At 44.2% G+C, this 115,343-nt stretch carries 113 protein-coding genes and 1 other annotated feature (1 of these 114 running past the window's edge); of the genes, 107 read left to right on the top strand and 6 right to left on the bottom strand.

Annotated elements, in window-relative coordinates; all coding sequences use genetic code 11:
- The 3 genes from D3H55_RS24725 to coaD all read left to right on the top strand — a co-directional run.
- Nucleotides 1-248 (top strand): hypothetical protein (locus D3H55_RS24725; protein ID WP_205685390.1); only part of this gene is annotated, 248 nt, incomplete at its 5' end.
- Between the two features lie 106 nt (nucleotides 249-354).
- Entirely contained in the window at nucleotides 355-915 is a 561-nt protein-coding gene (rsmD, locus tag D3H55_RS05150; protein ID WP_119545853.1) for a 16S rRNA (guanine(966)-N(2))-methyltransferase RsmD, read from the top strand.
- Nucleotides 916-963: 48 nt separating this feature from the next.
- Nucleotides 964-1,446 (top strand): pantetheine-phosphate adenylyltransferase, encoded by a 483-nt coding sequence (gene coaD / locus D3H55_RS05155; protein WP_119545854.1) that lies wholly within the window; start codon nucleotides 964-966, stop codon nucleotides 1,444-1,446.
- Nucleotides 1,447-1,485: 39 nt separating this feature from the next.
- Here coaD and ylbJ read toward each other — a convergent pair whose 3' ends face one another.
- On the bottom strand, nucleotides 1,486-2,709 hold the full coding sequence (gene ylbJ, locus D3H55_RS05160; RefSeq protein ID WP_119545855.1) for a sporulation integral membrane protein YlbJ: 1,224 nt from the start codon (nucleotides 2,707-2,709) through the stop codon (nucleotides 1,486-1,488).
- A gap of 189 nt (nucleotides 2,710-2,898) precedes the next feature.
- Between ylbJ and D3H55_RS05165 the strand changes: the two genes are divergently transcribed.
- Both D3H55_RS05165 and D3H55_RS05170 read left to right on the top strand, forming a co-directional pair.
- Nucleotides 2,899-3,681 (top strand): patatin-like phospholipase family protein, encoded by a 783-nt coding sequence (locus tag D3H55_RS05165; protein WP_119545856.1) that lies wholly within the window; start codon nucleotides 2,899-2,901, stop codon nucleotides 3,679-3,681.
- 6 nt (nucleotides 3,682-3,687) lie between these two features.
- The gene (locus D3H55_RS05170) at nucleotides 3,688-4,728 is read left to right on the top strand and encodes a SepM family pheromone-processing serine protease (RefSeq protein WP_240628492.1); all 1,041 of its coding nucleotides are present in this window, start codon (nucleotides 3,688-3,690) and stop codon (nucleotides 4,726-4,728) included.
- Between the two features lie 182 nt (nucleotides 4,729-4,910).
- Here D3H55_RS05170 and D3H55_RS05175 read toward each other — a convergent pair whose 3' ends face one another.
- Nucleotides 4,911-6,131 carry a nucleotidyltransferase gene (locus tag D3H55_RS05175; protein ID WP_119545857.1) on the bottom strand — a complete coding sequence of 407 codons (1,221 nt, stop codon included), beginning with the start codon at nucleotides 6,129-6,131 and terminating at the stop codon, nucleotides 4,911-4,913.
- A 150-nt stretch (nucleotides 6,132-6,281) separates the two neighbouring features.
- On the opposite strand from D3H55_RS05175, the gene D3H55_RS05180 reads away from it, so the two are divergent.
- The 4 genes from D3H55_RS05180 to D3H55_RS05195 all read left to right on the top strand — a co-directional run bounded on the left by D3H55_RS05180 (nucleotide 6,282) and on the right by D3H55_RS05195 (nucleotide 8,748).
- Nucleotides 6,282-6,821, top strand: a complete 540-nt coding sequence (locus D3H55_RS05180) for a YceD family protein (RefSeq protein ID WP_119545858.1) — start codon at nucleotides 6,282-6,284, stop codon at nucleotides 6,819-6,821.
- Between the two features lie 64 nt (nucleotides 6,822-6,885).
- On the top strand, nucleotides 6,886-7,059 hold the full coding sequence (gene rpmF, locus D3H55_RS05185) for a 50S ribosomal protein L32 (RefSeq protein ID WP_006836756.1): 174 nt from the start codon (nucleotides 6,886-6,888) through the stop codon (nucleotides 7,057-7,059).
- Between the two features lie 167 nt (nucleotides 7,060-7,226).
- Nucleotides 7,227-7,994: an enoyl-CoA hydratase/isomerase family protein gene (locus D3H55_RS05190; RefSeq protein ID WP_119545859.1), complete on the top strand. Its 768-nt coding sequence runs from the start codon at nucleotides 7,227-7,229 to the stop codon at nucleotides 7,992-7,994.
- A gap of 121 nt (nucleotides 7,995-8,115) precedes the next feature.
- Nucleotides 8,116-8,748: an RsfA family transcriptional regulator gene (locus tag D3H55_RS05195; RefSeq protein WP_119545860.1), complete on the top strand. Its 633-nt coding sequence runs from the start codon at nucleotides 8,116-8,118 to the stop codon at nucleotides 8,746-8,748.
- 47 nt (nucleotides 8,749-8,795) lie between these two features.
- Here D3H55_RS05195 and D3H55_RS05200 read toward each other — a convergent pair whose 3' ends face one another.
- Nucleotides 8,796-9,269, bottom strand: a complete 474-nt coding sequence (locus tag D3H55_RS05200; protein WP_119545861.1) for an N-acetyltransferase — start codon at nucleotides 9,267-9,269, stop codon at nucleotides 8,796-8,798.
- A 257-nt stretch (nucleotides 9,270-9,526) separates the two neighbouring features.
- On the opposite strand from D3H55_RS05200, the gene D3H55_RS05205 reads away from it, so the two are divergent.
- The 47 genes from D3H55_RS05205 to pyrE all read left to right on the top strand — a co-directional run bounded on the left by D3H55_RS05205 (nucleotide 9,527) and on the right by pyrE (nucleotide 60,256).
- On the top strand, nucleotides 9,527-10,873 hold the full coding sequence (locus tag D3H55_RS05205) for an acetyl-CoA carboxylase biotin carboxylase subunit (protein WP_119545862.1): 1,347 nt from the start codon (nucleotides 9,527-9,529) through the stop codon (nucleotides 10,871-10,873).
- Nucleotides 10,874-10,905: 32 nt separating this feature from the next.
- Complete coding sequence (locus tag D3H55_RS05210; protein ID WP_119545863.1) at nucleotides 10,906-11,118, top strand: biotin/lipoyl-binding carrier protein; 213 nt, start codon at nucleotides 10,906-10,908, stop codon at nucleotides 11,116-11,118.
- Between the two features lie 76 nt (nucleotides 11,119-11,194).
- Nucleotides 11,195-12,733, top strand: coding sequence for an acyl-CoA carboxylase subunit beta (locus D3H55_RS05215; RefSeq protein ID WP_119545864.1), 1,539 nt, complete (start codon nucleotides 11,195-11,197; stop codon nucleotides 12,731-12,733).
- 108 nt (nucleotides 12,734-12,841) lie between these two features.
- Nucleotides 12,842-13,759: a 2-dehydropantoate 2-reductase gene (locus D3H55_RS05220; protein ID WP_119545865.1), complete on the top strand. Its 918-nt coding sequence runs from the start codon at nucleotides 12,842-12,844 to the stop codon at nucleotides 13,757-13,759.
- The gene (locus tag D3H55_RS05225; RefSeq protein WP_119545866.1) at nucleotides 13,760-14,146 is read left to right on the top strand and encodes a DUF3397 domain-containing protein; all 387 of its coding nucleotides are present in this window, start codon (nucleotides 13,760-13,762) and stop codon (nucleotides 14,144-14,146) included.
- Nucleotides 14,147-14,235: 89 nt separating this feature from the next.
- Nucleotides 14,236-15,855, top strand: a complete 1,620-nt coding sequence (bshC, locus tag D3H55_RS05230) for a bacillithiol biosynthesis cysteine-adding enzyme BshC (protein WP_119545867.1) — start codon at nucleotides 14,236-14,238, stop codon at nucleotides 15,853-15,855.
- 815 nt (nucleotides 15,856-16,670) lie between these two features.
- Complete coding sequence (gene mraZ / locus D3H55_RS05235) at nucleotides 16,671-17,102, top strand: division/cell wall cluster transcriptional repressor MraZ (protein WP_119545868.1); 432 nt, start codon at nucleotides 16,671-16,673, stop codon at nucleotides 17,100-17,102.
- Between the two features lie 82 nt (nucleotides 17,103-17,184).
- Nucleotides 17,185-18,117: a 16S rRNA (cytosine(1402)-N(4))-methyltransferase RsmH gene (rsmH, locus tag D3H55_RS05240; protein ID WP_119545869.1), complete on the top strand. Its 933-nt coding sequence runs from the start codon at nucleotides 17,185-17,187 to the stop codon at nucleotides 18,115-18,117.
- Nucleotides 18,118-18,142: 25 nt separating this feature from the next.
- Nucleotides 18,143-18,508, top strand: a complete 366-nt coding sequence (gene ftsL, locus D3H55_RS05245) for a cell division protein FtsL (RefSeq protein ID WP_119545870.1) — start codon at nucleotides 18,143-18,145, stop codon at nucleotides 18,506-18,508.
- A complete protein-coding gene (locus D3H55_RS05250; protein ID WP_119545871.1) occupies nucleotides 18,505-20,718 on the top strand; it encodes a penicillin-binding protein in 2,214 nt (737 codons plus the stop codon). The genes ftsL and D3H55_RS05250 overlap by 4 nt, the downstream gene beginning before the upstream one ends.
- A gap of 140 nt (nucleotides 20,719-20,858) precedes the next feature.
- On the top strand, nucleotides 20,859-22,775 hold the full coding sequence (locus D3H55_RS05255; protein WP_276310203.1) for a stage V sporulation protein D: 1,917 nt from the start codon (nucleotides 20,859-20,861) through the stop codon (nucleotides 22,773-22,775).
- Nucleotides 22,776-22,815: 40 nt separating this feature from the next.
- The gene (locus D3H55_RS24040; RefSeq protein WP_168412973.1) at nucleotides 22,816-22,992 is read left to right on the top strand and encodes a hypothetical protein; all 177 of its coding nucleotides are present in this window, start codon (nucleotides 22,816-22,818) and stop codon (nucleotides 22,990-22,992) included.
- Between the two features lie 79 nt (nucleotides 22,993-23,071).
- Nucleotides 23,072-24,535 carry a UDP-N-acetylmuramoyl-L-alanyl-D-glutamate--2,6-diaminopimelate ligase gene (locus tag D3H55_RS05260; RefSeq protein WP_119545872.1) on the top strand — a complete coding sequence of 488 codons (1,464 nt, stop codon included), beginning with the start codon at nucleotides 23,072-23,074 and terminating at the stop codon, nucleotides 24,533-24,535.
- On the top strand, nucleotides 24,535-24,972 hold the full coding sequence (locus D3H55_RS05265; protein WP_119545873.1) for a hypothetical protein: 438 nt from the start codon (nucleotides 24,535-24,537) through the stop codon (nucleotides 24,970-24,972). Before D3H55_RS05260 ends, D3H55_RS05265 begins: the two co-directional genes overlap by 1 nt.
- 1 nt (nucleotide 24,973) lies before the next feature.
- Nucleotides 24,974-25,948 carry a phospho-N-acetylmuramoyl-pentapeptide-transferase gene (gene mraY, locus D3H55_RS05270; protein WP_119545874.1) on the top strand — a complete coding sequence of 325 codons (975 nt, stop codon included), beginning with the start codon at nucleotides 24,974-24,976 and terminating at the stop codon, nucleotides 25,946-25,948.
- Nucleotides 25,949-27,301 (top strand): UDP-N-acetylmuramoyl-L-alanine--D-glutamate ligase, encoded by a 1,353-nt coding sequence (murD, locus tag D3H55_RS05275; RefSeq protein WP_119545875.1) that lies wholly within the window; start codon nucleotides 25,949-25,951, stop codon nucleotides 27,299-27,301.
- 110 nt (nucleotides 27,302-27,411) lie between these two features.
- Nucleotides 27,412-28,512, top strand: coding sequence for a stage V sporulation protein E (spoVE, locus tag D3H55_RS05280; protein WP_119545876.1), 1,101 nt, complete (start codon nucleotides 27,412-27,414; stop codon nucleotides 28,510-28,512).
- Nucleotides 28,513-29,145: 633 nt separating this feature from the next.
- A complete protein-coding gene (locus tag D3H55_RS05290; protein WP_119545878.1) occupies nucleotides 29,146-29,934 on the top strand; it encodes a cell division protein FtsQ/DivIB in 789 nt (262 codons plus the stop codon).
- Entirely contained in the window at nucleotides 29,912-30,619 is a 708-nt protein-coding gene (locus D3H55_RS05295) for a DUF881 domain-containing protein (RefSeq protein WP_119545879.1), read from the top strand. The genes D3H55_RS05290 and D3H55_RS05295 overlap by 23 nt, the downstream gene beginning before the upstream one ends.
- A 48-nt stretch (nucleotides 30,620-30,667) precedes the next feature.
- The gene (locus D3H55_RS05300) at nucleotides 30,668-31,384 is read left to right on the top strand and encodes a DUF881 domain-containing protein (RefSeq protein ID WP_240628493.1); all 717 of its coding nucleotides are present in this window, start codon (nucleotides 30,668-30,670) and stop codon (nucleotides 31,382-31,384) included.
- Nucleotides 31,385-31,388: 4 nt separating this feature from the next.
- Nucleotides 31,389-31,751: a small basic family protein gene (locus D3H55_RS05305; protein ID WP_119545880.1), complete on the top strand. Its 363-nt coding sequence runs from the start codon at nucleotides 31,389-31,391 to the stop codon at nucleotides 31,749-31,751.
- Between the two features lie 117 nt (nucleotides 31,752-31,868).
- Complete coding sequence (gene ftsA / locus D3H55_RS05310; protein ID WP_119545881.1) at nucleotides 31,869-33,164, top strand: cell division protein FtsA; 1,296 nt, start codon at nucleotides 31,869-31,871, stop codon at nucleotides 33,162-33,164.
- A 41-nt stretch (nucleotides 33,165-33,205) separates the two neighbouring features.
- Nucleotides 33,206-34,360 (top strand): cell division protein FtsZ, encoded by a 1,155-nt coding sequence (gene ftsZ / locus D3H55_RS05315; RefSeq protein WP_119545882.1) that lies wholly within the window; start codon nucleotides 33,206-33,208, stop codon nucleotides 34,358-34,360.
- A 706-nt stretch (nucleotides 34,361-35,066) separates the two neighbouring features.
- A complete protein-coding gene (spoIIGA, locus tag D3H55_RS05325; RefSeq protein ID WP_119545884.1) occupies nucleotides 35,067-35,993 on the top strand; it encodes a sigma-E processing peptidase SpoIIGA in 927 nt (308 codons plus the stop codon).
- Between the two features lie 54 nt (nucleotides 35,994-36,047).
- Nucleotides 36,048-36,767 (top strand): RNA polymerase sporulation sigma factor SigE, encoded by a 720-nt coding sequence (gene sigE, locus D3H55_RS05330; protein WP_119545885.1) that lies wholly within the window; start codon nucleotides 36,048-36,050, stop codon nucleotides 36,765-36,767.
- A 386-nt stretch (nucleotides 36,768-37,153) separates the two neighbouring features.
- Nucleotides 37,154-37,930 (top strand): RNA polymerase sporulation sigma factor SigG, encoded by a 777-nt coding sequence (gene sigG / locus D3H55_RS05335; RefSeq protein ID WP_119545886.1) that lies wholly within the window; start codon nucleotides 37,154-37,156, stop codon nucleotides 37,928-37,930.
- An 89-nt stretch (nucleotides 37,931-38,019) separates the two neighbouring features.
- Nucleotides 38,020-38,298, top strand: a complete 279-nt coding sequence (locus D3H55_RS05340; protein WP_119545887.1) for a YlmC/YmxH family sporulation protein — start codon at nucleotides 38,020-38,022, stop codon at nucleotides 38,296-38,298.
- Between the two features lie 90 nt (nucleotides 38,299-38,388).
- Nucleotides 38,389-39,210, top strand: coding sequence for a peptidoglycan editing factor PgeF (gene pgeF / locus D3H55_RS05345; RefSeq protein WP_119545888.1), 822 nt, complete (start codon nucleotides 38,389-38,391; stop codon nucleotides 39,208-39,210).
- A gap of 6 nt (nucleotides 39,211-39,216) precedes the next feature.
- The gene (locus D3H55_RS05350; RefSeq protein ID WP_119545889.1) at nucleotides 39,217-39,891 is read left to right on the top strand and encodes a YggS family pyridoxal phosphate-dependent enzyme; all 675 of its coding nucleotides are present in this window, start codon (nucleotides 39,217-39,219) and stop codon (nucleotides 39,889-39,891) included.
- Between the two features lie 14 nt (nucleotides 39,892-39,905).
- Nucleotides 39,906-40,352 (top strand): cell division protein SepF, encoded by a 447-nt coding sequence (locus D3H55_RS05355; RefSeq protein ID WP_119545890.1) that lies wholly within the window; start codon nucleotides 39,906-39,908, stop codon nucleotides 40,350-40,352.
- Nucleotides 40,353-40,360: 8 nt separating this feature from the next.
- Nucleotides 40,361-40,624 carry a YggT family protein gene (locus tag D3H55_RS05360; RefSeq protein WP_119545891.1) on the top strand — a complete coding sequence of 88 codons (264 nt, stop codon included), beginning with the start codon at nucleotides 40,361-40,363 and terminating at the stop codon, nucleotides 40,622-40,624.
- Between the two features lie 122 nt (nucleotides 40,625-40,746).
- Nucleotides 40,747-41,523, top strand: coding sequence for a YlmH family RNA-binding protein (locus D3H55_RS05365; RefSeq protein ID WP_119545892.1), 777 nt, complete (start codon nucleotides 40,747-40,749; stop codon nucleotides 41,521-41,523).
- Nucleotides 41,524-41,730: 207 nt separating this feature from the next.
- Nucleotides 41,731-42,249 (top strand): DivIVA domain-containing protein, encoded by a 519-nt coding sequence (locus D3H55_RS05370; RefSeq protein WP_119545893.1) that lies wholly within the window; start codon nucleotides 41,731-41,733, stop codon nucleotides 42,247-42,249.
- 35 nt (nucleotides 42,250-42,284) lie between these two features.
- Nucleotides 42,285-42,523: a binding site (T-box leader), on the top strand.
- A 141-nt stretch (nucleotides 42,524-42,664) separates the two neighbouring features.
- Nucleotides 42,665-45,427 (top strand): isoleucine--tRNA ligase, encoded by a 2,763-nt coding sequence (gene ileS, locus D3H55_RS05375; protein ID WP_119545894.1) that lies wholly within the window; start codon nucleotides 42,665-42,667, stop codon nucleotides 45,425-45,427.
- 1,149 nt (nucleotides 45,428-46,576) lie between these two features.
- The gene (locus D3H55_RS05380) at nucleotides 46,577-46,837 is read left to right on the top strand and encodes a hypothetical protein (protein ID WP_119545895.1); all 261 of its coding nucleotides are present in this window, start codon (nucleotides 46,577-46,579) and stop codon (nucleotides 46,835-46,837) included.
- 115 nt (nucleotides 46,838-46,952) lie between these two features.
- Complete coding sequence (gene lspA / locus D3H55_RS05385) at nucleotides 46,953-47,447, top strand: signal peptidase II (RefSeq protein ID WP_119545896.1); 495 nt, start codon at nucleotides 46,953-46,955, stop codon at nucleotides 47,445-47,447.
- A complete protein-coding gene (locus D3H55_RS05390) occupies nucleotides 47,419-48,330 on the top strand; it encodes an RluA family pseudouridine synthase (RefSeq protein WP_119545897.1) in 912 nt (303 codons plus the stop codon). The genes lspA and D3H55_RS05390 overlap by 29 nt, the downstream gene beginning before the upstream one ends.
- Nucleotides 48,331-48,544: 214 nt before the next feature.
- Nucleotides 48,545-49,087 carry a bifunctional pyr operon transcriptional regulator/uracil phosphoribosyltransferase PyrR gene (pyrR, locus tag D3H55_RS05395; protein ID WP_168412978.1) on the top strand — a complete coding sequence of 181 codons (543 nt, stop codon included), beginning with the start codon at nucleotides 48,545-48,547 and terminating at the stop codon, nucleotides 49,085-49,087.
- A gap of 97 nt (nucleotides 49,088-49,184) precedes the next feature.
- The gene (locus D3H55_RS05400) at nucleotides 49,185-50,561 is read left to right on the top strand and encodes a solute carrier family 23 protein (RefSeq protein WP_420808734.1); all 1,377 of its coding nucleotides are present in this window, start codon (nucleotides 49,185-49,187) and stop codon (nucleotides 50,559-50,561) included.
- 198 nt (nucleotides 50,562-50,759) lie between these two features.
- A complete protein-coding gene (locus D3H55_RS05405) occupies nucleotides 50,760-51,656 on the top strand; it encodes an aspartate carbamoyltransferase catalytic subunit (protein ID WP_119545899.1) in 897 nt (298 codons plus the stop codon).
- 1 nt (nucleotide 51,657) lies between these two features.
- Nucleotides 51,658-52,938, top strand: coding sequence for a dihydroorotase (pyrC, locus tag D3H55_RS05410; RefSeq protein ID WP_119545900.1), 1,281 nt, complete (start codon nucleotides 51,658-51,660; stop codon nucleotides 52,936-52,938).
- Nucleotides 52,938-54,029, top strand: a complete 1,092-nt coding sequence (locus D3H55_RS05415) for a carbamoyl phosphate synthase small subunit (protein WP_119545901.1) — start codon at nucleotides 52,938-52,940, stop codon at nucleotides 54,027-54,029. The genes pyrC and D3H55_RS05415 overlap by 1 nt, the downstream gene beginning before the upstream one ends.
- Complete coding sequence (gene carB / locus D3H55_RS05420; protein ID WP_119545902.1) at nucleotides 54,022-57,237, top strand: carbamoyl-phosphate synthase large subunit; 3,216 nt, start codon at nucleotides 54,022-54,024, stop codon at nucleotides 57,235-57,237. The genes D3H55_RS05415 and carB overlap by 8 nt, the downstream gene beginning before the upstream one ends.
- A complete protein-coding gene (locus D3H55_RS05425) occupies nucleotides 57,234-58,013 on the top strand; it encodes a dihydroorotate dehydrogenase electron transfer subunit (protein ID WP_119545903.1) in 780 nt (259 codons plus the stop codon). Before carB ends, D3H55_RS05425 begins: the two co-directional genes overlap by 4 nt.
- Complete coding sequence (locus tag D3H55_RS05430; protein WP_119545904.1) at nucleotides 58,010-58,951, top strand: dihydroorotate dehydrogenase; 942 nt, start codon at nucleotides 58,010-58,012, stop codon at nucleotides 58,949-58,951. The genes D3H55_RS05425 and D3H55_RS05430 overlap by 4 nt, the downstream gene beginning before the upstream one ends.
- Nucleotides 58,923-59,633, top strand: coding sequence for an orotidine-5'-phosphate decarboxylase (gene pyrF / locus D3H55_RS05435; protein ID WP_119545905.1), 711 nt, complete (start codon nucleotides 58,923-58,925; stop codon nucleotides 59,631-59,633). The genes D3H55_RS05430 and pyrF overlap by 29 nt, the downstream gene beginning before the upstream one ends.
- Nucleotides 59,630-60,256: an orotate phosphoribosyltransferase gene (pyrE, locus tag D3H55_RS05440; RefSeq protein WP_119545906.1), complete on the top strand. Its 627-nt coding sequence runs from the start codon at nucleotides 59,630-59,632 to the stop codon at nucleotides 60,254-60,256. Before pyrF ends, pyrE begins: the two co-directional genes overlap by 4 nt.
- Nucleotides 60,257-60,366: 110 nt before the next feature.
- Here the strand turns inward: pyrE and D3H55_RS05445 are convergent, their stop codons facing one another.
- Nucleotides 60,367-62,073, bottom strand: a complete 1,707-nt coding sequence (locus D3H55_RS05445; RefSeq protein WP_119545907.1) for an Rqc2 family fibronectin-binding protein — start codon at nucleotides 62,071-62,073, stop codon at nucleotides 60,367-60,369.
- Between the two features lie 785 nt (nucleotides 62,074-62,858).
- Here D3H55_RS05445 and D3H55_RS05450 point away from each other — a divergent pair.
- From D3H55_RS05450 to spoVM, 16 genes are all read left to right on the top strand, one after another.
- Entirely contained in the window at nucleotides 62,859-65,537 is a 2,679-nt protein-coding gene (locus D3H55_RS05450) for a calcium-translocating P-type ATPase, SERCA-type (protein WP_119545908.1), read from the top strand.
- Between the two features lie 410 nt (nucleotides 65,538-65,947).
- Nucleotides 65,948-66,823, top strand: coding sequence for a YicC/YloC family endoribonuclease (locus D3H55_RS05455; protein WP_119545909.1), 876 nt, complete (start codon nucleotides 65,948-65,950; stop codon nucleotides 66,821-66,823).
- Nucleotides 66,824-66,878: 55 nt separating this feature from the next.
- On the top strand, nucleotides 66,879-67,151 hold the full coding sequence (gene remA, locus D3H55_RS05460; protein WP_119545910.1) for an extracellular matrix/biofilm regulator RemA: 273 nt from the start codon (nucleotides 66,879-66,881) through the stop codon (nucleotides 67,149-67,151).
- Nucleotides 67,151-67,765, top strand: coding sequence for a guanylate kinase (gene gmk / locus D3H55_RS05465; RefSeq protein WP_119545911.1), 615 nt, complete (start codon nucleotides 67,151-67,153; stop codon nucleotides 67,763-67,765). Before remA ends, gmk begins: the two co-directional genes overlap by 1 nt.
- Nucleotides 67,766-67,987 carry a DNA-directed RNA polymerase subunit omega gene (gene rpoZ, locus D3H55_RS05470; protein ID WP_119545912.1) on the top strand — a complete coding sequence of 74 codons (222 nt, stop codon included), beginning with the start codon at nucleotides 67,766-67,768 and terminating at the stop codon, nucleotides 67,985-67,987.
- A gap of 394 nt (nucleotides 67,988-68,381) precedes the next feature.
- Nucleotides 68,382-69,584 carry a bifunctional phosphopantothenoylcysteine decarboxylase/phosphopantothenate--cysteine ligase CoaBC gene (coaBC, locus tag D3H55_RS05475; RefSeq protein WP_119545913.1) on the top strand — a complete coding sequence of 401 codons (1,203 nt, stop codon included), beginning with the start codon at nucleotides 68,382-68,384 and terminating at the stop codon, nucleotides 69,582-69,584.
- A 5-nt stretch (nucleotides 69,585-69,589) separates the two neighbouring features.
- Nucleotides 69,590-72,007, top strand: a complete 2,418-nt coding sequence (gene priA / locus D3H55_RS05480) for a primosomal protein N' (protein WP_119545914.1) — start codon at nucleotides 69,590-69,592, stop codon at nucleotides 72,005-72,007.
- 16 nt (nucleotides 72,008-72,023) lie between these two features.
- Nucleotides 72,024-72,509, top strand: coding sequence for a peptide deformylase (gene def, locus D3H55_RS05485; protein WP_119545915.1), 486 nt, complete (start codon nucleotides 72,024-72,026; stop codon nucleotides 72,507-72,509).
- The gene (gene fmt, locus D3H55_RS05490; protein ID WP_119545916.1) at nucleotides 72,506-73,456 is read left to right on the top strand and encodes a methionyl-tRNA formyltransferase; all 951 of its coding nucleotides are present in this window, start codon (nucleotides 72,506-72,508) and stop codon (nucleotides 73,454-73,456) included. The genes def and fmt overlap by 4 nt, the downstream gene beginning before the upstream one ends.
- Nucleotides 73,449-74,786, top strand: a complete 1,338-nt coding sequence (rsmB, locus tag D3H55_RS05495; protein ID WP_119546009.1) for a 16S rRNA (cytosine(967)-C(5))-methyltransferase RsmB — start codon at nucleotides 73,449-73,451, stop codon at nucleotides 74,784-74,786. Before fmt ends, rsmB begins: the two co-directional genes overlap by 8 nt.
- A gap of 136 nt (nucleotides 74,787-74,922) precedes the next feature.
- The gene (locus tag D3H55_RS05500; RefSeq protein WP_119545917.1) at nucleotides 74,923-75,672 is read left to right on the top strand and encodes a Stp1/IreP family PP2C-type Ser/Thr phosphatase; all 750 of its coding nucleotides are present in this window, start codon (nucleotides 74,923-74,925) and stop codon (nucleotides 75,670-75,672) included.
- Between the two features lie 5 nt (nucleotides 75,673-75,677).
- Nucleotides 75,678-77,657 carry a Stk1 family PASTA domain-containing Ser/Thr kinase gene (gene pknB, locus D3H55_RS05505; RefSeq protein ID WP_119545918.1) on the top strand — a complete coding sequence of 660 codons (1,980 nt, stop codon included), beginning with the start codon at nucleotides 75,678-75,680 and terminating at the stop codon, nucleotides 77,655-77,657.
- Between the two features lie 21 nt (nucleotides 77,658-77,678).
- On the top strand, nucleotides 77,679-78,563 hold the full coding sequence (gene rsgA, locus D3H55_RS05510; protein ID WP_119545919.1) for a ribosome small subunit-dependent GTPase A: 885 nt from the start codon (nucleotides 77,679-77,681) through the stop codon (nucleotides 78,561-78,563).
- A 1-nt stretch (nucleotide 78,564) separates the two neighbouring features.
- Nucleotides 78,565-79,218, top strand: coding sequence for a ribulose-phosphate 3-epimerase (gene rpe, locus D3H55_RS05515; protein WP_119545920.1), 654 nt, complete (start codon nucleotides 78,565-78,567; stop codon nucleotides 79,216-79,218).
- A gap of 123 nt (nucleotides 79,219-79,341) precedes the next feature.
- Nucleotides 79,342-79,989 (top strand): thiamine diphosphokinase, encoded by a 648-nt coding sequence (locus tag D3H55_RS05520; protein WP_119545921.1) that lies wholly within the window; start codon nucleotides 79,342-79,344, stop codon nucleotides 79,987-79,989.
- A gap of 115 nt (nucleotides 79,990-80,104) precedes the next feature.
- Nucleotides 80,105-80,185 (top strand): stage V sporulation protein SpoVM, encoded by an 81-nt coding sequence (gene spoVM / locus D3H55_RS05525; RefSeq protein WP_006837352.1) that lies wholly within the window; start codon nucleotides 80,105-80,107, stop codon nucleotides 80,183-80,185.
- 339 nt (nucleotides 80,186-80,524) lie between these two features.
- Here spoVM and rpmB read toward each other — a convergent pair whose 3' ends face one another.
- Nucleotides 80,525-80,713, bottom strand: coding sequence for a 50S ribosomal protein L28 (rpmB, locus tag D3H55_RS05530; protein WP_113929855.1), 189 nt, complete (start codon nucleotides 80,711-80,713; stop codon nucleotides 80,525-80,527).
- Here rpmB and D3H55_RS24045 point away from each other — a divergent pair.
- The 15 genes from D3H55_RS24045 (at nucleotide 80,707) to ftsY (ending at nucleotide 96,951) form a co-directional block, all read left to right on the top strand.
- Nucleotides 80,707-80,961: a hypothetical protein gene (locus tag D3H55_RS24045; protein ID WP_168412974.1), complete on the top strand. Its 255-nt coding sequence runs from the start codon at nucleotides 80,707-80,709 to the stop codon at nucleotides 80,959-80,961. The two genes, rpmB and D3H55_RS24045, sit on opposite strands and share 7 nt — an antisense overlap.
- A gap of 211 nt (nucleotides 80,962-81,172) precedes the next feature.
- Nucleotides 81,173-81,535 carry an Asp23/Gls24 family envelope stress response protein gene (locus D3H55_RS05535; RefSeq protein WP_119545922.1) on the top strand — a complete coding sequence of 121 codons (363 nt, stop codon included), beginning with the start codon at nucleotides 81,173-81,175 and terminating at the stop codon, nucleotides 81,533-81,535.
- A 15-nt stretch (nucleotides 81,536-81,550) separates the two neighbouring features.
- A complete protein-coding gene (locus tag D3H55_RS05540) occupies nucleotides 81,551-83,227 on the top strand; it encodes a DAK2 domain-containing protein (protein WP_119545923.1) in 1,677 nt (558 codons plus the stop codon).
- Nucleotides 83,228-83,407: 180 nt separating this feature from the next.
- On the top strand, nucleotides 83,408-84,073 hold the full coding sequence (gene sdaAB, locus D3H55_RS05545) for an L-serine ammonia-lyase, iron-sulfur-dependent subunit beta (RefSeq protein ID WP_119545924.1): 666 nt from the start codon (nucleotides 83,408-83,410) through the stop codon (nucleotides 84,071-84,073).
- A gap of 50 nt (nucleotides 84,074-84,123) precedes the next feature.
- Complete coding sequence (sdaAA, locus tag D3H55_RS05550; RefSeq protein ID WP_119545925.1) at nucleotides 84,124-85,011, top strand: L-serine ammonia-lyase, iron-sulfur-dependent, subunit alpha; 888 nt, start codon at nucleotides 84,124-84,126, stop codon at nucleotides 85,009-85,011.
- Nucleotides 85,004-87,052 carry an ATP-dependent DNA helicase RecG gene (gene recG, locus D3H55_RS05555; RefSeq protein ID WP_119545926.1) on the top strand — a complete coding sequence of 683 codons (2,049 nt, stop codon included), beginning with the start codon at nucleotides 85,004-85,006 and terminating at the stop codon, nucleotides 87,050-87,052. Before sdaAA ends, recG begins: the two co-directional genes overlap by 8 nt.
- 86 nt (nucleotides 87,053-87,138) lie before the next feature.
- On the top strand, nucleotides 87,139-87,717 hold the full coding sequence (gene fapR, locus D3H55_RS05560; protein WP_119545927.1) for a transcription factor FapR: 579 nt from the start codon (nucleotides 87,139-87,141) through the stop codon (nucleotides 87,715-87,717).
- Entirely contained in the window at nucleotides 87,714-88,703 is a 990-nt protein-coding gene (gene plsX / locus D3H55_RS05565; RefSeq protein ID WP_119545928.1) for a phosphate acyltransferase PlsX, read from the top strand. Before fapR ends, plsX begins: the two co-directional genes overlap by 4 nt.
- Nucleotides 88,704-88,727: 24 nt before the next feature.
- Complete coding sequence (fabD, locus tag D3H55_RS05570; protein WP_119545929.1) at nucleotides 88,728-89,675, top strand: ACP S-malonyltransferase; 948 nt, start codon at nucleotides 88,728-88,730, stop codon at nucleotides 89,673-89,675.
- The gene (fabG, locus tag D3H55_RS05575; RefSeq protein ID WP_119545930.1) at nucleotides 89,672-90,415 is read left to right on the top strand and encodes a 3-oxoacyl-[acyl-carrier-protein] reductase; all 744 of its coding nucleotides are present in this window, start codon (nucleotides 89,672-89,674) and stop codon (nucleotides 90,413-90,415) included. The genes fabD and fabG overlap by 4 nt, the downstream gene beginning before the upstream one ends.
- A 298-nt stretch (nucleotides 90,416-90,713) precedes the next feature.
- On the top strand, nucleotides 90,714-90,947 hold the full coding sequence (gene acpP / locus D3H55_RS05580) for an acyl carrier protein (protein WP_006838176.1): 234 nt from the start codon (nucleotides 90,714-90,716) through the stop codon (nucleotides 90,945-90,947).
- A gap of 443 nt (nucleotides 90,948-91,390) precedes the next feature.
- A complete protein-coding gene (locus tag D3H55_RS25170; RefSeq protein ID WP_276310204.1) occupies nucleotides 91,391-91,519 on the top strand; it encodes a hypothetical protein in 129 nt (42 codons plus the stop codon).
- Nucleotides 91,520-91,618: 99 nt separating this feature from the next.
- Nucleotides 91,619-92,368 carry a ribonuclease III gene (gene rnc / locus D3H55_RS05585; RefSeq protein WP_119545931.1) on the top strand — a complete coding sequence of 250 codons (750 nt, stop codon included), beginning with the start codon at nucleotides 91,619-91,621 and terminating at the stop codon, nucleotides 92,366-92,368.
- Nucleotides 92,369-92,379: 11 nt separating this feature from the next.
- Nucleotides 92,380-95,949 carry a chromosome segregation protein SMC gene (gene smc, locus D3H55_RS05590; RefSeq protein ID WP_119545932.1) on the top strand — a complete coding sequence of 1,190 codons (3,570 nt, stop codon included), beginning with the start codon at nucleotides 92,380-92,382 and terminating at the stop codon, nucleotides 95,947-95,949.
- A 15-nt stretch (nucleotides 95,950-95,964) separates the two neighbouring features.
- Entirely contained in the window at nucleotides 95,965-96,951 is a 987-nt protein-coding gene (gene ftsY / locus D3H55_RS05595; protein ID WP_119545933.1) for a signal recognition particle-docking protein FtsY, read from the top strand.
- Nucleotides 96,952-97,208: 257 nt separating this feature from the next.
- On the opposite strand, the gene D3H55_RS25175 is transcribed toward ftsY, so the two are convergent.
- Nucleotides 97,209-97,343, bottom strand: a complete 135-nt coding sequence (locus D3H55_RS25175) for a hypothetical protein (RefSeq protein ID WP_276310205.1) — start codon at nucleotides 97,341-97,343, stop codon at nucleotides 97,209-97,211.
- A 60-nt stretch (nucleotides 97,344-97,403) separates the two neighbouring features.
- On the opposite strand from D3H55_RS25175, the gene D3H55_RS05600 reads away from it, so the two are divergent.
- From D3H55_RS05600 to hslU, 20 genes are all read left to right on the top strand, one after another.
- Nucleotides 97,404-97,736 carry a putative DNA-binding protein gene (locus D3H55_RS05600; RefSeq protein WP_119545934.1) on the top strand — a complete coding sequence of 111 codons (333 nt, stop codon included), beginning with the start codon at nucleotides 97,404-97,406 and terminating at the stop codon, nucleotides 97,734-97,736.
- 12 nt (nucleotides 97,737-97,748) lie between these two features.
- Nucleotides 97,749-99,092, top strand: coding sequence for a signal recognition particle protein (gene ffh, locus D3H55_RS05605; protein ID WP_119545935.1), 1,344 nt, complete (start codon nucleotides 97,749-97,751; stop codon nucleotides 99,090-99,092).
- A 117-nt stretch (nucleotides 99,093-99,209) separates the two neighbouring features.
- Nucleotides 99,210-99,482, top strand: a complete 273-nt coding sequence (gene rpsP, locus D3H55_RS05610; protein WP_119545936.1) for a 30S ribosomal protein S16 — start codon at nucleotides 99,210-99,212, stop codon at nucleotides 99,480-99,482.
- A gap of 11 nt (nucleotides 99,483-99,493) precedes the next feature.
- On the top strand, nucleotides 99,494-99,727 hold the full coding sequence (locus tag D3H55_RS05615) for a KH domain-containing protein (RefSeq protein ID WP_119546010.1): 234 nt from the start codon (nucleotides 99,494-99,496) through the stop codon (nucleotides 99,725-99,727).
- A gap of 432 nt (nucleotides 99,728-100,159) precedes the next feature.
- Complete coding sequence (locus D3H55_RS05620) at nucleotides 100,160-100,546, top strand: YlqD family protein (protein ID WP_119545937.1); 387 nt, start codon at nucleotides 100,160-100,162, stop codon at nucleotides 100,544-100,546.
- An 11-nt stretch (nucleotides 100,547-100,557) separates the two neighbouring features.
- Nucleotides 100,558-101,076: a ribosome maturation factor RimM gene (rimM, locus tag D3H55_RS05625; protein ID WP_119545938.1), complete on the top strand. Its 519-nt coding sequence runs from the start codon at nucleotides 100,558-100,560 to the stop codon at nucleotides 101,074-101,076.
- Nucleotides 101,076-101,819: a tRNA (guanosine(37)-N1)-methyltransferase TrmD gene (gene trmD / locus D3H55_RS05630; protein ID WP_136035645.1), complete on the top strand. Its 744-nt coding sequence runs from the start codon at nucleotides 101,076-101,078 to the stop codon at nucleotides 101,817-101,819. Before rimM ends, trmD begins: the two co-directional genes overlap by 1 nt.
- 135 nt (nucleotides 101,820-101,954) lie before the next feature.
- A complete protein-coding gene (gene rplS, locus D3H55_RS05635) occupies nucleotides 101,955-102,299 on the top strand; it encodes a 50S ribosomal protein L19 (RefSeq protein WP_113929873.1) in 345 nt (114 codons plus the stop codon).
- Nucleotides 102,300-102,499: 200 nt separating this feature from the next.
- The gene (gene lepB, locus D3H55_RS05640; RefSeq protein ID WP_119545940.1) at nucleotides 102,500-103,051 is read left to right on the top strand and encodes a signal peptidase I; all 552 of its coding nucleotides are present in this window, start codon (nucleotides 102,500-102,502) and stop codon (nucleotides 103,049-103,051) included.
- Nucleotides 103,052-103,087: 36 nt separating this feature from the next.
- Nucleotides 103,088-103,951 (top strand): ribosome biogenesis GTPase YlqF, encoded by an 864-nt coding sequence (gene ylqF / locus D3H55_RS05645; protein WP_119545941.1) that lies wholly within the window; start codon nucleotides 103,088-103,090, stop codon nucleotides 103,949-103,951.
- A 115-nt stretch (nucleotides 103,952-104,066) separates the two neighbouring features.
- Nucleotides 104,067-104,843 (top strand): ribonuclease HII, encoded by a 777-nt coding sequence (gene rnhB, locus D3H55_RS05650; RefSeq protein ID WP_119545942.1) that lies wholly within the window; start codon nucleotides 104,067-104,069, stop codon nucleotides 104,841-104,843.
- Nucleotides 104,844-104,856: 13 nt separating this feature from the next.
- Complete coding sequence (locus tag D3H55_RS05655) at nucleotides 104,857-106,716, top strand: TP0910 N-terminal domain-containing protein (protein WP_119545943.1); 1,860 nt, start codon at nucleotides 104,857-104,859, stop codon at nucleotides 106,714-106,716.
- On the top strand, nucleotides 106,713-106,997 hold the full coding sequence (locus D3H55_RS05660; protein ID WP_119545944.1) for an EscU/YscU/HrcU family type III secretion system export apparatus switch protein: 285 nt from the start codon (nucleotides 106,713-106,715) through the stop codon (nucleotides 106,995-106,997). The genes D3H55_RS05655 and D3H55_RS05660 overlap by 4 nt, the downstream gene beginning before the upstream one ends.
- Before the next feature lie 230 nt (nucleotides 106,998-107,227).
- The gene (gene sucC / locus D3H55_RS05665; protein WP_119545945.1) at nucleotides 107,228-108,388 is read left to right on the top strand and encodes an ADP-forming succinate--CoA ligase subunit beta; all 1,161 of its coding nucleotides are present in this window, start codon (nucleotides 107,228-107,230) and stop codon (nucleotides 108,386-108,388) included.
- Nucleotides 108,389-108,404: 16 nt separating this feature from the next.
- Entirely contained in the window at nucleotides 108,405-109,307 is a 903-nt protein-coding gene (gene sucD, locus D3H55_RS05670) for a succinate--CoA ligase subunit alpha (protein ID WP_119545946.1), read from the top strand.
- A gap of 115 nt (nucleotides 109,308-109,422) precedes the next feature.
- Nucleotides 109,423-110,316 (top strand): DNA-processing protein DprA, encoded by an 894-nt coding sequence (gene dprA, locus D3H55_RS05675; protein WP_119545947.1) that lies wholly within the window; start codon nucleotides 109,423-109,425, stop codon nucleotides 110,314-110,316.
- 301 nt (nucleotides 110,317-110,617) lie between these two features.
- Complete coding sequence (topA, locus tag D3H55_RS05680; RefSeq protein WP_119545948.1) at nucleotides 110,618-112,693, top strand: type I DNA topoisomerase; 2,076 nt, start codon at nucleotides 110,618-110,620, stop codon at nucleotides 112,691-112,693.
- 210 nt (nucleotides 112,694-112,903) lie between these two features.
- Nucleotides 112,904-113,800, top strand: coding sequence for a tyrosine recombinase XerC (gene xerC / locus D3H55_RS05685; protein WP_119545949.1), 897 nt, complete (start codon nucleotides 112,904-112,906; stop codon nucleotides 113,798-113,800).
- A gap of 20 nt (nucleotides 113,801-113,820) precedes the next feature.
- On the top strand, nucleotides 113,821-114,363 hold the full coding sequence (gene hslV / locus D3H55_RS05690) for an ATP-dependent protease subunit HslV (RefSeq protein ID WP_119545950.1): 543 nt from the start codon (nucleotides 113,821-113,823) through the stop codon (nucleotides 114,361-114,363).
- A gap of 56 nt (nucleotides 114,364-114,419) precedes the next feature.
- Nucleotides 114,420-115,343: the 5' portion of an ATP-dependent protease ATPase subunit HslU gene (gene hslU, locus D3H55_RS05695; RefSeq protein ID WP_119545951.1), read on the top strand. It continues 489 nt past the right edge of the window; the window shows 924 of its 1,413 coding nt (coding positions 1-924); the start codon lies at nucleotides 114,420-114,422; the stop codon falls past the right edge of the window.

The following is a 115,343-nucleotide window of genomic DNA, read 5'->3' on the forward strand; positions in this document are numbered from 1 at the left end:
TCTTTTTTTCTCTTTGGAACATTTGCCTGTCGGGGCTGATCAGGGCGCTTGCGCTTTATAATAAAAAAAACCCCGCAGGAATTCTGCAGGGCCCTTCTCATTCCACTAGGGATAGAAGGCAAAGGGAGAGGAGAAACCGGAGGAAGAACTTATGGGGAAACGTAAGTCTTCTCCGCGGTTGGCAACAACACCAGATAAAGATGTTGTTACTAGCATTATCACCAGTGAACTCACTTTTATACATTTAAAGATAAATTTTCAACGTGATTCAACACGTTTCGACGATTGATAGCAAAAGCGGAATATATATGGTAGGATATAAAAGAAATAAATACATATTCAGTGGTGAATGCTATGAGAGTGATTTCTGGAGAATGCAAAGGCAGGCCTTTGAAGGCGGTTCCGGGCAGCGGCACCAGACCGACAACAGATAAGGTAAAAGAAGCCATTTTCAATATCATCGGCCCTTATTTTGAGTCAGGGACCGGATTGGACCTGTTCGCAGGAAGCGGCGGCCTTGGAATAGAGGCAATGAGCAGAGGGCTGGAAAAGGTGATCTTTGTAGATAAGGATTATAAAGCAATCCAAACCATCAAGAGCAACCTGGAGTACTGCGGATACGGCGATAATAGCGAGGTTTACAGGAATGATGCTGGAAGGGCAATTAAAGCTGTGATTAAAAGAGGTTTAACTTTCCACTATGTTTTCCTGGATCCCCCTTATAAAAAGCAGAAGCTGCAGGAACTTTTGGAGGAGATTGAAGAAAATGACTTATTGATTGAAAGCGGTTACGCGGTATGCGAGCACAGTTCCGATATTGTTTTGCCGAAGGAAATAGGATGCCTGCATTCGGTTAGAACAGAGTCCTACGGGATCATTGGCATAACAATATATCAGAAAATAAAGCAGCTGTAGTACAAACCAGGATTAGTAAGTGTGAATGAAGGAAAGGGGGCTTCGAGCATGTCGAGTATCGCTGTCTGCCCGGGAAGTTTTGATCCGATTACATATGGACACCTTGATATCATATCCCGAGGGGCAAAAGTTTTCGATAAACTATATATTACGGTATTAAACAATTCCACCAAGAAACCTATGTTTTCTGTAGAAGAAAGAATAGAGCTTATTCGCGAGGTAACCAAGGATATCCCTAATGTGGAAGTCGATTCATTCCAAGGGCTTCTTATGGATTATGCTAAAAGTGTGAAAGCGAATGCGATTCTGCGCGGCCTGAGGGCTGTTTCGGATTTTGAGTATGAGATGCAGATAACATCAATGAACAGAGTGCTTGATGAGAGTATTGAAACATTCTTTATCATGACAAACAATCAATATTCTTTTTTAAGTTCTTCCATCGTTAAAGAGGTGGCTAAATACAACGCGGATATTTCTGAACTGGTTCCAAAGCCGGTAGAATTGGCGCTGCAGAAGAAGAATGATTTATAAAGCATCAGGCTGCATTCATATGAATGCAGCCTGAATTCATTAGAACCTGGCTTCGTCCCTGATCTTCATAATATAGAGGATGATGTACACCACTAAGGAAGTTAAGGTGATGAGAGGGCCCCAATGCTTCATCCACATCATTGCCTGCTGCCAGAACTGCCAATCAAACTGGTTGAAAACAGGAACAGCATTCGATGGTTTGTCATGGTAAAAACGGATATAAATCGGTTTCCAGATCATAATGGTAATGATGGCAGCTGCAGACCCGTGAATCAGTCTTGCCATAAAAAATGGCCGGAAACGTATATCAGTTTGGGCAAGGATGCTTGCTGCCTGGGCCTGAACACTGAAACCGCTGAACCCAAGGATGAAGCTTACCATTATCGCCTGCTGCAGAAGGGTCGCTTGTTCGACACCACTGGTCATCTGGCTTCCAAGTGTGATCTCAAATAACCCTGAAATAAAAGGGAGACTCAAGTTTTCGGGCAGCATCAGCATCCTGAAAAAAATGTTTAGAGCGTCAGCAGCAAAAGGTGTTATCTGCAATTGAAACAGCAGCTTGTTGATGACTGAAAACAGAATGATGAATCCGCCGATTCCCAATAAAGTCTGTATGGAAGAGTTCACTGAATCTCCCAATTGCTTTCCTATGGGTCTTTTTTCATTGATCCTGGTATGGTGCAGTGCGGATAATGCTTCTTTGATAGAAAATTTATCAGACGAAGGCTGGCGGTACCCGCCTTCCTCTTTACGCCCGTGAAAACTCATGATGAGCCCGACACAGAAATTACCCAGATAATGAGCGCATGCAAGGATAATACCCAAATGGGGATTGTGGAAGAATCCAATGGATACCGCACTGAATATAAACAGCGGATTAGATGAGTTAGTAAAGGATACAAGGCGCTCTGCCTCGATCTGTGTAAGTTGTTTTTCCTGCCGAAGGCGTGCTGTAAGCTTTGCGCCAGCTGGAAAGCCTGAAGCCATTCCCATTGCCCAGACAAATCCCCCGACACCTGGAACCCTGAAAAGCGGGCGCATAAGAGGTTCAAAGATGACCCCGATGAACTTTACGATCCCAAACCCAATCAGTAACTCGGAAATAATGAAAAAAGGCAGCAAGGAAGGAAAGACAATTTCCCACCACATGTTGAGCCCCCTGATCGATGCATCGAAAGATTCTTGAGGAAATATAATAAGTGAAACGGCAAGAGTTGTAACAGAAACCGCTAAAGTGGCTGTTTTAAAATGAGAAGCATTCAATCTGTTCCCCCCTGGTTTGTTGACGGAAAGTTCAATTTCCTCGTCTTGTAGATAATGTAAATAGTGTTAAAATGTAATTATATTTCGTGATCAGCAATCACAACTCGTCCTCATATTATTGAAATATACTCATAGGCGTTGAAATTAGACCATAAGATGATAACAATCGAAGAAAAAGGGGGAGCCCAAGTGGACCAGCCCAAAATTGGCTTAGCTCTCGGTTCCGGGGGTGCAAGAGGTTTTGCCCATCTGGGAGTACTGATGGCCTTGAAAGAGGAAGGCGTCCCTGTGGATATGATCGCCGGCAGCAGCATGGGGGCACTCGTCGCCTGTTTTTACGGTGTTGGGCATAATATGGAAGATTTATATAAATTGTCGACCGCTTTCCGCAGAAAATACTATCTTGATTTTACCGTACCCAAAATGGGGTTTATAGCAGGCAAGAGGATTAAGCAGTTTGTAAGGCTTTTCACCCATAATAAAAATATTGAGGACCTCAGTATCCCGATATCGGTTGTAGCTACAGACCTGACTAATGGTGAAAGAGTGGTATTTAAAGACGGGCCGATAGCTGATGCTGTCAGGGCAAGTATAAGCATACCAGGTATATTTGTCCCTGAAAAAATCGATGGAAAGCTGCTTGTTGATGGAGGGGTCATAGACAGGGTTCCAGTCTCTGTGGTCAAAGAAATGGGAGCTGATATCGTCATAGGTGTGGATGTCGCCCAAGTCAAGCAAAATGCCGAGATAGCAACAGTTTATGATGTTATAATGCAAAGCATTGATATACTGCAAAAGGAAATTGTCCGGCACCGGGATCTCCGTGCGGACTTCATGCTCAGACCCAGTGTAGAGAAATATAGTTCCAGAGCATTCACTAATACGGAAGAAATCATTGCGGTGGGTGAAGAGGAAGCAAAGAAGATTATTCCCTCAATCAAGAAAGCGATTGAAGAATGGAAGGAGAAGTAACAGTCAGTGTCTCAAAAAACGTGGATCCGTATCTTAGTCATCATGACAATACTTATTGCAGCAAGTTCATTTTATTACTTGCCTTATTATGTTACCAAGCCTGGGAGCGCAAAGGATCTTGATCCGATAATAGAGGTCGAAGATGGATATGAAGATGAAGGGAAACTGATGCTGACGACTGTCAGGATGGGCAAGGCAAATATCTATGCCTACTTACTTGCTTCCTTCAGAAAATATGAACATATCTACCCGGTGGAAGAAATCAGGAGTTCGGAAGAAACTGACGAAGAATATAATGTCAGGCAGCTCCACTTGATGGAATCTTCAAAGTTGAATGCTATAGAAGTTGCCTTTGAACATGCTGATAAATCTTATTCATTCCATTATAACGGCGTGTATGTTTTGAATGTATATGACGGGATGCCTGCTGCCGAAGTTTTGGAACCGGGTGATATGATCACTGCCATCGATGGCCAGGAATTCAGTTCTTCCCAGGAATTCATCGATTATATAAATGGAAAGAAAGTCGGGGACTCAGTAGATGTCACTTTTACCAGGGAGGGCAGGACACAGGAAGAAGAGATTCCTCTTGCCGAATTCACCGCCAGTCAAGGGAAGATAGGATTGGGTATCGGTCTGGTGGATGACAAAGAAATTATTACAGATCCCAAGGTGACCATGAATACTGAGAAAATAGGCGGACCTTCAGCAGGACTCATGTTCAGCCTGCAGATTTATAATGAGCTGGTCGAGAGGGATATCACTCATGGAATGGAGATTGCAGGGACGGGTACCATTTCTTCCAATGGAACGGTGGGAAGAATTGGCGGAATCGAGCAAAAAGTAATTGCAGCCGATAAAGCCGGTGCGGAAATTTTCTTTGCACCGATGGATATTATCCCTGACAGCCTAAGGAAATCCAACCCTGACCTGGAGCCCAATTACAAAGAAGCCTTGAAAACAGCTGAAGAAATTGGTACCGATATGAAGATTGTCCCTGTTAAGAAATTCGATGATGCGCTGACCTATCTGGATTCTATAAAATGAACGAAAAGAACTGAACACAAGCTGTTCAGTTCTTTTTGTTGGGGCCCTTCTTTAACCACTTAATCCATTTACCAAAGTATTGGCCAGATTCCTTTGAAATACTTTAACAAGGAAGAAAAGAGATGTTCGTCCTTTCCCCGGGTACCAATGGAATACAGAACTCTTCCGAAAACACTTTGGCTTCATTCATTTTTCAAATATACAGGGGGCTGTTTGAATTCCTGTTCGATGAGCTTTCTTTGAATATCAGGATTCTTCGACCCCAGGGCATAAATGTCTACTGCTTTAACGTCCAGGTAAATGTCGTCCGGGTCAGCGGAAGACAGCTTGCTGATTAAAGGAAGTGACAGCTCTTTTTTATGAAGGTTAAGGTAGTCCCTTCCGGTATCAGTCATGCCAAGCAGCCGGATATATTGCGGGGAAGGATGTTTATTCATCTCCTTCTTGGTTGTGTTTGTAAGGATGTGGAGGGCCATCCGCTGCAGCCTTGTCCACGTGTATCTCTTTGTCTTGACGGTTACCATAAACTCCTGAAAACTTGAGGAAGAGTATGCAGCAGATTTAAACCTGTTCTCGATTCCTTCTTCGATTTCATAAATTCCTGAGAGCTGCTCAGGAGAGGAAGAGAGGATCTTGTACTTCAACAAAGGGAAATAATGTTCCCAGTCATGGAACACACCATATGTATCCTGATATGCTTCCAATTCTTCAAACGTTGATGGAGGTATGAAAGATCGAACAGATTTGATATTTCCTTTCTTTTTCCCCAGTTCCTTGCGAATGCTCGTGGCACTCGCAATCGTCTCATCTGTAAAGCCTTCATCATGATAGTTTGCATTCTTTCTGCCAAGTGTATAAGCCTTCATTCCGGAAGCTATCGAGTTCCTTGCCTGGATATAATGATAACCGAGAATGTTATTTGGCAAGGATAAATTCACAAGGTCCTGTTTATCATCAAGACTCTGAAATGCTTTTGAGAGTGCGGAAGGATAGCTCATTCCCAGCTTGATATACTCCTGGACAAAAGCATTATACTTTTCTTCATGCCTGTGGAGATATCTGACCGTTTCTTCAAAAGCTGCAATGTCTCCTGATTCACTTCCAAAACAAAATGCGGAACACTTCAGGGCATCCAATAGCGTTACTGCTCCTGAAGCAAATATTTCAGCATGCTGGGTAGCAAATGCATAAGGAAGCTCAACCACTATATCAGCACCTGCATTCAATGCCATTTTAGTCCGCGACCATTTTGAAACGATAGCCGGTTCCCCTCGCTGCAGAAAATTACCGCTCATGACAGCAATGATCAGATCAGCATTTGTCATTTTTCTTGTCTCGGTTAAATGGTGCAAATGCCCATTATGAAAAGGGTTATATTCCACAATAACGCCCGCTGCTTTCATTTCTTTTTCACATCCTTTAAAATGGGTAGTAAATACTCATAATTACAAGTTATAATTACAACACTATGCTTGTAAAGAGTGTAAAGAAAAAATATTGACAAAAGGTATTATGAAAGCTATAATTACCTTTGTTGCCTTGAGGTGATTAAATTGAAATGGTCAATTATTCAATTGCAAAAGTTTCGAGATAAGGGATTAATCCTTGATGAAACGGTTGATGCAAGTGAAGTGAAAACACTTGATCCTCAGATACGGGATGTTTCGCCAATCCATCTCACTGGAAGAGCGGACATCAGTTCTGATAAGGTAACCTTCCATCTTAATATCGAAGGTGAACTTGTTCTGCCTTGCTCAAGAACGCTGGAAGATGTTCATTTTCCGGTTGATATTGATACTGTTGAAACATTCTTGCTTAAAGCGAATGACTACGATCAATATGAAGAGGAAGAAGTGCACAGGATTCAGGGTGAAGTTATCGACTTGATGCCTGTCATCAAGGAATTGCTTGTCCTTGAAATACCGATGCAGGTTTTCAGCGAAAAAGCGAAAGAAGATGAAAAACTTCCTTCAGGAAAGAACTGGGAGGTCATCACCGAAGAGCAGGCCAAACAGGCAGAAGAAGAGGAAAAGAAAGTCGACCCTCGGCTTGCAGGTCTTGCAAAGCTTCTTGATCAGGACAAGAACTCTTAAAAAGCATGTGAACCAGCTCGCTCTGGATTCATCATAACATATCTCTGTAAGGAGGTGGGAAGAAATGGCAGTACCTTTTAGAAGAACATCTAAAACAGCAAAGAGAAAACGCCGTACACATTTCAAGTTAAATGTACCTGGTATGGTTGCATGCCCGAATTGCGGGGAAATGAAACTAGCTCACCGTGTATGTAAAGAGTGCGGTACTTATAAAGGAAAAGAAGTTGTAAATAAATAATTTTTATTTGCAGCAAAAAAGCGTGAAGAGACCATGGCTCTTCACGCTTTTTTTATTGGGCATAGAAAGATGCTGTATTTCATGTTTCAATGAACTTTTGTATTATAGAAATGGATACTTCCAATTTGATACATAATTCGGTTTCATTATAAGGAATGGAGGCAGTCATGGGAGAATATTTATTAGATGAAACAAAAGAAGGAGCTCTTATCTTCACTATCAACAGGGAGGACAAGCGTAATGCCATTAACTATGAAGTTATGGAAGGGCTTAAAGCTGCATTGGAAGAGGCAGCTGGAAATAATCAGATCAAAATGCTCATCATTACCGCAGCAGGAGATAAAGCATTCTGCTCAGGAGGGGACCTGGATGCGTTCCATGGGTTGAAGTCTGAAGAACAGGCCTATTCCATGTTGAGAAAAATGGGGGACATACTCTATCAATTGGCTGTGCTCCCAAAATTGACTGTGGCATTGATAAACGGAATTGCCGCAGGAGGAGGATGTGAAATTGCCGCGGCATGTGACTTCCGGATTGCGCGAAAGGGAGTTAAGATGGGCTTTATCCAGGGGAAGCTCTCCATCACTACCGGCTGGGGCGGAGGGAGCCTGCTGATGGAACGGATTCGCTGTACCGATGCTCTCTATCTTTTGGGAACTGCAGGATTGTACGAGTCTGAGAGAATGCATCAATTGGGCTTTGTTAATCACCTGCTTGATAAAACGGACAAAGAGTCGGCACTTCAAGTGATGGAAGGATTTTTGGCGCGGGATGTGCATGTTTTGTCTGCTTATAAGCAGATGATGAAGGAAAAATGGGAAGCAGGGCAGCTCCCTGGAAGAATAGAAAAGGAAATAAGGAAATGCGCTGAATTATGGGCAAAAGATGAACATCATACAGCTGTGGAGAACTTTTTGTCTAATAGGAAAAAATAGTAAATTCCCTGTAAATGAGCTTAAGGACTTTAAAATAATAAAAATTAAGTAATATATTCTATCTTTTCTACCATAAACATAAGTATGGATTAATAAATACATTCATACAGGAGGGATAGGAGTGACTTCTAATAGACAAGATGCCTGGAGTCAGGATGAAGATCTATTGCTTGCCGAGGTGGTCCTTCGCCATATCAGAGAAGGCGGCACTCAGCTTCAGGCTTTCGAAGAGGTAGGAAGAAAATTGTCAAGGACAGCTGCTGCATGTGGTTTCCGCTGGAATTCATTTGTGCGCAAACAGTACAAATCGGGAATTGAACTTGCCAAAAGACAGCGGAAAGAAAATAAAAAACAGCCTGCACTTTCGCAGACCGCAGAAGTTGAACAGCCTCAAGCGAAACTGGAAACCGTTCCATTCAAAAAGGCTGCAGCAGAGTCTGAGCCAAGTAAATTGACATTAAATGAGGTCATAGAATTCCTGGAAAGTCTGAAGGGAAGCTTGAGCCAGGACAGGGAGCTGGAATCTGCATATAAAAAGCTCGAGGAATACACTGAAATACTTGAGCAGCAAATTGATAAACTAAAGGAAGCCAATGCAGCCTATCAGGAAAAGCTGGAATTGCTTGAGGAAGATCACCAATCCCTCCTTTCCATTTTTGAGAAGGCAAGGAAAATGGCGCTGCTTCAGGAAAATGAAGATAAGGTTAAATTTCAGATGGATAAAAACGGCAACCTTCAACGGCTGCAAAAATAATACAAAAGGCTGACTTGGCGTCAGCCTTTTGTATTATTTCAGACGGGTTAATTCTTTTGCTCACTTACTCCTTCCGGAAGCCAGATCAGCGGGTTTTGACCGAGATCCCTGTCCATATCATAGGTAGCTTTCTCGAACCCCATCTGTTCCCAAAAACCATGGGATTGGATTCTTGGATTGGTTTTTATAGCCATATTGAAGCTTTTTGCGAAATCCACCAGTACTCTTCCATATCCTTTTTTCTGGTATGCAGGCAACACTTCCAGTTTCCAGAGCTCAAGATAATTCTGTGGAGGATCGAAATACTGATCATACCGTGAGTCCCTTTCATAAAGACTCATACGTGCAATGAGAGTATCCCCGAAGTATATCCCGTAAAAAGGGGATTCACTGTTATTTTCAATTATATTGGACTCCAGATCCTCCATCATTGAAAGTTCCTGAACTCCATATTCCCTGAACTTCTTGAATTCTTCCAGTGTTTTGTAATTCACTTTAAGCTTTTCGACCTTTACTGTCATAACGGGTACCTCCTGCGCATATGAAATGGACAGCTTCTTCTCTGCAAGGATTACAATTGAAATAAGAAAAGAAGATTCTATTCAATCACTTCATCCATTACTATATTTTTAGATTGTGATATTATCATTATATAACAAAAATACAAAAAATTCTGCACTCACGAAAGAAAGCGTTTGCAAATATAGGAGGATTTTTTGTTTTTTTGTAGAAAGTATCTACTAGATTAAGTTTCATGTTCTAAGAAAGGGGTTATGTTGTGCAGAAGATTTTAGTGGCAAACAGGGGAGAAATTGCTTCAAGAATAATCCGTACATGTAAGGAAATGGGAATCGAAACGATCGCAATCTATTCAGATGCCGATAAAGATATGCCATATGTGAAGGAAGCTGGAAGTGCATTCAGAATCGGAGAACCGCCAGTGAATAAATCCTACTTGCAGGCAGATGCCATCCTGGATATCGCAAGCCGGGAAAAGGCAGATGGAATTCATCCTGGTTATGGCCTGTTATCTGAGAATAGCGAATTTGCTGCGAAGACAAGAGACAGGGGTATTACGTTCATCGGTCCTTCAGCAGAAGTTATGAAAATGATGGGGGATAAGGTTGCAGCAAGGAAGACAATGATGGAGGCGAAGGTACCGGTTGTGCCCGGTAGTGACGGGGGAGTTGCTTCAATTGAAGAAGCCAAGTCGGTTGCCGGGTCAATCGGGTATCCTGTGATGCTGAAAGCCAGCAGTGGTGGCGGCGGCATCGGAATGATTCGCTGTAATGATGAGCAAGCGCTCGTTCAAAGCTTCGATTCTACCAAAAACAGGGCAAAAGCCTATTTCGGACATGATGAAGTATTTCTGGAGAAGTGTATTGATAATGCCAGACACATTGAAATCCAGATTTTTGGTGATGAGAAAGGGAATCTCATTCATCTGTTTGAAAGAAACTGTTCAGTCCAGAGGCGTAATCAAAAAGTGATTGAAGAGGCACCTTCACCTGATCTATCCCAAAAGGCGAAAGAAAAGATGTATGAGGCGGCAGTGCGTGCGGGTAAAGCAGTCGGATATTTCAATGCCGGTACGGTTGAATTTATTGTCGACAATGAAGAAAATTTTTATTTCCTGGAAATGAATACCAGGCTGCAGGTTGAGCATCCGGTTACCGAAAGCATAACGAACCTGGACCTGGTCAAGTGGCAGATACTTGTAAGCCGGGGAGAGGAACTTCCTATACCGAGTCAGGAAGGAATCCTAAATAGAGGTCATGCAATTGAGTTCCGGGTCTATGCCGAGGATCCTAAGACATTTTTCCCCTCACCGGGAACTATTTCTTCCATTTCTTGGGGAATCTCAGAAAATGCGCGTATAGACAGTGGTTACGAAGAAGGGAATAATGTGACTCCTTTCTATGATCCGATGATTGCAAAGGTAGTCATACAAGGCAGCAGCCGTGAAGGATGTATCGCTGAAGCAGTGAAGTTTTTTGAAGGAACCGAAATAGAGGGAGTGAAGACGAACATTCCCCTTTTCAAGGAAATCCTCGATGAAGAGAGCTTTAAGGACGGCTCATATAATACTGCCTGGCTCAGTTCCAGGACAGCGGTAAGGAAGTAGAGAAAAATGAGATTAATTAGGAGGAACGAAATATGAAAGAAATCACAGCATCAATGGCAGGCACAGTATTAAATGTTTTAGTGGAAAGCGGGGCAGAGGTCAATGGCGGAGACACCATCCTTATGCTTGAATCAATGAAAATGGAGATCCCGGTAGAGGCAGAAGCATCGGGGAAAGTTTCCGAAATAAAGGTGAGCGCAGGGGATTTTGTTAACGAAGGCGATGTCCTCATTACATTTGAATAATTCATAAGTACTTTTGGAAACTGCCGGTCAGGAAGGGAGTCCTGATTGGCAGCTGATCACGAAGGGGGAAATTTTAGTGAGTCAAAAAACATACGAACATGTACTGGAAGGGAAAAGGGAGGAAATATCCGGCGGAGGCCATCCAAAATATCATGAAAAATTGAAGGAGCAAAACAAGCTATTTGTCAGGGACAGATTGAATTTATTATTCGATAACGGCGAATATCAGGAAGATGGTATGTTTGCCAATTGCCAGGAGGAAGGACTTCCGGCTGACGGGGTAGTGACTGCGACAGGGAAAATCGGCGGCCGGACAGTTTGTGTAATGGCAAATGATTCGACCGTCAAAGCCGGCTCTTGGGGAGCCAGGACTGTTGAAAAGATTATCCGTATCCAGGAAACGGCCTTGAACTTGAAAGTGCCGATTCTCTATCTTGTTGATTCGGCTGGAGCCAGGATTACCGATCAGCTCGAAATGTTCCCAAACCGAAGAGGCGCAGGAAAGATTTTTCATAATCAGGTGAAAATGTCAGGCATGGTTCCGCAAATCTGTCTGTTGTTTGGTCCTTCTGCGGCAGGCGGTGCATACATACCTGCCTTCTGTGACATCGTCATAATGGTGGACGGAAATGCTTCCATGTATTTAGGTTCGCCGCGGATGGCTGAGAAAGTTATCGGTGAGAAAGTGACACTTGAAGAAATGGGCGGAGCGAGAATGCATTGTTCTGTGAGCGGCGTCGGGGACATGCTGGCTTATTCTGAGGAAGAAGCGATCAAAGCAGCGAAGGATTATCTTGCCTACTTTCCGGCAAACTACCTTCAGAAACCTGCTGGTATCGAAAGCGTGAAACCTAAAGAAGGAAGGACATTGGAACAAATCATACCTGAGCATCAAAACGCACCTTTTGATATGTATGAGTGCATCGATTCCTTGATTGACGAAGGAAGTTTCTTTGAAATGAAGAAGTTGTTTGCTCAGGAAATCGTTACAGGATTTGCCCGCATAGATGGCAAGCCTGTAGGAATAATTGCGAATCAGCCAAAAGTGAAGGGCGGAGTGCTTTTTGTCGACTCTGCCGATAAAGCAGCAAAATTCATTACTTTGTGTGATGCCTTCTCCATTCCTTTGCTCTTCCTTGCCGATGTTCCAGGCTTCATGATTGGAACCAAAGTGGAAAGGGCGGGAATCATCAGGCATGGAGCTAAACTTATCGCAGCAATGAGCTCAGCTACAGTGCCAAAGATTTCTGTCATTGTCAGAAAAGCATATGGAGCAGGTTTATACGCGATGGCCGGTCCTGCTTTTGAACCAGATGTATGTATCGCCCTTCCAACTGCCCAAATTGCAGTAATGGGTCCTGAGGCTGCAGTGAATGCGGTCTATTCGAACAAAATTCAGGCCATTGAAGACCCGAAAGAGAGAATTGCCTATGTCCAGGAGAAGCAGAAAGAATACAAGGAACACATCGATATCTATAAACTTGCTTCTGAAATGATTGTAGACGAAATCACAGGGCCGAACGAGCTTCGAGGTGTGCTTATAGAGCGCTTTAAGATCTATGAAACGAAAGAAGTCGAATTCAGTACTCGAAAACATCCGGTATATCCGGTCTGACCATTGGGGAGCCAACCTGCAGATAGAGAATCTGAGGTTGGCTTTTTTAGGTGCCAAACCATTTCATCTGCAAAGAGTCAATGGTAGAATATTCTTATAACTATTATTATGGACGGGATTGAGGGGATGCACATGAAAGTAGGGATAATCGGCGGCGGGGCAATCGGCCTGCTTTTTGCTGCTAATCTCGGTAAAATGTATGATGTTACACTATACGTGAAAAGAACCGCTCAAAAAGACTCCATAAACAGCAAGGGAATCACCCTCTGCTATCAGGAGCAAAAGGAAGTGACCTGGATCAAGGCTGAAAGTGAATTCACCGCCTTATCACAAAATGACCTGCTCATCATCGCTGTTAAGCAATATCACTTAGCTGATATCACCGAGACCATCAGGAAACTCCCGATTGACCTTCCACTCTTGTTCTTGCAGAATGGAATCGGGCATATTGAACTGCTGAACAATCTGCCACATTCCAATCTGTATGTAGGAACCGTCGAACATGGTGCACTAAAGGTTTCGGAATCGAAAGTTGCCCATAAAGGAAGGGGTAAGACCAACATCGCGATTTTTAAAGGCAGTGATGGATTGCCCGGCAAGTTATCGAATGAATGCGTTGATTTCCCTTTCGTCATTATGCCGGATTATGAAATGATGCTTTTGGAGAAGCTGGCAATCAATGCCGTCATCAACCCTTTGACTGCTGTCCTGGGGGTGCGGAACGGGAAATTGATTGAGAATGATGAGTTTGAATACCTTGCTCGAGCGGTTTTTGAAGAAATCTGCCTTTTGTATCCAAAGCTGAATGAGGTAATTAGTTTCAATGACATTAAAGCGGTAGCATTCAATACACGCGGGAACACTTCTTCCATGCTGGCTGATCTTCAGGCGGACAGACAAACGGAAATAGACGCAATATTGGGGGCAGTAATCGCCAGGGCGGACCAAGACCAAGTGCCGATTTCATTCATCCGCTATTTATACAAGATGGTTAAAGGTCTGGATGTTGAAAGGAGGAAAGGATAATTGTCATCTTTTATCTCGGGAGTTGCTGCCATTTTCACTCTCGCCCCTTTCTTAGGATATTTGGCTGCTTTCATAATAATGAAACAACTCAGCGGGAACCACAGGAAAGCAGTGAATGCTGCCGTTAATATTACAACTTTTCTCCTGATCATCTCGGTGCACTTCATTATACTGGCTATTTGGGATAAAGCGCTGGTATGGGTGCTTTTGCTTATACTTCTTATCGGTACCGGTATCCTGTCGATTATCCACTGGAAGGTTAAAGAGGAAATAGTGTTCCGTAAAGTGATAAAAGGTGGATGGAGGCTCAGTTTTCTATTATTCTCCACTGCTTACATCGTTCTTCTTTTTTACGGAATCGCTTCAAGGATAGCCCAAACATTCTAAAACAAATCATCAGGCAAGTTTTTTCCTTTTATTGTTGTGGAATGCTATACTACGAACAGTAAAAGATGGAAGAAAAGGAGTCATTTAATATGGAACTGGAAAGCCTATACATTCCAGCAACAAATCGTTTTGCTTCATTGTACTTACAGCAGCAGCCGCCGGTAACTTCTTTTTTTCATTACAACCTTGGTGATCCGAATCTGTTTGAAAATAGAGTCGCAGACTTGAAGAAGAGGGATTTCCCCAGGCAAGCATTGGCAGAGGTGATCGAAGGGTACATGGAATCATTCCCTTCCAGCAAAGAAGTTGAGGATTCACTGGGTAAGCTGAGAGAAGATGCTTCAGTAATTATCGGAGGCCAGCAGGCGGGACTGTTAACTGGACCGCTCTATACGATACATAAAGTCATTTCCATTATAAAGCTTGCTAAAGAGCAGGAAAAGAAAATAAATTCCCCGGTTATTCCCGTTTTCTGGGTTGCCGGTGAGGATCATGATTATCAGGAAATCAATCACATCTTCACTAAACACCAGGGGCGACTTGAGAAAGTGGGTTACCCGGAACGTTTGGTTGACAAAAGGATGACCAGTGAGTTCATCTATGAAAAAGAAACCATGCGCAAATGGGTGAATCAAGTGATCCATCATTTAGGTGAAACGGAATTTACACAGGACATTTTAATCGATCTGGAAGATGCTATTGAAAGCTGTAATTCTATTGTAGATTTCTTCAGCCATATCATCATGTCGCTGTTCAAGGATTACGGCCTGCTCATCATTGATTCTGCTTATCCTCCACTGCGGGAATTGGAGAAGCCTTTTTTCCTTCAATTAATAGAAGGCAGCGGCTCAATAACTGAAAAGGTAAAGACCCAGCAGGAAGTAATCTCAGGTGAGGGATTTTCTCTTACAATTGATATGAAAGATCATGCTGCCAACCTGTTCGTCACTGAAAATGGAGAACGGATCCTCCTTGAGAAAGAAGGGGAATATTTCCGGGGGAAGAATGGAGAATTCCATTATTCCCAAAGACAGCTCGAAGAAATTCTTCATTCAGATCCTCACAGATTCAGCAATAATGTCGTGACAAGGCCATTAATGCAGGAATGGCTCTTCCCGACCCTCGCATTCATAGCTGGTCCCGGTGAGATAGCCTACTGGGGTGAACTCAAGCAGGCGTTCGAATGGGCGGGCTTCAAGATGCCGCCGATAGTCCCGAGACTGAACTTGACGTTCCTTGAGCGGGATACCGCTAAGATCATCGACGACCTGGAACTTTCACTTCATACAATCCTTTTACAAGGAGTGGAGACAGAAAAGCAAAGCTATTGGGATTCTGTAAAAGATGTTACTCTTGAAACAAGCATTGATGATGCGGAAAGGGCACTCAGAGAATCCTATGAAGAAATCATTCCTAAAGCCGCAATCATTGATAAAGGATTGGAGAGCATCATAGAAAAGAACCTAGCGTTTCATAAACAGCAATTTGATTATCTGAGATTGAAAACAGAGAAGTCTTTGAAAAGTAAGCATCAATTGAAACTCGGAAAGTACGATAGCGTCCAGGCGTCATTGAGGCCGGATGGATCCCCGCAGGAGAGGATCTGGAATTTGTATTATTTCATGAACCGCTATGGAACGGACTTCGTCAGCGAGTTAATGCAGCTGCCATTGGAATTCGACGGTAAGCATAAAGTCATAAAAATTTAAAGCTGCAAAAAAGAAGGTGACCTCACAAAGGCCACTGAAAAAGTCCACAATCCAAAAGGCAGAATCGGTCAGTTCAAAAACGATTCTGCCTTTTGGATTTCGTGTTGTATGAGAAGTGGTGATTTCCGTTTCAGGCGTTCGACTCCGCGGGGCTGGCGGTGAGCCTCCTCAGCTTCGCTTGCGGGGTTACGCTCCAGTGGGTGGGTAACCCTGGACTGACCTGTCACGCTAATCCCGCAAGAGGTCACTCACCTGCCACTCCAATCAGCGTGGCTAAATAATAATAATGACGATATTGTATGCAATTATAATTACTAAACAACATAAATTGTTGTTGAATGGATGAAAACAACAGTAGGTGTCTACCCGGTTTTTGCTTACTCCATTCTACCTGGCCGCACTTTCCGTATAACTATATGTTCTGCCTTGCAGACATACATAGAAAAAAGCCGACTGTCCTTCCTTTTTGGAAGAAGAGTCGGCTTTTTCTTTAAATCAGGCTCTGAAAAATCTAATGATTTCAGTGCCCTCATCTCAGATCCCTTCTTTTTTGCTTTTTTTCCGGCAGTACCTGTCGGGATGACCAAAAACAGGGTGTGATTCCTTCACGAGTTGTAATGAGTGGAAAAGCTCTAAAAACCTCATCTTGCCGGTTGGCCATTTCATTTCCCCCACGTATCCCCACCTTGGTAAAAACCTTTTAAAAAAGAGTGATGAAACATGCAGGAATTCTTGTAAAGAAAAAGAAATTATTTATATGTGGTGAAAAGTGGGGGAATGTGGTACATTTGTGTTAGAAAGTGGGGGCAGTGGATATGTTCATGGGCGAATATCAACATAACATTGATAATAAAGGCCGTTTAATCGTCCCTTCAAAATTCAGGGAGCATCTTGGTGATGCCTTTGTTTTGACCCGTGGACTCGATCAATGTTTATTTGGGTATCCGCTTGAGGAATGGAGAGCATTAGAGGAAAAGCTTAAATCTCTCCCGCTGACCAAGAAAGACGCACGTGCTTTCACCCGGTTTTTCTTTTCCGGTGCAACTGAATGTGACCTGGATAAGACCGGAAGGATCAATATCCCCTCCACACTAACGGGGTATGCAAAGCTTGACAAAGAATGTGTAGTATTGGGAGTTTCCAATCGGATTGAGATTTGGAGTAAGGCTTTATGGGAAGACTATTTCTCACAGTCAGAAGATTCCTTTGCAGAAATCGCTGAAAATATGATTGATTTTGATATTTGATCAGTTCTGCAAAAAACAACAAGCTTTTTGGAAATAGACTTTGCTTACTAAACTTGCAGTTCGATTGGAAAGGTGAATCAGAATGTTTGAACATACAACAGTATTACTGAAAGAAACAGTGGATGGACTTGACATCAAAGAGGATGGCATTTATGTTGACTGCACTCTTGGAGGCGCAGGCCACAGTGAATATTTAGCTTCCCGTTTAGGGGAAGCAGGAAGGCTTTTCTGCTTTGATCAGGACCAGACAGCGATCGATCATGCAAAGGAAAGACTGGCTCCGTACTTGGACAGGGTAACCTTTGTCAGATCGAACTTCCGTTACATTAAGGAGGAACTGAATGAATTGGGGATCCGTCAAGTTGATGGGGTGATGTTCGATCTTGGAGTTTCATCCCCGCAGCTCGATACACCTGAAAGAGGGTTCAGCTACCATCACGATGCTCCGCTTGATATGAGAATGGACATGGAAGGTGACCTGACTGCTCATGAAGTGGTCAATGAATGGCCCTATGGAGATCTGGTGAGAATTTTCTTCCGTTATGGTGAGGAGAAGTTCTCCAAGCAAATTGCGAGGAAGATAGAAGCTGCCAGAGAGGTCAAACCTATTGAAACAACCGGTGAACTGGTAGAACTCATTAAAGACGGCATTCCTGCTCCGGCAAGACGAAAAGGGGGCCACCCTGCTAAGCGGGTGTTCCAGGCAATCAGAATCGCAGTGAATGATGAATTGGATGCTGTTGAAGAGGCGCTTGAAAAATCTATTGAAATTTTGAAGCCTGGCGGAAGAATCAGCGTCATAACCTTTCATTCGCTTGAAGACAGGATTTGCAAGACCATTTTCAGAGAGAAAGCTTCAGGCCCTGACCTCCCGCCGGGATTGCCTGTGATTCCGGATGAGTACAAACCTGAATTGAAATTGGTTAACCGGAAGCCTATACTGCCAAGCGAAGAAGAATTAGAGAGAAATAACAGGGCTCGTTCCGCAAAGTTAAGAGTAGCGGAAAAAGCTTAATCATTAACAGGAGGGAGTAGAGAGAGTGAGCAATTTAGCAAGAAACTATAGAGAGCAGACGATTCAACAGCCTCAGCGTCAGCAGGATGCACTTCCGGTGAGAGAAGGGAGACGCCCGCTGATCACCCCGGGGGAAAAAATCCTGGCAGCGATCATTGGTGTGGTGTTTTGTTTCATGGCAGTTAACATCATTTCAACACAATCGTCCATTTATAAAGCCAATAAAGATATTCAGGTGGTTCAGTCACAAATAGAAAAGCAGGAAAAAGCAAATACCGACCTCACATTGCAAATCAGTGAACTGAGTACATATGAGAGAATCTTGGAAAAAGCGAAAGAACTTGGTCTTGATTTGAAAGAAAAGAATGTTAAGGTTGTGCAGAGTCAATGAACAAGAGACCAGGAATGAGAATTGGAGCGGCCATCCTCTTTGGATTTTTCGGCCTGCTCTTTTTTGTTTTGATGGTACGCTTCGTCACAATACAGGTGACAGGAGAAGCTGATGGGAAGGTATTGGCCGCACAGGCTGCCAAGAAGTACTTGAAAAGCGGTGTTTTAGAAGCAGCAAGAGGGACGATTTTTGATCAAAAAGGAGAAGTGATTGCTGAAGATACATCGGCATATACACTTGTTGCCATACTCGATGAGTCCGTCTCGAAAGACAGTAAGGAGCCAAAGCATGTTACTGATCCTCAAAAGACGGCAGAGGTGCTGTCATCTCTATTGGAGGTTGACCGATCATCCCTCCAAGACCGCCTTTCAAAAGGGATTGAGAACAACCTTTTCCAAGTGGAATTTGGAAGTGCAGGCAGGGGGATATCCCATCAGATGAAACTCCAGATAGAAAAAGAGAAACTGCCGGGGATTACGTTCGTGAAGGAATCCAAACGATTTTATCCCAACGGTATCTTCTCCTCCCACTTAATCGGGTTTGCCCAGAAAGAAGAAAAGGAGGGGAAGACTACCGATATCGTCGGTAAGATGGGTATTGAGAAAAGCCTGGATAAATACCTTACCGGAACGGACGGCAAGGTGAAATATGACAGTGACAAGTGGGGATATATTCTTCCGCAGAGCAAAGAACATGTGACTCCCCCGCATAACGGAAGCGATGTTTATCTGACGATAGATAAAAAAATTCAAACTTTTCTTGAAGAAACAATGAGCAAAGTGGATGAACAGTACAAACCTGAAAAAATGCTCGCAGTGGTGGCTGACCCGAAAACCGGTAAGATACTGGCCATGTCCCAAAGACCGACATTTCACCCTGACACAAGGGATGATTTAATGTCATGGCAAAATGAAATTGTTGAGTCTTCGTATGAGCCTGGCTCTACTTTTAAAAGTTTTTCCCTTGCAGCAGCAGTCGAGGAAGGGGTCTTTGCTCCGGGTGCATATTATGAATCCGGTAAGTACTTTGTCGATGGAAATCCCGTACCTATCCGGGATCATAACGGCGGTGAAGGATGGGGAAGCATAACTTACCTTGAAGGGGTGCAGAGATCTTCCAATGTTGCTTTTGCAAAGCTGATGGATGAGATAGGGCAGGAACGGTATCGTGAGTACCTGGATAAGTTTGGGTTTGGTCAGTTAACAGGCATCGATCTGCCTAACGAGACAGCCGGCAAAATCCTTTACCATTATCCTATTGAGAAGTATACGACGATATTTGGCCAAGGAACCACTGTCACTCCTCTTCAAGTTATCCAGGCGGAAACGGCCATAGCGAATAATGGGAAAATGATGAAACCATATGTGATAGAAAAAATTGTTGACCATGATACAAAGAAGATCGTTAAACAAACTGAGCCGGAAGTTGCAGGAAACCCCATTTCTGCAGAAACAGCCAAAAAGGTAAGGGAATATCTTGCGACCACAGTAACTTCTGAGAAGGGAACCGGGCAGAAGTTTGCAATTGATGGCTATGATGTTGCGGGCAAGTCAGGTACGGCTCAGATACCTGATGAAAAAAACGGTGGATACCAAGTGGGGAAAGAAAATTACCTTTTCTCATTCTTGGGTATGGCTCCTGCGGACGATCCGCAACTGATCGTCTATGTGGCGATTAAAAAGCCTGAGCTAAAGCCGACGGAAATTGGGTCAGATCCGGTTTCGCAAGTGTTTAATCCGGTCATGCTGAACAGTTTGAAATACTTGAATATCAAGCCGCAGGAGACTGAAAGCTTGAAAAGATCTAAGCTTGCTGACGTAACAGGCGAGTCGGTTCAGAAGGCAAAAAAACAACTTGAAGAGTCAGGGCTTTCTGCCGTCATTATTGGAGATGGACAGACGGTCACTGAACAGTCAGCATCACCTGGAGAGGTGTTGCTGCAAGGCGAGAGGATCGTTCTTCGTACAGATGGCAACTTGACTATACCGGATATGAAAGGCTGGTCTGTAAGGGATGTGCTGAAAGTTACAAAGATGGCAAACCTTGACCTTAACATGGTAGGAACGGGATATGTGACCAAGCAGAATATTAAGCCGGACTCCACATTCTCTGAGTCTGAACCATTGGTTGTAACCTTCCAGAGCCCTGAGCAGCAATTGAACGAAAAGAAGAACGAAAATGAAACGGATGAAGAAGCTCCATTAAACTGATCGTAAAGGCCGGAGGGAATCCTCCGGCCTTTTCGCAATCCTTCCTGGTCTGTCTGCCAGCTGGACGATTAGAGAAACCAACATACTTTCCTTTGTACAGGCATATAATTGAACGAGCCAAATAAGGGGAGGTACTGGGTGTGAAAAGGGTTTCGAATGTAACGGTGAGGAAACGGCTGGCGCTTGCGCTTGTAATGGGAATTTTAATTTTTGCAGTTATAGATGCAAGGCTCGGCTATGTCCAGTTTTTTATGGGGGACAAGCTGACGAGCTGGGCAAAAGATTCCTGGAGCAGGAATATTCCCTTCGAGCCGGAGAGGGGAAAGATATTAGATAAGAATGGTGTTGAATTGGCTGCAAATCAGAGTGCGCCTACAGTATTCGTGGTACCAAGGCAAATTACCGATCCGGCAAAAACGTCAGAAAAGCTTGCGGCAGCACTGAACCTCCCTCTGGAGGATGTGTACAAATATGTCACGAAGTCCGCTTCAATGGTGAGAATCAATGAAGCCAGGAAGATTTCCTATGAAAAAGCAAAAGAAATACGTGATCTGAACCTTAAAGGAGTATATATAGCAGAGGATTCGAAACGATATTACCCATTTGGCAGCTATCTTTCACATGTACTTGGCTTTGCAGGCATCGACAACCAGGGACTTATGGGACTTGAACTCTATTATGATAAGGAATTAAGCGGAGATGGGGGTTCTGTTAAGTTCTTCTCAGATGCAAAAGGCAAAAGGATGCCTGACATGGCTGATGATTATGAAGCACCGGTCAATGGACTTGATCTTAAATTAACGATTGATACAAAAGTTCAGACAATAATAGAAAGGGAACTTGATATAGCAGAAGCAGCATATAATCCAGATGGGATAATAGCCATTGCAATGGATCCGAATACAGGGGAAGTCCTGGCGATGTCAAGCCGGCCAACCTTTGATCCCGCAAACTTCAGGAATGTCCCTCAGGAAATCTATAACCGCAACCTCCCAATCTGGAGTACTTATGAGCCGGGATCCACCTTTAAGATCATCACACTGGCCGCCGCACTTGAAGAAAAGAAGGTCGATCTCACAAAAGAAAAATTCCATGATCCGGGACATGTGGAGGTTGCAGGGTCCACTCTTCATTGCTGGAAAAGAGGTGGCCATGGAACCCAGACCTTCCTGGAAGTTGTCCAGAACTCCTGTAACCCAGGATTCGTAGAATTGGGGGAACGGCTTGGAAAAGAGACGCTCTTCAAATATATTAAGGACTTTGGATTCGGCCAGAAGACAGGAATCGATCTTCAGGGAGAAGGAAAAGGCCTTCTTTTCAATCTTGACAGGGTCGGACCCGTTGAACAGGCAACGACTGCTTTTGGCCAGGGTGTGGCCGTGACACCGATTCAGCAGGTTGCTGCAGTATCGGCAGCAATTAATGGAGGAACGCTTTATCAGCCTTATGTAGCAAAGGAGCTTGTAGATCCAAAAACGGGGGAAGTGGTCATGAGGAATACCCCGCAAGCAAAGAAGCAGGTGATTTCCAAGGAAACATCCGAACAAATCAGATATGCCCTTGAAAGTGTAGTTGCTCAAGGTACCGGAAAAGGAGCATTTGTTGAAGGATACAGAGTCGGAGGTAAGACAGGAACAGCTCAGAAAGTCAAAGACGGCAGGTATATGGAAAATAACCATATTGTTTCCTTCCTTGGATTCGCACCTGCTGATAAACCGGAAATTGTCGTTTATCTTGCAGTTGATAATCCCAAAGGGACAGTGCAATTCGGAGGAGTCGTGGCTGCCCCGATTGTAGGAAATATCATCGGCGATAGTTTACGGGCAATGGGTGTCCCGCCAAGAAAAGATCAGATTGAAAAAGAAACAACATGGCTGGATACCCCGCTTCTGGAAACCCCGGATTTGATAGGTATGTCCCGAAAGGAACTTCAACAGCAGCTGATCAACCTTAAGCTTGACATCAGCGGGGAAGGGAACAAGGTTGCAGCACAGTCACCAGATCCGGGTGTCAAAATTAAAGAGGGTGCAACCATCCGCATTCAGATGGCCGAATGATCGGCTTGGTTAATTGTATGATCAGCATCAATAAAACTCAGTGACTGCAGGAACCATATGCCTGAAGCCGATTCTGGAATTTTGGCTTCAGGCAATCATCTTCCAGGATTCATTCTTTGCAGGTCAGCGACATAATGTATTAACAAGGCGGTTAATGCTGATGGTCCGGACTGTTTTGGCTTTCAATCACCAATCGAGCAATATTGCCAAGAACTAATCTTAAAGGTTGATAGATTTTGCACTTGTTTTTCTGTAAAATAAATATGGTTGCTTTACATACATGAGGAGTTGAAATAATGAAATTGCAAACTTTGCTGGGAGTATTGCCGTTTTATAAGACCAAGGGCAAGGGAAATCCTGAAATTGCAAACTTAAAGAACCATCATAAAAATGTGAATAATGGTGATTTATTTTTTTGTATAAAAGGATCCGAAGTGGACAGCCATACTCTAGCAAATGAAGCAGTCCTCTCTGGTGCAGCAGCGGTTGTTTCCGAGCGTGAATTGGAATTGGCTGTCCCTGTGATCATTGTAAAGGATTCGAAAAGGGCAATGGCTGTCCTTGCCAATCATTTCTACGGCCAGCCTTCTTCTAAAATGAATCTGATCGGTGTCACCGGCACGAACGGGAAAACGACCACAACACATCTGATTGACAGGATTTTCAGCTTCAGGGGGGACCAAACAGGTTTAATCGGTACTTTATATGTGAAAACAGGAGATGAAGTGATAGCCAGCAAGAATACGACGCCTGACAGCCTGACTCTTCAGCAGCTCTTTGGTGATTTCGTTCAAACGGGTGTTGAAACAGCCATAATGGAAGTGTCTTCACATGCATTGTATCAAGGAAGGGTGCATGGGTGTGATTTCGATATAGCGGTGTTCACCAATCTTACCCAGGATCACTTGGATTACCATAGGACCATGGAGGAATACAAAAGTGCTAAAAGCCTTCTTTTCTCACAATTAGGCAACACTTACAATGCGACTAAGCGAAAGTTCGCTGTCATCAACAGGGATGACCCCTCTGCTGAATTTTTCATCCATTCCACAGCCGCCCATGTTCTTACCTACGGACTGAGCTCTGATGCCGACTTTTACGCAGAAGATATCCAGCTCAGGCCAAATGGGTCTTCATTTACCTTGGTAACCCCGGCAGAAAAGACACACATGGATATTCAGCTTGCAGGCAGGTTCAATGTTTATAATGTACTTGCAGCATCAGCGGCATCAGCGGCCGCCGATATTCCGTTAATTAAGATCAAAGCTGCACTCGAATCAATCAAAGGGGTCAGCGGCAGGTTTGAGCAGGTAGAAGCTGGCCAGGATTTCTCAGTGATTGTCGATTATGCACATACACCTGACAGCCTTGAAAATGTATTAAAGACAATTGAAACCATCACGGAAGAAAAAGTGATAGTGGTCGTTGGCTGCGGTGGGGACAGGGACAGGACCAAAAGGCCAGTCATGGCAGAAATTGCCTGTAAATATGGCGATCAAGTCATCTTTACCTCTGACAATCCCAGGAATGAAAACCCTGAAGACATCATTGAGGACATGACTTCAGGTCTGACAAATGTAAATTACTCCGTCATCATTGACCGGCAGCAGGCTATCGATCAAGCTGTCTCCATTGCCGGTAAGGGTGATATTGTCCTTATAGCAGGCAAGGGGCATGAGACTTATCAAATCATCGGTAACAAGGTGCATTCATTTGACGATAGAGAGGCTGCCAAGTCTGCTATTAAGAGGTTGAAGTGATGCTGGGTTATTCAGAAGTGAAGAATGCAGCTTCCGGTTCCAGGGGCATAAAGGACACTGCATTATATTTTGAGATGGTGACCGCGGAGGTTGGGGTGGATATGCCCAAAGGCCTTTACATTCCCTCATCCGGCAAGGACCTGTTTGAAGCGATCCACCATGGTGCAGTGGCTTCTTTTTGGCGGAAAGATGAAAAAATCCCTGCCTGGCTGCCGAATCATTTTCCTTTATTCATGACAGACAATATAATAGAGGCTGTACTAGGAATCCTTGATCATTATTACTATAATACGAAACAAGAAGAGTGGGGAAAAATGACAATATTTATATTCAGAGACGAAGAAATGGGTAAACTACAAACAATTACCAACCAGAATCAATATTTGAAATACAGGAAATCTGCGGAAATATCATTAAAATTGAAGGGAGGGGAATAAGATGGCAGAGAATGTAATCATTTATGCGATACTAATGGGCTTCATTGTAACAGTTGTGCTTTCGCCAATCTTCATTCCCTTCCTGAGAAGGCTTAAATTTGGCCAGAGCATCAGGGAAGAAGGGCCGAAATCCCATCAAAAAAAATCCGGGACACCGACAATGGGAGGTTTGGTGTTCCTGCTGTCTATCCTTATAACCACACTATTCATAACAAACCGATACTCAGAGTTCGGCGCTGAAACATTCCTCCTGCTCCTGGTTACGATCGGCTTCGGTATATTAGGTTTTCTCGATGACTTCATCAAGGTTGTCATGAAAAGGAACCTTGGGCTGACTTCCAAGCAGAAGCTTGCGGGGCAGATCATCATATCCGCTGTCTTTTTCTATGTTTATCAGCAGAATGATTTTGCTTCAACTGTTTCCATTCCGTTGACAGATATCAGTGTCGACCTGGGATGGTTTTATGTATTATTCATCATATTTTGGCTTGTTGGTTTCTCCAACGCCGTCAATTTGACTGATGGACTTGATGGCTTGGTCTCAGGAACTTCAGCCATAGCATTCGGGGCACTGGCCGTACTTGCTTGGAATCAATCTCAATACGATGTTTCCATCTTTGCAGTAGCGGTGGTGGGAGCAGTATTGGGGTTCCTTGTATTTAATGCCCATCCCGCAAAGGTGTTCATGGGGGACACAGGTTCACTTGCTCTTGGAGGGGCCATTGCAGCGATTGCAATCCTGACAAAGCTTGAGATTCTGCTTGTTTTGATAGGCGGGGTCTTCGTCATTGAAACACTGTCTGTCATCATCCAGGTGATTTCCTTTAAGACTACTGGAAAAAGGGTGTTCAGAATGAGCCCTCTTCATCATCATTATGAACTTGTAGGCTGGTCCGAGTGGAGAGTAGTCGTGACTTTCTGGACTGTCGGTCTGTTGTGTGCAGTACTAGGAATCTATATAGAGGTGTGGATATAATTGAAAACGACTCTTAAATTCAAGCATAAAAAAGTATTGGTACTGGGTTTGGCAAAAAGCGGGGTCAGCGCAGCCTCGCTGCTGCACAAGCTTGAGGCATTCGTCACAGTCAATGACCGAAAGCCATTCTCGGAGAATCCGGAAGCTCAAGGACTGCTGCAGCAAGGAATCAAGGTCATATGCGGCAGTCATCCCATTGAGTTGCTGGATGAAGGTTTTGATTACATAGTTAAGAATCCTGGAATTCCTTATGACAACCCTTTGGTAAGCGGAGCAGTGAAAAAAGGGATACCTGTATTGACTGAAGTGGAGCTGGCTTATCTGGTTTCAGAGGCTCCCTTCATAGGCATCACGGGGACAAATGGGAAAACGACAACGACAACTTTAGTATATGAGATGCTTGATAAAGGCGGTAAGCACCCTTTGATAGCGGGGAATATCGGAACTGTCGCTTCTGAAGTTGCCCAGACTGCCTCAGAAGAAAACAACGTGGTCATTGAGCTTTCGTCCTTTCAATTGATGGGGATCGACACGTTCCGTCCCAAGATAAGTATCTTCATCAATCTTTATGAGGCGCACCTTGATTATCACGGTTCAATTGATGAGTATGCCAAAGCGAAAGCAAATATCACTGCCAACCAGACGGAAGATGATTATCTTATCATCAATGCGGATCAGCCTGAGCTGGATCAGCTTTTACATTTTTCCAAAGCCAGGAAAATATACTTCTCCACTAAGAACCATTTGGAACAAGGGGCAAGCATCAAGGATGGTCACATCTTTTTTAACAATGAAAAAATCATTGATATATCACAGATAGCTCTGCCTGGAAAACATAACCTTGAAAATATCCTGTGTGCAGTCATTGCTTCGAAGGTCAGTGGTATCGGGAACGGAGCCATTCAGGAAGTCCTTAAAACGTTTACTGGTGTTAAGCATAGGACCCAGTTTGTCAGGACTCTTAATGGGAGGTCATTCTATAATGACTCAAAGGCAACCAACGTCCTGGCTGCCAAAAGTGCTTTGGAAGCCTTTGAACAGCCGACGATACTGCTTGCTGGAGGACTGGATAGAGGAGGCAGCTTCGATGAGCTGATTCCCTATATGACCAATATAAAAGCCCTCATCACTTTTGGGGAGACAGCTCCTAAATTTATCGAGACAGCAGCCAAAGCAGGGATACAAACGGTAAAACATGTCGATAATGTAGAGGCTGCAGTACCTGCCGCTTACGAGGCTTCTGAACAAGGAGACGTAATCCTGCTTTCGCCTGCATGTGCGAGCTGGGATCAGTACCGTACTTTTGAAGTCCGCGGTGACATTTTTATCGAAGAGGTGCATAAGCTTAAATAAGGGCTTGTCTTTCTTGGAGCAATAAAGGATGAATTACATCTTGTGAAGACATCGGAATCGAAGGTTTGATTGCTCGAAACGGCTCAAATAAGTCTATCGAGGTGTTTGGATTGCCTTTGAAAAAATCTACTCCAGACTTCATTCTGATTGTTGTAACTCTTTCTTTGCTGGCTCTCGGGCTGATCATGGTTTACAGCGCGAGCGCGGTTTGGGCAGATTACAAATTCGATGATACCTTTTTCTTCGCAAAAAGACAGATGCTTTTTGCAGGGGTTGGGGTTCTGGCTATGTTTTTTATCATGAATGTCGATTATTGGACATGGAGAACCTGGGGGAAAGTAATTATAATCGTTTGCTTTGTGCTTTTGGTGCTTGTTCTCATACCGGGTGTCGGGGTTCTCAGAAACGGTTCGCGCAGCTGGATTGGAGTCGGTGCTTTTTCGATTCAGCCGTCTGAATTCATGAAAATTGCAATGATTGCTTTCCTTGCAAAGTTTTTATCGGAAAATCAGAAGTACATAACTTCTTTCCGTAAGGGTCTGGTCCCTTCGCTGTTTCTTGTCTTCACAGCCTTTGGGATGATCATGCTTCAGCCTGATTTGGGGACAGGCACTGTCATGGTTGGAACGGCTGTAGTAATGGTATTCATCGCTGGAGCCAAAATCAGCCATTTCGCTATGATGGGGCTTGCTGGTCTTGCCGGTTTTGCTGGCTTGGTGCTGTCTGCACCATACCGGATGGAACGGATTACATCATTTCTGGATCCATGGGAAGATCCATTGGGGAGCGGGTTTCAAATGATTCAGTCCCTTTATGCGATTGGTCCGGGGGGGCTTCTTGGTTTGGGACTTGGCGAGAGCAGGCAGAAGTTCTTTTATCTGCCCGAACCGCAAAATGATTTCATATTTGCAATCCTGGCCGAAGAATTAGGTTTCATCGGCGGGAGCCTGGTTCTGCTCTTATTTTCACTCCTCCTATGGAGAGGTATTCGCATAGCGCTTGGGGCTCCCGATCTATATGGAAGCTTCCTGGCAGTCGGGATTGTCTCAATGATAGCGATTCAGGTGATGATCAACGTGGGGGTTGTGACCGGCTTGATGCCAGTAACCGGCATCACCCTTCCGTTTTTGAGTTATGGAGGTTCATCCTTGACTCTGATGCTGCTTGCAGTTGGAGTATTATTGAACATCAGCAGATATTCAAGATATTAAAAGCGAAGACCGGAATGCAGATGATACTGCGTTTCGGTTTTTTGTATGATAAAAAAAGGAAGAGCGGAAGGCGGGAATTTCCAGGTCAGGATGAAGGGAAGGACTTGAAAAGGTATGAATCTATTCAGTGTCCTGGAATCATCTCTCGGGCATATGAAATCAGCATGCGGAAGCACCTCCTGTCTGTATGGAGCTGAATGGCCGCTGCTGCTTTATATGTAACAAAATCATAATCTATTTACATTTCAATGACATTCTGATAATCGCTGCCCGTGTGAGTTTAATATATAGTAGTATAGGGAATACGCTGAGAGGCCTTGCTTTTAGGGGATAATCTCGACCCCTTATAATTTTGTGGAATATTCTGGGGTTTTTCTGTATGAAAAGCAGAAAACCGCCCTTTGGTGCGTTCTGCATATACAAAAAATAGAAAAATATTGTGAAAATAATCGTCTACCCTCTTTAATCATCTTTTCCCTTCATATAAAATAAAGGTATTGCTAAGAAAATCGAAAGCTCTGATTTCATACAGGTCAAACAGATGTAACCACAAAATGAGAAAATGATTTTTACATAAAGGAATAGGACAAGCCTTTCCTTGTGCGGTATGGAAATTGGAGGGAAAAGAAAATTATGGACAAGGGAAAAATTGTGTCCTTGGAGGAACGTATACCGAAACTGAAACAACACCGAAAGAAAAAAGCAAATCGCAGACTTATATTTTTACTGTCTCTTTTTCTTTTGCTGATTCTGACAGTGGTTTATTTCCAGTCTTCATTAAGCCAGGTAAAGAATATCAAGGTAACCGGGAATCACCTGGTTTCCAAAGAACTGGTCCTTGGTAAGATATCGATTGCAGAAGGAATGAACGTTTGGAGTGTCGACAGGTCAAAGACGGAAAAGGAACTTGAAAAAATCCCTGAAATCTCGGGGGCTGAAGTGAAGCTGCAGCTTCCAAACACTGTAGCAGTAAAGATAAAGGAATTTGAAAAAGCAGCCTACTTGATCAATGAGTCCCGCTTTTATCCCATCCTTGAAAATGGTGACCGCCTTGACTCAAGGGAACTATCTTCACTTCCCACTGATGCTCCCATACTGATAGGATTTAAAGAGGACGCTGTTCTAAAAGAGATGGTGACAGAACTGAAGGGACTGCCTGCGGAAATCAAGAACTCCATCTCTGAAATTGTTCTTTCTCCAAAAAAAACTGACCCGTACCATGTGTCCTTATATATGAATGATGGGTATGAAGTCAGTGCTTCCATCAGGACTTTTTCTGAAAAGATGGTTCATTATCCTTCCATCGTCAGCCAGCTTGACGAATCATCCAAAGGAGTCATAGACTTGGAAGTCGGCTCTTATTTCAGGGAATATGATACGGAAGGAGAAGCAGGAAGTAATGAAGATGAAAGTGAAAGTTAGGCATGTTACCTTATCCCTGGTCTGTTTGGTCCTGGGTTTTATTCTGGCTTTTTCTTACAGCCTTGCCAATTCTGAAAAAAAGGAGAGGGCACAGCTGACCGATGGACAGTGGCAAAGGGAAGATAAGCTCCGAAGCCAGCTCATAGGTTTCCAGGAAAATAATTCCGACTTGCAGAATGAAGTATATGAAAAACAGCAAAAAGTCGTAGACATTGAAAAGGAACTGTCCCAGGAGAAACAAATTTACTTTAATCTGGCTGAAGATGCAGAAAAGTACAGGATGTTCCTGGGGAAAGTGAAAGTGGAGGGTCCCGGAGTTAGTGTGACATTATCGGATTCCCAATATAACCCGGATGACCCCAATGTAAATAATTATATTGTCCATGAGCACCATGTATACAAAGTCATTAATGAAATGTATATTGCCGGAGCTTCTGCGGTGGCGATTAACGGCCAAAGACTCAAGCACGATTCATATATCCTGTGCACGGGGCCGGTAATCACAGTTGACGGGGTTACTTACAGTGCGCCATTTGAAATAACGTCAATCGGCGATCCTGAAGTGTTATCCTCTGCGTTGAATTTGACCGGCGGTGTCAAGGATCAATTAGTGAATGAAAATATTGATTTCAGTCTCAAAAAGGAAAATAAGTTGGTTTTTGAACCAATTATCAGTGAATCATAAGGCGGTATGCCCCTGTGTAGTGGAAAATAGAAAGCAAGGTGAGCAAGGGTGGGCAATAAAGTCAGCTTTACTCTTATTACCCTGATTATCGGATTCATGGTGGCTGTTCAGTTTCAGACAGTCCAGGAGCCTGTTATCAGGGATACCAGGGATATTTGGGAATTAAGAGAAGCCATTGAAAAAGAAAAGGATATTCATTCGGGTCTCCTTAAGGAAATGCAGTCCATTGATGAGAAACTGGAGAAATATGAAACGGAAAGGCAGACGAGCCAGGAACAAGCTTTGAGGGATACTCTTGAGGAGCTTAAACTGGAAGCGGGCCTGCTTGAAAAAAGCGGTCCCGGCCTGGTACTGACAGTCGAACCTTCTCTTGAAGAGGTGCTGTTGGGCACAAAGGTTAAATCCGTTTCCCCCGACCTTCTTGAAAGGCTTGTGAATGAGTTGAACCAGTATGGGGCCAAGGAAATATCCATTGACGGCCGCCGGCTGATAAACACTTCAGTAATAAGGGATATTAATGGGGAAACCAAAATTGACGGGTATTCGATAAACACTGTCCCATTTGAAATCAGGGTTTTGACCAAAGACTTGAAGGAGGCTCAGGACCTTCAGAACAGGATGCAGGTTTCCCGGGCAATAGAAGATTTCTTCATAGATAATTTGACTGTCAATATAGGGTCCCCAATGGATAATCTTACTGTTCCGGCATACGGGGACACTATCAGGATCCGGTATATGGAACCTGTGGCAGAAGGAGGGAATTAACAGAATGTGGCTGCCCGTTTTAGGGTTGCTGCTAGGAGTGATCCTTGGATTGCTTACCGATATCAGGATTCCAGATGAATATTCAAACTACTTATCCATTGCGGTATTAGCAGCTCTCGATACATTGTTTGGTGGGATAAGGGCCCACCTGCAAAATATTTATGATGATAAAGTATTTGTTTCAGGTTTTTTCTTTAATATTCTTCTTGCTGCAAGTTTGGCTTTTCTAGGTGTCCATCTTGGTGTAGACTTATATCTAGCGGCCGTTTTCGCTTTTGGAGTGAGACTATTTCAAAATATTGCGGTCATCCGGAGGATTTTGATTAGTAATTGGAGCACAAATAGTGAAAAAAAAGAAAAAAATTGAAATTTTAAAAGGGAATCTTTTATAAGCGACGAATATTTTTATAAGATATACTTGAAACTCAACTTTAAATCAATTTGTTGTTCTAAAATACATAAGAATTGAAGGAGGTGCCACAGAGTGAACAGCAATGAAATTTTTGTAAGTCTAGACATCGGTACATCCACAGTGAAAGTGATCATTGGAGAAATGTCCAATGATTCTTTGAACATCATCGGTGTCGGAAATGTGAAATCACAAGGAATCAGAAAAGGTTCCATTGTGGATATTGATGAAACTGTTCAATCGATCAAAAAGGCCGTCGAACAAGCTGAAAGGATGGTCGGTATTAACATCAACCAGGTAATCGTCGGGATTCCTGGAAACGGAGTAGCACTGCAAGCATGTCACGGGGTAGTGGCTGTCTCTAGTGAGAATAGAGAAATTACAGATGAAGATGTGGCACGTGTAATGGATGCGGCGCAGGTCATCTCAATACCTCCCGAACGGGAGATTGTAAATGTGATCCCTAAACAATTCATCGTTGACGGGCTGGATGAAATTACAGATCCCAGGGGGATGATTGGTGTCAGGCTTGAGATGGAAGGGACGATCATAACAGGTTCAAAGACACTATTACATAATACTTTACGCTGTGTTGAAAAAGCGGGTCTGGAAATAATGGACATCGTCCTGCAGCCTTTGGCGTCAGGTTCGATTGCCCTTTCCAAGGATGAACAAAGCCTTGGTGCCGCATTGATCGATATCGGCGGAGGATCCACTACAATTGCTGTGTTCGAACATGGACATATCAGAGCTGCGTCAGTCCTGCCGATAGGAGGGGAACATATCACAAAAGACCTGTCCATCGGACTCAGGACATCAACTGAGGATGCTGAGATGATCAAAGTGAAGTATGGCCATGCTTTTTATGATCATGCCTCTGAAGATGAAGTGTTCAGTGTACCGATTATCGGCAGTGATCAGCACCAGCAATTTAATCAGCTTGAAATTTCTGATATTATAGAAGCTAGATTAGAAGAAATATTCGATATGATTGGACATGAGCTAAGAAGGATGGGTGTCCATGACTTGCCTGGCGGATATGTTTTGACTGGTGGAATCGCGAATCTTCCGGGAGTGCTTGAATTGGCACAGCTGGTCTTCCAGAATCGCGTAAGGGTCGCGGTACCTGATTACATTGGTGTCCGCGAACCACAATACACCACGTCTGTAGGGCTGATAAAGTATGCTCATAAAAATGCTAGATTACAAGGGAGAAACGTAAGTGCCTCTCCTGTTCCTGCAGAGCCTGTTGAAAAGCGGACTGTTAAGAAGCCTGAACAGACTGAGAAACCAAAACCCAAACCGGACAAGCCAAATGACGAAAAAGTGTCATCGAAGATGAAGAAATTTTTCGGCTACTTTTTTGAATAGCTTCAAATAGGTTGAGAATCGAGGAATTAGGAGGATGTTTCATGTTAGAGTTTGATACAAATTTAGATTCATTAGCCACCATAAAAGTAATCGGGGTAGGAGGCGGCGGAAATAACGCCGTCAATCGAATGATTGAGCATGGTGTTCAAGGTGTAGAATTTATCGCGGTTAATACAGATGCGCAAGCATTGAACTTATCTAAAGCAGAAATCAAGATGCAAATTGGCGGTAAGCTTACAAGGGGCCTTGGAGCAGGCGCAAACCCAGAAGTTGGGAAAAAAGCTGCTGAAGAAAGCAAAGAACAGATCGAAGAAGCACTTAAAGGTGCAGACATGGTATTCGTAACTGCTGGAATGGGTGGAGGTACCGGAACTGGTGCAGCTCCTGTAATTGCAGGGATTGCTAAGGAAATCGGTGCTTTGACTGTAGGTGTCGTAACCCGTCCATTCACCTTTGAAGGAAGAAAGCGTTCAACACAGGCAAGCGGAGGAATCAGCGCCATGAAGGATGCGGTTGATACTTTGATCGTCATCCCGAATGACCGCCTGCTTGAGATCGTTGATAAAAGCACTCCAATGCTTGAAGCCTTCCGTGAGGCAGATAACGTGTTGCGTCAGGGTGTTCAGGGTATTTCCGACTTGATTGCAACTCCGGGCCTTATCAACCTTGACTTTGCTGACGTGAAGACGATTATGTCCAACAAAGGGTCTGCCCTTATGGGAATCGGTGCTGCATCCGGAGAGAACCGTGCAACCGAAGCAGCGAAGAAGGCAATCTCCAGTCCATTGCTTGAAACTTCACTCGATGGTGCTCAAGGTGTCTTGATGAATATCACTGGAGGCACGAACCTCTCCCTTTATGAAGTTCAGGAGGCAGCTGATATTGTAGCATCTGCATCTGATCAGGAAGTTAATATGATCTTTGGTTCTGTCATCAATGAAGAACTTAAAGATGATATCGTCGTTACAGTAATTGCGACAGGTTTCAACGAAGAAGCAGTCCAGCCTAAACAAACAAGACCTTCATTTGGCGGAATGAAGCCGAACAATAACAATGCAGCACAGCAGCAGGCTCCTAAGCGTGAACAGAAAAGAGAGGAACCGCAGCAGCAGGAACCTTCCCGTACAAGCAGCCAGGGTGCGGAAGAAACATTGGATATCCCTACATTCCTGCGAAATCGTAACCGCCGCAGATAATAGGTATACGAAAAGACTCAAGGACCATTTCCTTGAGTCTTTTTTTGTTTTAGGCTCTTTTCATAGACTTTGTTGCCATTTACAATAAATTTCAAATAAAGTCCTGGTAAATCGTCGTAAAAGCCCCGGTGAGCTGGGATGAAAAGAGCTGCTCGTTCATTTTTCCAAAGTGAAACCTTTGAATACAAGGGAAAAATCTGGAAACTGGAATTTTTCCGAAAGCAACAATATATGCGGAAACAGCCTTGTTTTAATAAGGCAATTCGAATAAGCCCTGCTTTCAGAGGGATACCAAAACCTGTTTTCCTGGGAGCCCGCGGCTTCTATTCCTAAATAAGAATAGAGGCACTTTTCTTTCGTATTAAGCATGATTTTTCAATTGATTCCGATATTTTATCCATGGAATATGTTTCTATATTTCAGGAGAAGAATCTTTAATAATTTCATAAATACGTAGTGTGTTATTTTTTTATTAAGGTGTGGCTGCAGAATTAGTGAGGGTTCGCCAGTCAGGGTCAGGAAGGGGTGCTCAGTATAAAGGGATTAGTTGAAACTGACAATGGTGCATAATTTTATTTGACAATATTCGAACGAGAGTATGAAAAGTTTCACTTCTTTGCATACAGAAAGTGACACACTTCCAGAGAGTATGTACGATATACTTCACATAACAGTCAGTAACAATCGACCAAAAGGAGGGAAAAGGTTGGTTCTGTACTTAGATGTCATTTGGCTATTAAATTTTTTGATAGACAGTATATTGTTGATGATGACTGCACTATTTCTAAAAAGACATCTAAGGTGGTGGAGAATTTTTTCAGGTGGTTTTATCGGCTCTTTAATTGTATTGTTATCCTTTACTCCTTATGCCCATATCAGCGGTCATCCGTTAGCCAAATTATCTTTTTCGATCATAATGGTGCTTGCAGCATTTGGATTCAAAAGGTTTAGATTCTTTATTGGAAACCTGCTGATGCTCTACTTTTCCACCTTTCTAACCGGTGGAATTCTGATCGGGGTCCATTACTTCCTTAGTTTTGATAACAACCTTCAATCTTCCATGTTTTTAGCTAGTGTAAAAGGATTTGGTGATCCAATCAGCTGGGTGTTTGTCATGTTCGCTCTGCCTTCCGCCTGGTACTTTTCACGGAGCCGGGTAAGCAGTATTGAAACAGTGAATATCCAATATGATCAACTTGTCAATATAGAAGTTGAAATAAACGGGCTGAAGCTGGGTTTGAAGGGGTTGGTCGACAGCGGTAACCAGCTTTACGATCCACTTAGTAAAAGTCCTGTAATGCTGATTTCTTCGAGAGGTTTGGAAGAAGCGGTTCCAGAAGAAATCCTTCAACTTTCTGAAGATAATGAAGATATGATGAGTGGGAACCATTCGCTTTCCCCTGAATGGGAAGATCGTGTCCGCTTTATTCCTGCTCAGTCTGTTGGAAAGAAAAGCCAGCTTCTCATAGCTTTTAAGCCGGACACGATTGTTATTAAGAAAGGTGAACAAACTTGGCCATGCAAGAAGGGGTTGATTGTTTTTCAGAATATGGAATTTTCTGCAGACGGTACGTTCAATTCAATAGTCCATCCGAGGATGATGACAGCTCCTCCATTAAGAAACGTTTCTTAATACTTTGCACTACTACTATACTCTTAATTCAACAAATTAGAAGGGGGAACTACATTGAAAAATATACGGCTCAGACTTACATACTATTGGTATAAGCTTCTGATCAAGCTTGGAATCAAGACGGATGAAATATATTACATAGGCGGCAGTGAGGCACTTCCTCCTCCCCTTTCCAAAGAAGAAGAAGCGGTTCTGCTCAAAAAGCTTCCTAATGGGGACAAAACCGCACGCTCTCTCTTGATCGAAAGGAACCTAAGGCTTGTAGTGTATATTGCAAGGAAATTTGAAAATACCGGAATCAATATAGAAGATCTCATCAGTATCGGAACCATTGGTTTGATTAAAGCTGTTAACACCTTCAATCCCGAAAAGAAGATTAAATTAGCCACCTATGCGTCCAGATGTATAGAAAATGAAATTCTGATGTATCTGAGGAGAAACAATAAAATACGGTCAGAAGTTTCCTTCGATGAACCATTGAATATTGATTGGGATGGAAATGAACTGCTGCTATCGGATGTTTTGGGCACTGAAGAAGACATCATCACAAAAGACCTGGAGGCGACAGTGGATAGGAAACTGTTGTTTAACGCCCTTACGGAACTGTCAGACAGGGAAAAACAAATAATGGAACTCAGATTCGGTTTGATGGGTGGTGAAGAAAAGACACAAAAGGATGTAGCGGATATGCTGGGGATTTCCCAATCCTATATTTCCAGATTAGAGAAACGAATCATTAAGCGATTGAAGAAAGAATTCAATAAAATGGTTTGAGGTTAGCGGCTGGAAGTGATTCTGAAATTGAATCGCTTCTTTTTTTTAGGCTCTTTTCGGAAACTTTAATGCTATTCAATATAAATTTCAAACAATATCCGGGTAAATCGTCGTAAAAATCCCGGTGAGCAGGAAAGCAAAGAGCTGCTCGTTCTTTTTGAGAGTAAAACCCATTGACTACAGGGGAAAAATCCGGCATCTGGGATTTTTCCGAAAAGAAAACAACCTTTTTGTATGTCCAAAAAATTTTCTAAGTTAAATAAACCCTTGTCCTGTCTTGTTTGGAAGTATTTTCTATTTGCGGCAGGGATTTAGCGTGTGCATAAATTTTCCTTCCGGGGAGATACTGTTTTTTGTACAGCAACTCCTGTAAGGAGGGAAAGAATTTGACACGTAATAAAGTTGAAATCTGTGGTGTTGATACATCGAAACTTCCCGTTCTCAAGAATGAGGAAATGAGAAAACTCTTCCGGGAAATGCAGGCTGGGGATATCTCGGCAAGGGAAAAGTTAGTAAACGGCAACCTTCGTCTTGTCCTCAGTGTCATTCAAAGGTTCAACAATCGCGGGGAATATGTGGATGATTTATTTCAGGTCGGGTGTATCGGCCTGATGAAGTCGATTGATAACTTCGATCTGGGTCAGAATGTCCGGTTCTCTACATATGCCGTGCCTATGATCATCGGGGAAATCCGCCGTTATTTGAGGGATAATAACCCGATACGTGTATCCCGGTCTTTAAGGGATATTGCCTATAAAGCTCTTCAGGTCCGTGAGAAGCTTATGGGCGAGACTTCCAGGGAGCCGACAGCAGAAGAAATTGCGAAAGTGCTGGATGTTCCACATGAAGACATTGTATTCGCCATGGATGCAATACAGGATCCGGTATCACTATTCGAGCCGATATATAATGATGGCGGCGATCCCATTTTTGTTATGGATCAGCTCAGTGATGAGAGAAACAGAGATCATACCTGGATTGAGGAAATAGCTCTTCAAGAAGGCATGAGACGCCTGAATGACCGGGAAAAAATGATTATCCGGAAACGCTTCTTCCAAGGTAAGACCCAAATGGAAGTGGCAGATGAAATCGGAATTTCTCAAGCACAAGTATCAAGGCTTGAAAAGGCAGCAATTAAACAAATGAATAAGAATATTCAATAATGGGTCATGCCCCAGGTTAAGACGGGGCATGACCTCATTTTTTTGTGCATATATTTTCTATATAAGACTTCATGAAAAGAGGGAGAGAGATGGTCAGGATATCGGATTTTCAAGTGAAGGATGTTGTCAGCATATCAGACGGTCGAAAGTTAGGTAATATTGCAGATATAGAAATCAACCTGGATACCGGCAGAATAGAAGCGATTGTCATCGGAAGAAATGGTAAAATCATGGGGTTTTTCGCAAAAGAAGAAGATGTGGTCATTCCCTGGACTTCCATTGTGAAAATAGGGGAAGATGTCATTTTAGTAAGGCATAAAGATAACCATTACCTGCAGGCGCAATTGGAAGAACCGAGGAAGCAATGAGGTGCTGCACCTTAAGGTATGCAGGTGTATCGAGTATGACGCTGGAAGGGAGTTTATGATAAACTGTAGAAAAAGGAAGGAGATGCTGCAGTGACAGAACAAGCCTTCTATAAAACAGATCAGTTGATCTTCTCCCTTCCTGCCTGGAGCCGGCTCGTACCGGGATTGAAGGCGGGGATCACCAGTAAACAAGGGGGATTTAGTGAGGGGAAGTACCGGTCGCTTAATATGGGACTCCATGTCAATGATGTACAGGAAACTGTACAAAAAAACCGCCGGCTCGCAGCTGAACGTATTGGAATTCCTTCAGCCAACTGGGTATGTGCGGAACAAACGCACGGCAGGAATATCCGCTGGGTGACTAAAGAAGACGCCGGTAGGGGTGCAATGGACTATTCAACGAGTATCATGGATACTGACGGCTTAATCACCGATGAACCGGATCTGTTATTGACAATGTGTTACGCTGACTGTGTTCCTATATATTTTCTTTATCCTGAGGGCCGGCTGATAGGGGTCGCGCACGCGGGATGGAAAGGTACTGTGCTTGATATTGCCGGCCATATGATAAGGGAATTCAATCGATATGGAGCAAAATCAGAGGATATCCTCGCCGCGGTCGGTCCATCAATCTGCAGAAAGTGCTATCAGGTTGATGACAGAGTTATTGACAAAGTTGAAAAACTACTAGAAGATTGTAATGAAAAGCCATATAATTTAAAGTATGAAGGACAATATGAACTGGATCTAAAGAGAACCAATTATCTTGCCATTAGAAACGCAGGTATTCCTTCGGGAAATATAATCGTTTCAGAACTATGCACATCCTGTAATGAAAATGAATTCTTTTCCCATCGCAGGGATAACGGCAGGACAGGCAGGATTATGAGCTTTATCGGCTGGAAGGAGTGACACTTCATGGATGTTAGAGAGAAGTTGGAAATCATCAATGAAAAAATCAAGGCAGCGTGTGAAGCTTCCGGCAGGAATCCAGAAGACATCACGATTGTTGCCGTTACTAAATATGTCTCTGCCGAAAGGGCACAGGAAGCCATCGAAGCCGGAATTACCCATCTCGGCGAAAACAGGGATGAGGGTCTGAATTCCAAGTGGGAACAATTGAAGGACAAGCCTGTATGGCACTTCATCGGAACCCTTCAATCAAGGAAAGTGAAAAATATCATAGATAAAGTATCCTACATACATTCCTTGGACCGCAAGTCGCTTGCAAAGGAGATCGATAAAAGGGCGTCCCGCCCAGTTTCTTGCTTTGTGCAGGTCAACATATCCGGAGAAGAATCAAAGCATGGGCTTCCGCCGGATGATGTCATTTCTTTCATAGAAGGCTTGAGCCAATATGAGAATGTCAAGGTGGCCGGTTTAATGACCATGTTGCCGAATATCGATGACGAAACAAAACTCAGAGGTTATTTCAGACAAATGAAATCCCTCCAGGCAGAGGTTGCTGCAATGGGTATTGAGCATGCACCCTGTACAGAACTTTCTATGGGAATGTCAAATGATTATATGATTGCCATCGAAGAAGGAGCCACCTTTATTCGGGTTGGTACAGCACTTGTGGGAGAAGATTAAAAGGAGGCAGACAAGTGGGGATCAAATCAAAATTCAAAAACTTTTTTCTGCTGGATGAAGAAGAATTCGACCAGGAACAGAGCTATACTGAGGAACAATATGAGGAAACGCTGCCTATGAAGCAGCAACAGTCTTCCTCGGCAAAACAAAATGTTGTCAGTCTGCAAAGTGTTCAGAAGTCTTCAAAAATGATCATTGTAGAGCCAAGAGTCTATGCTGAAGCTCAGGAAATAGCAGATCATTTGAAAAATCGAAGAGCAATCGTTGTAAATCTGCAAAGAATTCAGCATGACCAGGCAAAGCGGATCGTAGACTTTTTAAGCGGTACAGTCTATGCCTTGGGAGGCGACATCCAGAGAATCGGCAGCAACATCTTCCTTTGTACTCCTGATAATGTAGAAGTGGCAGGGAATATCACTGAATTCCTGCAGGAGGAAGACAACCATAATACAAGGTGGTAGTGTGAAAAATGGAATTTGTTATCGCAACGTTATACAGGCTGATTGATCTTTATTCCTGGGCATTGATCATTTATATTCTAATGTCCTGGTTTCCCAATGCAAGGGAGACCGCAATCGGACGGTTCCTATCCAGGATCTGTGAACCATATCTAGAGCCGTTCCGCAAGATTGTCCCAGCCATCGGCATGATAGATATTTCTCCAATTGTGGCGTTCATTGTACTGAATCTAGCCAAAACAGGAATTCTTGAACTGTACAGATGGTTTGTATAATTACGGACAGGATCTCTGATTATTAAATAAAATATTAAAATTTAGGGGGCCGTTCAGGTACTCCCTTTTTCATTTACAGAGTTTAACTATTTGACCCCCACTAATTAAAGCAGGTGTAAAAGATGACATCGATTTATCAGCATTTCAGGAAAGATGAAAAAGAGTTCATTGACAGTGTTTTGGAATGGCGTGAATTCGTTGAGAATTCCTACTCCCCAAAAGTCACCGGCTTTTTAGATCCGAGGCAGCAATATATACTTTCCGCTATTATGGGCAAAAACGCCGATATTAAATTAAGTTTTTATCCTGATAGTGATGACCTGGAAAGGAAACGGTGCATTTTATATCCGGATTACTATGAACCCTCTCAATCGGACTTCGCTGTCACATTATTTGAAATCAACTATCCCAAAAAATTTGTTACCCTTGAACACCGCCAGATACTTGGTTCCCTTATGTCAATAGGCTTAAAAAGGGAGAAGTTCGGGGATATCCTCATTAATGGGGACAAGGTTCAACTGCTGACAGCGTCCGAAATCGCTGATTTTGTAGAAATGAATTTCAGTGAAGTTGGACGTACAAAAGTGACCATGGAAAAACAGCCATTGGAATACTTGATAACTTCCTCTGAGGAATGGCAGGACATAGCTGCCACTGCCAGTTCCCTCCGCCTGGATGTGGTCCTTTCCGCCCTCTATAACATTTCCAGGCAGAAGGTTCAAACCCTGATTGCAGGAGGGGTAGTTAAGGTGAATTGGAGAGTTGTGGAAAATCCTTCTTTTGAAGTTGGTGAAGGCGATGTATTTTCCATGAGGGGGCATGGCAGGAGCAAGTTGATTTCCATTGAAGGCAGAACGAAAAAAGACAAGTTCCGAATCACGGCAGGGGTTCTGAAATGAGCATTAGTTCTAATGGTGGCACAGTCATCGGGGAAGCACGCCTGCCCGGCATTTGCCTCCTGAACGGAAACCAACCCTGACTGTCCAGTAAAGAACGGCCAGTTCCAGTGAAAATAAATTTTCGAAAAATAAAGGGAAATTCCCACAAACTGTCGAAAATTCAGTTATAATAGGAGAAGAATACTTACTTCGCATGGAGGTGGCATTATGCCTTTAACGCCGTTAGATATACATAACAAAGAATTCAGTCGCGGATTCCGGGGTTATGATGAAGATGAAGTGAACGAGTTCCTTGATCAGATTATTAAGGACTATGAGATCCTTCTTCGTGAGAAAAAAGAGCTTGAAGAATCTCTTGGTTCGATGAATGAGCGACTGGGCCACTTCACCAATATTGAGGAAACCTTGAACAAATCAATCGTCATCGCTCAGGAAGCCGGAGAAGAAGTACGCAGAAATGCTTCCAAGGAAGCGAAGCTGATTGTGAAGGAAGCAGAGAAGAATGCTGACAGGATCGTCAATGAGTCACTATCCAAGGCAAGAAAGATCGCTATGGAAATCGAAGAATTGAAAAAGCAGTCCAAGGTCTTCAGGACCCGCTTCAAGATGCTGATCGAGGCACAGCTTGATTTGCTGAGCAGCGATGACTGGGATCAAATCATGGAATTTGAAATTGATGCAACTGATTTAAAGACACTGAAAGAAGAAGACAGCTTGACGAAATAAGAGTAAATTTCATATAATGGATTTTATAATTATATTGGAGTGCAATGAAAGGGACAGTACGTTTCTTTAAAGGTAGCCTTCAGGCAGCGAGTCAAGGATGGTGAAAGCTTGACGGAGGCAGTAGAAGCGGAAAATCACCCTCGAGCACCGGTCTTGAAAGCAATTTTGCAATTAAATTCCGGCGTGTCATTCTCGTTACGAATGTCAAAGTGGGCATTACAAAACTGTTTTGCTTATCAGGGTGGTACCGCGGGTTAGCTTTCTCGTCCCTTTCCAGGGATGAGAAGGCTTTTTTTAATGCCTTTTTCCTGGAGGCATCAGGAGAAGAAAAATTGTTAAAGGTATATCAGGATCAACCGGTGTTGTAATAATCCTGGGTTATGCTGTTGAATGTTTTCGAATAGGAGGAAGAAGAATGAATTATAAAGACACATTATTGATGCCGAAAACTGAATTTCCGATGCGAGGAAATCTGCCGAAGCGCGAACCGGAAATGCAGGAAAAGTGGAACGAGATGAATATCTATAAAAAGGTCCAGGAGAGAACTGAAGGCAGGCCGTTATTCATCCTGCATGATGGTCCTCCCTACGCAAACGGTGATCTCCATATGGGCCATGCGCTTAACAAAGTCCTGAAAGATTTCATTGTAAGGTATAAATCCATGAGCGGCTACAATGCACCTTATGTTCCAGGCTGGGATACACATGGACTGCCAATTGAACAGGCTTTGACGAAGAAAGGTGTCAACCGTAAAGAAATGACGGTTGCCGAGTTCCGTAAGCTTTGTGAAGAATATGCATACGGACAAATTGACAGCCAGCGTACGCAGTTCAGGCAGCTGGGTGTCCGCGGTGATTGGGATAAACCTTATATCACAATGAAGCCTGAGTATGAGGCCGAACAGATTAAGGTTTTTGGGGAAATGGCGAATAAAGGCTATATCTATAAAGGATTGAAACCTGTCTACTGGAGTCCTTCCAGTGAATCTGCCCTGGCTGAAGCTGAAATCGAGTATCAAGACAAACGCTCTCCTTCCATTTACGTAGGTTTCAAAGTGATGGATGGAAAAGGTGTACTGGAAGAAGGCACTCAGATCATCATCTGGACGACAACTCCATGGACAATTCCGGCAAACCTTGCCATCACTGTCCATGCTGCTCTTTCATATGTAGTGGTTGAAGTGGATGGCAGTAAGTATGTAGTGGCTGAAGACTTACTTGAAGATGTTGCATCTGTCCTGGAGTGGAATGAGCCAACAGTTGTGAAGACGGTGAAAGGTTCAGATCTTGAACTTGTAAAAGCACAGCATCCGTTTTATGACAGGGAATCTCTTGTGATCCTTGGTGACCACGTTACGACTGACTCTGGAACAGGATGTGTACACACAGCTCCAGGGCATGGTGAAGATGACTATCTGGTCGGAAAGAAATACGGCCTTGATATCCTTTGTCCGGTAAATGATAAAGGTGTCATGACAGAGGAAGCTCCAGGATTCGAAGGCGTATTTTATGATGCAGCCAACAAACCGATCACTGAGAAACTGGAGGAAGCCGGGGCACTGTTGAAGCTAGAGTTCATCACTCACTCCTATCCGCATGACTGGCGTACTAAGAAGCCGGTTATTTTCAGGGCAACTCCACAGTGGTTCGCATCCATTGATTCTTTCAGGGATGACCTTCTTCAAGCAGTCAAGGATACTAAGTGGGTTCCTTCCTGGGGAGAAACAAGACTTCATAACATGGTCCGTGACAGAGGCGACTGGTGTATCTCGAGGCAGCGCGCTTGGGGCGTTCCAATCCCGGTATTCTATGCAGAAAACGGCGATGAAATCATTTCAGAAGAGACAATTGCTCATGTATCCGAACTTTTCCGCAAGCATGGCTCCAATGTCTGGTTCGAAAAGAGTGCCAAGGAGCTTCTTCCTGAAGGTTACACTCATGATGGAAGCCCTAATGGCGAATTCACAAAAGAACAGGACATCATGGATGTCTGGTTTGATTCAGGTTCTTCCCACCAGGCTGTCCTGCATCAAAGAGACGACCTGCAGCGTCCGGCGGATCTATATTTAGAAGGGTCCGACCAATACCGCGGCTGGTTTAACTCATCCCTTACAACAGGTGTGGCCGTGACAGGGAAAGCTCCTTATAAAGGGGTATTGAGCCACGGATTCGTGAATGATGGTGAAGGCCGCAAGATGAGTAAGTCCATCGGGAACATTGTTGTGCCTGACAAGGTCATCAAGCAAATGGGAGCGGATATTCTCCGTCTGTGGGTTGCTTCAGTTGATTACCAATCGGATGTACGCTTATCAGATGCCATCTTGAAGCAGGTGTCTGAAGTATACCGCAAAATCAGAAACACTTATCGTTTCTTGTTAGGAAATCTTGCAGACTTCAACCCTGAAACAGATGCAGTTTCGTACAATGATCTAAGGGAAGTGGACCAATTCATGCTTGTAAAGCTGAATGATCTGATCAAGAATGTCCGCAATTCTTATGAAAACTATGAATTCTCAAGCATTTATACGAGTGTAAACAACTTCTGTACGCTGGACCTCAGCTCATTCTATCTTGATTTTGCAAAAGATGTACTTTACATTGAAGCTGAAGATAATTATGAAAGACGCGCCATGCAGACAGTCCTTCATGAGTGCCTGCTTGCACTGACAAAGCTGATGTCACCGATCCTTTCACATACTGCGGATGAAGTATGGACCCACATGGGATCCCAGAAAGAAGAAAGTGTTCAGTTGACGGATATGCCTGAATATCAGGAACTGCCGAATGCAGGTCAAATCCTTTCTAAATGGGAAGCATTCTTGAAGCTTCGTGACAATGTACTGAAGGCTCTTGAAGAAGCAAGAAATGAAAAAGTCATCGGTAAGTCTTTGACAGCTAAAGTGACTCTTTACGTAAATGAAGATACAAAAGAACTTCTTAACTCTGTAAGAGAAGATCTGAAGCAGTTGTTCATTGTATCCGGTTTTGAAATCGGCGGCAATGTTTCCGAAGCACCAGAGCACGCATTGAAGCTTGAAAACAATGCAATTGTTGTTGAGAAGGCAGAAGGCGAGACATGTGACCGCTGCTGGACGGTAACAACGGAAATCGGCCAGGATCCCGACCATCCGACACTGTGTCCTCGTTGTACCGACGTCGTTAAAAAGCATTATGCTTAATATCTTCAAAACCCCGCAAATTGTATTGCGGGGTTTTTTTGCTTTGGGAGAAGCGCTTCTAGACTAAATTCTTGAAGGTGCTTGGAAAAATTGGTGCAATCCGGGAAAGAATAGCCCAATTCTTTAAGGGCAGCGCATAAAAATGGTGCAATCCTAGTAGGAAAAGCCCAAATCTTTGAGGGCGGAGCGAAAAAACGGTGCAATCCTGGAAGGAATAGCCCAAATCTTAGATGGAGGCGGGGAAAACTGGTGCAATCCTGGAAAGAATAGCCCAAATCTTTGATGGCAGCTCAGAAAAATGGTGCAATCCGGAGTGGAATAGTCCAAATCTCTAAGGGCGGCGTGAAAAATTGGTCCAATCCTAGAAGGAATAGCCAAAATCTTTGATGGCGAAGCGAAAAAATGGTGCAATTGTGCCACCAGAGGAAGAGATTGAAGGCTGAAGGGGTACGAATAAGAAGGAACCGTGCTATCTGAGGGAAGGATTGAAGGCTGAAGGGGTACGATTAAGAAGCAATCGTGCCATTAGAGGAAGAGATTGAAGGCTGAAGGGATACGAATAAGAAGGAAACGTGCCAATAGATGAGGGAACAGTAGATGAAGGGTTACGATTAAGAAGCAATCGTGTTACCAGAGGAAGGGATTGAGGGCTGAAGGGGTACGAATAAGAAGGAACCGTGCTATCTGAGGGAAGGATTGAAGGCTGAAGGGGTACGATTAAGAAGCAATCGTGCCATTAGAGGAAGAGATTGAAGGCTGAAGGAATACGAATAAGAAGGAACCGTGCTATCTGAGGGAAGGATTGAAGGCTGAAGGGGTACGATTAAGAAGCAATCGTGCCATTAGAGGAAGAGATTGAAGGCTGAAGGGATACGAATAAGAAGGAAACGTGCCAATAGATGAGGGAACAGTAGATGAAGGGTTACGATTAAGAAGCAATCGTGTCACCAGAGGAAGGGATTGAAGGCTGAAGGGGTATGATTAAGAAGAAAACATACCATTAATGGAAGAAAACCAAAGATGAAATAGGTACGATTCACAGAGCGGCAATTAACAGGAGCTGCATCTATCCCAATCCCTTGATTACTAATTCTTACATATCAACATTTCTTCGTTTTTGAACCATACTAACAAAACGGAGGGATGTATATGGAAGAACAATTACAACAAACTATCAAGGAATTGGAAGTTTCTTTAAGGGAGCTTGAAAATGCCAGCTCGGAAAATGTTTTGGTTCAACATTACATTCAGGAAGAGAAGAAGGAAATTCAGCAGCTGCTCGAAAGGTATTATTTTCAGGAGTCGATTGACCCGGACATAAGCAGTGAACTCATATCTTATTTTTGGATCGGAAGCGGTAATCATAAGGAACAAGACTGGTTGCATTACACCAAAAAATCGTTATATTAATAAGGGTGGATCAAAGATAGAAAATCATGCTGTATTTGGATAAGAGTGTCTTTCTAGCCGGTATTATGCTAAAATGCTAAAGTAATCATTTTGATTGGAGACGGAGGCTTCCCGTATGTTTTATTATCTGATTGCTTTGGTTGTAATTGCATTGGATCAGTTCACAAAGTGGCTGATCGTGCAGAGAATGACAGAAGGACAGAGCATCACCGTGATTGATAATTTTCTGTATATCACTTCCCACAGGAACCAGGGAGCTGCTTGGGGAATCCTGCAGGGACAGATGTGGTTCTTCTATATAATCACAATCGGAGTCATTATAGGAATCGTTTATTATCTTGAAAAATATGCAAAAGGAAATAAACTGTTCAGCATGAGTCTGGCACTGCTGCTTGGCGGTGCGATCGGCAATTTTATTGACAGGGTATTCAGGAAAGAGGTCGTAGACTTTCTGAATACATTCATCATTCAATACGATTTTCCGATTTTCAACATTGCTGATGCTTCTCTTACAATCGGTGTAGGGTTATTGATCATCAATATGCTGATGGAAGAGCGTAGAGAAAAGAAGGAGAAATTACATGGAAACAATGGAACATATCGTTCGTGAAGAAGAAAAGAGTGTAAGGCTGGACAAGATGCTTACCGGGCTGGAACAAGATTGGTCAAGGTCACAGGTTCAGCAATGGATCAAGGATGGGAATGTAAAGGTGAATGGCTCTGCAGTTAAGACCAACTATAAGTGTGCCGTGGATGATGTAATCGCCATTACGATTCCTGAACTTGAAGAATTGGACGTCATCCCAGAAGAAATGGACCTTGATATATACTATGAGGATGGGGATGTTATCGTGGTTAATAAACCAAGAGGCATGGTCGTCCATCCCGCTCCGGGTCACCCTTCTGGAACATTGGTCAATGGCCTGATGGCGCATTGCAAGGATCTTTCCGGCATTAACGGTGTTTTAAGGCCGGGTATTGTACACAGGATTGATAAAGATACATCCGGACTTCTTATGGTTGCCAAGAATGACATGGCCCATGAGAAATTGGTGGAACAACTGGTCAATAAGACAGTAACCAGGAAATATAAGGCAATCGTCCATGGTATCATCCCTCATGACCAGGGAACAATCGATGCTCCTCTCGGCAGAGATCCGAAAGACCGCCAAAGGATGGCAGTCGTGGATTCAGGACGGGATGCAGTAACGCACTTCAATGTCCTGGATAGGCTCGCTGCTTTTACGTACGTAGAGTGTCAACTGGAAACCGGCAGGACCCATCAAATCCGGGTCCATATGAAATATATCGGTTTTCCTTTGGCGGGAGATCCAAAGTACGGACCGAAAAAAACGCTGGATCTTGATGGACAGGCATTGCATGCGGGTATCCTGGGTTTTGTCCATCCCCGCACAGGAGAATATCTTGAGTTTGAAGCGGAACCGCCAGCGGTTTTTCGACAAACTTTGCAAAAACTGCAAAATATCCGTTGACAATCAATCTGTCAGGTCTTATGATTGATATAACCGAATAAGGAAACCTTTAATGCAGTCCCGTGAGGCTGAGAAGGAACTTTTCATGAACTTACACTACAGGAGTGCAGTGTAAGGATTTCAAACGATAAGTATGCCCTCTCACCAATACGGTGGGAGGGATTTTTTGTTTATTAAAATGTTTCCCGGTAATATTAAGGATGAGGTGATGATAGTGGCTCAAAAGACGGTTGTTCTGGATCAGCCGGCAATCAGAAGGGCGCTTACCAGGATTGCCCACGAGATTATCGAACGCAACAAAGGGATTGAAAATTGCATCCTGGTAGGTATCAAGACCAGAGGCATTCACTTAGCAAAAAGACTGGCGAACCGCATTGAAGAAATAGAAGGTACCAAGATTCCGGTAGGTGAAATTGATATTACGCTATATCGGGACGATTTGACAGTCAAGACGGAAAATGAGGAACCTGAAGTGAAAGGCTCTGATCTACCGGTGGCCATTACCGATAAAAAGGTAATACTCATTGATGATGTACTTTTCACCGGAAGGACGGTTAGAGCAGCACTGGATGCCCTGATGGATATGGGGAGGCCGGGCACGATCCAGCTTGCGGTCCTCGTGGACAGGGGCCACAGGGAACTCCCGATCCGTGCTGACTTTGTTGGAAAAAACATACCGACTTCAAGTTCAGAGAAAATAGTGGTAGAACTTTCAGAAGTGGATGATGAAGATCAAGTAACAATACACGATAATTAAACAGCTTTCCTTTTAAAGACAGTCCAGAGAGGCTGGCAAAGGAATCTCAATCGCGGTTTCCGATGAAACCGTATTGCAGAACCCTCTTTGCGCCCTCTTGCAACGAGGGTTTTTTTTACAGGAACGAACACGAAAGAGGAGGAATATCACGTTGGCAAATCACAATGAAGCAGTTTTAGATGTTAGAGACGTACCAAAGGCGGGCCAATGGCTTACCTTGAGTATACAGCACTTATTCGCGATGTTCGGAGCGACGGTACTTGTGCCGTTCCTGGTGGAGCTAAGTCCGGCGGTGGCATTGATCTCAAGCGGTCTTGGCACACTGGCTTACCTTCTGATCACCAAAGGGAGAATACCCGCTTATCTTGGCTCATCCTTTGCATTCATTTCACCAATCATCGCCGCAAAAACAGCAGGCGGTCCGGGGGCAGCCATGATGGGAAGCTTCCTTGCGGGGATTGTATACGGAATTGTCGCCCTGCTGATTTCGCAATTTGGTTTAAAATGGCTGTTGAAAATTCTTCCGCCGATTGTAGTCGGGCCGGTCATCATGGTTATCGGACTTGGGCTTGCAGGCACTGCAGTCGACATGGCAATGTACGAAAACCCAGGGGCAGCCCCTGCAGAACTCATATATAGTAATACACATTTAATGGTTGCTCTGGCAACACTGGGAATCACGATTCTGGGATCGATTTTCTTTAGAGGTTTCCTTGGTCTGGTTCCGATCCTGGTCGGCATCGTAGGGGGGTACGCCATTGCATTCTTTGCAGGAATCGTAGACCTGACACCGGTGAAAGAGGCATCATGGTTCCAGATTCCGGACTTCATAATTCCATTTGTAAGTTATACACCGGCATTCTCATGGGAAGTAGTTTTCATCATGGTCCCTGTCGCCATCGTTACTTTGGCAGAACATACAGGTGACCAAATGGTATTAAGCAAGGTCGCTGGGAGAAACTTCATCAAGCAGCCCGGACTGCATCGTTCGATCATGGGTGACGGGGTGGCGACAATCATTGCTTCCTTAATCGGCGGCCCGCCAAACACAACGTATGGAGAAAACATAGGCGTCCTGGCAATTACACGGGTCTTCAGCGTGTTCGTCATCGGTGGCGCTGCAGTAATAGCAATTATCTTTGGATTTGTAGGGAAAATCACAGCCTTGATCGGGACGATTCCGACAGCAGTAATGGGCGGTGTTTCCATCCTGTTGTTCGGTATCATCGCTTCCAGCGGACTCAGGATGCTGATTGACAACAAAATTGATTTGGGACAGAAACGCAATTTGATCATCTCTTCTGTGATACTGGTCATTGGGGTTGGAGGAGCTTTCATCGAAATCACTGATAAGCTTTCATTATCAGGAATGGCTCTGGCAGCCATTGTAGGTGTGGTACTTAATTTGATCCTGCCTGGTCAGGAACCTGTCGATGAAGACGAGATGTTCAAAGGTTTGAATGAAGAGAATTAATTGAAAAAATAAATAGAGTATCAAACACCTTTTAAGAGAGGTCCAGAGAGGCTTAGAAGGGTGTTTCGGTGACGCGCAGGGAAACTTGAACCCATTATAGGGGACAGGTATACCTTAGTGGATCCAAAACACCCTGGCTTAAAAAGGTCAGGGTGTTTTTTATTATCAGGACTCTTCAAAAATAGGAGGCTGCGGATCATGAAGCACTTGTTGACGATGGCAGAACTTAGCCCGACTGAGATAGAAGAGATTTTATCCGAAGCAAAAGGATTTAAGAATGGGGAGAAATGGACTCCCGAAGCTCCTAAGTACATAGCAAATTTATTTTTCGAAAACAGCACAAGAACGAAGTGCAGCTTCGAAATGGCGGAAAGAAGGCTCGGTCTGGAAGTCATTCCATTTGAGACGCAAACATCCAGTGTCTCAAAAGGCGAGACGCTTTATGACACGGTTAAGACCCTTGAAGCGGTAGGAGTGGATGCCGTAGTTCTCAGACATGAGCATGACCGTTACTTTGACGGGTTGAAAGACCAACTTTCGATTCCTATCCTTAATGGCGGGGACGGATGCGGAAACCATCCGACACAATGTTTGTTGGATCTTATGACTATACATGAAGAGTTTGGAACCTTCAAAGGACTGAAGGTAAGCATCATCGGGGATATCTCACATAGCAGGGTTGCCCGTTCCAATGCGGAAGCATTAACAAAATTAGGCGCAGAGGTGTTTTTCTCCGGCCCGCCGGAATGGTTTCCTGACGACCTGGTCGAAGACGGCCGGTACCTTCCGATAGATGAAGCAGTAAAGGCCGGCGATGCAGTCATGCTGCTGAGGGTGCAGCATGAAAGGCATGAAAGCACATCCGCGTTGACTAAGGAAGAATATCATCAGGAATTCGGATTGACAGTAGAAAGAGCCGACTTAATGAAAGAACACGGAATCATCATGCATCCTGCTCCAGTCAACCGTGGTGTTGAAATCGCAGATGAACTGGTTGAAAGCCCTAAGTCAAGGATCTTCAAGCAAATGGAAAATGGAGTATATGTAAGAATGGCAGTCTTAAAAAGGGCACTGATATCCCAAGGAGGAGAATAATATGACAACTATCATAAAAAATGCAAAGTGGTTAGAAGAGAACGGAACGATTTTAACAAAAGATGTAAAGATAGTGGATAAACATATTGCCGAAATTGGTGAAAATCTGGCAGATGGAAATGCAGATATTTTCGATGCCAAGGGTCTCCTTCTCCTCCCGGGATTTGTGGATCTTCATGTGCACCTTAGAGAGCCTGGCGGCGAAAAGAAGGAAACAATCGAAACAGGGACAAAAGCAGCTGCAAAAGGCGGATTCACGACATTGGCGGCGATGCCGAATACACGGCCGGTACCGGATGACGTGGAAACACTTCAATGGCTGAACGGAAGAATAAAAGAAACAGCGAAAGTAAGAGTACTTCCATATGCTTCCATTACAGAACGGCAGGTTGGAAAAGACCTTACTGACTTTGCAGCACTAAAAGATTCAGGAGCGTTCGCTTTTACAGATGATGGGGTAGGAGTGCAGGAAGCCGGAAAAATGTATGAAGCCATGAAAGCGGCAGCCGCAGTCGACAAAGCCATTGTGGCTCATTGTGAAGATAACAGCCTGATATACGGCGGAGCCGTGCATGAAGGGAAATTCTCAAAAGAGAATGGGTTTAAAGGGATTCCATCCATCTGTGAGTCAGTCCAAATCGCCAGGGATGTCCTTCTTGCCGAGGCGGCGGATTGCCACTATCATGTCTGCCACATCAGTACAAAAGAATCTGTCCGGGTTGTCAGGGACGCTAAAAAAGCGGGCATCAGAGTGACCGCGGAAGTGACTCCCCATCATTTGCTCCTGACAGAGGAAGATATACCGGGAGACGATGCGAACTATAAAATGAATCCTCCCCTTAGAAGCACAGAAGACCGTGAAGCGCTGATAGCAGGGCTGCTGGATGGAACCATCGATTTCATTGCGACCGACCATGCCCCTCATACGGCATCGGAGAAATCAGAAGGAATTGCCCTTGCCCCATTTGGAATTGTGGGATTGGAAACAGCCTTCCCGCTGCTTTATACAAATTTTGTGGAAAAGGGATCATTCACACTGAACCAGCTTGTTGATTGGATGACCAGGAAGCCGTCTCAAACATTCAGACTTCCTTATGGAACCTTGGAGGTTGGAAGCTTAGCCGACATCACACTGGTAGATTTAAACCAGACACAAGCAATCGATCCTGATACTTTCCTGTCAAAAGGAACAAATACACCGTTTGGCGGATGGGAATGCAAAGGCTGGCCGCAAGCAACATTTTCAGAAGGAACCTTAATTTGGAAGGAAGGCGAACAATAATGAAAAGACAGCTTATTCTTGATGATGGCACTGTATTTACAGGGGAAGGATTTGGAGCTGAGACAAGTTCTGTTGGAGAGGTTGTTTTTAACACAGGAATGACAGGGTATCAGGAGATTCTCTCAGATCCGTCTTACTGCGGCCAAATCATCACTCTGACATACCCGATGATTGGAAACTATGGAATCAACCGCGATGATTACGAATCCATTTCACCGGCAATCAAAGGACTCATTGTAAGAGAAGAAGCAGATTTCCCTTCCAACTGGAGAACTGAAAGTACATTGAATGACCTCCTGAAAGCGAAAGGAATTCCGGGACTTGCCGGAATTGATACGAGAATGCTGACAAGAAAAATCAGGGAACGCGGAACGATGAAAGGAATGATCTGCTCTGCAGAAGCCGACAAGGAAGAAATCCTTCACAAGCTGAGAGCTGCTGAACTTCCATCAAACCAGGTGAAACAGGTCTCAACCAAAACTGCCTATCCAAGTCCTGGCAGAGGGTTCCGTGTCGTATTGGTGGATTTCGGGATGAAGCATGGAATTCTCAGGGAGCTCAACAAAAGAGATTGCGACGTGATTGTCGTTCCTTACAATACATCAGCCAAGGACATTCAGGCATTGAACCCGGATGGCATCATGCTCTCAAACGGACCAGGAGATCCAAAGGATGTCCCGGAGGCAATCGAGATGATCAATGATATTCTTGGGAAGATTCCTTTGTTCGGAATTTGTCTTGGGCACCAGCTGTTTGCACTGGCAGGCGGCGGCGACACCTTCAAGATGAAGTTTGGACACCGCGGCTCCAATCACCCTGTGAAAGACCTTGCAACAGGAAAAATTGCTTTGACATCACAAAACCACGGGTATTCAGTGGATGAAGCTTCATTGGAAAAAACACGCCTGGAAATCACCCATATCGGATTGAATGACGGAACAATAGAAGGATTGAAACATCTTGATTTGCCTGCCTTCACGGTCCAATACCACCCGGAGGCTTCACCTGGGCCTGAAGATGCAAACGGACTTTTCGATCAATTCATGACAATGATGAAAGCGGAAATGAGAAAGGAGATTTCACATGCCTAAACGTACAGATATCAAAACCATCCTGGTAATCGGAAGCGGCCCGATCGTCATCGGCCAGGCGGCAGAATTTGACTATGCAGGGACACAGGCCTGTATCGCCCTGAAAGAAGAAGGCTATAAAGTCATTCTTGTAAACTCCAATCCAGCGACAATCATGACGGACAGTGAAATTGCCGATAAGGTATATATCGAACCTTTAACACTGGAATTTGTCAGCAGGATCATCCGCAAAGAACGTCCTGATGCACTGCTTCCTACCCTTGGAGGCCAGACAGGGTTGAATATGGCGGTAGAATTGGCCAACTCGGGTGTCCTTGATGAATGTGAGGTTGAAATCCTTGGAACAAAGTTATCAGCCATTGAACAGGCTGAAGACCGGGATCTTTTCAGAAAACTGATGAAAGAACTGAATGAGCCGGTGCCGGATAGTGAAATCATCCGGACGGTAGAAGAAGCTTTCGAGTTTGTTGAAGAAGTGGGCTACCCGGTGATTGTACGTCCTGCCTATACATTGGGGGGAACAGGCGGAGGGATTTGCCATAACCGCAAGGAATTGATTGAAATTGTCAGCAGCGGATTAAAATACAGTCCGGTTACACAGTGTTTGCTTGAGAAAAGCATCGCAGGGTTCAAGGAAATCGAATATGAAGTGATGCGCGACAGCAATGACAGTGCCATCGTTGTATGTAATATGGAAAACTTTGACCCTGTCGGCATCCACACAGGTGACTCAATCGTTGTGGCACCAAGCCAAACGCTGAGTGACAGGGAATATCAAATGCTCAGAAACTGTTCATTGAAAATCATCCGTGCTTTGGGGATTGAAGGGGGATGTAATGTGCAGCTGGCCCTTGATCCAAACAGCTTCCAGTATTACATCATCGAAGTGAACCCCCGCGTCAGCCGCTCTTCTGCACTTGCATCAAAAGCTACGGGTTACCCGATTGCAAAGCTTGCGGCTAAGATTGCGGTTGGCCTGAACCTTGATGAGATGATGAACCCTGTAACAGGAAAAACGTATGCAAGCTTTGAGCCGGCACTTGACTATATCGTTTCCAAGATTCCCCGCTGGCCGTTTGATAAATTCGAATCAGCAAAAAGAAATCTTGGAACCCAGATGAAGGCTACGGGGGAAGTCATGGCAATCGGCCGTACCTTTGAAGAATCGATCTTAAAGGCTGTGAGATCACTGGAGAGCAACGTTTATCACCTGGGACTTGAAGACGGAGACAGCTTTGATGACGCACTGATCGAGAAACGCATTAGAAAAGCCGGAGATGAAAGACTATTCTATATAGGCGAAGCACTGCGCCGCGGTGTGACGATTGAAACCATCCATGAGTGGAGCAAAATCGATTTGTTCTTCCTTCATAAGCTTAAGAAAATTGTGGATTTTGAAACTGAACTTGCTGATTCTCCGTTTAACTATGAACATGCCCTGAGAGCAAAACGAATGGGCTTTGCCGATATCACACTGGCGAAGTTATGGAATGCGACTGAAAAGCAAGTTTATGACTGGAGAAAAGAACAGGAACTGATTCCTGTTTACAAGATGGTGGATACATGTGCGGCAGAGTTTGAATCCGAAACACCATACTTCTACGGAACATATGAGAGAGAAAATGAATCAGTTGTCACTTCGAGGAAAAGCGTGGTGGTCCTCGGATCGGGTCCGATCAGGATCGGCCAGGGTGTGGAGTTCGATTACGCAACAGTCCATTCTGTATGGGCCATAAAAGAAGCGGGATACGAAGCCATCATCGTCAACAATAACCCGGAGACAGTTTCAACCGACTTCAGCATTTCCGACAAGCTTTATTTCGAACCGCTGACAATTGAAGATGTCATGCATATCATCGACTTGGAAAAGCCGGAAGGTGTCGTCGTCCAGTTTGGTGGGCAGACGGCGATCAACCTGGCAGCCCAGCTGGTCGAGAGGGGCGTCAAGATCCTCGGTACATCATTGGAAGATCTTGACCGGGCCGAGAACAGGGATAAATTTGAGTATACCCTCCAAAGCCTCGGTATTCCTCAGCCGGAAGGGAAGACAGCCGTTACAGTCGAAGGTGCAGTAGAGATTGCTGAGTCCATCGGCTACCCTGTCTTGGTTCGCCCGTCATATGTATTGGGCGGCCGCGCGATGGAAATCGTCTATGAACAAGACGAACTTCTTCAATATATGAAAAATGCGGTCAAGGTGAATCCTGAGCATCCAGTCTTGATTGACCGCTACTTAATCGGAAAAGAAATTGAAGTGGATGCGATTTCAGATGGCAAGGATGTCGTCATTCCTGGCATTATGGAACATATCGAGAGAGCGGGTGTCCATTCCGGTGATTCTATCGCGGTATACCCTCCGCAGCAGCTCACTAAGGATCAGAAAGATAGAATCATAGAGTATACAACGAAACTGGCAAGAGGGTTAAACATCATCGGTCTCCTGAATATCCAGTATGTCATCAGCAAAAATGAGGTGTATGTCCTGGAAGTCAATCCGCGTTCAAGCCGGACTGTGCCGTTTTTAAGTAAAATCACCAATGTGCCTATGGCAAACCTGGCCACTAAAGTGATCCTGGGAAGCACGCTTGCCGAAATGGGCTACCAATCCGGTTTGGTTACAGAGAAAAAGGGTGTGTATGTCAAAGTCCCTGTATTCTCCTTCGCGAAACTGCGCAGAGTGGACATCACTCTCGGGCCGGAAATGAAATCAACGGGAGAAGTAATGGGGAAAGATTCTACACTGGAAAAAGCACTTTATAAAGGGATTGTAGCAGCAGGCATGCAGATGAAAGAGTATGGATCCGTCCTGCTTACCGTCGCAGACAAGGATAAAGAAGAGGCGACGGGACTTGCTAAGCGCTTCGTCAATATCGGTTACCAGATCCTTGCTACAAAAGGTACAGCGGATGTATTAAGGGCAGCGGACATCCCGGTGAAAGAGGTAGACAAGATTGGTTCTGAAGGTCCTACGCTCCTGGATGTCATCCAAAGCGGCGAAACACAGCTCGTCATCAATACCCTGACAAAAGGCAAGCAGCCTCAGAGAGACGGATTCAGGATCCGCAGGGAGTCTGTGGAAAACGGCATTCCTTGTTTGACTTCACTGGATACAGCCGAAGCAATCCTGAAAGTCTTTGAATCCATGACCTTCTCAGCGGAAGCAATGGAAGGGGCGGAAGAAACTCAAAAGGCGGCGGTATTTTCATGATAAAAAAGGATCTCATGCATATCATTTCCAATGAAGAAATCGCCGAAAATATATTCAAAATGGTTTTGTCCGGAGATCTTGTTTATGAACTGAACGAACCGGGACAATTCCTGCACTTCAAAACAGGAACAGGGGTGGAACCACTCCTGCGCCGCCCAATAAGCATTGCAGAGATAGATAAAGAAAATAGAAGGCTTACAGTCATTTACCGGGCAGAGGGCAAAGGGACAACTCTTCTTTCACATGAAAAAGCAGGAGCCTCTGCTGATGTGCTTGGCCCCCTCGGAAACGGGTTTCCAATCCACGAGGAAGATGAAGGGAAAACAGCCCTGTTAGTGGGAGGCGGAATCGGGGTGCCGCCACTCTATGAGCTTTCGAAACAACTGATTCAAAACGGAATCAAGGTTTTTCATGTCCTCGGCTTTCAGAAAAGCGAAGCGGCATTTTATGAAAAAGAATTTTCAGAACTTGGGCCAACCTTCATTGCCACAGTGGACGGTTCATTAGGAACCAAGGGATTTGTTACAGATGTGATAAAAGAAAAAGGACTGGAATTTGATCTTTTCTACTCCTGCGGACCCAAATCCATGCTGGCGGCACTCAGTAGTTCATATGGCGAGAGCAAAGGGTATATATCCCTTGAAGAACGGATGGGCTGCGGAATCGGTGCCTGCTTTGCGTGTGTTTGCGAGAAGGCAGTGAATGATGGAGACAAAAATTATGTGAAGATTTGCAGTGATGGACCAGTATTTCCAGTGGGGGTGGTGAAGTTATGAATAAATTAAAAATCGAACTACCGGGTTTAAGCTTGAAGAATCCGGTAATGCCGGCCTCCGGATGCTTCGGTTTCGGCAAGGAGTTTGCAGGTCTTTATGATTTGAGCATGCTTGGGGCCATCATGATCAAGGCAACCACCCTTGACACCAGGTTTGGAAATCCCACACCGCGTGTTGCCGAGACGTCATCCGGAATGCTTAATGCAATCGGGCTGCAAAACCCTGGCCTGCAAAAGGTGATGACAGAGGAACTGCCATGGCTGGAGAAATATAATGTACCTATTATAGCGAATGTGGCAGGATCTAAGACAGAGGATTATGTGGAGGTTGCAGAGACGATTTCGACTGCACCAAATGTTAAAGCAATTGAGCTCAATATCTCTTGTCCAAATGTTAAGACAGGGGGCATTGCTTTTGGAACAGTCCCTGAAATAGCTAAGGAGTTGACAAAGAAGGTCAAAGCTGTTTCTTCTAAACCTGTCTATGTGAAACTTTCCCCGAATGTCGGCAGCATAGTGGAAATGGCCAAAGCCGTGGAAGAAGGCGGAGCGGACGGCTTGACGATGATCAATACTTTAATTGGCATGAGAATTGATACGAAGACCGGGAGGCCGGTCATTGCCAACGGAACTGGCGGTTTGTCGGGTCCGGCCATCAAGCCGGTGAGCATACGCATGATTTATGAAGTAAGCCAGAAAGTCAATATACCGATTATTGGCATGGGGGGGGTCCAGACGGTTGATGACATCCTTGAATACTTCTATGCAGGAGCAAGCGCGGTCGCCGTGGGAACTGCAAACTTCGTAGACCCGTTCATATGCCCGGACCTGATCAAAGGTTTGGAAGAAAGATTGGCTGAGATGAAGGTGGATCATATTTCTGAATTGACAGGAAGGAGCTGGGGGAAGCATGGAACAGGAGCCTATAGTCGCACTTGATTTTCCGACGTGGGAGATCAGCAGAAAGTTTCTGGAGAATTTTGAAACGCCGCTGTTTGTAAAAGTGGGGATGGAACTATATCTTCAGAATGGACCTTTGATTCTTGAGGAATTGAAAAAAATGAATCACCGGATTTTTCTAGATCTGAAGCTCCATGATATCCCCAATACTGTCGGGCAGGCAATGAAAGGCCTGGCACAGTTTGAAATCGATTTAATCAATGTCCATGCTGCAGGCGGCGTGAAAATGATGGAGCAAGCGATGGAAGGCTTGATTCAAGGTACCCAGGCAGGGAAGGAACGGCCGAAGCTTATCTCGGTTACACAGCTTACTTCCACTTCAGAAGAGCAAATGAAAAAGGAACAGCTCATCTTGGTGCCGCTTGTTGACTCGGTCCTGCACTATGCTGAAATCACTAAGGAGGCAGGGCTTGATGGAGTGGTCTGTTCCCCTCACGAAGCAGCAGCGATACAGGATGCTTGCGGCAGGGAGTTTTTGAAAGTGACTCCGGGCATAAGGTTGAAAGGTGATGCAGTACAGGATCAAAACCGTATTGCTTCTCCTTCTCAAGCACGCCTCCTTGGCGCTTCTGCCATTGTAGTAGGCAGGAGCATCACTGGGGCTGCTGACCCGGCAGAGGCGTATCGGAGAGTGAAAACGGAATGGGAGGGACAATCATGAAAAAAGAAATTGCTCAGGAATTATTGAATATTGAAGCGGTGTTTTTAAAGCCGAATGATCCTTTTACTTGGTCTTCGGGTTTGAAATCCCCTATATACTGCGATAACCGATTAACGATTTCCTATCCTAAAGTAAGGAATATGATCGCTGAAGGCATGGCTGAAAATATTAGAAATCATTTTCCTGATGCGGAAATGATCGCAGGCACCGCCACAGCGGGGATCCCCCATGCAGCCTGGGTCAGCGACCGGCTTGGATTACCAATGTGTTACGTCCGTTCGAAGCCGAAAGCCCATGGCAAAGGAAGCCAGATTGAAGGGAAAGTTTCAAAAGGGCAGAAGGTTGTCGTAGTTGAAGATTTGATTTCGACAGGAGGAAGCTGCATCTCCGCAGTTCATGCCTTGAGAGAAGAGGGCTGTGAAGTGCTTGGCGTATCTGCCATCTTTACATACGAGCTGCAAAAAGGCATCGAAAGGCTTGAAGAGGAAGGAATAAAAGCAGTATCGCTATCCGACTACACAGCACTGTTAGAGGCTGCTCATGAGAACCATTACATTGAAGAAAAAGACCTTGAAGCGCTGAAAAGCTGGAGGCAGTCCCCAGAAAATTGGGCCCCCAACTAAAACCGCCGGGGACAGTCCCCTGTTACTTTAACGTAACAGGGGACTGTCCCCGGCTGCGTTAACGCGTTAATGAAATAAAGAAAGCGCCCCGAAAGGCGCTTTCCGTCATTCTATTCTTTTTTCATCGCACGCACGGTATCCAGGCTTGGCGTTGTATAAACAGTCTGCTGTCCGTCATAGGTGACAAATCCCGGCTTGGCGCCGTTAGGTTTTTTTACGTTTTTTACGGCAGTGAAGTCAACCGGCACTGAACTTGACTCCCGGGCTTTACTGAAATATGAGGCCAGTACCGCAGCTTCTTTGATGGTTTCATCTGAAGGGTCCTTGCTCCTGATGACGACATGGGAACCAGGGATATCTTTTGTATGAAGCCATATTTCCTCTTTTCCTGCAAGTTTATTTGTCAGGTAATCATTCTGTTTATTATTCTTTCCAACGAGAATGGTCGTTCCATCACTGGATAAATAGGATTCCAGCTGAGGTTTTTCGTTATTCTTCTTTTTCTTCTTTTCGTGCTTCGCTTTGATGTAGCCTTCTTCTGCGAGTTCTTCCCGGATTTCCATGATATCCTTTGGAGAAGCGGAATCAAGCTGCTGCAGCAGCTGCTCCAGATACAGAATTTCTTCCTTTGCTTTTTCAATCTGTTCCTGAACGATTCTGATTGCTGTCTTTGCTTTGGTATATTTTGAAAAATATTGCTGGGCATTCTCAGAAGGAGTTTTTCTTGTATCCAGGGCAATCTTCACTGTGCCGCCCTCTTCATCATAATAATTGACGACTTCAATTTTCTTCATGCCTCTTTCAACAGCATATAAGTTTGCAGTAAGCAATTCTCCATACAGCTGATAGGTATCTGCATTCTCCGCATCTTTTAACGTTTTTTCAAGTTTGACAATTTTACTTTGATTCTTATCCCGCTCATTTTTGATGAACCGTTCAAGATCATTTCCCTGCTGCTTCACCCGGTCTCTTTCTGCTTTTTGATGGAAATAGCGGTCCAGCAATTCACTTAAATTGGAATAATGATACCGCTCTCCATCTATATGTTGAAGATCAAGGAAGTAAAAAGTTTCTTTATCCGATTGTATGAGCGTTGGCTGATAGTCACGTTGTTTAACAGGTTCGAGCAGATTCAGCACTGCTTGAGGCAAACTGTTCCGATTTGCGAGACCAGCACGATGGACGGCTTCTTTTGCAAACAGTGGGGAAAAACCGGAAAAGGCTCCGACTAACTGCTTATCAAGCTTACCGCTGTTAAAATCAACTGCCCTGAGGATATCATCCCTGTCTGCTTCCAGAGGGTTCTTCTTATCCTGTGGAGGCGGGAACTTGTATTCTTGTCCTGGCAGGACGGTTCTGTAGCTGTTAATGGAAGGCGGGATATGCTTGACTGAATCGAGAATCATATTCCTGCTCTTATCCACAACTACTATGTTGCTGTGCCTTCCCATTATTTCGATAATCAGCTGCTTATAGGACACATCACCGATCTCGCTTCGCCCTTTAATTTCAAAAATGATGATCCGGTCGACTTCCTTCTGATAAACATCTTCTATTATGTATCCCTCAAGGTGCTTCCTGAGAAGCATACAGAACATGGGAGGGACTGATGGATTTTCATAGCTTTGGGAAGTCAGCTGTACCCGGGCATAGCTGGGGTGTGCAGACAAAAGGAGCTTATGGTTTTTCCCCTGTGACCTGACGATCATGATGATTTCATTTTTGTATGGCTGGTGGATCTTGTTGATCCGCCCGCCTTTTAACAGATCGCCAAGCTCTTCAGACATGGCTTTTGTAAATAATCCATCGAATGACATTTTATTACATCCTCTACTGTGTTAGTTATCAAATTAAAGAATTTATATCTTACCGTTACATCTTAGCATTCCTTTTCAGATGGTGCGGCAGGATGGACGGGCGTACGGAATCCAGTGCTTTTCGATGTTTTGACTAGTAAGGAAAGGTGATGAAGCTTACTGGGTTCTTTGTGCTCCCATTATTTCATGCGGAAGCCTTCCAGTCCGTACGCCGCTGAGCGGGGCATCTCCACTTTTTATCAATCCAGTTCCAGCGGCCAGCGCCTAGCGGATTTCGGTCTCTCTCCTTGCGATAAGTCAACATCAACTCACGTTGTTCGTTGTGTTTCCTTTATCTCATGCGAGAGCCCTCCAATCCGTACGGCGCTGAACGGCCGCTTCCACTTTTTATCAATCCAGTTCCGATGCCCCAGCGGCTATCGAACTTCCGTCTTCCTCCTTGCGATTAGTCATCATCGAATCGCTTCGCTCTTCGTGATTCCTATATCTCATGCGGAAGCCTTCCAGTTCGTACGCCGCTGAGCGGGGCATCTCCACTTTTTATCAATCCAGTTCCAGCGGCCAGCGCCTAGCGGATTTCGGTCTCTCTCCTTGCGATAAGTCAACATCAACTCACGTTGTTCGTTGTGTTTCCTTTATCTCATGCGAGAGCCCTCCAATCCGTACGGCGCAGAACGGCCGCTTCCACTTTTTATATAATCATATCATTTTTTTGGACGAGTCTGAATAATAATGCTGTGAGAGGTGAACTTTTCGGAGAATAAATGGGAGAGTGAGTTGGTCGAATGAGATACCATGAGATGCGGCAGGAAGACCTGGAAAAAACGGTGAATTCCGACTTTGCCAATGGTCTTGCAGAAGATGAAGTCAATAAGAGAAGAAAGCAGTTCGGCTATAATGAGTTGCAGGAAGCAGAAAAACAGTCTGCTTTATTGTTGTTTTTCAGTCAGTTCAAGGACTTTATGGTAATTGTATTATTGGCGGCAACCTTGATATCAGGCTTGCTGGGAGAATATATTGATGCTGTTGCCATTATCGCTATAGTCTTGATCAATGGATTTCTTGGGTTTTTTCAGGAGAGAAAGGCAGAGAAATCGTTGAGTGCATTAAAAGAACTTTCTGCTCCGCAAGTATATGTTCTGCGGGACGGAAATTGGACAAAAGTCCCTTCAAAAGAAGTGGTGCCCGGGGATGTCATTAAGTTTGCCAGCGGAGACCGCATTGGGGCGGATGTGAGATTGATCAAAGTCAATAACCTGGAGATTGAGGAATCTGCATTGACAGGGGAGTCTGTGCCGGTCACCAAACAGACCGGAGAGATAAAAGGAGAAAACATCAACCTTGGTGACCTGGAGAATATGGCCTTCATGGGAACCATGGTCACCAGGGGGAATGGAATCGGCGTTGTAACTGCGATTGGCATGCAGACGGCGATGGGAAAAATCGCTGATATGATCCAAACCGCGGAGACGATGACAACTCCCCTTCAAAGAAGGCTGGAGCAGCTTGGGAAGATCTTGATAACCGTTGCTCTGATACTTACAGCCCTTGTAGTGGGCATCGGCGTCATTCAAGGTCACGATATGTATACAATGTTCCTGGCAGGTGTGTCACTGGCTGTAGCAGCCATACCGGAAGGACTGCCGGCAATAGTGACTGTAGCGCTTTCCTTGGGAGTCCAGAGGATGATCAGAAGAAATGCGATTGTCAGGAAGCTCCCGGCAGTGGAAACCCTTGGATGTGCTTCCGTCATCTGTTCCGACAAAACAGGTACACTGACACAAAACAAAATGACCGTCACCCACTTATGGAGCGGAGGAAATACCTGGACAGTGAGCGGAACGGGGTATGATCCTGAAGGAAGTTTCTACCGAAGTGAAAAAAGGGTCAGCCCTTCTTCTGAAAAATCCTTGAATCAATTACTGACTTTCGGGATGCTTTGCAATAATGCAAAAATCAAAGTAAAGGATGATGAATACATTCTTGATGGAGATCCGACAGAAGGAGCTTTGCTTGTAGCGGCGTTGAAAGCTGGTATGCAAAGGGAATCCCTGCTTGGAAAATTCACTATTGAAAAGGAGTTCCCTTTTGATTCAACACGGAAAATGATGAGTATTGTTGTCAAGGACCAGCAGGGCAAACGTTTCATTGTCACCAAAGGAGCTCCGGATGTACTGGTGAATATCAGTCAGTCGATTCTCTGGGAGGAGAAACTTCAGCATCGTACTAAAGAATTCACTGAAAAAGTACAGGGAGCAATACATGAACTTGCTTCCAATGCCTTAAGAACGATTGCTATCGCCTATACTCCCTGGACATCGCCATCCCTTCCGCAAAGCGAGGAAGAGGCTGAAAAGGGACTGACATTCATCGGGCTGCATGGGATGATCGACCCTCCAAGGCCGGAAGTGAAACAGGCTGTGAAAGAATGCAGGCAGGCCGGGATCAAGACAGTGATGATCACAGGAGATCATGTCATCACGGCCAAGGCCATTGCCAAGGATCTCGGTATCCTGAGAGGGCAGGATAAAGTGCTTGAGGGCGCTGACTTGAACTCCATGGAAGTAGAAGACCTTGAAGAGGTTGTGGAAAAGGTTTCGGTATTCGCACGTGTTTCTCCTGAACATAAACTCAAGATTGTCAAGGCTCTGCAGAATCGAGGCCATGTAGTGGCAATGACTGGGGATGGCGTCAATGATGCTCCTGCCATCAAAGCAGCAGACATTGGTGTTGCCATGGGAATAACCGGTACGGATGTTGCTAAGGAAGCATCCTCCCTTGTCCTTCTCGATGATAATTTTGCTACAATTAAATCAGCGATCAATGAAGGAAGAAATATTTATGAAAATATAAGAAAATTCATCCGTTATCTTCTTGCTTCCAATGTAGGGGAAATTCTGGTCATGCTGTTCGCCATGATCTTAGCTCTTCCCCTGCCATTGGTACCGATCCAGATATTATGGGTGAATCTTGTTACAGATGGTCTGCCGGCAATGGCTCTTGGTCTTGATAAACCGGAAGAGGATGTCATGAAGCGGAATCCGAGGCATCCCAAAGAAGGAGTATTTGCAAGAGGGCTCGGATGGAAAGTCGTTTCCAGGGGATTTCTTATCGGAATTTCGACTCTTGCGGCATTCATCATAGCCTACAAACATCATCCTGATCACCTGGCTTATGCCCAGACAGTTGCATTTGCAACACTCGTCATGGCACAGCTGATCCACGTATTTGACTGCCGGAGCGAGAAATCAGTATTTGCCCGAAATCCTTTTGGCAACATGTATCTTGTCTGGGCAGTGTTGTCGTCGCTGGTTCTGATGCTTCTGGTCATCTACCTTCCTGGGCTGCAGCCGATATTCCACACCGTCTCAATCGATCCAAGGGACTGGCTGCTGATTGCAGGAATGAGTGCACTTCCAACGTTTTTGCTTGCAGGTTCATTTTTTGCAGGAAAAAAACGCTAAGATGTGATATAATCCTAAAGGTAGTAGAGTGCATACTCTATTACCTTTTTTATGATATGGAACTTTCAGTGTTTTCTATAGGCTGTTTTCGCATGAATTGTTGCTATCGGAAAAATTCCAATAACGGGTTTTACCCCTGTATCCCTAAGTCTTTCACTCGAAAAAGGGTGAGTGGCACTTTTCTTTTTTGATTGACGGGTTTTTCCGGTGGATGACCAGGATAATATTTGGATTATATAGTTAATAGCAACAAAGTTAACGAAAAGACCCTTTCTATACGAGAAGGAAATCTGGAAGATGCCATTGAAGAAACCCCTTCAGTCCGCCGTGTTCCTTGGGAATAGGGGTGCTGATATTTGAAATTATTGAATTCCAAGCCGAGCTGTCTGAAAGATTGGATGTGACTGTATATGGTTGTAAGTATGACCGGCTTTGGGAGAGCGATAGAAGAGTCGGAACAACATGTGATTACGGTCGAGATGAAATCAGTGAATCACCGGTTCTGTGAATTGAACATCCGGACTCCAAAGCAGTTGGTTAAACTTGAAGATAAATTAAAAAAGAAAATGGCAGAATACATAAAGCGCGGGAAGGCCGATGTTTTCATTACAATTAGTGGAGAGGGGCTTGTCCACCGCAGTCTGAAAGTCGATTGGCAGTTGGCCGAAGAATATTTCCAGACATTACATACGTTAAAGAAAAAGTTTTCTTTGTCAGAGGATATTGCACTTCGGGATTTATTGAAGGAAACTGAAATCATAACTTTAGAGGAAACAGAGGAAGAAAACAAGCAGCTTGAACAGCTGGTTGAACAGGCTTTTATCAAGGCACTTGAAGACCTTATCGCAATGAGGATGGCCGAAGGGGAAAAGCTTCAGGAAGATCTGTTTTCCCATATCGGCATATTCAGGGTCTCCTTATCCTCCCTTATTGAACATGTTCCTGCCATACTCAGTCAATATCAGGAGCGGCTTGAAAGAAAAGTGAAGGAATTGGCCGGTGATATTGTTGATCAATCACGGATTTTGACTGAGATTGCAATCTTTTCCGATAAGAGTGATATTTCGGAAGAGATTACAAGGCTTGAAAGTCACCTGTCTCAATTCACTGATACTGTCAGCCAGGAAGGCCCGGTAGGAAGAAAGCTTGATTTCATCATTCAAGAGATGAACCGGGAAGTGAATACCATCGGTTCAAAGGGAAATGATGCTGTTGTGGCCGGGTATGTTGTTGAAATGAAAACCTCCTTGGAAAAAATGAGGGAACAAGTGCAGAATATTGAATGAATTGATTATTTTTTGTTTGATAAGGTCAAAATAGACTATTGATTGGAGGAGCATTATGTCTATAAAGCTCATAAACATAGGATTTGGTAATATTGTATCTGCGAATCGCATCATATCGATTGTCAGCCCTGAATCTGCACCGATTAAAAGGTTGATACAGGATGCAAGGGACCGCGGAACTCTTGTGGATGCAACATATGGAAGAAGGACCAGAGCGGTGATCATTACAGACAGCGACCATGTGATCCTTTCAGCTGTTCAGCCTGAAACGGTTGCCGCCCGTTTAACAGATAAAGACGAGATAGCTGAAGAAGGGCAGGGTAAATAATGATAGAAAAAGGGTTGCTTATTGTACTTTCCGGGCCCTCGGGAGTAGGGAAAGGAACAGTGCGTAAAGAGATATTCTCCCAGGAGGATACTCGGTTTGAGTATTCGATTTCCATGACGACCCGTCTTCCCAGAGAAGGAGAAGTGGATGGAGTAGATTATTTCTTCAAAAGCCGCGAAGAGTTTGAAAGCCTCATTGAGCAAGGGAAGCTTCTCGAGTATGCGGAGTTTGTAGGAAACTATTACGGAACGCCTGAAGACTATGTCCGCCAGACGATCAATAACGGAAAAGATGTATTTCTGGAAATAGAAGTAGAGGGTGCCAAACAAATCAGGGATAAATTTCCGGAAGGCCTGTTTATTTTCCTGGCTCCCCCGAGCTTGTCCGAACTGCAGAACAGGATCACGACCAGGGGGACGGAGACGGAAGAACTTATCCTGAACAGGATGACCACGGCAAGAAAAGAAATAGAAATGATGGACTTATATGATTATGTAGTGGAAAATGATAAAGTAGAGAATGCTACTGAAAAAATCAAGTCGATCGTACAGGCTGAACATTGCCGGATAGAGCGTGTGAAACAGCGTTACCAAAAAATGTTGGAGGTAGATTAAATGTTAAACCCGTCCATAGATTCTTTGATGAAAAAAATTGATTCAAAATATTCACTAGTGAGCATCGCTGCAAAACGTGCAAGAAGCTTACAGGAAGATGGAAATTTCATGCTCGATAAATATGTCTCTGAAAAGTATGTGGGGAAAGCACTTGAAGAGATTGAGGCAGGAAGCCTTTCCATGAAGGAAAGAGAAGCAGGAGCCGTTTATTCAGACGAATAAGGTCGGTTTGCAAAAATTCAAGCGGTTTTTATGAGGGACTGATACCTGAAAATTATTTTTTCAGGGTCAGCCCTTATTTTCTTTTTAAAGGAAAATCATTCATAATATAAGATAGAATAGACCTCTGCTTAAAGGACTTACCGCGTAAATTGAGAAGGCTCTTTTCGTAAACTTTGTTGCTATTCAATATAAATCTCAATTAATATCCTAGTATATCGTCGTAAAAAAACCTGTGAGAAGGAAAGAAAAGAGCTGCTTGTTTTTTTCGAGAGTAAAACCTTTGACTACAGGGGGAAAATCCGGCACCTGGGATTTTTCCGTAAGCAACAATTTATGCGAAAACAGCCATTGAGAATGAACCTATATACACTGAATGTCGAAATGAGGGGATTGAATGGTGAAGGGAAAAAACATACTGCTATGTGTCACAGGGGGTATTGCCGTTTATAAAGCTGCTGCGCTGACCAGTAAGCTGGTCCAGGCTGGAGCACAGGTTAAGGTGATAATGAGTGCGTCAGCACGGCAATTTGTTACACCGTTGACATTTCAAGCTTTATCCCGCAACGAAGTTTTTACAGACACATTTGATGAAAAGAACCCTGAAGTGATTGCTCATATAGATCTCGCCGACTGGGCGGACCTTGTGCTGGTGGCGCCAGCGACAGCGAATGTAATCGGGAAATTGGCGAATGGCATTGTCGATGACATGGTGACAACGACTCTGCTTGCCACAACGGCGCCTGTCTGGATTGCGCCGGCTATGAATGTACATATGTATGGCCATCCCGCCGTCCAGAAAAACATTTCCGAACTTTACTCTTTCGGTTATCGTTTCATTGAACCGAGTGAAGGCTACCTAGCCTGCGGGTATGTCGGGAAAGGCAGACTGGAAGAACCTGAAAAAATCATCGGTCACATAGATGCTTTTTTTATGGGGCGGGAACTTCCTTTGAGGGGAAAGAAGGTCTTGGTCACTGCGGGACCGACACGTGAAAAAGTTGATCCGGTCCGTTTCTTCAGCAATCGCTCCACAGGAAAGATGGGGTTCGCATTAGCCGGAGAAGCGGTGAATATGGGGGCGGAGGTAACACTGGTGACCGGTCCTGTCTCCCTCCAGGCGCCTCAAGGGGTGAATCTGGTCAGCGTTGAAAGCGCAGAAGAAATGTACGATGAAGTTTTAAGCCGTTACGAATCTGCGGATATCGTGATTAAAAGTGCTGCTGTGGCCGATTACCGGCCGAAATTCACTTCTGATAAGAAAATGAAGAAACAGGATGGGAATCTGGTCATCGAATTTGAAAGAACGAAAGACATCCTGAAAACACTGGGTGAAAAGAAAACAGGCCAGCTCCTGGTAGGATTTGCAGCAGAAACAAATGATGTTGAAAGGTATGCGGCCGAAAAGCTGCGCAGAAAAAATGCCGATATGATCATTGCCAATAACGTCACTGTGGACGGGGCTGGTTTTGCAGGTGATACGAACATTGTCACTTTATTTAAGAATGATGATTCAAAAAGGGAACTGCCCTTATTAACGAAAGCGGAGACAGCGAGAGAGATTTTAAATGAAATCCGGCAAATGATGGATGAAGGTTGATAGGAATGAAGATAGCTAGTGTAATTGTCGATGTGCCAACAATGCAGACGGACAGAGCCTTTGATTATTCCATCCCTCATGCCTGGCAAGGAAAGATCCTTCCAGGCATGAGGGTGATAGTCCCGTTCGGCCCTCGGAAAGTACAGGGATTTGTCATTGGGATCAAAGATAAGTCAGAGGCAAAGAAGTTGAAAGATCTGGTGCGGCCGATGGACCTTACACCTGTTTTGAATGAAGATCTTCTCACTATGGCTGACTGGCTGACCAAACAGACTCTTTGTTTTAAGATATCTGCCCTGCAGGTCATGCTTCCTGCTGCCATGAAGGCTAAATATGAGAAAAAAATCATTTTGAATCCTGTGAAACGGGACTTTCTGGACGAAGAAGCAGCCTCCCTTTTTATCAATAAAGACGAAGTTTCCTGGAAAGATGCAGAAGAAGCCGGGCTTCTGCCGTTACTGCAAAAGGAAATTAAATCAGGGAACTTGGATGTTTTTTACAGCGTTAAATCCAAAGGCAGGAAGAAAACTGTCCAAAAATTCTATCCTGCTGTCCAAAGAGAAAAAATGAAGGAAGAAATAGATGCTCTTCCTGCCAATGCAGAAAAACAAAAAGCTGTATTGCGTTACTTCATTTCTCTAAATAGCAATGAAGGCATTACAACCAAAGAAGCAGCCGACTCTGCAGGCGCATCTTTGGCAGTGTTGAAGTCACTTGCGGATAAAGGGCTCCTGATTAAAAAACAGGAAGAAATCTACCGCAATCCGTTCTCTCATAAAACCTTTCAAAAAACCAGTCCGCTGCCGCTTACGGAGGAACAGGAAGGGGCAATTGCTCCTATTCTCGAGGCAATTGAACAAAAAAAACATGAGACCTTCTTGCTGTATGGAGTGACAGGGAGCGGTAAGACCGAGGTTTATCTTCAGTCCATCCAGCAAGTTTATGAGCAAGGGAAAGAAGCGATTGTCCTTGTTCCCGAAATTTCCCTGACACCGCAGATGGTCAACCGATTTAAAGGCAGATTTGGAAATGACGTCGCCGTTCTCCACAGCGGGCTTTCGGCCGGGGAAAAGTATGATGAATGGAGAAAGATCCAGCGAAAAGAAGTGAAAGTAGTTGTCGGGGCAAGGTCGGCCATCTTTGCTCCCTTTGAAAATTTAGGCATAATAATAATTGATGAAGAGCATGAAGCCAGTTATAAACAGGAAGAGAATCCAAGGTATCATGCCAGGGATGTTGCCATTTACAGAGCCAAGCAGTATCACTGCCCCGTAATCCTTGGCAGTGCCACTCCATCCATGGAGACATTTGCGCGAGCCCAAAAAGGGGTTTACAAGCAGTTGACCTTATCTAAACGGATGAATGCCGGCGAGCTTCCTTCGGTATCCATTGTAGATATGAGGGAAGAGCTTAGAAGCGGCAATCGTTCCATGTTTTCAGAAGAACTGTTTGAAAAACTTCAGGACCGGCTCCATAAAGGGGAGCAGACTGTCCTCTTCCTGAACAGGCGGGGGCATTCTTCCTTTATTATGTGCCGCGATTGCGGGTATGTTGCCCAATGTCCGCAATGTGACATTTCCCTAACGTACCACAGGTTCTCCAACAGCATGAAATGCCATTACTGCGGGTATGAAACGGGAGTGCCGGAAACTTGCCCGGAGTGTGACAGTGAGCATATCCGCTATTTTGGAACGGGTACTCAAAAGGTCGAGGAAGAACTGGCAAAGCTGCTTCCGGAAGCCCGTGTCATCAGGATGGATGTAGATACCACAAGCAGAAAAGGATCGCATGAGCGGCTCCTGGACAGCTTTGGCGAAGGGCAGGCTGACATACTCCTGGGTACTCAAATGATAGCTAAGGGACTTGATTTCCCGAATATTACACTAGTGGGTGTCCTCAGTGCCGACACAATGCTTCATCTACCGGACTTCCGCTCCGCTGAAAAAACCTTCCAGCTGTTGACCCAGGTAAGCGGCAGGGCAGGCAGGCATGAGCTTCCGGGAGAAGTCGTGATACAGACCTATACACCTGAACATTATAGTATCGAACTCGCGGGATCACAGGATTATGATGCTTTTTATCACAAAGAAATGATCATGCGTAAGATGGGGAGCTATCCGCCGTTTTATTATTTATCATTGATAACGATCAGCCACGAAGATTTATTGAAAGTCGTCGGTGCCGCTGAGAAAATCACTAAATTCCTTCAATCCCGATTATCACCTCAGTCGATCGTGCTGGGACCGGCTGCCTCTCCGATACCGAGGATCAACAATAGATATCGATATCAATGTTTGATAAAATACAAGCGGGAACCTGAGCTGCCTTCGATTTTGAAGACAGTACTCGAACACTCCCAACAACAAAAGGCTTCAGAAGGGTTAACAATTTCAATAGATGTCAATCCTTATATGATGATGTAAGAAAGAGGGATCAGTTTTGGCGATTTTACCGATTGTCACCTATCCAAATGAAATCCTTGAGATAGAGTGCAGAAAAGTAACGGTTTTCGATAAAAAATTAAGAAGTTTTCTAGATGATATGTATGATACGATGATTGCCGCTGACGGGGTTGGCCTTGCCGCCCCCCAAGTAGGGAGAGACCTATCTGCCGCAATTGTCGATATCGGAGATGAGACAGGGACAATTGAAATGATCAACCCGGAAGTCCTTGAGGTCAAAGGAGAGCAGACAGACCTGGAAGGCTGCCTCTCTTTCCCGAATTTATACGGAGAAGTTTCAAGGCCGGAATATGTCAAAGCTGCTTTCCAGGATCGCAAGGGCCGCAACTTGATTATTGAAGCTGAAGGGTTCCTTGCCAGAGCGATATTGCATGAGATAGACCACCTGCATGGAGTATTATTCACTGCAAAGGTGATCAGATATATTGAAGAAGATGAACTTGAAAGGTATGAAAGCGAATGACCAAAATTGTATTCATGGGTACCCCGCAATTCTCAGTACCAGTACTCCAGAATTTAATTAAGAATGACTATGAGGTGATTGGTGTTGTCACCCAGCCCGACCGTCCTGTTGGAAGGAAGAGAATCATGACACCGCCCCCTGTTAAGGTTGAGGCTGAAAAGCATGGAATTCCTGTATTTCAGCCGGAAAAAATCCGGGAGAAAGAAGAACTGGAAAAGGTTCTTGCCTTGAAAGCCGATTTGATCGTTACTGCGGCATTTGGACAGATCCTTCCCAAGGAATTATTGGAAGCGCCCAAGTTTGGATGTATCAATGTCCATGCATCACTTCTGCCCGAACTTAGAGGAGGAGCCCCTATCCATTACTCCATCATTCAAGGGAAGGCTACAACAGGTGTGACCATCATGTATATGGTTGAAAAACTCGATGCCGGTGATATGATCAGCTCAGTTGAAGTGGAAATCGATGAGAAAGACCATGTCGGCACACTGCATGATAAGTTAAGTGAAGCCGGTGCAGCCCTATTGATCGATACTCTTCCGGCACTTTTGAATGGGGAGATCACCCCTGAGAAGCAGGATGAAAGCAAAGCGACATTTGCCTGGAACATTAAACGTGAACAAGAAAGAATTGACTGGTCCAAGCCCGGTGAAGAAATATACAACCATATACGAGGAATGCACCCATGGCCTGTGGCCTATACAGTGCTGGATGGAGCTGTGATGAAGGTATGGTGGAGCGAGAAAGTGAACGGCACACCTGGCAGTCCCGGGGAAATCACCTCTGTGAAAGAAGACGGAATCATTGCAGCCACAGGCAGCTCTGTTTCGATTAAAATCACTGAACTTCAGCCTTCGGGTAAAAAGAGAATGAGTGCCAAAGATTACCTTCGTGGTGCAGGATCATTCATCGAAAAAGGCATGAAGCTTGGTGAAGAAAATGAGTAAGCTGAAAAAGACAGTTCGGGAAGCTTCGCTGGATGTACTTGAATCGGTTGAGAAAAATCAGTCATACAGCAATCTTCTATTGAACCATGCCATTGAGAAATACAATATAAAAGGTCCGGATACAGGATTATTGACAGAGTTGACATATGGGACCATCCAGCGAAGAATGACGCTTGATTACTATCTTGCGCCATTCATCAATAAAAAAGTTGAAAGCTGGGTCCGCCAGCTTCTCAGGCTGTCGTTATATCAAATGGTCTATCTTGATAAGATTCCTGACCGGGCGATATTATTTGAAGCGGTCGAAATTGCGAAACGAAGGGGACATAAAGGGATTGCCAGTATGGTGAATGGCATCCTCCGCTCAATTCAGCGAAAAGGGGTGCAGTCGACTGAATCGATTCAAGACCCGGTCGAACGCCTTGCGATTGAAACGAGCCATCCCGAGTGGCTTGTCAAAAGGTGGACCGAACAATTCGGCGTCCATAAAACGAGGGAAATGTGCGAAACCAATATAACAGCTCCTCTTCAGACGGCACGTGTCAATACACTAAAGACGACGAGGGACGAGCTGCTTGAATCACTTACACAAGAAGGCCTTACTGTGAAGAAAAGCCAAATTGCGCCGGAAGCAATCGTCTCTTTAAAAGGGAACCTTGCGAAAACCGACGCTTTCAGGAAGGGGCTATTGACCATCCAGGATGAGAGCTCGATGCTTGTAGCCCACAGCCTTGATGTCCAGGAAGGTTTTAATGTCCTGGATTCCTGTGCTGCGCCTGGAGGGAAAACGACTCATATTGCTGAATTGATGGGCGGCAAAGGCAAGGTGCTGGCGCTTGATCTGCATAAGCATAAGATCAAATTGATTGAGGATAATGCCGCACGACTAGGATTGGAAAATATAGAGTCCAAGGCTCATGACAGCCGGACTGCAGGAGAGCTCTTCGAACCGGAAAGCTTTGACCGGATCCTGGTGGATGCCCCTTGTTCAGGTCTTGGCGTGTTAAGGAGAAAGCCGGATATCAAATATACAAAGACAGAAAAGGACCTGGAGTCCCTTCAGAAAATCCAGCTCCAAATATTAAAAGCGGTTTCTCCGTTATTGAAAAAAGGCGGAATTCTCGTTTACAGTACCTGTACAGTGGACATGAATGAAAATCAAGGTACTGTAAAAGAATTCTTGAATCAAAACGAAGGGTTCCAGCCTTATGAATTGATTCACCTTCCTGAAACCGTTCAACCGTTTGTAGAAGAAAATATGCTTCAGATTTTCCCCCAGGATTTTGGCGGAGACGGTTTCTTTATTTCCTGCTTCAAAAAGGATTCCTGATTTTAGCAATCAAGCAGGAAATTTGGGCATAAAGGTCGTAAATGTAACGTAGCCGAGGAAAAAATGTCGAAGCGGCTCAATTCACCGAAAGTGTTGTCCGCTTCTGGAATGGCAATGAAGAAAAGAGGTGGCCCGGATGAAATCTGTGCACTATACAGATAAGGGGAAAGTCAGACAGCATAATGAAGATAGTGTAGGTGTCTTCAGCAATAAAGAAGGTGACTGCCTGGCGGTGGTTGCTGACGGTATGGGCGGTCATCGTGCTGGAGATGTTGCCAGTTCAATGACCATCAATAAGTTTGAAGAACTTTGGGTCTCCGAAGGGAAATTCACCAAGGCAGAACAGGCCGAAAAATGGCTGCAGGATAAAATTACCGAGATCAACTTGAATGTATTTAACCACTCCCAGACCAATATCGAATGTGAAGGCATGGGTACGACTGTTGTGGCAGCGATCTGCACTGAAAATTTTGCTACGGTCGTCAACATCGGGGACAGCAGGGGTTATATCTTGAATGAGAGCGGTTTCAGCCAATTGACGGAAGATCACTCACTAGTCAATGAACTCGTTAGGAGCGGTCAAATTTCCAAGGAAGATGCAGAGCATCATCCGCGGAAAAATGTATTATTGAGGGCTTTGGGGACAGAGGAAAAAGTGGAGATGGATACCAGGACAATCATTTTCGAAGAAGATGACATACTCCTGCTTTGTTCAGATGGTTTATCCAATAAAGTTTCGGAAAATGAAATGAAAGACATTCTATCCCGCAGTGAAGACCTTGATGAAGCAGGACAGCGGTTCATCACCATTGCAAATGAAAACGGCGGGGAAGATAATATCACATTGGCAATCGTAAAGTATTCACTTGAAAGCAGTAACGGGTGAGCTTTATGTTGAATGGAAAAAGAATCAGCGGCAGGTATAAAATCCTGGAGATGATAGGCGGCGGGGGTATGGCCAATGTATACCTTGCACAGGATATGATCCTTGACCGCGAAGTTGCGATCAAGATGCTGCGCCTCGATTTTGCCAATGAGGAAGAGTTCATCAAGAGGTTCCAGCGGGAAGCGCAGTCAGCCACAAGCCTTGCTCATCCAAACATCGTCAGCATATATGATGTAGGGGAAGAGGATGATATCTACTATATTGTCATGGAGTATGTAGATGGATTGACCCTGAAGCAGTACATACAAAAAAATTCCCCTATTACAGTGGAAAAAACGATTGATATCATGCGCCAGCTGGCATCAGCTATTTCTCATGCACATCAAAACCATATAGTCCATAGGGATATCAAACCTCAGAATATATTGATCGACCATGATGGAACGGTGAAAATTACGGATTTCGGCATCGCAATGGCCTTGAGTTCAACCTCCATCACACAGACAAATTCTGTTCTGGGATCAGTCCATTATCTTTCTCCTGAACAGGCAAGAGGGGGGATGGCGACAAGGAAATCGGATATCTATTCACTTGGGATCGTCATGTTCGAGCTGTTGTCAGGCAGGCTTCCGTTTTCAGGGGAATCAGCTGTTTCTATTGCCTTGAAGCATCTGCAATCCGAAACCCCATCCCTCAGGCGCTGGAACCCTGACATTCCTCAAAGCGTGGAAAATATCGTTCTGAAAGCGACAGCCAAAGATCCTTTCCAGCGATATGATTCTGTAGAGGAAATCGAAGAAGATCTTAGGACATCCCTTGATCCGGAACGACTTGATGAACCAAAATTCGCCATCGCAGAAGACATGGACGCCACCAAGGCCATTCCGGTCATAACCGATCAGCGTCCATATAACAATATGGACCATACAATTGTCCATGAAAAGAATGGTATCGAAGCTGCAGGCACTGTTCCGAACGGTGAAGAAAATGTCACTAAGCCTGCCAAGAAGAAGAAGAAAAAGTGGCCGGTAATCATCATCGGTGTTTTCTTTTTGCTCGCCATCCTTGGTTTACTCGCGGTAACAGTCCTTCCTGATATGCTTGGACCAAAAGAAATTGAACTTCCCGATGTCACTGGGAAAACCCAGGAAGAAGCGGTTGAACTCCTTGCGCTCGAAGGCTTTCTTATCGGGGATTACCTTGAACAGGCCAATGAGGAAGTTGCTGCAAACCACGTGATCAAAACCAATCCGCCGGCGGGGAAAACAGTAAAGGAAGGCAGTGAGGTCAACCTTTATGTCAGCACCGGAAAAAAGAGGGTAAAAATCAAGGACTATACGGATGAGCCACTTGAGGATGCTGAAAAGGAATTAGAAGAGTTGGGCTTCACCAATGTTGAAAAAGAGACAGAGTCCAACGACGCCGATCCCGGGACGATCTTGTCACAGGATCCTCCGGAAGGCTCAGAAGTTATCCCGGATGAAACAAAGGTTACGTTTGTCGTAAGTTCCGGTCCGGAAACCTTTGAGTTAAAGGAGTTAACAGGTTTAAACCAGCAAAGCTTGAATTTGTATGAAGAAATAAGCGGCTTGAAAATCAATACAACAGAAGAATACTCTGCTGATGTCCCTAAAGGGGAGGTCATTTCCCAGGACCCTAAAGCGGGTACAGCAATGGTTGAAGGCGGGACCGTGAATGTAGTTATTTCCAAAGGGAAAGAACCTCAGCCTCCAAGGACGGTAAGCAAGGAAATCACCATTCCATATGAACCTGAAGAAGAAGGAAAGCCACAGAGTGTGGAAATTTATATTGAAGATATGGAACGTAATATTGAGGATGCAGAGGCGAAATTCGGCATCACTGAGAATTACAAAGAGACATATGAATTGACCATCAACGAAGGAGAAACGGGACAGATTAAAGTTGTCGTGGATGGGCAAGTTTTTAAAGAAGAAAGTGTTCCGTATCCTGAGCAAGAGGAATAGTAACATTCAAGGAGGCTGTTTATGCCAGAAGGCAAGATCATTAAAGCACTCAGCGGTTTTTATTATGTCTTGAATAATGATGAAATCACCCAGTGCCGCGGAAGGGGAGTCTTCCGTAAGAATAAGGTGACTCCCCTTGTCGGCGACTATGTCAGTTTTCAGTCTGAGAACGAGCAAGAAGGCTATATTCTGGAAGTCTTTGAAAGGAAAAATGAGTTGGTAAGGCCGCCGATTGCCAACGTTGATCAGGCAATCCTGGTTTTTTCAGCGGCCGAACCCGACTTTAGCACAGCTCTGCTGGACAGGTTCCTGGTTCTTGTAGAAAGTAAAAATATTGAACCTTTGATCTGTATTACAAAAATCGATCTGGTGAGCGAAACAGAGCTGGAAAAGATCAAGGATTATGCTGAACAATACCGGTCATTTGGTTATGAAGTGATAATGACATCCTCAGAAACGGAAGAGGGACTTTCTGCATTGAAACCCCACCTCGCAGGGAAGATTTCAGTTTTTGCGGGTCAATCGGGGGTAGGGAAGTCATCATTACTGAATGCGATGAATCCGGAACTCGAGCTGAAAACGAGCAATATCTCCACTCACCTTGGCAGGGGAAAGCATACAACCCGCCATGTGGAACTGATTGAAGTGGAGGATGACGGATTTGTAGCTGATACCCCTGGATTCAGTTCTTTGGAATTCAGTGAGCTGGAGCTGGAAGAACTCTCTTCCTGTTTTCCTGAAATGGCGGAAAGATCTGATGAATGTAAGTTCCGCGGGTGTTTCCACATTAATGAACCAAAGTGCGCGGTAAAGAAAGCAGTCGATGACGGGGAAATCCCGGACTACAGATATACACACTATCAGCAATTCTATGATGAAATCAAAGACAGAAAGCCGAGGTATTAAAATGGTTAAAATTGCACCATCGATCCTATCAGCAGATTTTGCAAACCTGGCAAATGAAATCAAGGAAGTGGAGGCAGGGGGCGCGGATTATATTCATGTCGATGTCATGGATGGTCATTTTGTACCCAATATCACCCTGGGGCCAATGATCGTCAAGGCAATACGTCCTGTTACAAATCTGCCATTGGATGTCCACTTAATGATAGAAAATCCCGACCGATATATCGAGGCCTTTGCGGAAGCGGGATCGGATTATATCACTGTCCATGCAGAGGCAACCCCGCATCTTCATCGGACGATTCAATTGATTAAATCAAAGGCTATCAAGGCGGGAGCCGTTTTGAATCCGGGCACGCCAGTTGACATGATCAAGCATGTAATTGAAGACCTCGATATGGTCCTTTTAATGACAGTCAATCCCGGGTTCGGCGGTCAGAGTTTTATCGGTTCGGTAGTTCCTAAGATCAGGGAAGTTCGTGAACTTGCGAAGCAGTTCAATCCCGACCTGGAAATCGAAGTGGATGGCGGGATCACCACTGAAACTGCGAAACTTTGTACAGATGCCGGGGCGGACGTACTTGTAGCGGGATCTGCTATCTATAATAAAGAGGACCGCGGCCAGGCAATCACTGCTATCCGTGAAGCTGCTGAATAATATTGTCCATTAATGGCCGGTATGAAAGATAATTTATCTTTATACCGGTTTTTTTGTGGAATTGGATGATCAAAATATTTCTAAAAGGCTGCAGGACATATTAAACGATACAGAGGTGTGTATATGAAAATAAATATACTTGGCGGCGGGCCGGAAGAATTCATCCCTGACCTTCAAATTTACAATGATGAAAACAGCATTTGGGTCGGTGTGGACCATGGGGTTTTCAGGCTCATTCATCAAGGGATCAAACCAGATATGGCCTTTGGGGACTTTGATTCCGTTAATGAGGATGAATGGAAGCTGATTGAAGAAAAAACAGATCAAATCAACCGCTATCTGCCGGAAAAAGATGAAACGGATATGGAACTTGCCCTGAACTGGTCGATAAAACAAGGTCCTGAAGCCATCAGGGTGTTTGGCGCTACAGGGGGTAGGGCCGACCACTTTCTGGCCAATATCCAGATGCTTGGAAAGAAAGAAAACCTTCATCCCTCCATCGAGATTGAAATCATCGATATTCAGAATCAAGTTCAAATTGTTCCTCCCGGTGAATATACATTAAAAGAGAAGAGTGACAGCAAGTATATATCATTTTTGCCGTTGACGCCGGAAGTGGAGGGGCTGACACTTAGTGGTTTTAAGTATGAGCTTCAAGACAGGAATATATCATTGGGCTCGACACTATGTATAAGTAACGAACTTATTCAGCCATCCGGTACTTTTTCGTTCTCATCCGGCATATTAATGATGATAAGAAGTCATGACTAGGCACTTTTAACTTATCTAACTTGCAGCAATGCGTACTCAAACTCATCGTTTGAATATACTAATACCGATTCAAGCGAGACAGCAGGTTTTTTAGATTGACGGGGAGGGACTGTTGATGAAATTCTATACAATTAAACTGCCCAAGTTTCTGGGCGGACTGGTAAAAGCGATGCTTGGGACATTTAAAAAAGAATAATGTTTTTGAACGAGGATGCGACAATAGCTTTTCAGTAACTAAAAAAGCCGAACTGTTTTAGAAATGCTATCTTAGCATTCTAGATTAGTTCGGCTTTTTGAATTCAATCTTAAGTGAAATTAGCATTCGGCTATAGACGCTAATAGAATGGTTATGTCCAGCCTCGTTTTTTATTTTTTTTTTGGATCTATGACATCCTTGATCTATACTCAATGTTCCCTGGAAAACGTCGAAGAGCATTGAAAGGGACTGCCAGGTCTGCAGCGAGTTCTTGTTTTTCAAAGGAAAACAAACATAATGAAAAAGAGACACCCAGTCAGGATGTCTCTTTAATGAACATTATACACGTTCAACTTTACCAGATTTCAAAGCTCTTGCAGAAACCCAAACACGTTTTGGTTTTCCATCTACAAGAATGCGAACTTTTTGTAAGTTAGCGCCCCAAGTACGCTTATTAGCGTTCATCGCATGGGAGCGAGCGTTGCCCGAACGAGCTTTACGGCCAGTTACTACGCATTGTTTTGGCATGGTATTCCCTCCTCATAAAAGAAGCTGAAACAATATCAGTTGTTTCACATTTCAACATAGTCATAAAAGATACTTTAATAATTTATCATACAACCTCAAACAATGCAAGACTTCTACAAAAAGATATCAAGAAAAAATACTTGACGCAGCCAAGTGCGGAACCGGGCAGCCTGAATCCGGCAGGCGCAGGAGGGAAACTCGGCAAACCCGAACTTGGATTTGGGGAGTTTTCCCGAAGCTATCCGTGAGGCAGCATGCGGGACGGGAAATTAATTCAAAAGAAAAATGTATAATCACCTTTCGTTAAGGGTTAATACTATAAAAAGCATCATCATTGCCACTCGGATAAATTACCAGAACGATGCTTAAAACGTCCTTTGTCATTACTTTGGCTTTTAAAAATAAGATAGATATAGTAAAATGTTTTTAGCCAAGCATGTATTAGAAGGGGGAACAATCATGTCCATCGAAATGAAAACGAAGTTCGGGCAAATTGATATAACTAATGATGTCATTGCAATGATTGCAGGTGGAGCTGCTATCGACTGTTATGGTATTGTCGGAATGGCTTCTAAGAATCAAATCAAAGACGGTTTAACTGATATTTTGCGGAAAGAGAACTTCACTCGGGGTGTTATCGTTCGCCAGGAAGAGGAAGAAGTACATATTGATATGTATATCATCGTGAGTTATGGAACCAAAATTTCTGAAATCGCTCACAACGTACAGTCAAAGGTCAAGTATACTCTTAACAAAACCGTCGGCTTGGCGGTCGATTCAGTAAATATTTTTGTTCAGGGTGTTCGTGTAACGAACCCGTAGTGAGGAGGAAGATTCGTGTCAATTACATCTTTGGAAGGAAAGCGTTTTGCGGAAATGGTCATTCAGGGTGCCAACAATCTGGCAGCCAACGCAAAGATGGTGGATGCTTTAAACGTATTTCCGGTTCCTGATGGTGATACTGGAACAAATATGAACTTATCCATGACTTCCGGAGCAAAGGAAGTTCAAAATAATGTGCAGGAGCATATTGGGAAAGTTGCAGGTGCTTTATCCAAAGGCCTGTTAATGGGAGCGAGAGGGAATTCCGGTGTTATCTTATCACAATTGTTCAGGGGCTTTGGTAAATCAATTGAAAATAAAGCAGCCTTGAACAGTGAAGAATTTGCCGAGGCGCTTCAGACAGGTGTTGAAACGGCCTACAAGGCGGTTATGAAGCCGGTTGAAGGTACGATTCTTACAGTTGCTAAGGATGCAGCCAAAAAGGCAGTGAGCACTGCCCCGACTGAAAGCGACATCGTTTCGCTGATGGAAGAAGTGGTGAAAGAAGCCAGGGCTTCCCTTAACAGGACCCCTGACCTTCTGCCTGTATTGAAGGAAGTCGGTGTAGTGGATAGCGGCGGTCAAGGGCTGCTGCTCGTTTATGAAGGATTCCTTGCGGAGTTAAAGGGAGAGCAAGTTTCAGATTATGCGTCACTGCCTTCAATGGATGAGCTCGTTAGCGCGGAACATCATAAAAATGTACAAGGCTTCATGAATACCGAAGATATAGAGTTTGGTTATTGCACAGAGTTCATGGTTCGCTTTGAGGAAGGTAAAGAAACCTTTTCAGAGGAGGATTTCCGGAATGATTTAAGTGCATACGGTGATTCCCTTCTTGTCATCAGTGATGAGGAACTTGCCAAAGTACATATCCATTCAGAACAGCCTGGTGATGTTTTGAGCTATGGTCAAAAATATGGCAGCCTGATCAATATGAAAATTGAAAACATGCGCCAGCAGCATAGCACGATAATGAATGAAACTTCGCATCAATTGGATTCAAAAGCTGACAAAAGCGCTGAATCCACTAAAAGAAAAGAGTACGGGATCGTTACCGTATCAATGGGCGAAGGAATTGCCGAACTGTTCCGCAGTATAGGGGCAACCTATGTCATCGAAGGCGGGCAGACAATGAATCCAAGCACAGAGGATATTGTTAAAGCGGTAGAAGAAGTAAATGCAGAGAAAGTCATCATCCTGCCGAATAATAAAAATATCATTATGGCCGCCAACCAGGCTGCAGAAGTGATATCAGGGGATGTCGTCGTGGTTCCGACCAAAACCGTTCCTCAGGGCATGGCTGCATTGCTTGCATTCAATCCGTCTGTGGGAACATCCGATAACCAGAAGTCCATGACAGATGCTTCAAGTTTTGTGAAAACCGGACAGGTCACATTTGCCGTAAGAGATACAAATATCGACGGACTGAGTATCGAAAAAGATGATTTCATGGGAATATCAGAGGGCAAAATTGTCGTGACAGGCAAGGAACGCCTTGAAACGGCGAAGAAGCTTTTGACGGAGATGCTTGATTCTGACTCTGAAATCCTGACGATCATTTACGGTGAGGATGCTGCGCAGGAAGATGTTGCATCACTTTCAGAATTTGTAGAAGCAGAATTTGAAGAGGTGGAAGTAGAGGTCCATGATGGGAAGCAGCCGCTCTATTCCTTTATTTTCTCAATAGAATAATTTCAACGAATAGAAGGGGGATGCCCCTTCTATTTCTGTTTATATAAGGAATGTTTTCTTACAGCAGCGGTAACAGATGTCAGTATTTAAAAGTCATGTTATTATAGGGAGTAGACGGATTACAGTACATTAAATGAAAGAATAGAGAAGATAGATATTGATGGGGAAGGGGAGCAGGCAATGAAATATAAAAGTGTGTTTGATATCATGGGACCAATTATGATAGGTCCATCCAGTTCTCATACTGCCGGAGCAGCGAGAATCGGACGTGTTGCAAGGAATCTCTTCGGAAAGGACCCTGAATGGGCGGAAATTTCATTCTATGGTTCCTTTGCTAAAACGTACAAAGGCCATGGGACAGATGTAGCCATAGTTGGCGGCCTGATGGATTATGATACTTTTGACGAAAGAATTAAAGATTCCTTGAATATAGCAAAAGAAAAAGGAATTCGAATCAAATTCCGTGAAGAAGATGCTGTTACGGATCATCCCAACACAGCCAGGATCCGTCTTGGTGATGCTGAAAGTGATATGGAACTCGTCGGTATATCGATCGGCGGCGGGAAGATTGAGGTGACAGAACTGAATGGCTTTGAATTAAAGCTTACTGGCCACCATCCGGCAATCCTTGTTGTTCATGAGGACCGCTTTGGGGCGATCGCAGCTGTTTCACAAGTACTGGCCAAACATGAAATCAATATTGGCCACATGGACGTCTCACGGAAAGAAGTCGGGAAAATGGCACTCATGACCATAGAAATCGATCAAAATAATATAGACGACAAAGTGATAGATGAATTAAAACAATTAACAAATGTTACTCAAGTGACCATGATTGCTGATTAATCACTGAAAAGGTGACAGCGCTTTCATGAAAATATGAAGGGAGCTTTACTATGTTTCGAAATGTTGCAGAATTGATTGAACTTGCTGAAAGCAGCAGCAAAAAAATATCCGATATCATGATAGAACAGGAAATGGACTATAAGAACAAGACATGGGACGAAGTGTTTTCCCAGATGGAAAGAAACCTTGTTGTGATGGAGGAAGCGGTTGAAAAGGGCCTTAAGGGAGTGAAATCTCATTCGGGGTTAACCGGGGGAGATGCAGTCCTTCTTCAAAAATATATTGAAAAGGGAAATTATCTTTCCGGTCAATTTTTATTGGATGCGGTCAGTAAGGCAGTTGCTACAAATGAAGTGAACGCTGCAATGGGTACTATTTGCGCAACACCAACCGCAGGCTCTGCCGGTGTCGTACCCGGTACGCTCTTTGCAGTGAAGGAAAAACTCAATCCGACAAGGGAAGAAATGGTTCGGTTTTTATTTGTTTCAGGTGCTTTCGGTTTTGTCGTGGCTAATAATGCATCCATTTCCGGAGCAGCCGGCGGTTGTCAGGCAGAAGTTGGTTCTGCAGCCGGAATGGCGGCAGCTGCAATTGTCGAAATCGCCGGGGGGACACCAAGTCAAAGTGCAGAAGCAATGGCCATCACCTTGAAGAATATGCTGGGCCTTGTGTGTGACCCTGTGGCAGGACTTGTTGAAGTTCCGTGTGTGAAGCGGAATGCAATGGGAGCGGCCAATGCAATGGTCGCGGCTGATATGGCTTTAGCCGGCATCACAAGCCGCATTCCATGTGATGAGGTTATCGACGCAATGTACAAAATCGGACAGACAATGCCTGTAGCTTTAAGGGAGACAGCGCAGGGCGGATTGGCGGCAACTCCAACAGGGCGTGAACTGGAGGCGAAAATCTTTGGAGTGTCATTGAATAAAGGTGACTGATTTATTTGCAATACCGGTAACAGACATAAAAGGGATCGGTGATGAGACAGCAGTGCAGTTATCCACCATGGGTATTGGGTCAGTCGGAGATCTCCTTGAGTATGTTCCCTACAGGTATGAAGACTACCGTCTTAAAGACTTGGCGGAGGCAGAGCATGATGAACGGGTAACCGTTGAAGGGAAAATCCACTCTGCCCCTTCCTTGATGTTCTATGGGAAAAAGAAGTCCCGGCTGAATGTCCGTCTGTTGTCCGGCAGTTATCTTATCCAGGCGACTTTTTTCAATCAGCCTTATTTAAAGAAGAAATTGAACCTGCAGGATACTATCACTGTCACTGGGAAATGGGATAAAAACCGGCAGATCATCACTGTCCAGCAGTATTCCCTTGGACAACATACGGCTAAAGGAGACTTTGAACCTGTTTACTCCCTGAAGGGTTCAGTGAAGAATCAGACATTACGGAAATTCATCAGGTCGGCTTTTGAGGATTACGGCAATGATATACCAGAAAACTTACCCGGATCATTAAGGTTACAGTATAAACTGCTCAACCGGAAGGAAGCTCTTTTCAACCTACACTTCCCAGCTGCCCCCAGCAGTTTGAAGCAGGCAAGAAGAAGGATGGTTTATGAAGAATTCCTGCTTTTCCAACTCAAGATGCAGGCTTTGCGAAAGTTTGAGAGGGAGCATTCAAACGGAATTTCTCAGAACTATGATCTGAATAAGATCAAAGAATTCATCAACAGCCTGCCTTTTCCTTTGACGGATGCCCAAAAAAGGGTGGTTAATGAAATCTCTGCAGATATGAAATCCCCTTACAGGATGAATAGGCTTTTGCAAGGAGATGTTGGGTCAGGCAAGACGGTGGTCGCTGCGATCGCCCTGTTCTCAACTATTACAGCAGGATATCAAGGGGCCTTGATGGTGCCTACCGAAATCCTCGCCGAGCAGCATGCAGAGTCTTTAAGTGAACTCCTTGGAACTGCAGGGGTGAATACAGCCCTTTTAACAAGCTCAGTAAAAGGGAAGCGCAGAAAGCTGCTGCTGGAAAAACTGCAAGAAGGCGAGATTGATGTACTGATCGGTACCCATGCATTGATTCAGGAAGAGGTGAATTTCAAAAACCTTGGACTGGTCATCACGGATGAACAGCATCGCTTTGGCGTTCAGCAAAGGAGGGTCCTCCGGGAAAAAGGAGAAAGTCCGGATGTCCTTTTCATGACTGCAACCCCTATTCCAAGGACTCTTGCCATTACTGTGTTTGGGGAGATGGATGTTTCAATTATCGATGAAATGCCTGCAGGCAGAAAAACCATCGAAACCTATTGGGCAAAACAGGATAAGCTGGAACGGGTGCTGGGTTTTATGGAAAAGGAACTCTCTCAAGGCAGACAAGCCTATGTAATCTGCCCTCTAATAGAAGAATCGGACAAGCTGGATGTACAAAATGCCATTGATGTTCATGCGCAGCTCGAATTTTACTTCCAGAATAGATATAAAACAGGTCTAATGCATGGAAGGCTTCATTCAGATGAAAAGGATGAAGTGATGAAAGACTTCAGCAGGAATGAAATTCAAGTCCTGGTTTCCACAACCGTGGTAGAGGTAGGGGTGAACGTTCCCAATGCCACAATGATGGTGATCTATGATGCAGAACGATTTGGACTTTCACAGCTTCATCAGTTAAGGGGCCGCGTGGGAAGAGGGAGCAGCCAATCATACTGTATCCTGCTGGCTGACCCGAAAACTGATGTGGGGAAAGAACGGATGCGGATCATGGCTGAAACGAACGATGGATTCGAGTTGAGCGAGAAAGACCTTGAGCTGAGGGGACCCGGTGATTTCTTCGGGAAGAAGCAAAGCGGGCTTCCGGAGTTCAAGGTTGCTGATATGATCCATGATTACCGGGCGCTTGAAGTTGCTAGGAACGATGCCCAAAACCTGATACAAGGAGAGCGGTTCTGGCAAGACCCTGAGTATGCTGAATTGAGAGGTTTCCTGGAACAAACAGGGGTCCTGCAAGGCGAGAAATTGGATTGAAAATCAGATTGCAGATGCTTGCAATCTGATTTTTTTAATTATATACTACTATTAGTACCTAGTACTAGTAGCGGATGGTGTATATTATGAGACCTACAAAAAAACAACGGCAGATGCATTTGTCGGATACAATAAAGGAAAACCCTTTTATCACAGATGAAGAATTGGCTGAACGCTTTGGTGTCAGTGTCCAGACAATCAGGCTGGACCGCATGGAACTTTCCATCCCTGAATTAAGGGAGAGAATCAAGCATGTTGCAGAAAAAACGTTTGAGGATGAGGTGAAGTCCCTTCCTATTGAGGAAGTTATCGGGGAAATCATTGATATCGACCTTGACCGGAATGCCATATCCATCTTTGATGTGAAGGCTGATCATGTGTTTAAACGAAATAGGATAGCACGGGGGCATCATTTATTCGCACAGGCAAACTCACTTGCCGTTGCGGTGATCAATGACGAGCTTGCTTTGACGGCTAAATCCCAGATCCGCTTCACCAGGCCAGTTAAAGAAGGTGAACGGGTCATAGCTAAAGCGAAGGTAACCGATATACATAAAGAACGTACCATTGTGGAAGTGAATAGTTATGTCGGCGGTGAAAAAGTATTTGCCGGCGAATTCGAGATGTATCGTTCCAATGATACTGAAAAGGATGATGGACAATGAAGATAGCCATTGATGCAATGGGCGGAGACAATGCTCCAAGAGAGATTGTCCTTGGTGCAAAAAGGGCTGTGGATGAATTTAATGACGTTGAAATCATCTTGTTTGGCGATGAGGAAAAGATTAAAGCGGAAATCGGCAGCCATGAACGAATTGAAATAGTACATACTACTGAAATGATCCTTGGAACTGATGAACCTGTAAGAGCAGTCAGGCGTAAGAAAACGGCATCCATGGTGCTGATGGCTCAATCTGTGGCAGATGGGAAGGCTGATGCCTGCATTTCAGCTGGAAACACTGGCGCTTTGATGACAGCTGGGTTGTTTATAGTCGGAAGAATCAAAGGGATTGAGCGCCCTGCTCTCGCGCCTACCCTGCCCACACTGGATGGAAAGGGCTTTCTGATGCTGGATCTTGGTGCGAACGCAGATGCCAAGCCTGAGCATTTGACGCAATATGCCATCATGGGCAGTATATATGCTGAAAAGGTAAGAGGAATAGCCAATCCCAGAGTTGGTCTGTTGAATATCGGAACAGAAGAGAAAAAAGGCAATGAGCTGACTCGGTCTGCCTTTTCCCTGCTTAAGGATTCCGGGGTGAATTTCATCGGAAATGTGGAATCACGCGACCTTCTTGAGGGCGCTGCTGATGTGGTGGTTACAGATGGGTTTACTGGGAATATGGTGTTGAAAACTATTGAAGGAACTGCCTTATCCATTTTTTCAATGCTGAAAACCACATTGACATCATCATTCAAAAACAAAGTTGCCGCCGGCCTTGTAAAGAATGACCTGAAAGACCTGAAAAACATGCTTGATTATACAGAATATGGAGGAGCGGGGCTGTTTGGCTTGAATGCACCGGTGATAAAAGCCCATGGTTCATCCAATTCAAACGCGTTATTCAATGCGGTGAGACAGGCAAGGCAGATGGTCGGCCATTCTGTTTCTGAAACGATAAGGGCAGCGGTAATGGAAGAAAAGAATTAATCATAATGGAAGGGGAGTTCTACAATGGGGAAAATAGCATTTGTATTTCCTGGACAGGGTTCACAAAAAGCCGGGATGGGAAAAGAACTTGCGGAAAAATTCCCGCAGGTTTCAGTATACTTCAATTCTGCGGATAAAAAGCTGGATTTTGACCTATCACACCTGATTTTTGAAGGGCCGCAAGAAAAACTGACTTTAACAGAGAACGCTCAGCCTGCTCTGCTGACTACGAGCATCGCATTTCTTCAGCTGTTGAAAGAGGAAGGGATCGAACCTGATTTCACAGCAGGTCACAGCCTTGGTGAATATTCCGCATTGGTGGCTTCTGGTGCACTTTCTTTTGAGGACGGAGTGTATGCGGTCCGCAAGCGTGGAGAATATATGGAAGAAGCAGTACCTGCCGGTGAAGGTACAATGGCGGCGGTCCTTGGCATGGATCGTGAAAAGCTGGCAGACATTACGGAGAGAATCTCTGCAGAGGGCAACCACGTTGGACTGGCTAACCTGAACTGCCCGGGGCAGATTGTCATTTCCGGTTCTTTCAGGGGCGTTGAACTTGCTTCTGACCTAGCCAAAGAGGAGGGGGCGAAACGTGTGCTTCCTTTGCAGGTCAGCGGTCCTTTCCATTCTTCATTGATGAAGCCGGCTGCTGAAAAATTTTCCGCTGTCCTTAGCGGAATCGCGATAAAGGATGCAGAGGTGCCTGTCATCGCTAATGTTAACGCCAAGCCGATGACAAAAGCAGCTGAAATCAAGGAGCGTTTAATCGAACAATTATATTCGCCGGTCCTTTGGGAAGATACAGTCAGGGAGCTGCTCGATGCAGGTGTGGATACATTCATTGAAATCGGCCCTGGAAAAGTTCTTTCAGGATTAATCAAGAAAGTGAATCGAAGGGTGAATACCTACTCGATAAGCAATGAAGAAAGCTTTAGAGAAACGATTGAGAAACTGAAGGAGGCTGCACAATGAATCTTGAAGGGAAAACGGCATTGGTGACCGGTGCTTCAAGAGGGATTGGGAGAGAGATTGCCCTTGAACTTGCACGCCAAGGCGCGAACGTCGCTGTAAATTACGCTGGCAGTGAAGCGAAAGCCAATGAAGTGACCGATGAAATTAAAGCAATGGGCAGAGATGCCTTTGCCATCCAGTGCAACGTAGCGGATAGTGAATCAGTCCAGACTATGATAAAGGAAACAATCTCTCATTTCGGTTCACTTGATATTCTTGTCAATAATGCCGGAATCACCAGGGATAACCTTTTGATGAGAATGAAGGAAGATGAGTGGGATGAGGTCATCAATACAAACTTAAAAGGTGTGTTCCTTTGCACCAAGGCAGTCAGCCGCCAAATGATGAAACAGCGGAGCGGCAGAATCATCAATATTTCTTCCATTGTCGGTGTGAGCGGCAATCCCGGACAGGCAAATTATGTTGCTGCCAAGTCAGGCGTAATCGGTTTGACCAAAACATCCGCGAGGGAACTTGCGGCAAGGAGCATCACAGTGAATGCAGTGGCTCCCGGGTTCATCTCAACCGACATGACAGATGAACTAAGCGAAGATGTAAAAACTGAAATGCTTAAGGGTATTCCTTTGAGCCGTTTTGGAGAAGCAAAGGACATCGCTAAAGTGGTAAGCTTCCTGGCATCGGAAGACTCTACCTACATGACAGGGCAGACCCTGCATGTAGACGGCGGAATGGTCATGTAACTTAATAAAGGGGCGGTGTCTCTCTCTGATTATCACTTTTAATGTTTTGTCTTGTTGATTGTAGCGGAAGGTGCGTGATCTCCTGCGGGATTAGCGGGACAGGTGAGACCCCGCAGGCGAAGCTGAGGAGGCTCACCGCCCGCCCCGCGGAGTCACGCGGCTGGAGCGAAAATCACTTTACTCTTTGAATAATGGCGATCCTTAGTAATACATTTTTATTACAAGAATCGAAAATCAAGAAACGGTCCTTGATTATTCAATGAAATCTACTATAATTACTTGAGGGGAGGTGACAAGAATGGCAGAAGTACTAGATCGCGTAACAAAGATTATCGTTGACCGTCTTGGAGTTGACGAATCTCAAGTAACTCTTGAAGCTTCTTTCAAAGAAGACCTGGGAGCTGATTCACTAGACGTAGTAGAATTGGTTATGGAACTTGAAGATGAGTTTGACATGGAAATTTCTGATGATGATGCAGAAAAAATCGCAACAGTCGGTGACGCTGTGAACTACATAAATAACAAAGGCTAATCGATTTTTAGTGCTCCGCTGTATTGCGGAGCGCTTGTTCCTTTTAAGAGGCTGTTTTTGAAGAGTTATGGCACAGAGTCCTGAACAGGGGATTCCGGCAGCGGTCAGCTGCCGGAATCCCCTTCAGCAAGGTGTCTGCCTCTTCAAGAACAACCTCTTATTTTTATAATACTTTCTTAGTATTGCTTCTCCGTTCGGAAAAGGTGCTTATGTTGGATTTCACCAGGATCGTTCTTTAACGTGGTTCTACTGATGTATAAAGGCATATTTTATAAGGTCTTTTCGAAATATCAACATTTTCAAGCGCTGTGATCCGTTGTAAACAAACTTTGCGATTTCGCGGGTTTTGTCATAAACTAAAATAGTATGTAAACATGTAGGTAAGCAAAAACATGCCCTTTAAAGGTTGAAGTCATCAACCGATCAGCCGGCAGCCGAAAGTTTTGAAGAGAGTGACAGCCAGGCTGTCTCCTGAGGGAACAATGGAGCCGTTCCGGTTCCTGCAGCCGGCAGGCATCAATCTCTTTATTGGAGCAAGCCGCATTCAAGGTGTTAAGCTGCGGCCGTTTTGATAGGAAAACCCCTGTTAGGAACGCTGGATAATAATGCGGTGGAAATCAATATTTTATTTAAAAAATTATAGTAATCATAAAAAGCAAGGTGGAGGCCCAATGCGGAAACAAGTAAGAAACAGGGATAAACAATCAATGCAGATCATTGATGAAAGATTTAAGGAGTTCCAACGTGAACACGATATTCAATTTACTAATGAAAGATTGTTAAGACAAGCTTTCACGCATTCATCATATGTGAATGAGCATCGGAAAAAACCTTATGAAGATAATGAACGTCTTGAATTCCTTGGTGATGCAGTGCTGGAACTGACAGTGTCGCAATTCCTTTATAAAAAATATCCAACCATGAGTGAGGGAGAATTAACTAAGCTTCGGGCTGCCATTGTATGCGAACCTTCATTGGTTACCTTTGCAAATGAGTTGAAATTCGGCCAGCTCGTCCTCCTTGGTAAAGGGGAAGAGTTGACAGGCGGAAGAGAACGCCCTGCCCTGCTGGCAGATGTATTTGAAGCATTTATCGGTGCTCTTTATTTGGACCAAGGACTGGAAAAGGTTCTTAATATTTTGGAGAAGAACGTTTATCCGAAGATCAATTCCGGTGCTTTTTCTCATGTGATGGATTTTAAAAGCCAACTGCAGGAACTTGTCCAAAGGGACAGTGCAGGCGTGATTGAATATGGGATCCTTCATGAGAAAGGACCTGCCCATAACCGTGAATTCGTCTCAAGGGTCTGCCTCAATGGAGAAGAACTGGGAATCGGTACAGGCCGTTCTAAAAAAGAAGCTGAACAGCATGCTGCACAAATGGCATTAGAAAAACTCAAAACTAAGCTTGAAGAAAATTAAGGAGGAAGACTATGTTCCTCAAACAACTAGATGTCATAGGATTCAAATCATTTGCAGAAAGGATTTCTGTTGATTTTGTTCCCGGGGTAACTGCAGTAGTCGGTCCCAATGGAAGCGGAAAAAGCAATATCATTGATGCCATCCGCTGGGTGCTTGGAGAACAATCAGCAAAATCCCTGCGGGGCGCAAAGATGGAGGACGTCATCTTTGCAGGAAGCGACTCCAGGAAACCGCTGAACTTTGCCGAGGTCACTTTGACTTTGGATAACAATGACGGCGCCCTTCCGATAGAGTACAGTGAAGTGAGTGTAACACGCAGGGTGTTCAGGTCAGGTGACAGTGAGTACCTTCTCAACAAACAGCCATGCAGATTGAAGGACATCATTGAACTATTCATGGATTCCGGGCTGGGTAAAGAAGCATTCTCAATAATAAGCCAGGGAAAAGTAGAAGAAATATTAAACAGCAAACCTGAGGAAAGGCGTACAATCTTTGAGGATGCTGCAGGAGTCCTGAAATATAAGACGAGAAAAAAGAAAGCCGAAGCCAAACTCCATGAAACTCAGGAGAACCTCAACCGGGTCAATGATATAATCTCCGAACTTGAGAGCCAGGTGGAACCGCTGAAAATTCAAGCCTCCATGGCAAGGGATTATCTTGAGCAAAAAGACGAGCTCGAAAAAGTGGAGGTAGGTGTGACTGTCTACGAAATTGAAGACCTTCACAAACAGTGGCAGGACCTGAGTCGTTCCTTTGAATTGCATGGCAAGGATGAGCTGCAGCTTTCATCAGAGATTCAAAAACGTGAAGCACGGTTGGAAAAACTGAGGGATAATGCTGCTGCACTTGATGAGTCCATAACCCGGCTGCAGGAAGTTCTTCTTTCCACAAGTGAAGACCTCGAAAAGCTTCAGGGAAGAAAGCAGGTTCTCCAAGAGAGGAAGAAAAACGCTTCCAACAATAGAGAACAGCTTGAAAAAAGCATCGAAGAATCAGAAAGCAGGATCAATAAGCTCTTCATTGAAAAACAGTCAATAGAAGCAGAATATGATTCAATCAAGGAAGAAGCAGAAAAGCTGCAGAAACTGCTCTCGGAAAAACATAAACGTTTTGAGTATTTCAATGATGATATTGAAACAATGATTGAAACATTGAAAGGTGACTATATTGAAAAACTAAACCGTCAAGCAGCCGCGAAAAATGAAATTCAGTATTTGCAAAGTCAGCTGGAACAACAATCCGGGCGGACCAGAAGGCTTGATGAGGATAACCAAAAGTTTCTTGCTCAAAGAGAGGAAATCCAGCAAGATCAAAAAGGTGTTGAAGCCCGCCTGCAGGAACTGAAAGATGCAATTGATCTGCAGGTGGTCGCTTTCAGAAAAGAAAAAAACGACTTGGAATCCATGAAAAACAAGTCTCAAAAGCTGGAAAGCACTCTTTATCAAGCCTATCAATTCCTGCAGCAGGCAAAATCCCGCAAAGAAATGCTTGAGGAGATGGAAGAGGACTATTCAGGCTTCTTTCAAGGTGTCAAGGAAGTGCTCAAAGCAAGAAACGGCACCTTGAATGGGATTGAAGGGGCAGTGGCAGAACTGGTTTCAGTACCGAAACAGTACGATAAGGCAATGGAAACTGCACTTGGTGCGTCGATGCAGCATGTTGTTGTCGGGAGTGAATCCCACGGCAGGGAAGCCATTAACTATTTGAAAAAAAATCAATATGGCCGTGCCACATTCCTGCCGATGAATGTCATCAAAGGAAAATCGATACCTTCTGCGCAGTTATCCTTGATGAGCAGCCAGGGAGCTTTTGTGGGAGTTGCCTCCGACCTTCTTGAATATGACAGCAAGTATGGATCCATCGTCAGTAATCTTTTGGGAAATGTCATCATCACTGACGACCTCAAGGGTGCCAATGCCCTTGCCAAAATTGCCGGGTACAGGTACCGTTTTGTCACACTGGACGGCGATGTGGTCAATCCGGGGGGATCGATGTCAGGCGGGGCATCCAAACAAAAGAAGTCCTCCTTGCTGAGCAGGAAAAGTGAACTTGAAGAGCTGACAGCCAAGCTGAAACAGATGGAAGAAAAAACAGCAGGGCTCGAAAGCCAGATCAAGCAGTATAAAGCAGATATTTCACATAGTGAAAAAAAGCTTGAGGACATGAGGCTTAAAGGCGAGCAACTGAGGTATAGCGAGCAGGAGCAGAAATCCAAGCAGAGAGAATTGGAGCTATCCAGGAAAAATATGGATGAAAGACTTTCCTTGTATGATATGGAAAAAGGAGAATTTTCAGACCAGAAATCCAAGAATGAAATACGTATAGGCGAGCTGCGAACCGAACTCGAAACCATTGTACAAGAACTTGTTACGATGGAATCCAGAATTGAAGACCTGACTGATCAAAAGAATAATGACAGGACATCAAAAGAAGAAATTTCAGATGAAATCAGTGAGTTGAAAGCGAGGCTGGCAGCACGGAATGAACAGCTGAATGCCAGTAAGAGTGCCTTGCAGCGCATAACAGAGGATCTTGAACAGTCTCAGAAGAAAAAAAGCGATCATGAAGAAGATCTTAACTGGCTGACCAGCGAAATGGAAAACGATTTTTCAGGTGAAGAAAAACTTCAGGAAGATGCTGAAGCCAGAGCACGTGAAAAGCAGGAAACAGCGGGGTTGATCAGCAGCCGCAGGGAAGAAAGAATGAAACTTCAAACAGAAGTGGAAGATGAAGAACTTCATCTTAAAGAATTAAAAAGGCAGCATAAAGGGTTGATGGGAGCTCTTAAAGATGAAGAAGTGAAGATCAATCGTTTGGATGTTGAACTGGAAAATCGTCTCGCACACCTCAGGGAAGAATATATGCTTACATTCGAGGCGGCAAAAGAAGATTATCCTCTGATATTGGAAATCGATGAGGCCAGGAAGAGAGTCAAACTTATTAAGATGGCCCTCGAGGAGCTGGGCACAGTTAATCTTGGAGCGATAGATGAATATGAACGTGTATCCGAAAGGTATCAGTTCCTTCTTGAACAGCAAACAGATCTCCAGGAGGCAAAAGAAACCCTTCATGAAGTCATCCGGGAAATGGATACTGAGATGGTCAAGAGATTCGACTACACCTTCCATGCCATCAAAGCTGAATTTGAAGGTGTATTTACGGCATTATTCGGCGGAGGCAGAGCAGAACTGAAACTGACTTCACCAGATGACCTCTTGAATACAGGGGTCGATATCGTTGCCCAGCCGCCTGGGAAGAAACTGCAGAACCTTGGCTTGCTTTCCGGAGGCGAACGTGCCTTGACAGCTATCGCGCTGTTGTTCTCCATATTGAAAGTCCGTCCTGTGCCATTCTGCATTTTGGATGAAGTGGAAGCTGCTCTCGATGAAGCAAATGTTCAAAGATTCAGCAAGTATTTAAAGAAATTCAGCCGGGAAACACAATTCATCGTAATAACCCACCGGAAAGGCACCATGGAGGATGCCCACGTCCTGTACGGGGTTACCATGCAGGAGTCAGGGGTTTCCATGCTGGTGTCGGTAAGGCTGGAAGATACAAAAGAATTTGTTCAAGCTAAATAAGGCAGGTGCTCAGAAGTGAGTTTTTTCAAGAAGTTAAAAGATAAATTTTCAACATCTTCAGATTCAGTAACAAACAAGTTTAAGGATGGTCTTTCCAAAACAAGGAATAATTTTACTTCCAAAGTGAATGATCTCGTTGCAAGGTATCGGAAGGTAGACGAGGAATTCTTCGAGGAACTGGAGGAAATCCTCATCGGTGCAGATGTCGGATTTGACACGGTCATGGAATTGGTGGACCAATTGAAGCATGAAGCTAAGCTGCGAAACATCCAGGAAACCAGTGAACTTCAAAGCGTCATTTCCGAAAAACTGGTTGAAATTTATGAAGGAGATGAAGGTGCTTCCAGTGAATTGAACATTCAGGATGATTCCTTGACGGTCATTCTGTTTGTAGGGGTCAACGGAGTAGGGAAGACAACGACCATCGGTAAGATGGCACACATGTTCAAGGATCAGGGGAAGAATGTTCTGCTGGCTGCCGGTGATACATTCCGTGCCGGTGCAATTGATCAGCTGGAAGTTTGGGGAGAAAGAACCGGGGTCCCTGTCATTAAGCACTCGGAGGGATCCGACCCCGCTGCGGTTGTTTACGATGCCGTACAATCTGCCAAAGCAAAAAAAGCAGATGTACTTCTATGCGATACAGCCGGCCGTCTGCAAAATAAAGTTAACCTGATGAATGAACTGCAAAAAGTAAAAAGAGTCATTGAGCGTGAAATCCCTGGAGCGCCTCACGAAGTACTGCTTGTCCTGGATGCAACAACAGGCCAGAATGCCCTGCTTCAAGCCAAGACGTTCAAAGAGGCGACAGATGTTTCTGGTATCGTTCTTACCAAACTTGATGGCACAGCAAAAGGCGGAATCGTTATTGGAATCAAAAATGAACTCCAAATTCCGGTCAAATTTGTCGGTCTTGGCGAAAAAATCGATGACCTTCAGCCCTTTGACGCTGAAAAGTATGTATACGGCCTATTTGCCAACATCGTCGATGAAGAAAAATAATAGGTTTGATTTGGCCGCAATAAGCATTTATGCTTATCGCGGTTTTTTTTGTTTTCCTGTCTTAGCCGTAAATTCAGCGGCGGTATACTGGCTTTTTATGAGGTGATGCTTGTATTCCTCAGGCAAAAAAAGAGAAAGCTTTATTCTGGTTCCTCACAAAGCGTACATAAATCCAGAAAAGAAAAGAAACCTTGATTAATGGCCATTACGGAAGTTACATGAGACCAGAAAAAGCTGGAAACAGAGAGTCGGCCGGCTCAAATCCCCGCGGAATGGAACATTTTACCTGTGTTTATGTCCTGTTCCAGCGGCAGGCGGATGGTGGATTTTGGTCCTGCTGCTTGCGATAAGTCACTGAACAGCCTCTTCCACTTTTGACACTTGACATTCATCCGAATCCCCTGTATTCTTCTTATGTAAAGGTTTTTCACTTAACACAAGGGGGAGAGGAAATGCTGGAAAAGACGACACGTATGAACTATCTGTATGATTTCTATCAGTCGCTTTTAACTCCCAAGCAAAGCAGCTATATGTCCCTCTACTACTTGGACGACTTCTCCCTTGGCGAAATCGCAGAGGAATATGAGATAAGCCGTCAAGCAGTTTATGATAATATCAAGCGTACCGAAGCGATGCTTGAAGAATATGAAGAAAAGCTTTTATTATTTCAGAAGTTTCAAGAGCGCAGCAAGCTATTGCGTGAAATCAAACAGTTGCTCAAAACAGATGACGTTAAAACGTCAGGATTAGAAGAGCTGTTAGACAAGCTCGAGAAATTGGATTAGGAGGCGGCACTTATGGCATTTGAAGGATTAGCCGACCGACTGCAAGGCACAATTCAGAAGATCCGCGGAAAAGGGAAAGTCAATGAAGCGGATGTGAAAGAAATGATGCGTGAAGTCCGTCTTGCCTTGCTTGAAGCAGACGTCAACTTCAAAGTAGTAAAAACATTCGTTAAAAAGGTAAGTGAGCGGGCTGTCGGCCAGGAAGTCATGCAGAGCTTGACACCGGGACAACAGGTCATCAAAGTCGTAAAAGAAGAACTTACCGAATTAATGGGTGGAGAGCAGAGCCAGATCGCCGTTGCCAAGCGTCCGCCTACCGTCATCATGATGGTTGGCCTTCAGGGTGCTGGTAAAACCACGACGACTGGCAAGCTTGCAAACCTTCTGAGAAAAAAATATAACCGCAAACCACTCTTGGTTGCAGCGGATATCTATCGACCAGCAGCGATAAAGCAGCTGGAAACTCTCGGAAAACAACTGAGTATGCCGGTTTTTTCTTTAGGTGATCAAGTAAGTCCGGTTGAAATTGCAAAACAGGCAATCGAGAAAGCGAAGGAAGAGCACCATGACTATGTTCTGATTGATACAGCCGGACGCCTTCATATTGATGAAAAGCTGATGGGTGAGTTGGAAGATATCAAGGAACTTGCAAACCCTGATGAAATATTCCTTGTTGTCGATGCAATGACCGGGCAGGATGCAGTCAATGTTGCCCAAAGCTTTAACGAATCTTTGGGAATCTCCGGCGTTGTCCTCACAAAGCTTGACGGGGATACCCGGGGTGGAGCAGCCCTTTCCATCCGGTCCGTTACGGAAAAGCCGATTAAGTTCGTAGGGATGGGTGAAAAGCTTGATGCCCTGGAACCTTTCCATCCGGAACGAATGGCTTCCCGTATCCTGGGTATGGGTGATGTTCTTTCCTTGATTGAAAAGGCCCAAGCAAATGTCGATGAAGATAAAGCCAAGGAGCTTGAGAAGAAAATGAGGACCATGTCCTTTACTTTTGAAGATTTCCTTGAACAGCTGGGACAAGTTAAGCAGATGGGTCCTCTTGATGAATTGATCAAGATGATGCCCGGAGCAAACAAAATGAAAGGCCTGGATAAGCTTCAAGTGGATGAAAAACAGCTTAGTCACGTCGAGGCGATCATTCAATCCATGACCAAAGAAGAGAAGCAGCATCCGGAAACCATCAATGCCAGCAGGAAAAAACGAATTGCAAGAGGGAGCGGGAGGAACATCCAGGAAGTTAACCGTCTGCTGAAGCAATTTGAAGATATGAAAAAAATGATGAAACAAATGAGCGGAATGCAGGGCAAAGGCAAGAAAAAAGGCCTTAAATTCCCGTTCATGTAATCTGAAAACCTTAGCAGATTAAAAGAAAATTCAACTGTTAAGAAAAAACACTTTACAAACAAAATACACACTGATATTATATCTACTTGTGTAAAACTATTCGGAGGTGCTTTAAACATGGCAGTAAAAATTCGTTTAAAACGTATGGGAGCTAAAAAGTCTCCTTTCTATCGTATCGTAGTAGCAGATTCCCGTTCACCACGTGATGGACGTCAAATCGAAACAGTTGGAACTTACAACCCGGTTGCTCAACCAGCTGTTGTTGATATCAACGAAGAGCTTGCTCTTAAATGGCTGCAAAATGGTGCTAAACCATCTGACACAGTCCGCAACCTTTTCTCTAAACAAGGGATCATGGAAAAATTCCACAACGCTAAAAACAGCAAGTAATTGTGGAACAAATGAAAGATTTGATCTTAACGATTGTGGCTCCCCTTGTGGACCGTCCTGAAGATGTAGAAGTACATGTTGAAGAAAAGGATGATTCCATCACTTACAAGCTCTTGCTTCATCCTGAAGATATGGGCAAGGTGATCGGCAGGCAGGGGCGGGTCGCAAAGTCGATTCGAACAGTGGTTTATGCAGCAGCTGGATCACATGAACAAAAGAGAGTCTTTCTTGAAATTGCAGAATAACAAAACAACTAGAGCGGACATGACGGCAAGCTTTCATCTTGGAAGGTGAGCAAATGTCCAGCATATAAGACAGTTACCAAAGGGAGGAGAATACACCTCCCTTTTTACATACCATTTTATAGCCTGGTGATAATTCCCTCGATTTGGTTTTGGATTGTGATGAATATTCATCATTTATAGCTATAATCATTACCTCGGGCAATAGCCTCGGGTTCAATCATAAGGCCCGGGGGAAGAATTCCTGCAAGCGGATCACACAGACTCTGTTCAAGGTTGGAAACCACTCCCTTCTTCGCTGCTATTGCTTAGAGCGGAAGCTTGCGTGCCCTATTGTATCTTTCGGGACTCCTCATTATCGGGGGTGCACAACCGGAGGAGGAAGCAGCTAGTTTAGTAATTGCAAAAAAGCAACATTCACAGGAGGCTAAAATAATGAAAATACTCCAGAATGTCATAGTTAATCAGGTGTTGACCGAGGCGAGCAAAACAGCTTTGCTTGAAAAATATGAAGGCAAAAAGTTTCAGCTTCAAAAAGAGTGCGAACAGTTGAGGTTTGAACTGAAGAAGATGGAAAAGACCCAAAAGTACTCCTCGCGGAATCTTAAAGCCCATTTTGAAAAAGAAATAGAGTCAAGGATGGAAAAAATCAAACTCACAGATTTCCAAATCGACCAGCTCGATATTCTGCCTCTTGGAAGTGAGCTGAAGGATAAAGAGGTGCAGGGGATTGTCGAAGTGGAAGTGGGGGATAATTGGGAAGAAAAGAATCTCTCCCGGACCATTGTCATAAAGGATGGTTATATTAGTGAAATACGATAGAGGTGATAAAGATGGAAAAGTGGTTTAACGTTGGCAAGATTGTAAACACCCATGGAGTCAGAGGAGAAGTCAGGGTCATCTCCAGGACCGATTTTCCGGACGAAAGATATCAGGCAGGGAGTAAGCTTTACCTGTTTACTGAAAAGGAAGTGAATCCCCTGGAATTGGTCGTGGAATCCCATCGTAAACATAAGAATTTCGATTTGCTGACATTCAGCGGGTATAATGACATCAGTGAAGTTGAACCATTTAAAAATGGGTTACTTAAAGTCAACGAAACGCAGCTAGGCGATTTGAAAGAAGGAGAATATTATTTTCATGAAATCATAGGCTGTGTTGTCAAGACGTCAGCGGGCGAAGAGATAGGCCCTGTAAAAGAGATTCTGACGCCTGGGGCCAATGACGTTTGGGTTATCAAAGGAGCCAAAGGGAAAGAGATATTGATTCCATATATCGATGAGATTGTAAAGAAAATCGATGTTGATAAAAAGGAGATTGTCATTGAGCCTATGGAAGGACTCTTATCATGATGAAAATCGATGTGCTATCCCTGTTTCCCTCCATGTTCAACGGTGTTTTTGGAGAGTCCATCTTAAAAAAAGCTCAAGAAAAAGGTGCTGTACAATACAGTGTCGTCAACTTCCGGGATTTTTCTGATAACAAACATGGACAGGTAGATGATTACCCATATGGCGGAGGGGCCGGGATGGTCCTTAAACCGCAGCCGATCTTTGATGCTGTAGAATCCCTGTCAACAGCGGAGGAGCAGAATAAAAAGCCCCGTGTCATCCTTTTATGCCCGCAAGGTGAACGCTATAGCCAGACCAAAGCGGAAGAGCTTGCTGAAGAAGATCACTTAATCTTTGTCTGCGGCCATTATGAGGGGTATGACGAAAGGGTCCGGGAGCATGTCGTGACAGACGAGATTTCCATAGGGGATTTTGTCCTGACTGGCGGAGAGCTGGGGGCGATGGTCATCATAGACAGTGTAGTCCGGCTTTTGCCTGGAGTGCTCGGAAATGAGGATTCACCTGTTCTGGACTCTTTTTCATCAGGATTCCTGGAACATCCCCATTATACAAGACCTGCAGATTTCAGGGGCATGAAGGTTCCGGATGAATTGATATCTGGAAACCATAAGCTCATTGAAGAATGGCGGGAAAGGGAGTCTTTGAGAAGGACTTTTGAAAGAAGGCCGGATCTGCTTGAGGACAAAGAGTTGAACGAACGGCAGCAAAAATGGCTGAAAGAATGGAAAAATGATAGAAACTAGTTGATTCATGATGAGTGATATGGTATTATAACCTTTGTGACTTGTTCAGATATAATCTGTCCGGGTCATCGATTAGGATGTTCCGCTGCAATAAATCGTTTTTGTAAGAGCATCTGGTGGAAGGAGATGAAATAGATGCACAAATTAATCGAAGAAATTACAAAAGAACAACTTCGTTCTGATTTACCATCATTCCGTCCTGGTGACACAGTTCGCGTACACGTTAACATCGTTGAGGGTACCCGCGAGCGTATCCAGGTTTTCGAAGGTGTGGTAATCGGCCGTCGCGGAGGCGGTATCAGCGAAACGTTCACAGTTCGTAAAATTTCTTATGGTGTTGGTGTTGAGCGTACATTCCCTGTACACACACCAAAAATCGCGAAGCTTGAAGTTATCCGCCGCGGTAAAGTACGCCGTGCGAAACTTTACTACTTGCGCAACCTGCGCGGTAAAGCTGCCCGTATCAAAGAAATTCGATAATTTTAAGATGAAAAAGGAGCTTGGATACAAGCTCCTTTTTCAGTTTGCGGACAAACTGCAGACCTTAGGTTATTGTGATCAGGATGGAGATTTCATAAGTGCTTCATATATCCTGTTTTTGGGTATATCAGATGAAAGCCGTGTCTATTTTTTGTAGAATATTAAATGTGGAAGAAATCGAGACACAGGAGGGGAACCTGGTGGCCAAGCAGAAGAATGAACTGTGGGAATGGAGTAAAGCATTATTGATAGCAATTGGACTAGCTGCACTGATCCGATACTTTTTATTTACCCCGATAGTCGTGGATGGTTTATCAATGATGCCGACCTTACATAATGGTGACAGGATGATCGTGAACAAGCTGAGTTACAGTGTAGGAGAGCCTGACAGATTCGATATCATCGTTTTTCACGCTCCTGAGAAGAAGGACTATATCAAGCGGGTGATCGGGCTTCCGGGAGATATCATCGAGTACGAAAACGATGTGCTTTATATCAATGGAAAGGCATATGATGAACCTTATTTGGAAGAATATAAGGAACAGATCAATGACGGCCTTTTGACAGAGGGTTTTACACTTGAAGAAAAAATCGGACAGGAAAAAGTTCCTGAAGGCACTTTGTTTGTCATGGGTGATAACCGCCGTTTCAGCAAGGACAGCCGTCATATAGGTGTCGTGGAAGTCGGGGAAGTAATCGGCAGTACCAATGTGATCTATTGGCCGGTCAAAGATATAGAAGTCATCAAATAGTCCTTATTGGAAGATTTGTTTATCGGAGGTGATAGTATGACTATTCAATGGTTTCCTGGCCATATGGCAAAGGCAAGAAGGCAGGTAACGGAAAAGCTGAAGCTGGTGGATATCATTATCGAGCTGGTGGATGCGCGCATACCGATTTCCTCAAGGAACCCTATGATTGACGAGGTGGTTCAGCAGAAACCAAGGCTCGTTCTTTTGAATAAAGCTGATATGGCAGATAAAGCACTGACTGATCAATGGATTGACTATTTTTCCAAGCAGGGCATCAGGGCATTGGCAGTCAATGCACAGGGTGGTACAGGGCTTGGCGATATCGTGAGAGCGTCTAAAGACATACTCAGTGAAAAGTTTGACAGAATGAGAGCCAAAGGGATGAAACCAAGAGCGATCCGGGCTATGATCGTCGGGATACCCAATGTAGGGAAATCAACGCTGATCAACAGGCTGGCCAAGAAGAACATTGCGAAAACCGGGAACACACCGGGAGTGACGAAAGCGCAGCAATGGATCAAGGTAGGCAAGGAAATGGAGCTGCTTGATACACCGGGTATCCTTTGGCCGAAGTTTGAAGACGAGGAAGTCGGTTATAAGCTCGCATTGACAGGTGCAATCAAGGACACTATATTGAATTTGCAGGATATCGCAGTGTATGGTTTGAGGTTTTTAGAAAAACAATATCCCAAACGCCTTGAAGAGCGGTACGGCATCGTTGTCTTTCCTGAAGAAATCGTGGAAGTGTTTGATAAGATCGGCACGCAACGTGGATGCCTCGTATCAGGCGGAGAGGTCGATTATGACAAAACGTCAGATCTGATCGTACGTGATATAAGAAGTGACCGGCTTGGCAAGCTGACATTCGATATTCCAGGTGAATACATGGAAGAAAAATAGACCATAAGCTGATTCCATAGGAGGATTTTCCCTTATTGAATCAGCTTGTTTATTTTTGAGAACTAATGACGATATAAAGAATGACTAGTTCATACATAGCAAATAGGAGAACAATATGCCAAACAAATATACAGTTGCAGAAGCAGAAAAAATGATAAAGGATATTGCAGATGAAGGGGACGAACGGTTTCAGGCTTTTTTAGAAGATGAAAGAAAAGGAATCCAGAAGCTTGTTTCAAGGTGGTACAAAGAAAGAGATCACCAACAGGTTTTGTTGAAAGAATTTGAACGCATGAGTACCTTTGAAAAAGAGTTAAGGCTTAAGGGGTATGAATATATTGCCGGCATTGATGAGGTGGGAAGAGGACCGCTGGCAGGGCCAGTCGTTGCGGCAGCGGTTGTCCTTCCTCCGGGTTTCACCCTGCTTGGAATCAATGATTCCAAACAACTTTCAGAGAAGCAGCGGGAGAAATTCTATTCTTATATTACGGAGGCTGCGATAGCATGGGGAACAGGCATCGTCTCTTCTGAGGAAATCGATGAACTGAATATCTATCAGGCTTCCAAGAAAGCAATGGCAGCTGCGTTGGATGATATAAAAATGAAGCCGGACCATTTGCTTATTGATGCCATGGAATTGGGGACACCCTACCCGGAAACGTCTCTGATTAAAGGAGATGCGCGGAGCATTTCGATTGCAGCAGCATCCATTGTAGCAAAAGTGACAAGAGACAGGATGATGGAAGTATATTCACGGCAATACTGCGGGTATGGCCTGGAAAAAAACATGGGATACGGGACAAAAGAGCATTTGGAAGGATTGAAGAAGCTTGGCGCTTCTCCCATCCATCGAAAATCCTTTGCTCCCGTAAAGGAGCTTATGTCGAGATAGAGAAGGTGTTTACATGCTTGAACGGAGTATTCAAAGTTCCAATATGACTTCACTGAAATTGGATCATCCATCTAAACTGGTGGATGGGCAAATGATTTTTGCAAGAGTTAATAAACTGCTTCCTGAAGGAATGGCTGAAATCAATTATAACGGCCGGAAAATAATTGCTGAACTCGAAGCTCCCTTAACAGCAGGAAAGAATTATTTGCTCAAGGCTGAAGCAGGGAATGATGGGCTGCTTACACTTAGGGTGATTTCTGGGTCGGCATCAGAAGCTGATTCTCCTCTGGTGGATAAAATACTAAGCGAATTACAGCTTCCAAGGGCAGGAAATATGAAGGAAGTATTATCTCTTCTGATGAAAAGCTCGTTGTCTTTCAACAGAACAGAACTTACTTTGATAAGTGATTTGCTCGCAAGCACCCAGGACAAGCAGGCGGGAATAGAAGCCCTCATGAAAATAAAGGAAGGCGGGCTTCCAGTTTCCAAACCGTTGTATTTTTCTTATCTTCATGGAAAAAGCATGGAACCCATGTCGAAGATGCTTAGTGATGTGGAGACTGTACTTCTAACAAATGGACCTAAGTCACCGGCCGCTGAAAAAGTTCTTGGAATCATAAGCAATATGAATGAAAGTGAAACTGCCAATCTCCTTCAAAAAGCTGCCCATCGGTCTTCAGAAATGCTGAGTAGTAGTGATCCGGGAAACGCACAGAAGTCCTCCGCTTTTAAGCTCCTGCAATCACTGGGACTTATTCCGGAAGAGAGCGTCTTGGCGGAAGGAAAACCCTTGCCGGTTAAGGAATTGATAAACACTCAGCCTGCTGCTGGGTTTTTGAACAGCAGCCCTCCCCTTTCCCAAATAAAAGATAAACTGATAAGCTTGCTGGAGCTGGTGGGTGGGAATCCTGCACCTGATGAAAGATTCCTGACTTATATCAAAGAAATCCATACAGTTTTAAAAAGTATGGAGTCTGGAAAAATGGCGAATCAGGAACTATTGAAAACAGCCGCAGCGCTATTTTCTGAGGGGGACAGCATCCTTTCTCAGAAAGGATTAATGCCGCCATTAAGTGAAAGGGAAAGGTTCAATCTTCTTTTTGGATTACACACACGCAGGGAAAAAGAATTGATCTCAGGATTTTCGCAGAAATTGCAGCAGCTTCAGCAGAATTCAGACCCTGAGCAGCCTGCTATGAAGCTTCTTCAGCAATTAACGGTGAATGACGAAGGCAATGCGCCACAACTGCATAAAGAGGCCCTTCCTGATATCATCAAAGACCTGGCTTCAAGGCTTGGAATCAATCATGAGGCAAAGCTTGCTGCCGGGCATCCCCAAGATCGTTCCCTGTATGATTCGTTGAAACCTGCATTGGTTTCCCTATTGAAGGAAGTACCGCAGGGAGAGGCGAGGGAAGCTGCTGAAAACCTGCTCTTTAAGCTGAATGGCCCAGCGATCCTCTCAGGTGAAAACGGTCCGCTTCAGAATGTTATCTATCAATTTCCGTTAACATGGCTGAATCAAAAGACGGATGTCAGGATGCAGTGGTCAGGCAGAAGGATGGAGAATGGCCAAATCGATCCGGAATTTTGCCGGGTGCTGTTTTATCTGGAATTGGAAAATATCAAAGAAGTAATAGTCGATATGGGCGTCCAGAACAGGATCATAACCTTGAATATTTACAATGATACACCCAGCTTGAAAGAGCTGGCAGGCCCATTTTCTCCTGTATTGAGGGAAGGACTTGAAAGAATGCATTACAAAGTGTCGGCCATTAATTTTAAAAGTCCTGAAGAAACTGGATCTTCAAAGAAAATGTACCAGGCGATGGCCGGGGAAGTTACGTATTCCGGAGTTGATTTGAAAATATGAGGAATGAAAAGGAAACGAAGAGGAAGCAGGCAATTGCCCTCCAGTATGAAGCAGAAAAGCAGCAGGCGCCGAAAATGATTGCCAAAGGAAAGGGCTTGATTGCAGATAATATCCTCGAGAAGGCGAGAGAGAACGATATCCCCATCCAGGAAGACCGCAATCTCGTTGAACTGCTTGGAAATCTTGATATCAATGAATCAATACCCGAAGAGCTGTATCAGGCGGTAGCCGAGGTATTCGCCTTCCTGTACAGACTGGATAAAGAAGCACAAAAAAGCTGAAGAACACTGGCGGTTCTTCAGCTTCCGCTCGTTTTTTCGCTGCCTATTTTATTTTTCCAAGATAACATTTTTAAATAGGAACACTGAAATTCAGTAGTTTTTGACTCAGTATCATTTCTGAATTTTTAAATTAATATAATATTTTTTGCATATTGGTAGACATATAATCTTTCATTTTATACAATGAAAGCGCAGTCTATTTTTGAAAGAGTTTGATAGGAGGATGGAAAATGAATATCCATGAATATCAAGGTAAAGAAATCCTCAGAAATAATGGGGTACCCGTACCTAATGGTAAAGTGGCTTTTACTCCGGACGAAGCAGTAGAAGCGGCGAAAACGCTGGATTCAAGTGTTTATGTAGTTAAAGCGCAGATCCATGCAGGCGGCCGCGGAAAAGCCGGTGGAGTCAAAATTGCAAAGAGTCTTGACGAAGTACGTACATATGCAGAAGAACTGCTTGGAAAAACGCTGGTGACTCACCAAACAGGCCCGGAAGGTAAAGAAGTTAAGCGCTTACTTATCGAAGAAGGCTGTGACATCAAGAAAGAGTATTATGTAGGGCTTGTCCTTGACCGTGCGACTTCCCAGGTTGTTTTGATGGCTTCTGAAGAAGGCGGTACAGAAATCGAGGAAGTGGCGGCAGAGACTCCTGAAAAGATCTTCAAGGAGTATATTGATCCTGTAGTCGGCTTGACTGGATTCCAGGCACGCCGTATTGCATTCAACATCAATATCCCTAAAGAACTTGTAAATAAAGCAGCTAAGTTCATGCTTGGCCTTTATAACGTGTATATCCAAAAGGACGCTTCCATCGTGGAAATCAATCCTCTTGTTGTGACTGGCGATGGAAATGTAATGGCCTTGGATGCAAAGTTCAACTTTGACTCCAATGCACTATACCGCCAGAAGGATGTTCTTGAACTTCGCGATCTTGAAGAAGAAGATGCAAAAGAAATCGAAGCTTCTAAATATGACCTGAGCTACATTTCCTTGGAAGGAAATATCGGTTGCATGGTAAATGGAGCAGGACTTGCAATGGCTACAATGGATATCGTCAAGCATTATGGCGGCGATCCGGCAAACTTCCTTGATGTTGGGGGCGGTGCAACAGCCGAAAAAGTTACTGAAGCATTCAAAATCATCCTTTCCGATGAAAATGTAAAGGGAATTTTCGTAAACATTTTCGGAGGAATCATGAAGTGCGACATCATTGCAGAAGGCGTTGTAGAAGCCGCCAAGCAAGTGGAGCTTAAAGTTCCATTGGTGGTACGACTTGAAGGAACGAATGTTGATCTAGGGAAGAAAATCCTGAATGAGTCAGGCTTGAATATCATTTCCGCTGAGTCAATGGCGGACGGCGCACAAAAAATTGTTGAGCAAGTAGGATAAGAAAGGCGGAGGACTAATGAGCGTATTTATTAATAAAGATACAAAAGTTATTGTTCAAGGTATTACTGGTTCGACTGCTCTTTTCCATACAAAGCAAATGCTTGAATACGGTACGCAGATCGTTGCTGGTGTAACACCAGGAAAAGGCGGAACTGAAGTTGAAGGCGTTCCTGTATTCAATACAGTGGGAGAAGCTAAGAAGGAAACTGGCGCAAACGCATCAGTTATCTACGTTCCGGCTCCATTCGCGGCAGATGCTATACTTGAGGCAGTAGATGCTGAATTGGATCTGGCAATCTGTATTACAGAGCATATCCCGGTTCTTGATATGGTGAAGGTGAAGCGCTACATGGAAGGCAAGAAGACCCGCCTTGTAGGCCCTAACTGCCCAGGCGTCATCACTCCTGATGAGTGCAAGATCGGAATCATGCCTGGATATATCCATACTAAAGGACACGTAGGTGTTGTATCCCGTTCCGGCACATTGACATATGAAGCTGTTCATCAGCTTTCTCAGGAAGGGATCGGCCAGTCTACAGCAGTAGGCATCGGCGGTGACCCTGTCAATGGTACGGACTTCATCGACGTATTGAAAGCATTCAATGAAGATGAGGATACTTATGCTGTCATCATGATCGGAGAAATCGGTGGAACAGCTGAAGAAGAAGCTGCAGAATGGGTTAAGGCAAATATGACGAAACCGGTTGTAGGCTTCATCGGAGGACGCACTGCACCTCCAGGTAAACGTATGGGCCACGCTGGCGCCATCATCTCCGGAGGCAAAGGAACTGCCGATGAAAAGATCCGTGTAATGAACGAATGCGGCATCGAAGTGGCTCCTACACCTTCCGATATGGGTGAAACGTTAATCAAGGTACTGAAAGACCAGGGTATCTACGACAAATGTAAAACTCATTAATATAGAAGAAACTGGACTGGACTGGATTGAATGATTAACTTCATTCACATTCAGTCCTTTTTCCAACCGAAGGATGAATTTTCCCCTATCAAAATAAATATTTCAGGAGGTAATAATGTACTCAGACAGAAACATTCTTTTTACACTCCAGCACTGCGACAGCATCGGCTGGAAGTCAATAAACCTGTTAATGAAAAATACATCTTCTCCCCAGGAAATTCCCCACCTTACCCCAGCAGAACTAAGGAATATGCTCCCTATCCCTTCAGATAAATGCCACGCTTTTTATCACCAATTCCATTCATTCAATCATTCAGACAAAATAAGACAGTATGAGGAAGATAAGATTGGCTTTATTACTGTATTGGATGAAGGCTACCCTCATATATTGAAGAACATTTATGATCCTCCCTGGGTGCTCTTCTATGCGGGCAGAAAAGAACTGCTGGAAAGTAATAGGAAAATTGCAATCGTAGGTTCCAGGAAAGCCGACGAATATACTGAAACTGCTTTGAGACTCATCCTTCCTGGACTGATTGATGAAGGTTTTGTTACGGTCAGCGGTTTAGCAGCAGGAGCCGATGGGCTTGCCCACAGGATGACAATTGCGATGCATGGAGATACAATTGGTGTCATCGGCGGCGGATTGAAAAACATTTATCCAGCTTCCAATAGAAAATTGGCAGAATACATGATGAGTAAGCACCTGATTGTTTCGGAATATGTACCGGATGCTAAGCCCCAACGCTGGCATTTCCCTATGCGGAACCGTATAATCAGTGGTTTGACCCAAGCTGTCCTTGTCACCGAGGCAAGCAGGAAAAGCGGTTCGCTTATCACTGCGGAAACAAGCATGAATGAGGGAAGGGATGTTTTTGCGCTTCCCGGTAGGCTTGACTCCCCATTATCCGAGGGAAGCAACCATTTGATCCAGCAGGGAGCTAAACTGGTTGCTTCGCCAAAAGATATTATTTCCGAATTTCAGTATAATTTTTGCCCACAAAGATAATATTGTAGTACGCTTTTTATTTACTAGCTTAAAGATCGTTCATCATGAGTATAAAATGTAAATAAAAGGAAAGTATAGACTATCTATACACCGGATTTTTTGAAAAATACAGGTTAATATGTATAAAATGTATAAAAAGGTTGCAATTCTTCTCAATCTGTTATACATTTTGCAACAGATATATTACAAGCAGCTTCTTCTTTTGTCTGAGCTTATGGAAACGTTTCCTTGGCTCTATCATTGACTTATATATAACCGAAACTAAAAATATAACGATTTCCCTCTTTAAGGAGGCAATTTAATGTCAGATTACTTAGTGATTGTGGAATCGCCTGCAAAGGCCAAGACAATCGAACGATATTTAGGAAAAAAATACAAGGTCCGCGCCTCTATGGGACATGTGCGTGATTTGCCAAAAAGCCAGATGGGTGTAGATGTGGAGGATAATTTCAATCCGAAATATATTACGATCCGGGGCAAAGGGCCGGTCTTGAAAGAACTAAAAACAGCCGCAAAAAAAGCGAAAAGAATATACCTGGCTGCCGACCCCGATAGAGAAGGGGAAGCAATCGCCTGGCACCTTGCGCACAGTCTGGATATGGATGTCCATTCAGACTGCAGGGTAGTATTTAATGAAATCACGAAGGATGCCATAAAGGAATCCTTTAAGCATCCCCGGCCTATCAATATGGACCTGGTGGATGCCCAGCAGGCAAGAAGGATCCTGGACAGGCTTGTAGGATACAACATCAGCCCTCTCCTATGGAAAAAAGTAAAAAAAGGACTCAGTGCCGGAAGGGTGCAGTCAGTAGCAGTAAGGCTGATCATTGACCGGGAAAAAGAAATCAAGGAATTCACCCCGGAAGAATACTGGACCATCCAAGCACAATTCCAAAAAGGAAAAAGCTCTTTCCAAGGTGCGTTTTATGGACTTGATGGGAATAAGCTCGATTTGAAAACCGAACAGGAAGTAAATGATATCCTGAAGAAAATAAAAGGTGACTCCTTTGAAATAAAAAAGGTGACCAAAAAAGAAAGAAAACGGAATCCTGCGGCACCATTTACTACTTCATCCCTGCAACAGGAAGCAGCAAGGAAGCTGAATTTCAGGGCTAAGAAAACGATGATGCTAGCCCAGCAATTATATGAAGGAATCGAGATTGGAAAAGAAGGCACTGTCGGTCTGATCACATATATGAGAACAGACTCCACCCGTATTTCAGACATTGCACAAAAGGAAGCATCCGATTACATCATTGAAAAGTATGGCAGTGAATACACCAAGAGCGAGGAAAGAAAAGAGAAAAAGGGTCAAAAATCGCAGGATGCCCATGAAGCGGTCCGTCCTACTTCAACATTGAGAGATCCGGCGACGATGAAGGAATATCTATCAAGAGATCAACTCAGGTTATATAAACTGATATGGGAACGTTTTGTTGCAAGTCAAATGTCTTCTGCTGTAATGGATACAATGAGTGTAGATGTTGTTAATGGAGAAGTTTATTTCCGTGCCAATGGTTCAAAGGTCAAATTCCCAGGCTTTATGAAAGTTTATGTTGAAGGATCCGATGATCAGAAGGAAGAGAAGGAAAATATGCTTCCTTCCCTTTCCGAAGGTGACATTGTAAGCTATGAGGACATTGATCCCAAGCAGCACTTTACCCAGCCGCCGCCCCGCTACACGGAAGCACGGTTAGTGAAGACGCTCGAAGAATTAGGCATAGGACGGCCTTCAACATATGCACCAACATTGGATACAATTCAAAGAAGGGGATATGTAAGCCTGGACAACAAGCGCTTCATCCCGACAGAGCTTGGCGAAATTGTATCAGAACTTGTTTCTGAATTCTTCCCTGAAATCATTGATGTCGAGTTCACCGCAAACATGGAACGTGACCTGGACTATGTGGAAGATGGCAAGGAAAAATGGGTGACCATTATTGACCAGTTCTATAAAGGCTTTGAAAAGCATCTTGAAAAAGCAGAAGAAGAAATGGAAAAAGTGGAAATCAAAGATGAACCCGCCGGCGAAGACTGCGAAAACTGCGGTCATCCGATGGTATTTAAAATGGGCCGATACGGGAAATTCATGGCATGCAGCAACTTTCCTGACTGCCGAAACACAAAACCTATTGTTAAAGAGATCGGGGTAAAGTGCCCTGATTGTAAGGAAGGAAACATCATTGAGAGAAAAAGCAAGAAAAAACGGATTTTTTACGGCTGTGATCAATATCCGAACTGTGAATTCCTTTCATGGGATAAACCGATTGACAGAAAGTGCCCTAAATGCGATCATCTCTTAATTGAGAAGAAATTGAAAAAGGGTGTACAGGTTCAATGTTCCAATTGCGACTATAAAGAAGAGACGCAGCAGTAAAGAAACGGTGAGCTTAGAGGCTCACTTTTTCCTTTTGTAAGATAATATGGTATCTTTAAATCTATATGGATGAAGCTTTATATGGAAATGATTCATGAAAAATGAAAGATGCAGGAAACAATTCAGAACTTTGTGAAATATTTGTAAACTCCATTGCGCGGGCTACTAAATTGTGTTACTATTTAGTAGCCTTTTGTGAGGTGATATAAGTTGGATGATACAAACCAATATCTGAATAACTTCATTACATATCTGCAAATTGAAAAAAACTATTCAGAGTATACCGTCACTTTTTATAAAGATGACATCAGGGAGTTTTTCAGCTTTATGAATGAACAGAACCTGCATTCGTTATCAGAGATCGAATATTTTGATGCACGGTTATTCTTGACCGGCCTTCACGAAAAACGGCTGGCGCGTGCCTCGATATCAAGAAAGATTTCCAGTATACGAAGCTTTTTCCGGTTTCTGAACAGGGAGAAATTGATCATTGAGAATCCATTTGCTCTCGTAAGCAGCCCAAAGTCTGAAAAGAGGCTTCCTGAGTTTTTTTATGAGGAAGAAATGGAAAATCTCTTGCAGGCTTGTGAAGGTCATAAACCCATCCAAGTCAGGAACAGGGCGATGTTTGAATTGTTTTATGCTACAGGGATAAGGGTAAGTGAATGTGCAGGGCTGAGGATAAAAGATATAGATTTCTCTTTATCCACAGTACTGGTAAAGGGGAAAGGCAGCAAGGAAAGGTATGTGCCGTTTGGAACTTTTGCACATGAAGCTTTGGAACAATACATAAATATATCTCGCGGTCAGTTAATGAAGAACGGTGAACATGAATTTGTTTTCGTTAATTATAAAGGGGGCCCCCTTACGGCAAGGGGGATGCGTCATGTACTGAACACCATAATAAAAGACGCGTCTTTAAATGGAAAGATTCACCCTCATATGCTGAGGCACACATTCGCCACTCATTTACTGAACAATGGAGCAGATCTTAGAACAGTCCAGGAACTTCTTGGACATGAAAATCTGTCGTCTACTCAGATTTATACGCATGTTACAAAGGACCACCTTAGAAGAACATATTTGAACCACCATCCTCGTGCTTAATCGAATAGGAGGTTATACAATTGGGTAATTTTCACGCTACAACGATTTTTGCAGTCAAACATAGAGGTGAGTGTGCCATGTCAGGGGACGGACAGGTCACATTTGGCAATGCAGTTGTAATGAAACATACCGCAAAGAAAGTAAGGAAGCTGTTTAACGGAAAAGTAGTTGCAGGTTTTGCCGGCTCAGTGGCTGATGCATTTACCTTATTTGAAATGTTTGAAGCGAAACTGCAGGAGTTCAATGGTAATCTTCAAAGAGCTGCAGTGGAACTGGCAAAACAGTGGAGAAGTGATAAAGTCCTTCGCAAGCTGGAAGCTATGCTCATTGTCATGAATGCTGATGATTTACTGTTGATTTCAGGAACGGGTGAAGTCATTGAACCGGATGATGGAATACTGGCTATAGGCTCAGGCGGGAATTATGCTCTTGCGGCCGGAAGGGCTTTGAAACATCATAGCGGTGAACATCTAAGTGCTGAACAGATCGCGAAGGCAGCACTTGAAATAGCTGCAGACATTTGTGTTTATACCAATCACAATATCATTGTTGAGAAGCTGTAAATTGATTTTCTCATTCTCCATGTATAGAAAACCATACGGAAAAAGGAGTGTATCTCTTGAAAAAACAAGCCAATCAGTTAACACCAAGGCAGATTGTCGATCGTCTGGATCAGTACATAGTCGGACAGAATGATGCGAAGCGAGCGGTTGCTATTGCGCTGAGGAATCGGTACAGAAGGAGTATGCTCGCAGAAAATCTTCGTGATGAAGTGGTGCCTAAGAATATTCTCATGATGGGGCCGACCGGCGTTGGGAAGACAGAAATAGCCAGACGGATGGCTAAACTTGTTGGAGCACCTTTCATTAAAGTTGAAGCAACCAAATTCACAGAAGTAGGCTACGTCGGAAGGGATGTAGAATCGATGGTGAGGGATCTGGTTGAAACTTCTGTCAGACTTGTTAAAGAAGAAAAGATGTCAGATGTGAAAGAAGCGGCAGAAGAGAATGCGAACCGCCGACTTGTAGAACTGCTCGTCCCAGCCAAAAAGAAGAACAGTAATTATAAAAATCCATTTGAAATGATTTTTGGCGGAAATCAAGGGGACCAGCAGCCGGATGATGAAGAGCAAAAAGAAGAGACATCAATCAATGATAAACGCCGGACCATAGCAGATAAGCTGGCAAAAGGCGAACTTGAGGAAGAAGTCATCACCGTGGAACTTGAAGAACAGCAGGCTTCTATGTTCGATATGCTTCAAGGCTCCGGGATGGAACAGATGGGTATGAATATGCAGGATGCCCTTGGCGGACTGATGCCTAAAAAGAAGAAAAAGAGGAAGCTGAAAGTGAAAGAAGCACGACCTGTAATAATCAATGAAGAAGCGCAGAAATTGATAGATATGGACGATGTGACACAGGAAGCGATTGTACGCGCAGAGCAGACAGGCATCATATTCATCGACGAGATTGATAAAATCGCCAGCAAAAGCTCCAGCCAGTCCTCAGGTGAAGTATCAAGGGAGGGAGTCCAGCGCGATATC

This window comes from Bacillus salacetis (genome assembly GCF_003581585.1).
Classification (GTDB): Bacteria; Bacillota; Bacilli; order Bacillales; family Bacillaceae_B; genus Rossellomorea; species Rossellomorea salacetis.

Coding starts and splice junctions, on each gene's coding strand:
- D3H55_RS05415 (WP_119545901.1), top strand. CDS start 52,938: ATGAAAAGACAGCTTATTCTTGATGATGGCACTGTATTTACAGGGGAA.
- D3H55_RS05190 (WP_119545859.1), top strand. CDS start 7,227: ATGGGAGAATATTTATTAGATGAAACAAAAGAAGGAGCTCTTATCTTC.
- D3H55_RS05535 (WP_119545922.1), top strand. CDS start 81,173: ATGTCCATCGAAATGAAAACGAAGTTCGGGCAAATTGATATAACTAAT.
- sucD (WP_119545946.1), top strand. CDS start 108,405: ATGAGCGTATTTATTAATAAAGATACAAAAGTTATTGTTCAAGGTATT.
- rpoZ (WP_119545912.1), top strand. CDS start 67,766: ATGTTAAACCCGTCCATAGATTCTTTGATGAAAAAAATTGATTCAAAA.
- D3H55_RS05360 (WP_119545891.1), top strand. CDS start 40,361: ATGGAATTTGTTATCGCAACGTTATACAGGCTGATTGATCTTTATTCC.
- D3H55_RS05200 (WP_119545861.1), bottom strand. CDS start 9,269: ATGACAGTAAAGGTCGAAAAGCTTAAAGTGAATTACAAAACACTGGAA.
- pyrF (WP_119545905.1), top strand. CDS start 58,923: ATGGAACAGGAGCCTATAGTCGCACTTGATTTTCCGACGTGGGAGATC.
- D3H55_RS05350 (WP_119545889.1), top strand. CDS start 39,217: ATGGATGTTAGAGAGAAGTTGGAAATCATCAATGAAAAAATCAAGGCA.
- D3H55_RS05520 (WP_119545921.1), top strand. CDS start 79,342: ATGAAAATAAATATACTTGGCGGCGGGCCGGAAGAATTCATCCCTGAC.
- D3H55_RS05455 (WP_119545909.1), top strand. CDS start 65,948: ATGGTTGTAAGTATGACCGGCTTTGGGAGAGCGATAGAAGAGTCGGAA.
- D3H55_RS05295 (WP_119545879.1), top strand. CDS start 29,912: ATGAAGATGAAAGTGAAAGTTAGGCATGTTACCTTATCCCTGGTCTGT.
- D3H55_RS05250 (WP_119545871.1), top strand. CDS start 18,505: ATGAACAAGAGACCAGGAATGAGAATTGGAGCGGCCATCCTCTTTGGA.
- D3H55_RS25175 (WP_276310205.1), bottom strand. CDS start 97,343: ATGAATGTCAAGTGTCAAAAGTGGAAGAGGCTGTTCAGTGACTTATCG.
- D3H55_RS05305 (WP_119545880.1), top strand. CDS start 31,389: ATGTGGCTGCCCGTTTTAGGGTTGCTGCTAGGAGTGATCCTTGGATTG.
- rplS (WP_113929873.1), top strand. CDS start 101,955: ATGCACAAATTAATCGAAGAAATTACAAAAGAACAACTTCGTTCTGAT.
- smc (WP_119545932.1), top strand. CDS start 92,380: ATGTTCCTCAAACAACTAGATGTCATAGGATTCAAATCATTTGCAGAA.
- D3H55_RS05620 (WP_119545937.1), top strand. CDS start 100,160: ATGAAAATACTCCAGAATGTCATAGTTAATCAGGTGTTGACCGAGGCG.
- sdaAB (WP_119545924.1), top strand. CDS start 83,408: ATGAAATATAAAAGTGTGTTTGATATCATGGGACCAATTATGATAGGT.
- D3H55_RS05660 (WP_119545944.1), top strand. CDS start 106,713: ATGAGGAATGAAAAGGAAACGAAGAGGAAGCAGGCAATTGCCCTCCAG.
- remA (WP_119545910.1), top strand. CDS start 66,879: ATGTCTATAAAGCTCATAAACATAGGATTTGGTAATATTGTATCTGCG.
- bshC (WP_119545867.1), top strand. CDS start 14,236: ATGGAACTGGAAAGCCTATACATTCCAGCAACAAATCGTTTTGCTTCA.
- D3H55_RS05220 (WP_119545865.1), top strand. CDS start 12,842: ATGGACGGGATTGAGGGGATGCACATGAAAGTAGGGATAATCGGCGGC.
- ileS (WP_119545894.1), top strand. CDS start 42,665: ATGAATTATAAAGACACATTATTGATGCCGAAAACTGAATTTCCGATG.
- D3H55_RS05380 (WP_119545895.1), top strand. CDS start 46,577: ATGGAAGAACAATTACAACAAACTATCAAGGAATTGGAAGTTTCTTTA.
- D3H55_RS05365 (WP_119545892.1), top strand. CDS start 40,747: ATGACATCGATTTATCAGCATTTCAGGAAAGATGAAAAAGAGTTCATT.
- rpsP (WP_119545936.1), top strand. CDS start 99,210: ATGGCAGTAAAAATTCGTTTAAAACGTATGGGAGCTAAAAAGTCTCCT.
- fapR (WP_119545927.1), top strand. CDS start 87,139: ATGAGACCTACAAAAAAACAACGGCAGATGCATTTGTCGGATACAATA.
- plsX (WP_119545928.1), top strand. CDS start 87,714: ATGAAGATAGCCATTGATGCAATGGGCGGAGACAATGCTCCAAGAGAG.
- rimM (WP_119545938.1), top strand. CDS start 100,558: ATGGAAAAGTGGTTTAACGTTGGCAAGATTGTAAACACCCATGGAGTC.
- D3H55_RS05260 (WP_119545872.1), top strand. CDS start 23,072: ATGAAATTGCAAACTTTGCTGGGAGTATTGCCGTTTTATAAGACCAAG.
- D3H55_RS05405 (WP_119545899.1), top strand. CDS start 50,760: ATGAAGCACTTGTTGACGATGGCAGAACTTAGCCCGACTGAGATAGAA.
- ffh (WP_119545935.1), top strand. CDS start 97,749: ATGGCATTTGAAGGATTAGCCGACCGACTGCAAGGCACAATTCAGAAG.
- coaD (WP_119545854.1), top strand. CDS start 964: ATGTCGAGTATCGCTGTCTGCCCGGGAAGTTTTGATCCGATTACATAT.
- coaBC (WP_119545913.1), top strand. CDS start 68,382: ATGGTGAAGGGAAAAAACATACTGCTATGTGTCACAGGGGGTATTGCC.
- fabD (WP_119545929.1), top strand. CDS start 88,728: ATGGGGAAAATAGCATTTGTATTTCCTGGACAGGGTTCACAAAAAGCC.
- rpe (WP_119545920.1), top strand. CDS start 78,565: ATGGTTAAAATTGCACCATCGATCCTATCAGCAGATTTTGCAAACCTG.
- D3H55_RS05175 (WP_119545857.1), bottom strand. CDS start 6,131: ATGAAAGCAGCGGGCGTTATTGTGGAATATAACCCTTTTCATAATGGG.
- trmD (WP_136035645.1), top strand. CDS start 101,076: ATGAAAATCGATGTGCTATCCCTGTTTCCCTCCATGTTCAACGGTGTT.
- rpmB (WP_113929855.1), bottom strand. CDS start 80,713: ATGCCAAAACAATGCGTAGTAACTGGCCGTAAAGCTCGTTCGGGCAAC.
- rsmD (WP_119545853.1), top strand. CDS start 355: ATGAGAGTGATTTCTGGAGAATGCAAAGGCAGGCCTTTGAAGGCGGTT.
- D3H55_RS05290 (WP_119545878.1), top strand. CDS start 29,146: ATGGACAAGGGAAAAATTGTGTCCTTGGAGGAACGTATACCGAAACTG.
- D3H55_RS05370 (WP_119545893.1), top strand. CDS start 41,731: ATGCCTTTAACGCCGTTAGATATACATAACAAAGAATTCAGTCGCGGA.
- D3H55_RS05500 (WP_119545917.1), top strand. CDS start 74,923: ATGAAATCTGTGCACTATACAGATAAGGGGAAAGTCAGACAGCATAAT.
- rpmF (WP_006836756.1), top strand. CDS start 6,886: ATGGCAGTACCTTTTAGAAGAACATCTAAAACAGCAAAGAGAAAACGC.
- pknB (WP_119545918.1), top strand. CDS start 75,678: ATGTTGAATGGAAAAAGAATCAGCGGCAGGTATAAAATCCTGGAGATG.
- pyrC (WP_119545900.1), top strand. CDS start 51,658: ATGACAACTATCATAAAAAATGCAAAGTGGTTAGAAGAGAACGGAACG.
- carB (WP_119545902.1), top strand. CDS start 54,022: ATGCCTAAACGTACAGATATCAAAACCATCCTGGTAATCGGAAGCGGC.
- ylqF (WP_119545941.1), top strand. CDS start 103,088: ATGACTATTCAATGGTTTCCTGGCCATATGGCAAAGGCAAGAAGGCAG.
- fabG (WP_119545930.1), top strand. CDS start 89,672: ATGAATCTTGAAGGGAAAACGGCATTGGTGACCGGTGCTTCAAGAGGG.
- D3H55_RS05210 (WP_119545863.1), top strand. CDS start 10,906: ATGAAAGAAATCACAGCATCAATGGCAGGCACAGTATTAAATGTTTTA.
- rnhB (WP_119545942.1), top strand. CDS start 104,067: ATGCCAAACAAATATACAGTTGCAGAAGCAGAAAAAATGATAAAGGAT.
- mraZ (WP_119545868.1), top strand. CDS start 16,671: ATGTTCATGGGCGAATATCAACATAACATTGATAATAAAGGCCGTTTA.
- D3H55_RS05340 (WP_119545887.1), top strand. CDS start 38,020: ATGGTCAGGATATCGGATTTTCAAGTGAAGGATGTTGTCAGCATATCA.
- sdaAA (WP_119545925.1), top strand. CDS start 84,124: ATGTTTCGAAATGTTGCAGAATTGATTGAACTTGCTGAAAGCAGCAGC.
- D3H55_RS05450 (WP_119545908.1), top strand. CDS start 62,859: ATGAGATACCATGAGATGCGGCAGGAAGACCTGGAAAAAACGGTGAAT.
- sucC (WP_119545945.1), top strand. CDS start 107,228: ATGAATATCCATGAATATCAAGGTAAAGAAATCCTCAGAAATAATGGG.
- dprA (WP_119545947.1), top strand. CDS start 109,423: ATGTACTCAGACAGAAACATTCTTTTTACACTCCAGCACTGCGACAGC.
- spoVM (WP_006837352.1), top strand. CDS start 80,105: ATGAAATTCTATACAATTAAACTGCCCAAGTTTCTGGGCGGACTGGTA.
- D3H55_RS05600 (WP_119545934.1), top strand. CDS start 97,404: ATGCTGGAAAAGACGACACGTATGAACTATCTGTATGATTTCTATCAG.
- gmk (WP_119545911.1), top strand. CDS start 67,151: ATGATAGAAAAAGGGTTGCTTATTGTACTTTCCGGGCCCTCGGGAGTA.
- rsmH (WP_119545869.1), top strand. CDS start 17,185: ATGTTTGAACATACAACAGTATTACTGAAAGAAACAGTGGATGGACTT.
- priA (WP_119545914.1), top strand. CDS start 69,590: ATGAAGATAGCTAGTGTAATTGTCGATGTGCCAACAATGCAGACGGAC.
- fmt (WP_119545916.1), top strand. CDS start 72,506: ATGACCAAAATTGTATTCATGGGTACCCCGCAATTCTCAGTACCAGTA.
- rsmB (WP_119546009.1), top strand. CDS start 73,449: ATGAGTAAGCTGAAAAAGACAGTTCGGGAAGCTTCGCTGGATGTACTT.
- D3H55_RS05655 (WP_119545943.1), top strand. CDS start 104,857: ATGCTTGAACGGAGTATTCAAAGTTCCAATATGACTTCACTGAAATTG.
- D3H55_RS05265 (WP_119545873.1), top strand. CDS start 24,535: ATGCTGGGTTATTCAGAAGTGAAGAATGCAGCTTCCGGTTCCAGGGGC.
- rsgA (WP_119545919.1), top strand. CDS start 77,679: ATGCCAGAAGGCAAGATCATTAAAGCACTCAGCGGTTTTTATTATGTC.
- pyrE (WP_119545906.1), top strand. CDS start 59,630: ATGAAAAAAGAAATTGCTCAGGAATTATTGAATATTGAAGCGGTGTTT.
- mraY (WP_119545874.1), top strand. CDS start 24,974: ATGGCAGAGAATGTAATCATTTATGCGATACTAATGGGCTTCATTGTA.
- topA (WP_119545948.1), top strand. CDS start 110,618: ATGTCAGATTACTTAGTGATTGTGGAATCGCCTGCAAAGGCCAAGACA.
- D3H55_RS05390 (WP_119545897.1), top strand. CDS start 47,419: ATGGAAACAATGGAACATATCGTTCGTGAAGAAGAAAAGAGTGTAAGG.
- D3H55_RS05425 (WP_119545903.1), top strand. CDS start 57,234: ATGATAAAAAAGGATCTCATGCATATCATTTCCAATGAAGAAATCGCC.
- D3H55_RS05430 (WP_119545904.1), top strand. CDS start 58,010: ATGAATAAATTAAAAATCGAACTACCGGGTTTAAGCTTGAAGAATCCG.
- D3H55_RS05615 (WP_119546010.1), top strand. CDS start 99,494: ATGAAAGATTTGATCTTAACGATTGTGGCTCCCCTTGTGGACCGTCCT.
- lspA (WP_119545896.1), top strand. CDS start 46,953: ATGTTTTATTATCTGATTGCTTTGGTTGTAATTGCATTGGATCAGTTC.
- ftsZ (WP_119545882.1), top strand. CDS start 33,206: ATGTTAGAGTTTGATACAAATTTAGATTCATTAGCCACCATAAAAGTA.
- rnc (WP_119545931.1), top strand. CDS start 91,619: ATGCGGAAACAAGTAAGAAACAGGGATAAACAATCAATGCAGATCATT.
- acpP (WP_006838176.1), top strand. CDS start 90,714: ATGGCAGAAGTACTAGATCGCGTAACAAAGATTATCGTTGACCGTCTT.
- D3H55_RS05445 (WP_119545907.1), bottom strand. CDS start 62,073: ATGTCATTCGATGGATTATTTACAAAAGCCATGTCTGAAGAGCTTGGC.